The sequence below is a fragment of the Psychrobacter sp. AH5 genome (assembly GCF_040371085.1).
Classification (GTDB): Bacteria; Pseudomonadota; Gammaproteobacteria; order Pseudomonadales; family Moraxellaceae; genus Psychrobacter.
This window is the reverse complement of sequence record NZ_JAMBMT010000001.1, coordinates 749731-865073: the sequence shown is the minus strand read 5'-3', so window position 1 is coordinate 865073 and position 115343 is coordinate 749731. Positions and strand designations below refer to the sequence as shown.

General features: G+C 43.2%; 92 protein-coding genes and 1 pseudogene (2 of these 93 only partly in view). 37 read left to right on the top strand and 56 right to left on the bottom strand.

Translation table 11 applies throughout. The features are described from left to right. Both M0N77_RS03700 and M0N77_RS03695 read left to right on the top strand, forming a co-directional pair. Window positions 1-151, top strand: a pseudogene (locus M0N77_RS03700) (IS3 family transposase); its annotated part reaches 59 nt to the left of the window's first position; the annotation flags it as partial. Window positions 152-250: 99 nt separating this feature from the next. After that, window positions 251-1009: an IS5 family transposase gene (locus tag M0N77_RS03695; protein ID WP_025651202.1), complete on the top strand. Its 759-nt coding sequence runs from the start codon at window positions 251-253 to the stop codon at window positions 1007-1009. Window positions 1010-1121: 112 nt separating this feature from the next. On the opposite strand, the gene M0N77_RS03690 is transcribed toward M0N77_RS03695, so the two are convergent. Continuing rightward, window positions 1122-2273, bottom strand: coding sequence for an acyl-CoA dehydrogenase family protein (locus M0N77_RS03690; RefSeq protein WP_353103642.1), 1152 nt, complete (start codon window positions 2271-2273; stop codon window positions 1122-1124). Window positions 2274-2663: 390 nt separating this feature from the next. Between M0N77_RS03690 and M0N77_RS03685 the strand changes: the two genes are divergently transcribed. Next, window positions 2664-3386, top strand: coding sequence for a TetR/AcrR family transcriptional regulator (locus tag M0N77_RS03685; protein ID WP_353103640.1), 723 nt, complete (start codon window positions 2664-2666; stop codon window positions 3384-3386). Between the two features lie 76 nt (window positions 3387-3462). On the opposite strand, the gene M0N77_RS03680 is transcribed toward M0N77_RS03685, so the two are convergent. The 4 genes from M0N77_RS03680 to M0N77_RS03665 all read right to left on the bottom strand — a co-directional run bounded on the left by M0N77_RS03680 (window position 3463) and on the right by M0N77_RS03665 (window position 10715). Continuing rightward, complete coding sequence (locus tag M0N77_RS03680) at window positions 3463-4548, bottom strand: CaiB/BaiF CoA-transferase family protein (RefSeq protein ID WP_353103638.1); 1086 nt, start codon at window positions 4546-4548, stop codon at window positions 3463-3465. Beyond that, window positions 4541-6721, bottom strand: a complete 2181-nt coding sequence (locus M0N77_RS03675; RefSeq protein WP_353103636.1) for a 3-hydroxyacyl-CoA dehydrogenase NAD-binding domain-containing protein — start codon at window positions 6719-6721, stop codon at window positions 4541-4543. The genes M0N77_RS03680 and M0N77_RS03675 overlap by 8 nt, the downstream gene beginning before the upstream one ends. A gap of 51 nt (window positions 6722-6772) precedes the next feature. Next, entirely contained in the window at window positions 6773-7981 is a 1209-nt protein-coding gene (locus tag M0N77_RS03670; RefSeq protein ID WP_353103634.1) for an acetyl-CoA C-acetyltransferase, read from the bottom strand. 1051 nt (window positions 7982-9032) lie between these two features. Next, window positions 9033-10715: an NAD-dependent malic enzyme gene (locus tag M0N77_RS03665; protein ID WP_371834183.1), complete on the bottom strand. Its 1683-nt coding sequence runs from the start codon at window positions 10713-10715 to the stop codon at window positions 9033-9035. An 885-nt stretch (window positions 10716-11600) separates the two neighbouring features. Here M0N77_RS03665 and bhcA point away from each other — a divergent pair. From bhcA to bhcD, 4 genes are all read left to right on the top strand, one after another. Continuing rightward, complete coding sequence (gene bhcA / locus M0N77_RS03660; protein WP_353103632.1) at window positions 11601-12764, top strand: L-aspartate--glyoxylate aminotransferase BhcA; 1164 nt, start codon at window positions 11601-11603, stop codon at window positions 12762-12764. 65 nt (window positions 12765-12829) lie between these two features. Next, the gene (bhcB, locus tag M0N77_RS03655) at window positions 12830-13810 is read left to right on the top strand and encodes a beta-hydroxyaspartate dehydratase BhcB (protein ID WP_353103630.1); all 981 of its coding nucleotides are present in this window, start codon (window positions 12830-12832) and stop codon (window positions 13808-13810) included. Window positions 13811-13957: 147 nt separating this feature from the next. After that, window positions 13958-15109 (top strand): 3-hydroxy-D-aspartate aldolase BhcC, encoded by a 1152-nt coding sequence (bhcC, locus tag M0N77_RS03650; protein WP_353103628.1) that lies wholly within the window; start codon window positions 13958-13960, stop codon window positions 15107-15109. A 144-nt stretch (window positions 15110-15253) separates the two neighbouring features. Beyond that, window positions 15254-16252 carry an iminosuccinate reductase BhcD gene (bhcD, locus tag M0N77_RS03645; protein ID WP_353103626.1) on the top strand — a complete coding sequence of 333 codons (999 nt, stop codon included), beginning with the start codon at window positions 15254-15256 and terminating at the stop codon, window positions 16250-16252. Between the two features lie 137 nt (window positions 16253-16389). Here bhcD and M0N77_RS03640 read toward each other — a convergent pair whose 3' ends face one another. The 3 genes from M0N77_RS03640 to M0N77_RS03630 all read right to left on the bottom strand — a co-directional run bounded on the left by M0N77_RS03640 (window position 16390) and on the right by M0N77_RS03630 (window position 19105). Next, window positions 16390-17181: an aspartate dehydrogenase gene (locus M0N77_RS03640; RefSeq protein WP_353103624.1), complete on the bottom strand. Its 792-nt coding sequence runs from the start codon at window positions 17179-17181 to the stop codon at window positions 16390-16392. A gap of 232 nt (window positions 17182-17413) precedes the next feature. Further along, the gene (locus tag M0N77_RS03635; protein ID WP_353103622.1) at window positions 17414-17767 is read right to left on the bottom strand and encodes an MliC family protein; all 354 of its coding nucleotides are present in this window, start codon (window positions 17765-17767) and stop codon (window positions 17414-17416) included. A gap of 114 nt (window positions 17768-17881) precedes the next feature. After that, the gene (locus M0N77_RS03630) at window positions 17882-19105 is read right to left on the bottom strand and encodes a low temperature requirement protein A (protein WP_353103620.1); all 1224 of its coding nucleotides are present in this window, start codon (window positions 19103-19105) and stop codon (window positions 17882-17884) included. A gap of 121 nt (window positions 19106-19226) precedes the next feature. Here M0N77_RS03630 and M0N77_RS03625 point away from each other — a divergent pair, with 121 nt between their 5' ends. Next, a complete protein-coding gene (locus M0N77_RS03625) occupies window positions 19227-19928 on the top strand; it encodes an IS1 family transposase (protein ID WP_353103619.1) in 702 nt (233 codons plus the stop codon). A 26-nt stretch (window positions 19929-19954) separates the two neighbouring features. Here M0N77_RS03625 and M0N77_RS03620 read toward each other — a convergent pair whose 3' ends face one another. The 3 genes from M0N77_RS03620 to M0N77_RS03610 all read right to left on the bottom strand — a co-directional run bounded on the left by M0N77_RS03620 (window position 19955) and on the right by M0N77_RS03610 (window position 22945). Next, entirely contained in the window at window positions 19955-20758 is an 804-nt protein-coding gene (locus tag M0N77_RS03620; RefSeq protein ID WP_353103617.1) for an SDR family NAD(P)-dependent oxidoreductase, read from the bottom strand. After that, window positions 20758-21885 (bottom strand): hypothetical protein, encoded by a 1128-nt coding sequence (locus M0N77_RS03615; protein ID WP_353103615.1) that lies wholly within the window; start codon window positions 21883-21885, stop codon window positions 20758-20760. Before M0N77_RS03615 ends, M0N77_RS03620 begins: the two co-directional genes overlap by 1 nt. 154 nt (window positions 21886-22039) lie before the next feature. Further along, window positions 22040-22945, bottom strand: a complete 906-nt coding sequence (locus M0N77_RS03610) for a LysR family transcriptional regulator (RefSeq protein WP_353103613.1) — start codon at window positions 22943-22945, stop codon at window positions 22040-22042. A gap of 177 nt (window positions 22946-23122) precedes the next feature. Between M0N77_RS03610 and M0N77_RS03605 the strand changes: the two genes are divergently transcribed. The 4 genes from M0N77_RS03605 to M0N77_RS03590 all read left to right on the top strand — a co-directional run bounded on the left by M0N77_RS03605 (window position 23123) and on the right by M0N77_RS03590 (window position 25743). Beyond that, a complete protein-coding gene (locus tag M0N77_RS03605; RefSeq protein ID WP_353103611.1) occupies window positions 23123-23524 on the top strand; it encodes a DoxX family protein in 402 nt (133 codons plus the stop codon). Window positions 23525-23577: 53 nt separating this feature from the next. Continuing rightward, window positions 23578-24132 (top strand): NAD(P)H-dependent oxidoreductase, encoded by a 555-nt coding sequence (locus M0N77_RS03600; RefSeq protein ID WP_353103609.1) that lies wholly within the window; start codon window positions 23578-23580, stop codon window positions 24130-24132. Next, on the top strand, window positions 24095-24859 hold the full coding sequence (locus M0N77_RS03595; RefSeq protein WP_353103607.1) for a YoaK family protein: 765 nt from the start codon (window positions 24095-24097) through the stop codon (window positions 24857-24859). The genes M0N77_RS03600 and M0N77_RS03595 overlap by 38 nt, the downstream gene beginning before the upstream one ends. Before the next feature lie 212 nt (window positions 24860-25071). After that, complete coding sequence (locus M0N77_RS03590) at window positions 25072-25743, top strand: isochorismatase family protein (RefSeq protein ID WP_353103605.1); 672 nt, start codon at window positions 25072-25074, stop codon at window positions 25741-25743. 119 nt (window positions 25744-25862) lie between these two features. Here the strand turns inward: M0N77_RS03590 and M0N77_RS03585 are convergent, their stop codons facing one another. Continuing rightward, entirely contained in the window at window positions 25863-26189 is a 327-nt protein-coding gene (locus M0N77_RS03585; protein WP_353103603.1) for a GNAT family N-acetyltransferase, read from the bottom strand. Between the two features lie 236 nt (window positions 26190-26425). On the opposite strand from M0N77_RS03585, the gene M0N77_RS03580 reads away from it, so the two are divergent. The 3 genes from M0N77_RS03580 to M0N77_RS03570 all read left to right on the top strand — a co-directional run bounded on the left by M0N77_RS03580 (window position 26426) and on the right by M0N77_RS03570 (window position 29084). Then, complete coding sequence (locus M0N77_RS03580; RefSeq protein ID WP_353103601.1) at window positions 26426-27136, top strand: pirin family protein; 711 nt, start codon at window positions 26426-26428, stop codon at window positions 27134-27136. Between the two features lie 158 nt (window positions 27137-27294). Beyond that, on the top strand, window positions 27295-28233 hold the full coding sequence (locus M0N77_RS03575) for a pirin family protein (RefSeq protein ID WP_353103599.1): 939 nt from the start codon (window positions 27295-27297) through the stop codon (window positions 28231-28233). Window positions 28234-28472: 239 nt separating this feature from the next. Further along, on the top strand, window positions 28473-29084 hold the full coding sequence (locus M0N77_RS03570) for a nitroreductase family protein (RefSeq protein WP_353103597.1): 612 nt from the start codon (window positions 28473-28475) through the stop codon (window positions 29082-29084). Between the two features lie 139 nt (window positions 29085-29223). On the opposite strand, the gene M0N77_RS03565 is transcribed toward M0N77_RS03570, so the two are convergent. Further along, window positions 29224-30069, bottom strand: coding sequence for a CoA ester lyase (locus M0N77_RS03565; RefSeq protein WP_353103595.1), 846 nt, complete (start codon window positions 30067-30069; stop codon window positions 29224-29226). A 195-nt stretch (window positions 30070-30264) separates the two neighbouring features. On the opposite strand from M0N77_RS03565, the gene M0N77_RS03560 reads away from it, so the two are divergent. Continuing rightward, window positions 30265-31461 (top strand): amino acid aminotransferase, encoded by a 1197-nt coding sequence (locus M0N77_RS03560; protein WP_353103593.1) that lies wholly within the window; start codon window positions 30265-30267, stop codon window positions 31459-31461. A 92-nt stretch (window positions 31462-31553) separates the two neighbouring features. Here M0N77_RS03560 and M0N77_RS03555 read toward each other — a convergent pair whose 3' ends face one another. Further along, the gene (locus M0N77_RS03555; protein WP_353103591.1) at window positions 31554-33428 is read right to left on the bottom strand and encodes a SurA N-terminal domain-containing protein; all 1875 of its coding nucleotides are present in this window, start codon (window positions 33426-33428) and stop codon (window positions 31554-31556) included. Window positions 33429-33760: 332 nt separating this feature from the next. Then, window positions 33761-34033: an HU family DNA-binding protein gene (locus M0N77_RS03550; RefSeq protein ID WP_025647025.1), complete on the bottom strand. Its 273-nt coding sequence runs from the start codon at window positions 34031-34033 to the stop codon at window positions 33761-33763. 658 nt (window positions 34034-34691) lie between these two features. Here M0N77_RS03550 and M0N77_RS03545 point away from each other — a divergent pair. From M0N77_RS03545 to fdx, 8 genes are all read left to right on the top strand, one after another. Beyond that, on the top strand, window positions 34692-35333 hold the full coding sequence (locus M0N77_RS03545) for a hypothetical protein (protein WP_353103589.1): 642 nt from the start codon (window positions 34692-34694) through the stop codon (window positions 35331-35333). A 450-nt stretch (window positions 35334-35783) separates the two neighbouring features. Beyond that, a complete protein-coding gene (locus M0N77_RS03540) occupies window positions 35784-36293 on the top strand; it encodes an Rrf2 family transcriptional regulator (protein WP_353103588.1) in 510 nt (169 codons plus the stop codon). Then, complete coding sequence (locus tag M0N77_RS03535) at window positions 36290-37516, top strand: IscS subfamily cysteine desulfurase (RefSeq protein ID WP_353103586.1); 1227 nt, start codon at window positions 36290-36292, stop codon at window positions 37514-37516. Before M0N77_RS03540 ends, M0N77_RS03535 begins: the two co-directional genes overlap by 4 nt. Window positions 37517-37651: 135 nt before the next feature. Beyond that, window positions 37652-38062 (top strand): Fe-S cluster assembly scaffold IscU, encoded by a 411-nt coding sequence (gene iscU, locus M0N77_RS03530; protein WP_353103584.1) that lies wholly within the window; start codon window positions 37652-37654, stop codon window positions 38060-38062. 214 nt (window positions 38063-38276) lie between these two features. Further along, window positions 38277-38597, top strand: coding sequence for an iron-sulfur cluster assembly protein IscA (gene iscA, locus M0N77_RS03525; protein ID WP_353103583.1), 321 nt, complete (start codon window positions 38277-38279; stop codon window positions 38595-38597). Between the two features lie 87 nt (window positions 38598-38684). Further along, window positions 38685-39293, top strand: a complete 609-nt coding sequence (hscB, locus tag M0N77_RS03520) for a Fe-S protein assembly co-chaperone HscB (RefSeq protein WP_353103582.1) — start codon at window positions 38685-38687, stop codon at window positions 39291-39293. 149 nt (window positions 39294-39442) lie between these two features. Beyond that, the gene (gene hscA / locus M0N77_RS03515; RefSeq protein WP_353103580.1) at window positions 39443-41320 is read left to right on the top strand and encodes a Fe-S protein assembly chaperone HscA; all 1878 of its coding nucleotides are present in this window, start codon (window positions 39443-39445) and stop codon (window positions 41318-41320) included. Between the two features lie 110 nt (window positions 41321-41430). Next, window positions 41431-41769 carry an ISC system 2Fe-2S type ferredoxin gene (gene fdx / locus M0N77_RS03510; protein WP_353103578.1) on the top strand — a complete coding sequence of 113 codons (339 nt, stop codon included), beginning with the start codon at window positions 41431-41433 and terminating at the stop codon, window positions 41767-41769. A 57-nt stretch (window positions 41770-41826) separates the two neighbouring features. Here fdx and M0N77_RS03505 read toward each other — a convergent pair whose 3' ends face one another. From M0N77_RS03505 to M0N77_RS03485, 5 genes are all read right to left on the bottom strand, one after another. Then, window positions 41827-43218, bottom strand: coding sequence for an adenylate/guanylate cyclase domain-containing protein (locus M0N77_RS03505; protein ID WP_353103576.1), 1392 nt, complete (start codon window positions 43216-43218; stop codon window positions 41827-41829). Between the two features lie 304 nt (window positions 43219-43522). Continuing rightward, window positions 43523-43954: an HIT family protein gene (locus M0N77_RS03500; RefSeq protein ID WP_353103574.1), complete on the bottom strand. Its 432-nt coding sequence runs from the start codon at window positions 43952-43954 to the stop codon at window positions 43523-43525. A gap of 115 nt (window positions 43955-44069) precedes the next feature. Beyond that, window positions 44070-47753: a transcription-repair coupling factor gene (gene mfd / locus M0N77_RS03495; protein WP_353103572.1), complete on the bottom strand. Its 3684-nt coding sequence runs from the start codon at window positions 47751-47753 to the stop codon at window positions 44070-44072. Window positions 47754-47952: 199 nt separating this feature from the next. Continuing rightward, window positions 47953-48468, bottom strand: a complete 516-nt coding sequence (rraA, locus tag M0N77_RS03490) for a ribonuclease E activity regulator RraA (protein ID WP_353105556.1) — start codon at window positions 48466-48468, stop codon at window positions 47953-47955. Between the two features lie 129 nt (window positions 48469-48597). Beyond that, window positions 48598-49299: an NAD-dependent epimerase/dehydratase family protein gene (locus M0N77_RS03485; RefSeq protein WP_353103570.1), complete on the bottom strand. Its 702-nt coding sequence runs from the start codon at window positions 49297-49299 to the stop codon at window positions 48598-48600. Between the two features lie 605 nt (window positions 49300-49904). Between M0N77_RS03485 and rpsT the strand changes: the two genes are divergently transcribed. Then, window positions 49905-50171, top strand: a complete 267-nt coding sequence (rpsT, locus tag M0N77_RS03480; RefSeq protein WP_353103568.1) for a 30S ribosomal protein S20 — start codon at window positions 49905-49907, stop codon at window positions 50169-50171. A gap of 147 nt (window positions 50172-50318) precedes the next feature. On the opposite strand, the gene M0N77_RS03475 is transcribed toward rpsT, so the two are convergent. The 19 genes from M0N77_RS03475 to M0N77_RS03385 form a co-directional block, all read right to left on the bottom strand. Next, window positions 50319-51155 (bottom strand): histidine phosphatase family protein, encoded by an 837-nt coding sequence (locus M0N77_RS03475; protein WP_353103566.1) that lies wholly within the window; start codon window positions 51153-51155, stop codon window positions 50319-50321. 113 nt (window positions 51156-51268) lie between these two features. Further along, window positions 51269-52063, bottom strand: a complete 795-nt coding sequence (locus M0N77_RS03470) for a metallophosphoesterase (RefSeq protein ID WP_353103564.1) — start codon at window positions 52061-52063, stop codon at window positions 51269-51271. 175 nt (window positions 52064-52238) lie between these two features. Further along, complete coding sequence (pyrF, locus tag M0N77_RS03465; protein ID WP_353103563.1) at window positions 52239-52955, bottom strand: orotidine-5'-phosphate decarboxylase; 717 nt, start codon at window positions 52953-52955, stop codon at window positions 52239-52241. A 152-nt stretch (window positions 52956-53107) separates the two neighbouring features. Beyond that, window positions 53108-53524, bottom strand: a complete 417-nt coding sequence (locus tag M0N77_RS03460; protein ID WP_353103561.1) for a lipopolysaccharide assembly protein LapA domain-containing protein — start codon at window positions 53522-53524, stop codon at window positions 53108-53110. A 107-nt stretch (window positions 53525-53631) separates the two neighbouring features. After that, the gene (locus M0N77_RS03455; RefSeq protein WP_353105555.1) at window positions 53632-53934 is read right to left on the bottom strand and encodes an integration host factor subunit beta; all 303 of its coding nucleotides are present in this window, start codon (window positions 53932-53934) and stop codon (window positions 53632-53634) included. A gap of 288 nt (window positions 53935-54222) precedes the next feature. Further along, entirely contained in the window at window positions 54223-55911 is a 1689-nt protein-coding gene (gene rpsA / locus M0N77_RS03450) for a 30S ribosomal protein S1 (RefSeq protein WP_353103559.1), read from the bottom strand. A gap of 322 nt (window positions 55912-56233) precedes the next feature. After that, window positions 56234-56989, bottom strand: a complete 756-nt coding sequence (gene cmk / locus M0N77_RS03445) for a (d)CMP kinase (RefSeq protein ID WP_353103557.1) — start codon at window positions 56987-56989, stop codon at window positions 56234-56236. Window positions 56990-57156: 167 nt separating this feature from the next. Further along, window positions 57157-57756, bottom strand: a complete 600-nt coding sequence (gene tadA / locus M0N77_RS03440; protein ID WP_353103555.1) for a tRNA adenosine(34) deaminase TadA — start codon at window positions 57754-57756, stop codon at window positions 57157-57159. Window positions 57757-57808: 52 nt separating this feature from the next. Further along, window positions 57809-58573 carry a uracil-DNA glycosylase gene (locus tag M0N77_RS03435; RefSeq protein ID WP_353103553.1) on the bottom strand — a complete coding sequence of 255 codons (765 nt, stop codon included), beginning with the start codon at window positions 58571-58573 and terminating at the stop codon, window positions 57809-57811. Window positions 58574-58783: 210 nt separating this feature from the next. Continuing rightward, a complete protein-coding gene (gene clpA / locus M0N77_RS03430; RefSeq protein WP_353103551.1) occupies window positions 58784-61354 on the bottom strand; it encodes an ATP-dependent Clp protease ATP-binding subunit ClpA in 2571 nt (856 codons plus the stop codon). 539 nt (window positions 61355-61893) lie between these two features. After that, complete coding sequence (locus tag M0N77_RS03425; RefSeq protein ID WP_353103550.1) at window positions 61894-62313, bottom strand: ATP-dependent Clp protease adaptor ClpS; 420 nt, start codon at window positions 62311-62313, stop codon at window positions 61894-61896. 87 nt (window positions 62314-62400) lie between these two features. Further along, a complete protein-coding gene (locus M0N77_RS03420) occupies window positions 62401-63339 on the bottom strand; it encodes a hypothetical protein (RefSeq protein ID WP_353103548.1) in 939 nt (312 codons plus the stop codon). A 236-nt stretch (window positions 63340-63575) separates the two neighbouring features. Next, complete coding sequence (gene argC, locus M0N77_RS03415; protein ID WP_353103546.1) at window positions 63576-64643, bottom strand: N-acetyl-gamma-glutamyl-phosphate reductase; 1068 nt, start codon at window positions 64641-64643, stop codon at window positions 63576-63578. A 59-nt stretch (window positions 64644-64702) separates the two neighbouring features. After that, entirely contained in the window at window positions 64703-65854 is a 1152-nt protein-coding gene (gene hemE / locus M0N77_RS03410) for a uroporphyrinogen decarboxylase (protein WP_353103544.1), read from the bottom strand. A gap of 138 nt (window positions 65855-65992) precedes the next feature. Then, a complete protein-coding gene (gene proB / locus M0N77_RS03405) occupies window positions 65993-67165 on the bottom strand; it encodes a glutamate 5-kinase (RefSeq protein WP_353103542.1) in 1173 nt (390 codons plus the stop codon). A 104-nt stretch (window positions 67166-67269) separates the two neighbouring features. Further along, window positions 67270-68493, bottom strand: a complete 1224-nt coding sequence (cgtA, locus tag M0N77_RS03400) for an Obg family GTPase CgtA (protein ID WP_353103541.1) — start codon at window positions 68491-68493, stop codon at window positions 67270-67272. Window positions 68494-68716: 223 nt separating this feature from the next. After that, window positions 68717-70156: a glyceraldehyde-3-phosphate dehydrogenase gene (locus M0N77_RS03395; protein ID WP_353103539.1), complete on the bottom strand. Its 1440-nt coding sequence runs from the start codon at window positions 70154-70156 to the stop codon at window positions 68717-68719. 321 nt (window positions 70157-70477) lie between these two features. Next, a complete protein-coding gene (locus M0N77_RS03390; RefSeq protein ID WP_353103538.1) occupies window positions 70478-71674 on the bottom strand; it encodes a lipocalin family protein in 1197 nt (398 codons plus the stop codon). Window positions 71675-71883: 209 nt separating this feature from the next. Next, complete coding sequence (locus M0N77_RS03385; protein ID WP_353103536.1) at window positions 71884-73125, bottom strand: NUDIX domain-containing protein; 1242 nt, start codon at window positions 73123-73125, stop codon at window positions 71884-71886. A 202-nt stretch (window positions 73126-73327) separates the two neighbouring features. Between M0N77_RS03385 and hemP the strand changes: the two genes are divergently transcribed. Then, window positions 73328-73486, top strand: a complete 159-nt coding sequence (gene hemP, locus M0N77_RS03380) for a hemin uptake protein HemP (RefSeq protein WP_371834215.1) — start codon at window positions 73328-73330, stop codon at window positions 73484-73486. Window positions 73487-73554: 68 nt separating this feature from the next. Here the strand turns inward: hemP and M0N77_RS03375 are convergent, their stop codons facing one another. Beyond that, entirely contained in the window at window positions 73555-78543 is a 4989-nt protein-coding gene (locus tag M0N77_RS03375) for a translocation/assembly module TamB domain-containing protein (RefSeq protein WP_353103533.1), read from the bottom strand. A 146-nt stretch (window positions 78544-78689) separates the two neighbouring features. Then, complete coding sequence (locus M0N77_RS03370) at window positions 78690-82370, bottom strand: BamA/TamA family outer membrane protein (RefSeq protein WP_353103531.1); 3681 nt, start codon at window positions 82368-82370, stop codon at window positions 78690-78692. A 427-nt stretch (window positions 82371-82797) separates the two neighbouring features. On the opposite strand from M0N77_RS03370, the gene M0N77_RS03365 reads away from it, so the two are divergent. The 7 genes from M0N77_RS03365 (at window position 82798) to M0N77_RS03335 (ending at window position 91854) form a co-directional block, all read left to right on the top strand. Then, window positions 82798-84135, top strand: a complete 1338-nt coding sequence (locus tag M0N77_RS03365) for an MFS transporter (RefSeq protein ID WP_353103529.1) — start codon at window positions 82798-82800, stop codon at window positions 84133-84135. A gap of 68 nt (window positions 84136-84203) precedes the next feature. After that, window positions 84204-84848 carry a 2-polyprenyl-3-methyl-6-methoxy-1,4-benzoquinone monooxygenase gene (coq7, locus tag M0N77_RS03360; protein WP_353103527.1) on the top strand — a complete coding sequence of 215 codons (645 nt, stop codon included), beginning with the start codon at window positions 84204-84206 and terminating at the stop codon, window positions 84846-84848. Window positions 84849-85166: 318 nt separating this feature from the next. After that, complete coding sequence (locus tag M0N77_RS03355) at window positions 85167-86165, top strand: hypothetical protein (protein ID WP_353103525.1); 999 nt, start codon at window positions 85167-85169, stop codon at window positions 86163-86165. Window positions 86166-86338: 173 nt separating this feature from the next. After that, window positions 86339-88816, top strand: a complete 2478-nt coding sequence (locus M0N77_RS03350) for an alpha/beta hydrolase (RefSeq protein ID WP_353103523.1) — start codon at window positions 86339-86341, stop codon at window positions 88814-88816. Window positions 88817-89201: 385 nt separating this feature from the next. Further along, a complete protein-coding gene (locus tag M0N77_RS03345; protein WP_353103522.1) occupies window positions 89202-90698 on the top strand; it encodes a cytochrome ubiquinol oxidase subunit I in 1497 nt (498 codons plus the stop codon). Next, complete coding sequence (cydB, locus tag M0N77_RS03340; RefSeq protein WP_353103520.1) at window positions 90698-91714, top strand: cytochrome d ubiquinol oxidase subunit II; 1017 nt, start codon at window positions 90698-90700, stop codon at window positions 91712-91714. The genes M0N77_RS03345 and cydB overlap by 1 nt, the downstream gene beginning before the upstream one ends. A 23-nt stretch (window positions 91715-91737) precedes the next feature. Next, a complete protein-coding gene (locus M0N77_RS03335) occupies window positions 91738-91854 on the top strand; it encodes a DUF2474 domain-containing protein (RefSeq protein ID WP_353103518.1) in 117 nt (38 codons plus the stop codon). 149 nt (window positions 91855-92003) lie between these two features. On the opposite strand, the gene murU is transcribed toward M0N77_RS03335, so the two are convergent. The 3 genes from murU to M0N77_RS03320 form a co-directional block, all read right to left on the bottom strand. Then, on the bottom strand, window positions 92004-92732 hold the full coding sequence (gene murU, locus M0N77_RS03330; protein WP_353103516.1) for an N-acetylmuramate alpha-1-phosphate uridylyltransferase MurU: 729 nt from the start codon (window positions 92730-92732) through the stop codon (window positions 92004-92006). Between the two features lie 92 nt (window positions 92733-92824). Beyond that, window positions 92825-93976 carry a phosphotransferase gene (locus M0N77_RS03325; RefSeq protein WP_353103514.1) on the bottom strand — a complete coding sequence of 384 codons (1152 nt, stop codon included), beginning with the start codon at window positions 93974-93976 and terminating at the stop codon, window positions 92825-92827. Between the two features lie 110 nt (window positions 93977-94086). Next, window positions 94087-94263, bottom strand: a complete 177-nt coding sequence (locus M0N77_RS03320; protein ID WP_353103512.1) for a hypothetical protein — start codon at window positions 94261-94263, stop codon at window positions 94087-94089. A 10-nt stretch (window positions 94264-94273) separates the two neighbouring features. Between M0N77_RS03320 and M0N77_RS03315 the strand changes: the two genes are divergently transcribed. Both M0N77_RS03315 and M0N77_RS03310 read left to right on the top strand, forming a co-directional pair. Beyond that, entirely contained in the window at window positions 94274-97141 is a 2868-nt protein-coding gene (locus tag M0N77_RS03315) for an LPS assembly protein LptD (RefSeq protein ID WP_353103510.1), read from the top strand. Between the two features lie 179 nt (window positions 97142-97320). Next, entirely contained in the window at window positions 97321-98718 is a 1398-nt protein-coding gene (locus M0N77_RS03310; RefSeq protein WP_353103508.1) for a peptidylprolyl isomerase, read from the top strand. A gap of 447 nt (window positions 98719-99165) precedes the next feature. Here M0N77_RS03310 and M0N77_RS03305 read toward each other — a convergent pair whose 3' ends face one another. Then, window positions 99166-100320 (bottom strand): endonuclease/exonuclease/phosphatase family protein, encoded by a 1155-nt coding sequence (locus M0N77_RS03305; RefSeq protein WP_353103506.1) that lies wholly within the window; start codon window positions 100318-100320, stop codon window positions 99166-99168. Window positions 100321-100602: 282 nt separating this feature from the next. Here M0N77_RS03305 and asd point away from each other — a divergent pair, with 282 nt between their 5' ends. After that, window positions 100603-101736: an aspartate-semialdehyde dehydrogenase gene (gene asd / locus M0N77_RS03300; RefSeq protein ID WP_353103504.1), complete on the top strand. Its 1134-nt coding sequence runs from the start codon at window positions 100603-100605 to the stop codon at window positions 101734-101736. A 73-nt stretch (window positions 101737-101809) separates the two neighbouring features. Here the strand turns inward: asd and M0N77_RS03295 are convergent, their stop codons facing one another. Then, window positions 101810-102394, bottom strand: coding sequence for a heme-binding protein (locus M0N77_RS03295; protein ID WP_353103502.1), 585 nt, complete (start codon window positions 102392-102394; stop codon window positions 101810-101812). Window positions 102395-102649: 255 nt separating this feature from the next. Between M0N77_RS03295 and tgt the strand changes: the two genes are divergently transcribed. Next, complete coding sequence (gene tgt / locus M0N77_RS03290; protein ID WP_353103501.1) at window positions 102650-103801, top strand: tRNA guanosine(34) transglycosylase Tgt; 1152 nt, start codon at window positions 102650-102652, stop codon at window positions 103799-103801. Between the two features lie 180 nt (window positions 103802-103981). Here tgt and M0N77_RS03285 read toward each other — a convergent pair whose 3' ends face one another. The 10 genes from M0N77_RS03285 to uppS form a co-directional block, all read right to left on the bottom strand. Further along, window positions 103982-104116 (bottom strand): methionine/alanine import family NSS transporter small subunit, encoded by a 135-nt coding sequence (locus M0N77_RS03285; protein WP_353103499.1) that lies wholly within the window; start codon window positions 104114-104116, stop codon window positions 103982-103984. A 55-nt stretch (window positions 104117-104171) separates the two neighbouring features. Further along, window positions 104172-105689: a sodium-dependent transporter gene (locus tag M0N77_RS03280; RefSeq protein WP_353103497.1), complete on the bottom strand. Its 1518-nt coding sequence runs from the start codon at window positions 105687-105689 to the stop codon at window positions 104172-104174. Between the two features lie 267 nt (window positions 105690-105956). Further along, on the bottom strand, window positions 105957-106736 hold the full coding sequence (gene lpxA / locus M0N77_RS03275; protein WP_353103495.1) for an acyl-ACP--UDP-N-acetylglucosamine O-acyltransferase: 780 nt from the start codon (window positions 106734-106736) through the stop codon (window positions 105957-105959). Between the two features lie 104 nt (window positions 106737-106840). Then, a complete protein-coding gene (fabZ, locus tag M0N77_RS03270) occupies window positions 106841-107350 on the bottom strand; it encodes a 3-hydroxyacyl-ACP dehydratase FabZ (protein WP_353103494.1) in 510 nt (169 codons plus the stop codon). 223 nt (window positions 107351-107573) lie between these two features. Next, the gene (gene lpxD / locus M0N77_RS03265; protein WP_353105554.1) at window positions 107574-108590 is read right to left on the bottom strand and encodes a UDP-3-O-(3-hydroxymyristoyl)glucosamine N-acyltransferase; all 1017 of its coding nucleotides are present in this window, start codon (window positions 108588-108590) and stop codon (window positions 107574-107576) included. Window positions 108591-108722: 132 nt separating this feature from the next. Further along, window positions 108723-111149 (bottom strand): outer membrane protein assembly factor BamA, encoded by a 2427-nt coding sequence (gene bamA / locus M0N77_RS03260; RefSeq protein ID WP_353103492.1) that lies wholly within the window; start codon window positions 111147-111149, stop codon window positions 108723-108725. 262 nt (window positions 111150-111411) lie between these two features. Beyond that, window positions 111412-112794 (bottom strand): RIP metalloprotease RseP, encoded by a 1383-nt coding sequence (gene rseP, locus M0N77_RS03255; protein ID WP_353103490.1) that lies wholly within the window; start codon window positions 112792-112794, stop codon window positions 111412-111414. 40 nt (window positions 112795-112834) lie between these two features. After that, entirely contained in the window at window positions 112835-114043 is a 1209-nt protein-coding gene (gene ispC, locus M0N77_RS03250; RefSeq protein WP_353103488.1) for a 1-deoxy-D-xylulose-5-phosphate reductoisomerase, read from the bottom strand. A gap of 50 nt (window positions 114044-114093) precedes the next feature. After that, window positions 114094-114903: a phosphatidate cytidylyltransferase gene (locus tag M0N77_RS03245; protein ID WP_353103486.1), complete on the bottom strand. Its 810-nt coding sequence runs from the start codon at window positions 114901-114903 to the stop codon at window positions 114094-114096. A gap of 132 nt (window positions 114904-115035) precedes the next feature. Then, window positions 115036-115343 carry the 3' portion of a polyprenyl diphosphate synthase gene (gene uppS / locus M0N77_RS03240; RefSeq protein WP_353103484.1) on the bottom strand. The gene runs 448 nt beyond the window's last position, so the window shows 308 of its 756 coding nt (coding positions 449-756); its start codon lies beyond the right edge, outside the window — the gene reads right to left on this strand; its stop codon occupies window positions 115036-115038.

The window sequence follows — 115343 nt, the reverse complement described above, 5'->3', positions numbered from 1 at the left end:
AACGTTATCTAACGGACAGAACAAAGCTAGTCGAAGCAAGTTTATCAGCACAGAGCCATACGCGCCCAATCGTATAACAGCTCTTCAAAAAATAAAGCAGCTCAAGCGACAACTTAAAGTTGCCGAAAAGGAGCACAATATTTTAAAAGAGGCGATGGATTAGGGACTGTATAGAATTGAGAAAGCATTGAAAAAAATAAGCAACGCCTTACTCTAATGTTTACCACAACAAAGAAACAAGGCGTCACTTATGGCTCGCACTAAGCTCAACGATGAACATTGGCACAAGCTATTTATTATATTGCGACAAATTAACGTATATAACAAGCCCAATCTAAGACGTACCGTTGAAGGCATGTTGTACCGCATACGAGTAGGCTGTCCATGGCGAGACTTACCTTCTTATTTTGGTCATTGGTCTAGCATATATCATCAATACCGTTACTGGCGTAAAACCGGTAAATGGCAAAAGCTCATGAAGATAGTCACAGCAAACTATGATAGTGAATGGTTATTTATAGACGGTAGCGTGGTTAAAGCTCATCAGCATAGTACAGGCGCAGCCAGTCATCTTGATGAGGCCATTGGTAAAAGCGTTGCAGGTAATAGCAGCAAACTGCACTTAGTGGTCGATGCTTGTGGCAACCCTATACATGTTGAGCTGTCAGGTGGGCAAGTACATGACTCTAAGATGGCAAAGGCGTTGATATGTAGCACCATTAACAACCAGACTAAAGCGGTGATTGCAGACAGGGGCTACGATAGTAGCGATATTAGAGAGTGTATCTTCAAGCACTGTGCTCAGTCAGTCATACCTGTTAAGTCGAACTCTAAAAGCAGTAACGACACACTAGATTGGTATTTGTATCGTTGCCGTCATTTGGTAGAAAACGCTTTTGCTAGATTGAAACATTTTAGGGGCATTGCCACGCGATATGATAAGCTCAAAGATAGCTTTGCAGCGGCGGTAATGCTCGCTTGTGTCTTTATCTGGTTGCCCTTGATTTGAATTCTATACACACCCTATATTAATAGTCTGATATTTAAGAGTTCAGTTATTCTGGTTTTTATAACCAATGCTTTTATACTAATCACTATATGTAGTAATATTAAAAACCGCTTTACATAAATCGTGACGCCAGCTCTTTCATAATCTCGTTAGTACCGCCATAGATCTTTTGTACTCGGGCATCAGCGTAGAGGCGCGCGATAGGATACTCCATCATATAACCGTAGCCGCCAAATAGTTGCACGCACTCATCCATAACGATACACTGCTTTTCGGTCACCCAATATTTGATTAAAGCAGCATGCTGCACGCTAAGCTCCTTTTTTAGTAGCGACTCGATAGCGGCATCACATAGCGCGCTTGAGGCGATATAGTGACTGTTGCACTCGGCTAATTTGAAGCGCGTATTTTGAAAGCTCCAGACTGGCTTGCCAAAAGCGGTGCGCTCTTTGGTATAATCAATGGTCAAATCTAACGCTAACTTCATAGCGCCAACCCCTGCCAGTGCCACTATCAAGCGCTCCTGCGGCAACTCCTGCATCAGCTGAGCAAAGCCTATACCCTCTACAGTACCCAGCAGATTGGCTTGCGGCACCCGCATATTACTAAAAAACAGCTCCGAGGTATCTTGTGAAGCCATACCGAGTTTTTTGAGTTTTTTGCCCCGCTCAAATCCGGGCGCATTGTCGGTTTCTACCACGATTAAGGAGACGCCTTTCGCTCCTTGCTCTCTATTGGTTTTGCAGGCGACGATTATCAGATTGCCCAACTGCCCATTGGTGATAAAGGTCTTTGAGCCATTGATAATATAATCATCGCCGTCTTTGACCGCAAAGGTTTTGATATTTTGTAAGTCGGAGCCGGTGCCCGGCTCAGTCATCGCGATGGCGCCAATCAGCTCGCCGGTCGCCATCTTCGGTAGCCATTTTTGCTTTTGCTCTTCGGTACCATGATGCAAAATATAAGGGGCAACAATTCCTGAATGTAAAAAGCCACCAAAACCGGCTTGATTGGCTTCTGACTGCGCATAAATCAGCGCCGCTTCATGACGAAAGTCACCGCCTGCACCGCCATACTCTTCCGGCATCGAGGCGCACAAAAAACCCATCTCGCCAGCTTCTAACCATGCGTCGCGATCCAGCATACCGTTATCGCGCCATTTTTGATCATGCTGCTCCCAAGCTCTAAATACTTTTAGCGCACTGGCGTGTAGCATCTCAATCTCTTCGTCCATCCAGCTAGGTTTAAAACAGGCGATAGTCATAAAGTCTTCCTTGATAAGATATTGGCTTACAATAGCTAGCAAACTATTTACCGTTATTAAGTAATGTTAAATCATAAATTAAGGTAATTAATATTACCCTTTTATTTAGCTATAAAATGCTTATTAACACAGGTTTTATAATCGTTATATTATAAAATAAGTATCAGATATGCAATATAGTACTATACAATGGTAATTATAATTATCATAATATTTACTTCGGTCTAAAAGTAGCGATATAGCGCCTCTTGACTAAAAACAGTACAAGTATTGCAGCGTAGGACTCATATAAACCCTCTTCGCGTGCAGTTATAAAGACTACATAAAACTCATTCCAGTAGCCCTATACGTGTTTTATCGTGGATCGACTAGAGCAATGGATTATAAGATATGAAAAAAACCCGAGCAAAATCACTATCCAGCGCCGATGTTGGCAGAACTAACAAGCGCCCTAACATCAAAAGTGAGCTGCCTAAAGCGGCTAAGCAGACTGGACCCTCCGCCTTAGCACCCTTAAGTGAGATGCGTCCTGCCACTTTGGATAAAATAGAAAAAGCGGTGCGCCAGCTGTTTGCAGGTAGCGATGCTAGTGATATTACTATGATTCAAATTGCCAAAGCGGCAAACGTGTCGCTACAAACGCTTTATAAGTATTTTGGCGATAAGCAAACGGTGCTTTATACCATTATGGATTTGGTACTGGGCAAGTTAGCAGTAAGAATGATGGATCACCTGCAAGGTATTGATAGTGTCGAGGATCGTCTGCGTAAAACGCTATGGGTCTGCTTAGATTTTATCGATACTCATCCTGACGCGGTAATGGTGCTCTCCAAAGTATCGATAGCGCGTTTTCACAATATCGCTATTTATAATAATAAAGAGCTTATTAATGCTTTTTTGAGCGTGCTCGAGGATGGTCAAAAGCGCGGCGTGCTAGTCGATACGGTGCCACTGCCTATCTTATTTGACGTGTTTATGGGGTTTATCAGTCGCTTGGGTATTATGCATACTATTCGTCAGACAGACACCCCGCTCAATGCAAATTTTGATGCTTTATTTGGTATATTGTGGCGCTCCATGTCCAAGCCTGAGGCTATACAAAACTTGTCCTAGTAGCGCTTTATTACTAACCCACTGTTGATGGCAGCGGTGCTGGTTGTCGTTTGCTCGACTTGCTGATAATCTGCACTTACCTAACCTGTTGCCATCCAGATGTGGCTTGATGCGCGTCTTGATGGGCAAATAACGGATGCGCTTTGGCCTCCTCTAAGCTCAGTACAGGCGTCACGCAAACGTCGGCGGATGCAAACACTTGCTGCCAAAACTCAAGCGGCTGACTGGCGAACTTATCAGCGACCGCTTTGGCTGCCTCTTGACTGGCAGGCAGGTTGGGCATTACCCCGCGCTGCCAATGCACGTCTTTATACTCCGGCAGCTTGAGCACCTCGCACAATCCTTGCCAAAACTTTAGCTCTAATGAGCCCACCGCCATATAGCGATTATCCGCAGTTTGGTATAAGCGGTAGCAAGGCAATAGTCCGCCCAAAAAATCATGGTGCGGCGCCGGACTCTGACCTGAGAAGCTTTTGACCAGCTCCCCTGTGGCTTTTGGCATAATCATATGATTGTACAAGCTATGGGTCATACTGACTGCAACATGACGCCCTTTGCCGGTTTGCTTGGCGGCAAATACCGCAGCTAGCAGGGCAATCACTGCCGTATCACTACCGCCAGCCAAATCTGCAAACTGAATGTTAGGTATGGCCTGCTCACCAGTTGCAGTACGTAGCTGATCAAGCACGCCGCTCATCGCCATAAAATTGATATCGTGACCGGCTTTATTCGCCCAATCATGAGCGATTTGAGAGTTATCACTATCGTTAGCCAGGCCATAGCCAGTAATTGAGACGATAACCAGTTCTGGGTTAAGAGCGTGCAGGGTCTGTGCATCCAATCCCATACCTTCAAGAACACCCGGACGAAAGCTGTCGAGCATCACATCGCTTTCTGCAATATGAGCCTTGATCGCTTCAATACCTTGAGGATCACGAAAGTCTAGTTTTTGAGTCGTTTTTCCGTGATTTAAGGCCTCGAACAATCCGCCTAACGCGCGCGCAGGATCACCGCCTTTTGGCTCAATCTTGATGATATCCGCGCCCAAATCAGCCAGCAGACGCGTCGCAAATGGCCCGGGCAGATTGCGCGTCAGATCAACAACGCGCAGTCCTTGTAAGCAGTCGCTCATACCCTCTATTGCGTGAGCTAAATTAGCCATCCACAAACTCCTGACCATTTGCAGCCATCTCTACCAAAATCTTAGCCGGCTCAAAACGCTCGCCATATTGCTTGGCGAGCTCGCGGCTACGCGCCACAAACTGCTCGACGCTCATAGCGTTTATAAACTGCAAGGTGCCGCCTTGATGCGGGGCAAATCCCCAACCAAAGATAGAGCCGATATTAGTATCGGCGACTGAGCGCACGACGTTTTCTTCAAAACACTTAGCCGACTCATTGGCCTGAATAAACATCAAGCGATCCACTAGATCTTGCTGGCTTGGCTGCTCGCTACTGGTTGGATAAAGCTCGGTGAGCTTAGGCCATAGATGCTTATCGCCTTTGTCAGGATAGTCATAAAAGCCTTTGCCGTTCTTTTTACCTTCGCGCTCATGCTCTTTGACTAAGGTTTTTAAAATATCGTAGGAGGGGCGCATCGCCATGGTCCTCCCTTCCGCCTCCATATCCTTTTGCTGCTGCTCGCTGACGTGCAGAGCTAGACTCAATGACACCTCATCTTGTAGCGCGAGCGGCGGCATCGGCATACCGGTCTTTAGACCCGCCACTTCAATACTACGCGGATGTACGCCCTCGCCTAACATGGCGACGCCTTCAGAGACATAAGTCCCAAACACGCGTGAGGTATAAAAGCCGCGACTGTCGTTAACGACGATAGGGGTTTTACCGATTTGTAGCACATAATCAAAGGCTTTGGCTAAGGTCTCATCATCGGTTTTCTCGCCCATGATAATCTCAACCAGTGGCATCTTATCGACGGGTGAGAAAAAATGCAGCCCGATAAATTGCTCTGGACGCTTGCTCGCCTCTGCCAGGCCGGTGATAGGTAAGGTTGAGGTGTTAGACGCATAGACAGCCGACTCTGGAATCACCGCTTCGGACTGCTCGGTACATCTGGCTTTGATCTCACGGTTTTCGAACACCGCTTCGATAACCAGATCACAGTCTGCTAGATCATCATAAGAGACGGTCGGCTTGATACGCTTGAGTAGTGCTTGTTTCTTATCCTCAGTTGAGCGCTTACGGCTAATGGCTTTATCCAAAAGCTTGGTAGAGTAAGCTTTACCCTTTTCAGCGCCTGCTATATCTGTATCGAGTAGCACGACATCTATACCGGCTTTGGCCGTGACACAAGCGATGCCAGCGCCCATCATACCTGCGCCCAAGATGCCTACTTTTTTGGTTTTGTAGCGCTCAAAACCCTGCGGACGCGATTGGCCTTTTTTGATGCTATTGAGCTGCGTCCAAAGCGTATTGATCATATTTCTGGACTCGCTTGATAACACACAAGCGGCAAAATAGCGTGATTCAAGCTCAAGGCCAGTATCGATATCGACGATGCAGCCTTCAAATACACAGGACATGATATGAGTAATCGCCGGATAATTGCCGTGCGACTTTTGATTGGCCATAGCCGGCGCGATAGAGAACACTTGCACCACTTTTGGATGCATGCTGTTACCGCCTGGGATCTTAAAGCCCTTAGTGTCCCAAGGTTGCTTAGCCTTTGGATTGGCTTTGATCCACGCTTTGGCTTGCGCTAGCATGTCGTCATTATCAGTCGCTGTGGCATCGATAAGACCGATATCCAAAGCCGCTTTAGGCCGTAGCTCGACCCCTTGGGTCATCAGCTCAAGCGCTTTTTGGATACCGACCAATCTTGGCAAACGCTGAGTACCGCCGCCGCCGGGCAGTAACCCTAGCTTAACCTCTGGTAGACCCAGCTTAGTCTTTGGCGAATCAATAGCAATGCGGTAATGACAGGCTAATGCCAGCTCAAGCCCGCCGCCGAGTGCCGTACCCGTCATAGCAGCGACGACTGGCTTGCCTGACGTTTCAAGTTTACGTAGGCTACCTTTTAGATCTTCGACTAACTCAAAAGCTTGCTCAGCGGTTTCGATATGAGCCAGTTGATCGATATCCGCGCCAACCACAAAGCTGTCTTTGGCCGAGGTTAGGATGAGGCCTTTAGCCGACTCGTCACTAATAAAGCTGTCTGTCATCGCGGCAAAAGCGTCGGTAAAGCCATCGCCGATGACGTTCATTTTGCGCGCGCTTTGATCGATAGTAACGGTGAGGATACCATCATCATCACGCTCAGCTGAAAAATTGGCTAGAGTGTTGATAGCATCAATGCTGTCTGTGTTGGTAGTCATTTTTTGTCCCTTAAATGATCTCTTAGTTATCACTTTGTGTTTAAAAAAGCTTTATACGCGCTCAATGATAGTGGCAATACCCATACCGCCGCCGACACATAGAGTAATCATCGCAGTCTTAAGATCACGGCGCTCAAGCTCATCGAGCACGGTAGTCATCAGCATCGCGCCTGTAGCGCCCAGCGGATGTCCCATCGCGATAGAGCCGCCATTGACGTTGACGATATCCATGGAGATACCTAAGTCATCGGCGGTATTCATCGGCACAGCAGCGAAGGCTTCGTTGATTTCCCACAGATCGATATCAGAGACTTGCATGCCCGCTTTATCTAAAGCTTTTTGGCAGGCAGGGGTTGGGCCTGTGAGCATAATAGACGGCTCTGAACCAATAACCGCCGCCATAGTAATCTTCGCGCGCGGCTTCAGACCGGCTTTTTTGCCAGCGGCCGCACTACCGACTAAGCACAGCGCCGCACCATCGACGATACCCGATGAATTGCCCGCGTGATGGACGTGGTTTACTTTTTCGATAGTGGTATATTTATCCAAAATTACGCTATCAAAACCCATCTGACCGGGCATAGCAAACGAAGGATTGAGACCTGCTAGCGTCTCAGGGGTAGTATTGGGGCGGATAGTCTCATCTTTAGCCAATAGCAGCATGCCGTTCAAGTCTTTGACGGGTATCACTGATTTATCAAAATAGCCCTGCTCCCAAGCATTAGCCGCTCTTTGGTGCGAGCCGGTAGCGAATGCGTCGACGTCGCTGCGACTAAAGCCTTTGAGCGTAGCTATGGTATCCGCGCCCACCCCTTGCGGGACAAAACCCGTACCGTCATTGACGCGGGGGTCCATGTACCAAGCGCCGCCATCTGAGCCCATCGGTACGCGGCTCATAGACTCAACGCCGCCTGCGACGACTAGCTCCTCCATACCCGACATGACTTTGGCAGCAGCAAGGTTGATGGACTCAAGCCCTGAGGCGCAATATCTAGAGAGCGTGACGCCAGCGACGCTTTGATGCCAGCCAGCATCGATTGCCGCAATACGGGCAATATCAGAGCCTTGCTCACCCACAGGGGTGACACAGCCAAGCACAATGTCGTCCACTAAGCTTGTGTCTAGACTATGGCGCTGCTCCATCTCTTTGAGTAAGCCCCGAACCAGCCAAATCGGCGACGCTTGATACAAAGCGCCGTCCTTTTTGCCTTTGCCGCGCGGGGTACGAATACTGTCATAAATGTATGCGGTCTCAGTCATAAAAATCCCTTTTTTTGTCTTTTAAATAATAGTTAACTCTAAAGCTTGACTTACTTATCTTAACTCCAATTCTAGCTTTTATATTAGCAATAACGTTTATCTATAAGCCGTTACATAAAGCGCGCGGCAAGCTCTTTCATGATCTCGTTAGTGCCGCCGTATTCTTCCGGTATCAACGCACATAAAAACCTTATCTTAACCGCCTCTTCAAGCCGCACGATTAATCATACCCTTATCACGCCATGCTTCATCTCTTTCCTTCCAGCTTTGAAACATTTTTAGAGCGCTGTCGTATACTATTTCGTGCTCTTCGATCATCTAATTTGCTGAACATGTTCTGATAATTATAATACTTTCCTTAACGCTTTTTTCTTGCGAAAATGAATGGATATAGAGTTTTATAATAGGTTTAATGATTTATTTCTAATAAATAGTAATTATTATTACCATTGTATAAAGCTTGACAATCTATTTTGATGATTGCATTCCATGAGTTAGAATAAAATAGGAGCTATAGCGTTGCAACTAGTATTTTTATAAAGGTAATTAATATTACTACATGAATTTATACAATGAGGAATTAGGTAAGTTAACGCTTCTAGATGACATTTTTAGAATAAGGCTATGTTAATAAGCAAGCGCTTGACTCATTAATCAGGATAACTAAGCTTAAAAGAAGTAGAACATGAGAGTTTATCAAACCTATATCTTAGAAAGGTAGGGTTGTTCGCAGTATAGCCGATCCACTATAAAAGAAATACAGTGCTACGGGGATGAATTTTGCGCAGCCTCTGGGAACGCAGCACGCAAGGAAAATTTATACCAGTAGCACGTTACAATGCTTGTACTCTTTTTATTCAGGATTCACTATAGTGTGATTTGCCTTTTTTATGAGGTTGTATAATTTTTAGAACATATAAAAGGCTTTAAAGTCTATAAAAAAAGCCCAATACTACTTTAGTCATAGTATTGAGCTTTTTACCTTGCAATTTTTTGTTTAACTCTTAAGAGTTATTTTTTAAAACTACGTTTACTATTTATTTTTTAATCTCTAAAAAGAAGTACGACGATAATTACGATATTCTGGCAACCAAAAATTGGATTTTAGTCGGCGTTGTAGATTCTCGGCGGTGACAGGTAACGCCAGTTTATCTTCAACCGCTTGTCGAGCTACGGCATAAGCTATCTTTTCACTGATCTGTCTGATGACCTTGATCGGCGGCAATATAGCACCGGGCGCTTTATCATATTCCATTGAGATGTCGGCCAGCGCTTGGCTTGCGGCCATAAGCATATTGTCGCTGATACCCCTCGCTCGCGCCGCCAAAACCCCTAGGCCAATACCTGGAAAGATGTAGCTGTTATTACACTGAGACACCTCAAAAGTCTGACCCTCATAAGTGGTATAAGGAAAGGGACTACCGGTAGCGATAATTGCTTTACCATGACTCCAGCTAGTCACCTCTTGCGGAGTAGCTTCAACACGAGAGGTTGGATTTGACAATGGCAGAACGATGGGATGCTCAGTATTAGCACATAAAGATTCGATAAGCTCTTGAGTAAACAGCCCTTTTTGGCCGCTAACGCCAAATAATACCGTGATTTTGCCCTGTTTAACCACTTGCGCTAAACCGAGCGGCTCACTATGATCCCAGTGCTCAAGATTGGCCTGTTTTTGTACCAGCGGCGCTTGGAAGTCTTGCAGCTCTGTCATGCTATCGGTGAAGAGGCCATAGCGATCCACCATAAATACCTGACTGCGCGCTTGCTCCTCGGACAATCCTTCACGCTGCATTTGACGAACAATATGCTCAGCGATACCGCAGCCCGCCGATCCTGCCCCCAAAAAAGCTATATTTTGTTGGCTAAGCTTTTCGCCTTTATTTAAGCAAGCTGCAATCAAAGTACCTACCGAAACTGCGGCAGTACCTTGAATGTCATCGTTGAAACAGCACAGCTCATCACGATATTTATTTAATAACGGGGTGGCGTTTTCTTGAGCAAAATCTTCAAATTGTAACAACACCTCAGGCCAGCGACGTTTAACCGCTTGAATAAATAACTCTACAAATTCATTGTACTCATCGCCTGAGATACGTGGATTTCTCCAGCCCATATACATAGGATCATCAAGCAGTTGTTGATTATTAGTGCCAACATCTAACAATATCGGTAGGCAATAAGCGGGACTAATACCACCACAAGCGGTATATAAAGCTAGTTTACCAATTGGTATCCCCATGCCGCCAATACCTTGATCGCCTAAGCCTAAAATACGTTCACCGTCGGTCACCACAATCACTTTTACTTTTTGTTTGGTGGCGTTTTGTAGCATGTCATCGATTTTATGACGCTCAGGATAAGAGATAAATAAACCACGTTTACGCCGATAAATTTGCGAAAACTTTTCACAAGCTTGTCCCACAGTTGGGGTATAAATAAGCGGCATAACTTCTTCAATATGCTGCTCAATTAAATGATGAAATAGCGTTTCATTAGTATCTTGTATATTACGCAAATAAATATGCTTATCCATATCATTATCAAATGAGCAAAGCTGATGATAAGCGCGCAAGGACTGCTCTTCAATGGTTTCAATATTATGCGGTAATAAACCAGTTAAATTAAAGCTATCACGCTCTTCTGATGAAAACGCGCTACCCTTATTTAATAAGGAAGTTTCTAACAATATAGGCCCAGCAAAAGGGATGTATAACGGACGTTTGTTTGACATAATAAAATCTTCTTGTTAAAGGATGAAGAGAGAAAATAGTTAAAATCGGGAGTTCAAAATTTTTATTAGATGATAAATATGACTTAACTTTATTTTTCATCTGGTTTTTATAAGACCGCTCAAAACAATATAATAATAAGCTAACACTCATAAAAGTATTTTATAAGTAGCCAATATTAGCTATAAATAGCTTGATTGATAACACCTGCTTTTAGCAGAGTAATTTTTTAAAATATTTAAGTATCAAGCACTGCTAAAAAAACAGTAGTAGTAAATAGGATAAATTAATAACACGGTAAAGAATTGAGTATCACTAAAAACGTAGAAGCAACATTTAGAATTCAAAGCAGAAGCGGTTAAAAAACAGCCAGTAATAGCGCTAATTTGAATAAGACTACTTAGCCATCGACAATAGCGATAGCATAAGACAAAATCGACTCTAGACACAAGAGGAAGCAATGATGAATTATTTCTAATAAAATTAAAGATAACCGCTGGACTAATGTCTATTTATGGGCTAGTCTAGCTATTGTGACAGCCGAGAATAGTATAGTACAAAGCTTATTTAAAAAACACCTTGTTACAACTTGTCTTTAGTGCTATATTTTAAAACGTTGATGAGTATCTACACTTTTTCAACGAAACCTCTTAGTTCATTCTTCGCAAAAACCTTTACCGCAAGATCACCATAAAAAAGAACGCAGTAAGTAGTAAAGTGACCAATCACCTGCAACTCCTTTCTTTGGACATGGCTAGTTTTTAAATCCGAAAAACATAAAAACCAAACTGTATGAGTCAGGAAGACTCTTGCATTAAATTCGCATGAAACCCTGCCTATACAACCATTACTGTGTCACCTTATACACATTTACAAGGACGTCAATCATGTCTCTACAAAACCCTATTTTTATTCCTGGTCCCACCAATATCCCAGAAAGACTACGTCACGCGATGAACGTGCCAACTCAAGATCACCGCGCTCCTGATTTTTCTAACACCTTTTTACCCGTACTCAACGACGTCAAAAAAGTGTTTGGTACCATTGAGGGTGAAGTGCTTTTGTTCACCTCTAGTGGCACAGGCGGCTGGGAAGCGGCTATCAGCAACACCTTATCCCCTGGCGATAAAGTGCTCATTGCTCGCTATGGAATGTTCTCGCATCGCTGGATCGATATGTGTCAGCGCCATGGCCTGGATGTACAAGTGATTGAATGTGCTTGGGGTGAAGGCGCGCCTGCTGATAAGTTTCAAGAGATCCTAGCCGCAGATACCAATCACGAAATCAAAGCTTTGATGGTCACGCATAATGAGACTGCAACGGGTGTATTAAGTGACATTGGCGCGGTGCGTAGCGCTATGGATAACGCTAATCATCCCGCTCTCTTATTCGTCGATGGGGTCAGCTCAATCGCTTGTGTCCCCTTTAAAATGGATGAATGGGGTGTAGATATCGCGGTAGCTGGCTCGCAAAAAGGCTTTATGCTAGCCACAGGCATGGCGATATTAGCAGTAAGTCCAAAAGCGCTAGCCGCTATGGAGCAAGCAAAACTACCGCGTACCTATTTTGACTTTCGTGACATGCTCAAAGCCAATGCCAATGGCGGCTTTCCTTATACCCCGCCGCTAAACCTGATTTATGGTATGAAAGCCAGTCTTGATATGCTGTTTGAAGAAGGCTTGGACAATGTCTATGCGCGTCATTACCGTTTAGCCGAAGGCGTGCGTCAAGCGGTGAATGGCTGGGGTTTTAAGCTATGTGCAGTATCACCGGATCTATACTCTCAAACCGTAAGCGCGATATACGTTCCTGAAGGTTTTGATAGTAATGATCTGACCAATCATGCTTTTAACAAATACGGCATCTCTTTCGGTGTGGGTTTGGGTGAGATGAACGGCAAAGCGTTCAGAATTGGGCATTTGGGCTCATTGACTGAGGTGATGGTTCTGGCTGGACTAGCTACCCTTGAGATGGCAATGGTTGATTTGGACTACCCAATCAAACTGGGTCAAGGCGTCACTGCCGCCCAAGAATATTTTCGCAACCATTAGTTTATAGCCTTCTGATAAAAGCTATTAACTGACCTTTCTAAATAAAAAATAAAGGAATATTTTTGATGATAACTAATGAAAATGGGCTAACCATTCCAACGCTTGAGGATATGTTAGCAGCGCATGAGCGCATTAAGCCTTATATCCATCGCACCCCCGTTATGACCTCAAGTTTTTTGAATGAGATGGCAGGCTGCGAGATGTTTTTTAAGTGTGAAAACTTTCAAAAAGCCGGCGCCTTTAAAGTTCGCGGTGCCTCAAACGCGGTCTTTGGTCTCTCTGATGAAGAAGCTAAAAACGGCGTTTGCACTCATAGCTCAGGCAACCATGCGCTGTCTTTATCCTATGCTGCCGGACAGCGCGGCGTCCCTTGCAATGTAGTGATGCCATACAGCGCGCCCGAAGCCAAAAAAGCAGCAGTGCGCGGCTACGGCGGTATCATCACTGAGTGTCAGCCCTCAACCACTTCTCGCGAAGAAGTCTTTGCAAAAGTGCAAGCTGAAACTGGTGGCGACTTTGTTCATCCTTACAATGACCCTCGCGTTATCGCTGGTCAGGCCACTTGTTCACGCGAGTTCTTAGAGCAGATGCAAGAGCGCGGCGTAAAACCTGACATGGTCGTCGCTCCTATTGGCGGCGGCGGTATGATATCGGGCACTTGTTTGACGCTATCAAACCTAGCACCAGACGTCAAAATCTATGCCGCAGAGCCAGTAAACGCAGATGATGCCGCGCGCTCATTACATGCCGGTCACATTATCGCTGATGACGCCCCAGATACGATCGCTGATGGCCTAAAAGTACCGCTCAAAGATTTGACTTGGCACTTTGTCAGTAACTACGTGACCGATATCTTGACCGCAACCGAAGAAGAGATCGTTGAGGCGATGAAGCTAACTTGGACGCATATGAAGATTATCATTGAGCCAAGCTGCGCGGTGCCCCTTGCTGTCATCCTAAAAAACAAAGACGTTTTTGCCGATAAAAAAGTGGGCGTTATTATTACTGGTGGTAACGTCGATCTTGATAAGCTGCCTTGGAATTAACTTTGGTAGCTAGATACTCAGTCCCAAATTAGGTATTAACTAAGCGCAGCTTAGGCGCAAGTTTAAATACCTTTATAACCTTAATTACTATTAATTAAGTCGCATGAATTAAACCATTACAATCAATCAAACAAATGGAGCTTGAATATGATTACTGAAGAATTAGAAGTTGGTTTTAACGTCCCGGCTGAAGTGGGTATGGATGAAGCGGATATCCAAACCCCTTGCCTAATCCTTGATTTAGACGCCCTTGAGCGCAACATCAAAAAAATGGGCGACTACGCAAAAGATCATAATATGCGTCATCGTAGCCACGGTAAAATGCATAAATCTGTGGACGTACAAAAGTTGCAACAAGAGCTTGGCGGTTCAGTAGGCGTCTGCTGTCAAAAAGTCTCTGAAGCTGAAGTGTTTGTACGCGGCGGCATCAAAGACGTCTTGGTCTCAAACCAAGTACGCGAGCCTGCCAAAATTAAGCGTTTGGCTAACTTACCTAAAATGGGTTCAAAAATTACCGTTTGTGTCGATGATGTTGATAACGTCGCTGAGCTATCGGCTGCGGCAACCGAAGCAGGTACTGAGCTTAATTGTTATATCGAGATTGATTGCGGCGCAGGACGCTGCGGAGTTACCACCACTGAGGCGGTAGTTGAGATTGCCAAAGCCATTGATGCAGCCGACAACTTAAACTTCACAGGCATCCAAGCCTATCAAGGCGCGATGCAGCATATGGACAGCTACAGCGACCGTAAAGCCAAAACTCAAGTCGCTATCGATCAGGTGCAAGAAGCGATCGACGCTCTTGAGCAGATTGGTCTAAAACCAGAATTTGTCTCAGGCGGCGGTACTGGTAGTTACTATTTTGAGAGTAATTCAGGGGTTTTTAATGAATTACAGTGCGGCTCTTACGCCTTTATGGACGCCGACTACGGGCGTATTTTGGATGAAGATGGCAACCGTATCGATGCAGGCGAGTGGGAGAATGCACTATTTATTCTAACCTCGGTTATGAGTCATGCAAAACCGGACAAAGCTATCGTTGATGCTGGTCTAAAAGCACAATCCGTGGACAGCGGCCTACCCTTCATCTATGGCCGTGATGATGTTGAATATGTCAAATGCTCCGATGAGCATGGCGTGGTTAGCGATCCTGACGCAGTACTAAAGATTAACGAAAAATTAAAACTTGTACCCGGTCATTGCGACCCTACTTGTAACGTGCATGACTTCTATGTTGGTGTGCGTAACGGTAAAGTTGAGAAAGTATGGCCGGTATCTGCTCGCGGTAAAATGTACTAAGAGAGACAAGCTTACTATTATTCGTTTGATTTAAAAGGGGCTGTTGTAGCTTTAGCCTACAATAGCCTTTTTTTATTTCACTAGTAGTATTTTAGAGATATCCGTTAAGAGAGCTAAATTAAAAAGTATAAAAAGGAATTTATAATGAGTGATGCAAACAATGCTAATAATGAAGGTTTAATTATCGTCTCAGAAGAGGCTTGCAAAGCCGTAATCGATCGTGACTCTGCTTTTAGCGCCGTTGAGAATGTCTTTGCTGCTATGGCAAACGGTGATGCCTATAACTTCCCAGTGATTCGCGAGGCGATTGGTTATGCCGATGCCTTATATGGCTTTAAATCTGGCTTTGATCGTGCCGGCAAATCTCTAGGCCTAAAATCTGGCGGCTATTGGCCTGGCAACGAAGCGAAAGGCCTAACCAACCATCAATCCACCATTTTCTTATTCAATCCTGATAATGGCAAATTACGTGCGCTTGTCGGTGGCAACTATTTAACCGCTGTGCGTACTGCTGCCGCCTCTGCCGTCTCAATCGCCCATCTAGCCCGCGCGGACAGCAAGGTGCTAGGTATGGTTGGCGCCGGTCATCAGTCTACCTTTCAGCTACGCGCCGCACTTGAGCAGCGCAGTTTTGAAAAAGTGGTCGCTTGGAATGGCAATAAAGATCGCCTAAAAAACCTACAAGCCGTCGCTGAAGAATTAGGCGTGCCGTTTGAATCAGTAGATCGCGAAGAGCTTTGCAAGCAGGCCGATGTCATCATCACTATCACCTCAGCGTTTGAGCCATTACTTATGAAAGAGTGGATCAAGCCGGGCACACATATCGCTTGCATGGGCACTGATACCGTCGGTAAGCAAGAAGTCGACGCAGCTTTGATAGCCTCAGCGACGCTCTTTACTGATGAAATCGCACAATCGATCAGCCTTGGTGAAGCCCAGCACGCAATCAAAGCAGGTAGTATTCAAGAGTCCGATATCACACCGATTGGAGCCGTTATTAATGGCGATCATCCGGGCCGTAGCCATAAGGAGGAGATCACTTTATTTGATGGAACTGGGGTTGGCTTACAAGATTTAGCTGTCGCTTCTGCTGCCGCTAGACTTGCCGTTGAAAAAGGCGAAGCTCAGCACGTTTCGCTATAATGACTCAGAGCTATAATGACTCAGAGCTATAATGACTCAGAGCTATAATGACTTAGAGGTATAGTTACTTAGATTAGCCACTGTATTTTAAAACCGCTAAATAACGAGTTTATTTAGCGGTTTTTTATGCTAACAAGTTATAGCTGATAAACCTCAGCAAGCTGACAACATAACCGCAAGGCACTAAAGGCTGCCAGACTAGAAGTTTTAGGGTTTTCGGCCAATGGTAGACCAGTCATACTAATCTCCAGCTTGCCGAACACCCCATTGGCGTTAATATGATGAATATTATGCTCAAGGGTTGGATCAACGATTAATTCCACTTTGGTTTTATCTAATCCTACGCCAGCTAAAGCAATAGTCGCTGCTACGTTGGAGTTATCCGGAAAGAGTGCCGCTGCTTCTCTAGCACTGCCGGTAAAGAAAACCTCAGGCTGCACTAAATTATCATAATCAATCAGCTCATCGGCATAACTGCCTTGCCAACTGGCGGGTTTTTTACGACCTTGATAAGTCACATCTTCTAACCCGGCTAAGCTTGCCGCATTAATACCGTCAATGCCGGCGATAGCCCCTGCTAAAATATGGATTTTTACCTTATTTTTTTTTGCTGTATCATGTAATGACATAGCGAATTTTTCATCGGTAAAAGCTCCTACCGAGACAATACCTAGCGCTATACCTTGTTGTAAAATATCAAGCGCGTGTTGTTTTAGGCCATCTTGCCCTGCCATCTCAACCGCTAGATCGGGCTTAACGGTTAACTCGGCGACTGAGGTCACCACTTCTATAGACTGCCCAAGCTCAGCCCTTATCTTGTCAGCACTTCTAGGACTAGCTACTATGGCCTTGAGTACCACGTTATCGGGTAGCATCTCATGAACTTTTCTAGCCATAGTGCCGTAACCTATAAACATCACGTTTTTCATCTAATATCCCTATATGTTGATTCTTTTATTTATTCTATCCTTGTCACAGTTGAACATTCAATACGCCTTAAAGTAAAGCTTTTCAAATCATAAAACTATATTAAGTCCTTTTTCACAGACAATAATTAATCAAAAAAAAGGCTGCTAACGTCTTATAAAGTAGACATTAGCAGCTTCTAATACAATCAATCTTTTAATTTAAATAAGATAACTTACATAAGACAACCTAGCTTTATAGCTGACAGTTGACACTATATTCTTGGCCATTAGCCATACGCACACTCATCACTCCAAAGTCTGCTTTGGTATGCCAGTCATAGCTCATCTTAGGATCAGTAGTATTGACATAGCGCGCGCCAGAAGCCGATACCGCTTGGTTTAGCGTTAACTTTTTATTATTAAGACCGACTTTAGGCAAGGTTACGTTTAGGTTAGCTACTTGACCATTCGCCGAATAAGCAGCGCTCACTTGACCATTATCATCACAGCTTAAAGTCTGCATCTGATTATTGCCCATCATAGGCGCGTTAGTAGCACAAGCGGTTAAAAGTAGCATAGCAGGGATTGTAGCCAGTAGCTTTTTCATAAGAGTCCTTATTGGTAAAGTATAAAGTAAAAAGCGAATTATCAAAAAAGTTATAGTAACGCAAACTAAAATAGTTATTGTTAAATATTGCTATAAGTTGTTGTGTTTAAGCTATTAGATCGCCTTGCTCTGCCAGCGCTTATTATCTTGTCTAAAGTACGCCGTCATTATCATAGGCGCAAGAATACTGAGCCAAATACCATAAGTGATAGATAAGCCTTGAGCAACGGCGACATAGCTGAGCGCAATAACGACTGTAGCGATAATAATAGCCACAATATTGTAGCTTGATCTTCGGCACATTAACGCTCGAAGCAAGGTCAATGTCAGTAAAAAACCAAACAGCATAATCATTAACAGTCCCATAGCATAAGGCTGGGTGACTGCTCGATTTAGAGTATCTGCCCGCGCATCAGTGACTAAGTTAAGGGCGCTCCCAAGCGCGGCAAGACTGGCAAAAACAAAAAAATGACCGTAGCCAAATAAAAATAGATCATACCGGCGACGCTCATTATCCAAAATAGTGCCAAAAGGAATGGTAAAATACAGCCACCATAACGCAAAAACAAGTGCGACCAAGCTTGACCCTAATAAAATAATAACACTAGCAGCAGAAGCAGAATTGACTAGAAAATACTGAATACTGTTACTGACGCCGAGCACACCCTCCCCTAAAACAATAATAGTCAATAGACCATAACGCTCGCCAATATGCTGCGGATGCCAGTTAAGATTTTGCGCAGCACGTGCCCATAAGGGCATCACAAGCTCTGCTAGTATAAATAAAAATAGCGCTGGCGTTTGTATTGAAGCGGGCAAGAATAGCCAGATAATCCAAAGGCTTTGCAAGGTTAGCAGTCCTACCATACTACGGCCCGCCACCCGCTTGTGGCCTTCCACTTGCTTATAGACTCGCCACCACTGACTACAGCTCGCCAGCCGCATAATGGCATAACCCGTCACCCCTATCCATGTCAGACCTTGCTCAAAGAACTGATTGATATTCGCCGCGATCATCAATGAGCCGAGCATTTGTAGCATCACTGCTAGGCGATAATACCAATCATCGGGGTCATAACCTGAGGCAAACCAAGTAAAGCTTGTCCAAGCGTTCCATAAAATAAAAAAGGCCACAGTAAAGGTCAAAAACCCTGAAAAATCATGCTCCAGCAAACGCTGATACAGTCCACTGGCAGCAGCGGCAACCGCTATGACATAGACTAAGTCAAACAACAACTCAAGGGTGCTCGAGGCGCGATTGGGCTCATTAGGATCGCGAGCACAAATAGTATTGATAGCAGGCACAGTGATAGGCATACGCTTAGAGACAGGGATCATGGCTTATATTTCAATTGAATAAAAGATGTGCCACCCTATTATTTTTTGGTGGTGTATCAAAAAGTATGCTGGGGTAATAAAGGAAGGGTGACAGCCGAAGCAAGATGATATATTTGAGGTTATGAAGACACAAATACAGATCAATTGCCCCGACTGTCACAGTCTTAGTCTAAAGAAAAATGGCATAAAAAGCTATGGCAAGCAGAACTACCAATGTAAGGACTGCAAACGTCAGTTTATTGGCGATCATGCAGTAACCTATAACGGCTGTCACTCTAGAATAGAAGATCTCATACGACTGATGACTGTCCGAGGTTGTGGTGTTAGAGACATAGCCGTTATAGCCAAGGTTAGCATCGGAAAAGTGCTTAGCACCATAGGCTCATCCATTTACAAGATTGTACCTAAGAAGCACTATTATGAACGCTTAGAGGTTGATGAGTTCTGGACTTACGTGTATCGCAAGAAGCGTAAAGTCTGGCTCATCTACGCTTATGACCGTGCTACTAATGAGATTGTCGCTTATGTCTGGGGCAAACGTGACCTAAAAACGGCTAAGAAGTTAAGAACACGTTTAAAGCAGCTTACAGTCAGCTATGGCTCTATCAGTATGGACAACTGGGACAGTTTTATAACCGCCTTTAAAAGTGATAACAAACGAATTGGCAAACAGCATACGATAGGGATTGAAGGCAATAACTGTCGTCTTAGACACCGATTGCGTCGAGCGGTTAGAAAGACTTGTTGCTTCTCAAAAAAGCTTGATAATCACTTTAAAGTATTCGATCTGGTGTTCTTTTATGTCAATTATGGCTACGTCTGATGCCAGCATACTTTTTAGAACACCACCTATTTTTTTAATGAAAAAGCTACTGATTTATGGCCGATCCAATTGACCCAGCTGACGGGAAACAAACGCAACTGCAAGCGAATAATATTGGCCATAATGCCAGGCACCACTAAGAACTCCCTGTTTTCTACGCCCTTGAGCATTGACTTAACCGCATCCTCTATCTTTAGCTCTCCTGCCAGTTTTTTCATGCCGACCCCAGCTTTTGCCATCACTCCTACTTCCGCTTGAGTCAGCGGCGTATCAATGGGCGGCGGTGCAAAGACGGTAATATCGATACCTAAAGGTTGCCACTCGTAGCTGATCGATTGCATCATGCCCCAAATAGCAAACTTGGAGGCGCTATAAGAGCTGTAGCCATAGCTGCCGGTAAATGATGCCAATGATGCGGCAACCATGACCTGCGCGCCGCGAGATAAAAAAGGTCTAATTGCAGCTAGTACATTGCGCGTACCAAATAAATTAATGTTAATCACCCGCTCAAACTGCTCTTGACTCATCTCATCAAAAGTCCAAGGGCCGGTGACACCCACAAAATGCATCAGGATATCAGGAGTCGATAAGTTTGCCGCAGTAGCCATCTGCTCAGTAGTCATCTCCGCATCAGTCACGTCGAGATTGTAATGGCTAATTGAGGCATTATTGACATTAAGGCTTTGCAAGCTAGCCACAGCATCATTGAGAGGTTGCACATCAAACAGTACTAGATTTGCGCTCAATTTAATCAGTTGCCTAGCTGTTTCAAAACCAATACCTGAGGCCGCACCAGTAATATAAATCGTCTTATTCGCAAAATAGCTCATTAGGCAATTTCCTTCTGCTTAGCGGCTTTTGGACTATTGGCAACTCCTTTTTGTAAGGAGCCAAATTTAGCTTCCCCTATCAAATGACTGACTTTGTGACCGGGAATTAACCAAAAAGGCGTGGCTTCACTACTGGACGCACAGTTGGGGAAATCAGGATTTTTTGAAGGGCCAGCAATGGTTTTTTCGATAATCATTGAGATATATTGATCAGTGCTGTCCTCTAAAGTGTTGCCATTTAGAATCACTTCCATATCGGTATCTTTGGCATAACGGCGAATGGCATTAACCTTAGAATTTATAGGCGCATAAGCATCAGCGCCGACGCCATTTTCTGAGGTAACACGAATACCATCAGGGACGCGCGCAACTAAAGAGTGATTGCCTTCGGTATGACCAGGGGTATGAATCAAAGCCAAACCTTGACCTAAATGCAAGCTACTAGTAAAGGTGATGATCTTGCCTGCATCGACCCCTGCTACGCCGTTGGGGCAATACCAATCCGCTTGCACCGGCAATAATCCTTGCACACTTTGCCACTCTTTTTCGTGTACCAACAGCTTAGCATTCGGGAAATAAGCTTCTCTTTTTTGATCAGTAGTATTGCTACCTAACCACCCGCGCACATCCTGCGTATGCAGATGATCATAGCTAATATAGTCAATGTCAGCCGGCTTTAAACCGACCTCTGCCAAGGCTTGCGTGACATCGCGAGTAATAGGCGCAACTAGGTTTTCAAGAGGCGACCAATTGGGCATTTTATCAGTGAGACGTTTAAAAAACGGCGTTTCACGATCGGCATCAATATCGGAAGGTGAGAATAATAAGGTTTTTAATTCGCCTAAAAAGTCATAATACTGAATGATAAAGATGCGGTTTAGGATATGTAGATAAGGAAACTTATAAGTGCTTTGGGTGTAGACACCGCTATAGGCGTACCAAGTCGGATAAGGCACTCTGACCATGTCAGCGCTTTGATAGTAAGCGACGCAAGGCTCATCCATAAAACGCTCTCGAAAAGCTTCGGCTTTTTTGCGGACGGCTTTTAGACGCTCCTCTGGCAATGGACTTTGACGCACCCCATCAAAATCATCAATGGTTTCTATGCCATAAGCTTGTAGGTTCACACTATACCTCCTTGTTATAAAACAATATTCCCATATTGATAAAAGCTATTACTAAAATAATATAGCAACCTGACTATAAAATTAGTAGCGGCTTTTTAGTACCAAGCAGTTTCTAGACTAAGCTACTAACAGAACAAGCTATTAAAACTAGCTATCAAAACTTGTCCCAATAAGGATCATCACCGAAACGCTCAGCAATAAAGTCAATTAGATAGCGACAGCGCTGTGATAAAAATCGATTTTTGGGATAAACCGCGTAGGCACTTAAAGTTGGCAATTGATACTGCTGCAAAATAGGCACAAGCTCGCCACTAGCCAAGGTTTTATAAGTAATAAAAGTGGGTAGAAAAGCAATCCCATGCCCTTTTACTGCCATCTCTCGTAAAAAATCGCCATTATTCGCTTTAATTTTTGCGTTTAAGGTTAATTGATGTTTTTTACCTTGCTCATCTATCACTGTTATCGTGCTGGTTTTATTCATACCGTATTGCAAAAACTCATGATTTTTTAGATCATCAAAAGTCTCGGGTACTCCCATTTCCTCCAAATATTGGGGACTGGCACACAATGCGTAGCGTATCAGCGCTAAACGTTTGGCTTGATAACTCGAGTCTTGCAGCTCTCTAATGCGAATCGCTAACTCAAACCCCTCTTCAATCAAGTCAGTATGTCGATCTGAAAAATCCAGCTCAAATTTTAGATCAGGGTGTCTATCAGCATATTCATCGATAACATCGTTTAGATGCATCAGTCCAAAGGACAACGGCGCTGTCATCTTTAGCGTGCCTTCAACTTGCGTAGGCGCCCCGCTGGTTTGTTCATTGAGCGCATCGACCTCATTTAGGATGCTGCAGGCTTGCTGATAATAATGCTCGCCGGCTTGCGTCAAGTTTGATTGCCGTGTGGTGCGGCTAATCAGCTGCGCTCCTAAGCGCGACTCTAGCTCTTTGAGACGACGACTGACCGCAGACTTGGCAATATTTAGCTGATCCGCGGCTTTGGTAATACTCCCCGCTTCCACGATTCGTACAAACATCGCCATATCTTCTAGCTGTCCCATATCAATTATCCTATTTTAGTCATTCGATTTTTAGTCATTCGATAGTAATGGCGCTATTGTTCTTATATTTAGAACTTATAATTGTAATTATCAGCGTTTATTCAAATAGCGTCAATGATTATAATGATTTTATTAAAAGGTGGTTCACACCTTACAACCAACATTTGGAGAAACATAATGGATAAACTACAACAGTTAAGCGCCCCTATTGGCCGTCTGTTTTTATCGATGATTTTTATCTTTTCAGGGTTTACGAAGATTACCGGTTATGCTGGTACTCAAGGTTATATGGAGTCAATGGGGGTACCGGGCATGTTGTTACCTCTAGTTATCGCGGTTGAGCTTTTTGGTGGTCTTGCTATTCTCTTTGGGTTTAAAGCCCGCTTTGTGGCTATTTTATTGGTCGGTTTTAATATTATATCAGCGCTTATTTTCCATCAGTTCTGGATAGATGAGTCACAGATGAACCCATTTATGAAAAACATCGCTATGGCTGGTGGGTTTTTGATGATATTTGCTCACGGCGCAGGAGCTTATTCGATTGATAATCGCGGTTACCGTAACACTCATAAAGTATAGTAGAATATTCGCTCTATCAAGTATGGTTTTAATAGGCTAATTAAGGAGTTGCTATGAGCGCGCCCACCAATATCGCCCTAATAATCGGTAGTTTACGAACAGAGTCGATCAATCGTAAATTTGCAGAGCTTATGGTAGCGCAAATGCCTGAGAGCGTAGTTATAGAAGAAGTAAATCTTGCCGATTTACCTATTTATAATCAAGATTATGATGATAAGGTGATTGACAGCTACGAGCGTGTCCGCAAACAGCTCAAAGCTGCCGATGCGGTATTGATTGTCACTCCAGAGCATAATCGCACCATGCCAGCTGCTCTAAAAAACGTCATTGATATCGGCTCGCGTCCTTATAAAGAAAACGTTTGGGCGGCCAAAAAAGTAGCAGTAGTCACTGCCTCTCCTAGTACTTATGGCGCAAGAGATAGTGGTTTAGATGTACGTAAAAGTATGCAAATGCTAGCGGCACAAATGATGATCAGCCCTGAGGTCTATTTAGGTAATGCGGCCGACAGCTTGGATGAAGACGGCAACGTCAGCGAGCGCACGCAAAAATACCTGCAAAGATTTGTCGATGCATTTGTACTATTTGCTGGAAACGACAGTGAATAACAAGGTAGCTGATCACAGTACTACCGATCTAAATGCTGAGCCGCCAAGCTTTTGGCAACGCTACCAAGCGCCTATCTTGCTCACAGTAGTGGGCGGCGCTATCGATACTATTGGCTTTATCACCCTTTTTGGCTTTTTTACTGCTCACGTTACGGGCAACTTAGTATTAGCGGGTAGCGGTCTGGTCAAAGGTGAAGACGGCTTATGGATTAAGCTGGCCTCCGTACCCTTGTTTATCTTGACGGTGGTAGTCACTAAGCTATATATCGATAATAGCCGCAAGCCTGCGTTAGTGCTGAGTCATTTATTTTTGGCAGAAGCGCTGTTTTTGAGCGCCTTTATGATTGCAGGATTATCTTTTCAGCCTTTCACCGATGCCGATAGTCTCACCGTCGCGTTAACAGGGGGCTTGGGCTTAACAGCGCTGGCTATTCGTAATACCGCTAGCAAAACCGTTATTAAAGGCATGAGTCCTACCGTGCTCATGACAGGTAATACTACGCAATTAGGGATTGGACTGACCGACTACTTAGGCAATAGAACGGCTGATAATGCTAGAAAACTCGCCAATAGCTCAGCCTTGGTCATCAGCTTTGTGGTTGGGGCGCTATTAGGTGCTCTGCTTTATGTGCAATTGAGCTATTGGGCAGTCGGCTTATTTGTACTACCCGTAATCTATTTATCCTTTTTGGCTCGTGATTCAGAGTTTTTACAACATATCGGTTAAATCTTCAACGCTCACTCCTTTTAAGCTTATACCTTTCAAATAGAAACACCCTATTAATTTCTAATCATAAATTTATTGTCTTCAGTTTGTGTAAAGCCGTATCAAAGCCTTATTGTTCTTAAAGTAAGAATTTACATTTGTTTTTTATCCGGTTTATCTCTTTTTAATCAACATATACACTGACTACTCATTCATAGTAAAGGGAAGTAATTATGTCTAATTTCAATGTTGATCAAGTTAAAGCAGAAGGTAGCGACAAGCTGTTGACACCTGATAATAGCGTTTTTATGTTTATCGACCAACAGCCGCAGATGTATTTTGGTTTGCAAAGTCATGATGCCAATGCTGTTATGAACGCCATCGCAGGTTTAGCCAAAACGGCGAAAGTTTGGGATATACCGTCTATCTTAACGACGTTGACCACTGATGATTTCACCGGTGAGATACCTCAGCAGCAAAAAAGAGTCTTTGAAGAGCATACGCCAATTGATCGAACCGGGCTCAATGCTTTTGAGGATCAGCGCGTGGTTGATGCGGTCAAAAAGACCGGTCGTAAGAAAATTATCATGTCAGGTTTATGGACGGAGATCTGCGTACTACTACCTGCAATATCAGCAGCCGATCAAGGCTATGATGTCTATGTGGTAACCGATGCTTGCGGCGGCGCTAGTAAAGAAGCCCACGATATGGCGGTTATCCGTATGGTAGAAGCTGGGGTAACGCCAGTGACTTGGATTCAAGTGCTGTGCGAGTTACAACGTGACTGGGCGCGTGAAGAGACTTATGATGATGTGATGAATATCGTCAAGGAACATGGCGGTGCTTATGGTGTCGGCGTACAGTATTACTATAATCCACCAAAAAACATCGTTAATAATCTCTAAAACAGTCATCCAAGCATGATTTAATAGATGATTAAGATAAATTTAAAACACAACAATAAAAAACGCCATGCTAAAGAGTATGGCGTTTTTTTATAACTCGATTTTATAGCTTGACAGTATCAGGCTTTAGAGTCATGAAACACCGAATTGGCTTGGTATTCTGGATGCTTATCGATGTATGATTTTACATAAGGACAAGTCGGTTTAACCCGTAAGTTTCTAGCCGCGGCATTATCCAAGATAGTCTTGACTAAGTAGCCGGCGATACCTTGACCACTAAGCGACTCGGGTACTAAGGTATGCTTATATTCAATACCCTTTTCGCCTGTCGACGTGGTAAAAAACTCATAATCTTCAAAAGCAACCTGATCACCAATATGAATCTCAAAGCGGTGCTGTTGTTTATTATCGATCACCTCATACTGCTTGGTATGTAGATTTGACATAGTTTCCCTCTTTTTATAGTTAATAATTAATCCGAAAATAAATGCTAGCAGATCATGCTAATTTTCGCACTAACATTATAGTACGTGATTTTTATCCTATTATTGTTCTAATAATAAGAATAGTTAATTGCTATTTACCTAGTTTATCTAACTTATAGTAACAATTATAATAGACCCATAGCTTAAACAAGCCAAGTTATTATTAATTTGCTTGAAAAAATAACTAAGGATAATTTATGAAAACAATCTATCATGCAGCAAACTCTCGCGGCGATGCCAATCACGGTTGGCTCAAAAGTAAGCATACTTTTAGCTTTGCCAGTTATCATAATCCAGAGCGTATGGGCTTTGGTGCGCTACGCGTCATCAACGATGACTTTGTGATTGGCGGTGAAGGCTTTGCGAAGCACTCACACCGTGATATGGAGATTATCAGTATCCCACTAAGCGGAAAATTGGCTCATGGCGATAATATCGGTAACCAAGGTGTCATTGAGACCGGCGAGATCCAAGTAATGTCAGCAGGTACCGGCATCACTCATAGCGAGATGAATGGCGATGCCAATGAGCCGGTGAAGTTTTTACAGATTTGGGTCATTCCTAATAAAGCAAGTGTCGAGCCACGCTATCAACAGGTGCGTATCGATGAGCAGATGAAAGCTAACGAATTCAATCAAGTGCTCTCGCCAAACCCCGATGATGCTGGCGTGTGGATTCATCAGGACGCTTGGTTTCATATGGGTCATTTTGATAAAGGCGTTACGCAAACGTATCAGCTAAAAGAGGCTAATAATGGCGTTTATGTGTTCGTAATAGAAGGTAAGGTCACTATCAACGGTAACGTTTTGGAAACTCGTGATGGTCTTGGTATTTCAGATACCAAAAACTTCACAATGGATGCAAACGAGAATGCTAGAGTATTGTTAATGGAAGTACCTCTTTACTAAAAAAGTTACTAAATAAATTACCAATAAGTCGTTAAATAATTTATTAAACAAGAGTACTAAACTCTATCAATCCATACAAACCGTAGTGTTAATTTATAACTAACTATTCAATACTCTTTAGTTATACAAAATTAGCTCTCAAAAATAAGAGGTGAATGATGAGTATTCAAACCCTAGAGCCAAGGTTGGCTGATGTCGGCGGTATTCCAATTGCGCGCTTGTTGCCAAATAAAGGCAAGCAGCCTATCGGTGCCTGGTGCTTTTTGGATCATGCCGGACCTGCTGAATTTGGTGCAGATGAAGCAGGAATGCAAGTGGGTCGTCATCCGCATACCAATCTACAAACTTTTAGCTGGATGCTTAATGGCGAGGTACTGCACAAAGACAGCTTAGGTAATGAGCAAGTGATTACCAAAAACCAAGTCAACGTCATGACTGCCGGTACTGGCCTAAATCAAGGTATCAGTCATACGGAACAAAGTGTCTTTCCAGATACTGGCGGTTCAAGCGATGCGGCGCGCGCCCTTAGCATGGTACAGCTCTGGATTGCGCTACCTACCGATCAGCAGATTGAGCGCGGCTTTCATCATTATCCTGAGCTGCCGACTTGGACTGAGGACAGTATGGAGATGATCCTAACTACTGGTAGCTATACTAATACTTCAGGTCAGCATTTCGAAGCACCTACTATTCAGTACTCAAAACTGGTTGGTATCGACGTTTATTTTACTGAAGATGGCGAAGCTACGCTGAATTTAGAGCCAGGTTTTGAGTATGGGATTTTAGTTTCAGAGGGTGAAATAGAGTCTGAGGGTCTTATTTGTAAGCAAGACCAGCTCTTTCGCTTTCACGATAGTGATGTCGCTAATAACGAGAGCATTAAGATAGCGGCAAAAAAAGGCACTCGCATCATGTTTATCGGCGGTGAACCCCTTAATAACCAAGTACTGCTATGGTGGAACTTTGTCGCTGATAATAAAGAAGAGATTGAGCAATCAATCATCGATTGGAATAACGGTCATGAGCGCTTTGGGGAAGTCGATTCTGATATGAAACGCCTGCCTGCACCTGAACTGCCCGAAGGTTTTAAAGGCTAAAATAAGCAACGGCTAAGTAAAATTAAAAGCTATAATTAATTAAATTATCTATCAAATCAGATAGTATTCATTAGTTTAATTACAAAAAACAGATATAGACTGAGTCTAGTTTTATTTACAATAGTTTTTGATTTTGGCCGCTGCTTTTATTTTACTAAACACAATTTAGGTAGCATCTAATCACCTATAAATTAGTTAGGTATAAACTAATAAAACTCACTAACTCTTGGAGAAAAACCATGTCAGACCTAAAAAAATTACAACAACTAGCCGAAAAGCGTCGCTCTATCTATGCGCTTAACGATCAATTACCTGTCTCAAAAGATGAGATCGTAAAGATGGTTGAGCATGCTATCTTGCATACGCCTTCAGCGTTTAACTCTCAATCAACGCGTATCGTAGTATTGTTCGATACGGATCACAACAAGCTTTGGGATCTTACCGAAGAGACTCTACGAGATATCGTTGGTGACGAAGAGAAGTTTGCTCCTACTAAGCAAAAAATTGGTGGTTTTAGAGCTGCTGCCGGTACGATATTGTTCTTTGAAGATCAAACGGTAGTCAAAAACCTACAAGAAGCGGCACCTTTATACGCTGATAAATTTCCTATTTGGGCCGAGCATACTAGCGCCATGCATCAGTATGTGCTTTGGACAGCGTTAGCTAGCATCGACGTTGGTGCAAACTTACAGCATTACAACCCAGTAATCGATAATAAAGTCGCTGAAACTTGGGGTATCGATGATCATTGGGATCTTACTGCGCAATTGGTATTTGGTGGTATCGAGCAGCCAGCAGGCGACAAAGAGTTTCAGCCAATAGTGGAGCGTATGAAAGTATTTGGTGCGTAATGCCTGACTGATATCGTTTTAGGTTCAATTAAAGATGATGACCAGCTTAGTTCTGGTCATCATTTTTTTATTGGTAATATCTATACAGGACATTATCAAATCACCTCATGATATGCTGTTACAAATAAACCCAGCCCATCTACCTACCCAAAATCCGATAGCAGCGCTGAATAACGGGCGCATCTATCATCTGACCTTTTATTTTAAAAACCGCCTTTTCGCTACGCTCATATTCAGCTATCACCTCTTTAGCAAACTCAATTTCACTGTCAGTAGGTTGTAGAGCCGTAGACACCACCGCTACTTGCTTAGGGTGAATACAAAGCATGCCGGACATACCCATCTGCGACCATAGTTTGACTCGCTCAGTAAGTCCTTCACTATCCTTAAAATTTGGATAAATAGTGTCGATAGGCGCGGCTAACTGATGCACTGTTGATGTTAGAATCAACTGATAGCGAATTTGACTCGCGATAATATCTGCCGCGGGCGTACCGACTTGCACCCCTAAATCATTACATAGATCCAAGAACCCATAGCTAAAAGCGGCCAAGCCAGTGGCTTTAGCTATCGCCTCTAACTGATAAAGGCCAAGCGCACTTTCGATTAAGGCAATTATGGGTAAGCCCGTAGCACTATGCGCTTGCTCTATATCTGCATGCTGCTCAGCTTTTGCCAGTATTATGCCCGCTAAATTTGGCAACTGACGACACAGCTCTATATCTCGATCGAACTCTGCACTACCCGCTTTATTAATCCGCAGCCAGACCGAAGCTGAATTTTCATCGCTGAAATACTCAAGCAAATCCTCACGTGCCTGCGCTTTATCCTCCAGCGCCACTGCATCTTCTAAGTCAATGATAACAGCATCAGCACCACTAGCAAATGCTTTAGCTATTAGCGTAAGCTTAGTAGCAGGGACAAATAACCAAGTCTTTATTTGGTCTATAATTTGTTTATTATCATTAGTATTAATAATAGTCATTTATCTAAATGCCTCAATAAGCCATTGAAAAGGTATGGAGTTGAAGTATAGGCTGATAAACTAGCTTGGCTATTAAGTTACTGGTTAATCTAGCTTATGCTCTTTACTTATAACGCGCTATTACCTTCTCAAGAAGTTTAATCTTAAGCGCCATATTATAAAAACCAATCATCATAATTTTTAGGAAATAATAACATGTTTACACATATAGACTATTATGCTGGCGATCCTATCTTAGGCTTGATGGATAAGTTTGTCAGTGATAATAATCCACATAAAGTGAATCTAGGGATTGGCATTTACTATGATGAAGTGGGCGAATTACCGGTTTTGGAATGCGTAAAGACTGCTGAGCGCCTGATCGCTAATCCTATTACTCCGCGGCCTTATCTACCGATGGCAGGTTTGCTCGGACATCGCGTGGCCTGTCAAAACTTACTGTTTGGCGCAGGCTCGCAAGTGCTGCAAGAAGACCGCGTGGCTACTATCGCTACTTTAGGCGGTTCAGGAGCATTAAAGGTTGGGGCAGAATTTATTCATCAGTTTTTTCCGCAGTCTAAGTGCTATGTAAGCGACCCCACTTGGAGTAATCATATCGCCATCTTTGAGGGTTGCGATATCGAAGTGGGCAGCTATCCTTATTATGATAATGCCACTAGCCGCTTAAAGTTCGATGAGATGCTTAGCTTTATCAAGCAGTTAAATAAAAACGACGTGGTGCTTTTGCATCCTTGTTGTCATAATCCAACTGGCGTAGATTTGACGCCTGAACAATGGGATCAAGTGCTGAAAGTTATGAAGCAGCAACAATTGATTGCTTTTATGGATATCGCTTATCAAGGTTTTGGCGAAGATATGGCTCAAGACGCTTATGCTATTCGTCAGGCGGTGGCGATAGGCTTGCCTGTATTTGTGAGTAATTCATTCTCCAAAAATCTCTCGCTATATGGTGAGCGTGTGGGTGGATTGTCGGTAGTTTGTCCAACTAGCGATGAAGCAAAGCGGGTCTTTGGTCAGCTCAATTATACTGTACGTCGTATCTATACTTGCCCGCCATCGCACGGTGGTCATGTGGTCGATATAGTAATGAATGATGAAGAGTTGCATCAGCATTGGGTCAACGAGGTTTATGCTATGCGCGACCGTATTAAGGCGATGCGTTTAAAGCTCAAATCAGTATTACAAACTAAGCTTCCTGAGCGCAATTTTGACTATCTTACTGAGCAAAAAGGTATGTTCAGTTTTACCGGTTTAACTCCTAAGCAGATTGAACGTTTGCAAAGTGAGTATGGAGTGTATTTGGTATCAAATTCGCGGATGTGTATGGCAGGACTTAACGTTAGTAATGTTGATTATGTGGCTGAAGCGATGGCAAGGGTGTTAGAGGATTAAATAAAAATACCGCCATGATAGACTGCTCTTATAATTATAAAAACTCATAAGAGCGGTTCAATCGTTGCGGTATTTTACATCATTACTGTTAATTAACGAACCTGAGCATTAGCCAGATTAGTTTCATTAATCTCAACTTTATAAACCAAACGCAGATAATCTAGATAATCTTGCAATTGATCTTGTCCCAAATTATCACGGATAATCGAGGCCGTTTGCGATTTTTCTGCTGCTGATAATTGTGATTCGCCCTGCGTCTCTATATGATCACCGACCAGTACAGACGCTCCTACCTCTGTAGCACTCGCTATCGCCACTACGCCATTCATAGGCGCTTGCTTACTAAAGGCTAAACCACGCTCTTTTTCAGATAATAAGGGCGTTTGACGATTGATCTCACCCAAAGCCTGAAAGCTTACTGGTTGCTTAGCAATATCGTCAGTAGTCTTGATAGCCGCGGCTAGCTTTTTGGCATCCGCTAGAGCCATAGCGCTGGCTTTTTGTTTGCGTAATGTCTGAGTGATAGTTGGCGTAGCTGCTTTGAGGCTTAGCGTCTGAGTTGGACGGTAGTTACTTGGCTGCGCCCATACCATACCATCACCTACCTCAATACCGGTAGTGACGGCTTGATCTTGAATAGTAAATTCATCAAAAGCCTGCTTAATGACCGCAGGTTGTGCCAGTGCTGAAGTATTATTGTTTTTGCTGTAATCTTTGATACGCTTAAGAGTAACACCTTCTTGCTGAGCAATATCTTCAATACTAAAACCATCTGCCGCTAGATCATTGATAGCAGTGACTTTATCTGCATAAATAGTCTGGCGCTTATACTCTTTAGCTTTTGCCGTCAGCTCCTCACGCATGCTCTCCATACTGGCAATGTCGCTACTATTATCATCCGTAACTTTGAATATCTGATAACCAAAGCTAGTTTTTACTGCCGGGCTAACCTCTCCTACTGCCAGGCCTTCAAGAGCTTTTTCGACGGTAGCGGCGTCATTGCCAAACACCGAAGGGTTAAAGCGGCCAATAGCGCCGCCGTTAGCACCAGTAGGATCATCAGAGTACTGCTTGGCAAGCGTGGCAAAGTCTTCGCCTTTTTTAAGACTAGCAAGCACTTTATCCGCGCGAGCCTTGGCATTATCGCCCGTTAATAGAATCTGACTAATCATTCGCTCATCACTAACGCCAAGCTGTTGCTTGTAGCTTTCATACTGCTGTTGCAGCTCCTCTGGCGTCACTTGATTGACTTTAATGTTAGCAGGTGTCAGCTGGATATAAGCCAAATCGACCATAGCGGCGCTTTTGAGTTTGTCTTTATTGGTATTATAGTAGCTTTCAATCTCAGATTTGCTGATCTTGACTTGCTGCTGGTAATCTTGCCAATTAAAGCGATGCAGCCATACTTTACGCGTCTCTAGTTGCAAATCAATGAGCTGATTGACCGCGCGCATAGGATAAATAGCCGTCCCTACAATACTGGCATTGAGCTGATCGAGACTTAACTGATTGCGAAATTCAGCAAAAAGCTGATTTTTAGTCATCCCGCGCTGTCGCAAAAAGTTTGAAAACTGCTCATTAGAGAAGTTACCATCAGCGTCTTTAAATATCTCTTCTTGCAATAACAAGCGATTGATAGTGTCATCAGAGACCGTCATGCCTAACTTGCCAGCCTGCTGCTCTAATAAGGTGCGATCAATAAGACCTTTTAACACTTGCTCATGTAAGACGTCTTCATTCAACAGACTAGCATCTTCTATCTGCTCTAATAACTCACTGCGGCGGCTATTAACCGCAGATTGATACTCGCTAAGCCCAACACTGGCCTCTCCTACCTGAGCGATTTGGTTAGGATCAGTATTACCACCAAAATAGCTCTCAACACCTAATAGCGCTAGCGGCGCTAGGCATAACATCAATAAAATGCGACCAGGCCAAGTTTTCAAAAAATCGCGCAATTTATCCATAATTATTTCTGCTTTATTAACCCGTGTTGGTAAGACCATTGATAAGAATATCAGTCATTAGAGGACTGGCAATGGTAGGAATTATCAATAATAAAAGGCTGATGTCAAATTTTGCTTGATGCTTCGTTTATCTGTGAAGCTTTGAGACATGCGCGCCTATGATACGTGATTTTTACGATAGACTCAAAAATATTCGCTCAGCGTTTGCTACATTTTTTGGGCACAAAAAAAGCACCTGTATTAAAGGTGCTCTTTATCACTATACGCAGTCCAGTTTTTACTATTATCTTAGGCTGTCAATACAGTAATTAGCAATGAAGCTAAGCGTCAGCTTAGTTCAAACGCTCTTTTAGGTTTTTACCAGCTTTAAAGCTTGGTACTTTGCTAGCTGGAATAGCCAACTCTTCACCAGTCTTAGGGTTACGGCCAGTACGTGCTTTACGGTCTTTTACGCTAAAAGTACCAAAACCAACCAATGAGATACTCTCACCAGCTTCTAATGCTTCACCAACGCTTTCCATAACAGCGTTCAATGCATCACCAGCTTGGGTCTTATTTAGGCCGCTTTTGTCTGCAATGCTATCGATTAATTCTGACTTATTCATAAAATTTCCTTCAAGTTTAAGGGCGGTAAAAAACGTTAACCTTAGGTATTGTAGCGCTCAAATACTGCTTAAGCAATAACAACCACTTCAAGCTTACGTGTTTGTGAGTGACACTTCATTATGGCCTTTATATCAAGGCAGCATAGGGAGCGCAAGCGATTTTACATTTTTTTGCTTACTGCACAACGTATTTGTCACTTAACTTTACGCAAAAAATCGGTAACTTTATTACTGATATTTACTATAGCGCTGTATTTTGTTACTAGTTTGTGACGCTAAGCTGTTCTTTTACTTACTATTTACTATCAATACTACTGATTAGTATTTATAAAAACATGGATAAATCAGCAACAATTCGATTACTGACACTAACAAACAATATTTTTATGATGGAATGGGTAAAACGTCGTCGTTGGCCTTTTATACTGGCTTGTGCCGATTAACCTTCAGTCAGTAACCTAGCTTTTTTGTTATAGACGATACACAAAAAACGGTTGTTAAAGCTATTTGTGTTAATTTATGGCTAGTAAGAAGCAGCAAAGAGTTAGATTAATTTTGACAATAATTATTTTTACGCTACTCTTAGCGACCATTTGCATTATTATTGCTCTATCTTTAACTCCTTTATAACCCTTAATCATAAAAACGGATACTCTACATGAAGCGTTCTACGTTATCTCACTCTCTGCTAAATATCATTCTGGTCTTTATTGAATCAGCAATGACGTTACTATTACGCTTAGATCCTGAGCTACGTAAGGCGGCCTATCCCCTCGCCAAGCAAAACACCGTAGTTTGCTTACGCCTGTATCTTCCGCATGTAGAGGTTTTTGCAACCTTTAGCAATAAAGGGGTTTTACTTGACGCCAGTTTGCCTATCGATCGCAGTGAGCCTGATGTCATCATCAACGCTTATAGTATTCAGGTGCTTAATGCGCTAACTACTCACGATGTAGAAACGACTGAGAAGCTACAGATGCGCGGTGAGGTGGTCCAAGTTCAACTGGTTAAACAATTTATCATGCAGATGGGTGTAGGCGGCATTATTCAAGGACTTATCAAAAAGATAAAAGGTAGCGATAAGACCAAAGCCACTGACGCAGAAAAACAAGAAAAAGCAGATAATTATAAAGCGCGGATTGCTGAGCAGCAGACACAGATAAATACTTTAACAGTAAAAAATCGCGAGCTTGAAACGACTGTCAAAGAGCTGGAGAGTAAACAAAAAATGCTCACTATTACCGCGATAGTAGCCGCTGTCGTTGCTCTAATCGCTATTATTGCTTTATTTATGATGTAATTTTGCAGTTACTTGTGATATCCATAAATTAGATCTACAAGCAATTTTGGTCCTATACCTTTTATTCAATAAGCTAACTGTCAAAGTAGGCTTAAAACTCAATAACTTCTAATAGCCTAGTAAAACTAATAGCATAGTAAAACAATACTAGTTCTAGTCTTGTCTCTCCTTCTATTTAGCGATTAGTAGTCATCCAAAGCATTACTAATCGTTAATCATTTTTATCAATATTAGTCTTTAATTCAATTAACCATTCCACCACATTTTAATCTTGACTAAATTACTCAGGATTAAGTATAATGGCTCTATCGCAGCATGAACCGGGTTAACCTTCTGTTGTGTAATAGCCATAACGTATGGCGTTGACTTATATTATATCCAATATATTGAACTATAAAAGACCATACGTTATTTATTTAAGCTAATTACTAATCAGTTTGGAGATATTTTATGCGTTTAACTACCCGAGGCAGATACGCTGTTACTGCATTATTAGATCTAGCATTACAAAGCAGTCAGCAAGATGGCGCCGTTTCTCTCTCTGATATTGCTAAGCGTCAATCTATATCTATCTCTTATTTAGAACAGTTGTTTTCCAAATTGCGTAAGCGTGGATTGGTGACTAGTATTCGCGGCGCTTCAGGAGGCTATTATCTCTCAAAACCTCTTGATGAGATAGACGTAATGAGCATTATTTTGGCCGTCGATGAATCTGTCAATGCTATGCAATGTGAAGGACGCGGTGATTGTCAGGGCGGTACTATGTGTTTGACTCATGATTTATGGTGTGCACTGTCCAATCACATCGAGCAGTACTTGAAAAATATAACTTTAGCACAACTATTAGATATGAAAAACGTGCAATCCATCTCAGATCGTCAGCACAATATTTTTGAAGAGATCTCTAGCAAAGATATCAATACTATTACTTTATCGACTAGCGAGGCAAACCCAGCATGAGCCAACATAATAATTTAATATACTTAGACTACGCCGCCACTACTCCTGTCGCTAGACCGGTCGCTGCCAAAATGAGCGAATATTTAACCGTAGATGGAGTCTTTGGTAACCCAGCTTCGCGCTCTCATGGCTATGGTTGGCAAGCTGAGGAAGCAGTAGAGACCGCTCGTGGACAGGTGGCTGAAGTTATTAATGCTGATCCACGTGAGATTGTCTTTACCTCAGGGGCTACTGAGTCTGATAACTTAGCTATCAAGGGCGTCGCTCATTTTTATCAATCTCGTGGTAAGCATATTATCACTAGCAAAATTGAGCACAAAGCCGTATTAGATACTTGCCGTGAGCTTGAGCAAGAAGGCTTTGAGATTACCTATATTGAGCCGCAAAAAGGGACTGGCCTGATATTGCCAGAGCAAGTTCAAGAAGCTTTACGTGATGACACTATCTTAGTCTCTTTAATGGTAGTAAATAATGAATTAGGCACTGTTACTGATATCAAAGCTATTGGCGAGATTACTCGAGCTGCTGGCGTTATTTTCCATGTAGATGCTGCGCAAGCGGTTGGCAAGATAAAGATTGATGCTGAGACTACTAAGTTTGACTTAATGAGTTTCTCAGGTCATAAAGCTTATGGTCCTAAAGGCATCGGCGCTTTATTTGTGCGTCGCAAGCCTCGTATTCGCCTAAAAGCTGAGCAACATGGCGGTGGACATGAGCGCGGTATGCGTTCAGGCACCCTTCCTACCCATCAGATTGTTGGTCTAGGAGCTGCCTTTAGCTTAGCGGAAGAAAAACGCGAAGAGGATCATGCTCATGCCGCTAAGCTACGCCAAAAGCTTTGGGATGGTTTGCAAGATATTGAAGAGATTTACTTAAACGGCGATCTTGAGCATAGCGTCCCAAATATTATCAATATTAGCTTTAACTTTGTTGAGGGCGAATCATTAATGATGTCGCTAAAAGACTTAGCGGTCTCATCAGGCTCTGCTTGTACTTCAGCGACGCTTGAGCCCTCTTATGTATTACGTGCTATTGGTCGCCCAGATGAGTTAGCGCATAGCTCTATTCGTTTTAGCTTTGGACGTTATACCACAGAAGAAGACATCGATAGAGTGATCAAGCAGATGCATGAAGCTGTCGATAAATTACGTGCCCTATCCCCTCTTTGGGATATGTTCCAAGACGGGGTTGATCTTGACTCAGTAGAATGGGCAGAGCACTAATATTGAGCTAGTATTTAGCTAAACTTATAAAATAATGCTTTATAAACTATTAAAAGTTTGACCCCAATTATAGATGAGTGGATAAATTAGTCTAACCAGACCTCTCTACTCATCGCCTAACTAGGAGAAAACCCCATGGCCTATAGTGACCAAGTTATTGATCATTACGAAAATCCACGCAATGTCGGCAATCTTGATAAAAATGCCAAAAACGTTGGTACCGGTATGGTCGGCGCGCCAGCTTGTGGTGACGTTATGCGTCTACAAATTCAAGTGGGTGACGACGGTATCATTGAAGATGCTCGTTTTAAAACTTATGGCTGCGGCTCTGCTATTGCTTCAAGCTCATTGGTTACTGAGTGGCTAAAAGGCAAAAGCTTGGATCAAGCTGGCGAGATCAAAAACAACGATATCGCTCAAGAGCTAGCATTACCACCGGTAAAAGTGCATTGCTCGGTATTAGCAGAAGATGCCATCAAAGCCGCTATTAGCGACTACAAAGGCAAACACGGTGTAAGCGATGTGCAAGAAGAAGCCGCTCACTAAGCTTGATAAGTTAAGATGTCATCTACTTTAGAAGACGAGTAGTTGCAAGCTGCTTTTTAGGACTACGGAGGTGACAATAAAGCTTATGCCATTGTCGCCTTTGTTTTATATAGCGTTATGATATAAAGAGGTTTTGATTTAGACGCTTGCTAAATCAATAACCGTTTTACTTAGCAAATTTAATATAATTTATAGACACTCAATAGGAGTTGGCATGATTGAAATGACAGAACGCGCCGCTCAGCATGTTCGAGATTTTTTGGAGAGTCGGGGCAAAGGTGAAGGTATTCGCGTAGGTATTCGTACCGCCGGTTGTTCAGGTTTAGCTTATGTTTTGGAGTTTGTAGATACTCCTGACGAAAACGACACCCGTTATGATAGCCGCGGTGTGAGTATTTTTATTGATCCTAAAAGCTTAGTATATCTTGATGGCTTGTTGATGGATTATGAAAAAGAGGGCCTAAACGAAGGCTTTAAGTTCACTAACCCTAATCAAAAAGGCGAATGTGGCTGCGGCGAATCTTTTACTGTTTAAGTGAGTTTATCATTAGATAAGCTAAAATTTATCGAAAATCATCAATTATAAAAATAAACTAGTGCTACCCAAAGTAAGGTATAGGATATGACTTTAGTCAATAATGCGCAGTCAGAGGCTCAGTTTGATAATTTTTTTGTATTATTTGAGCAGCCTGTTCAGTTTGAACTATCGCAAGAGTCTCTAGATCATCGTCTTCGTACCCTACAAAAGCGTTATCATCCTGATAATTTAGCAAAGATTAATGCTAATAATATTAATGCAAGTACTGATAATCAGACTTTACAACAACACTCTGAGCAAGCTTCCGCTATCATCAATCAAGCTTACCAGACGCTGAGTAACGCTGACAGCCGAGCTACTTATATGCTCGATATGGCTGGACAAGCTGAGAGCCTAGATCAATCGATTGCTGATTTGGAGTTTTTAGATGATGCTATGCAATTGCGTATCGAGCTAGAAGAGGCTATTGAAGATAAAGATCGTCTAGCATTACAGCAGTTGCATCCGCAGATTACCCAGCGCCTAGATAAGCAATCTTTACGTTTTAAGCAAGCTTACCAGCAGCAAGACTGGCAAACAGCTATCGACGCTACACAAAAACTAAAGTTCTTAGTTAAGTTAAATGCAGATATCACTACCGCGTTAGATGAATTAGTGAATACTATTCAAGATGATGATGATCTATACGTTTAATAACGGTAGCTTAATAAATTCATGCCTAATATTTAGCGCTTGTCTATGAGCCCATGGTTATTAAAAAACCTCAGAGTTAAAATAGTCTCATTAATGCCGTATAATCGGTTATCGCCAAAATCGTCTTTCCTTTTATTTTGAGTTGTCTTATGTCTTTATTGCAAATTGCTGAACCTAACCAAAGCGCCAAACCTCATCAACACCGTTTCGGCCTTGGAATTGATTTGGGTACCACGCGCTCATTGGCTGCGGTAGTACGTTCAGGTAAAGCGCAAGTGCTACCAGCAAAAGACCAGACTGATACTTTACTTCCCTCTGTGGTTTATTATCCTACTACTGGTAGCCCTTTAGTGGGTTATGAAGCGTTGGCTCATCTACCTGATGATCCAAAAAATACTATTATTTCAGCCAAGCGCTTTATGGGCCGAAGTCAGGCTGATATTAAGTTCTCGCATCCCTATGAGCTAAGCGGTCATAAAGAAGATATGCCCACGTTTGTAACCGCGCAAGGTGAAGTGTCTCCGGTTGAGGTCTCTGCTCGTATCTTGGCTGCCCTGAATCAGCGTGCTCAGAGTGCTTTACCTGCTGATAGTATCGAAGGCGCAGTAATAACCGTTCCAGCTTATTTTGATGAGGCTCAGCGCCAAGCGACCAAAGATGCAGCGCAAGCGGCTGGTATCAACGTGTTAAGACTGCTCAATGAGCCGACAGCAGCGGCCGTAGCTTATGGTCTAGACAAACCTAACAAAGATAATGCCGAAAGCTATTATCTAATTTATGATTTGGGTGGGGGTACTTTTGATGTCTCTATTCTCAAATTAACCGATGGGGTGTTTGAGGTGCTAGCGACTGGCGGTAATAGCGCGCTGGGGGGTGATGATATTGATCGCTTATTGACCCATTGGCTAATCAAGCAGCTTGGTATTGATCCTGCTGATGTTAGTGCTCATGATAAATCCATCTTAGCTCAGCAGGCCAAAGCTTATAAGCAGGCGCTGACCGATAAGACACAAGTGGCTATCGATTTAGTTATCAATCAGCAGACTTTTCAAGGTATCTTGCGCCGTGAGGATTTGCTAACGATTGCCCAGCCTGTCAGTCGCCGTACGCTGAGCGTCTGTGAACAAGTACTGCGCGACGCCAAATTAGCTATCGAAGATTTGGATGAAGTTATCTTGGTCGGCGGCTCTACTCGTATGCCGGTTATCCAAGAAACTGTAGCTGAATTTTTTGGTAAAGAGCCGCTTTGCCGTCTTAATCCTGACGAGGTAGTCGCGTTAGGAGCTGCACAAACTGCAAACCAATTGGTTAATGGCAGTAGTGATAATAGCCTACTACTCTTAGACGTTACGCCTTTATCGCTCGGCCTTGAGACTATGGGCGGTCTAGTTGAGGTGCTCATTCCGCGCAACACCCCTATTCCTGTTAAGAAACGTCAAGTTTTTACTACTTATCAAGACGGACAAACGGGACTTGTCATTCATGTGGTACAAGGTGAGCGCGAGACGGTAGATAATTGTCGCTCATTGGGCCGCTTCGAGCTTTATGGCATCCCATCAATGAAAGCAGGTTTTGCCCGTATTGAGGTGACTTTTAGTATAGATGCTAATGGTCAGTTAACTGTGAGCGCGCAAGAGACTAGTACCGGTACGGAGAGTCAAATTGAGATCACTCCAGCTTATGGATTAGCTGATGAGCAAAAAGAGCAATTGCTAATGGCAGGCTTCAAACATGCCGAAGAAGACAAGAATGCTCGCTCCTTAATTGAGACCAAAGTAGAAGCTGAGCGCGAGTTATTAGCTCTACAATCCGCCATTATCGATTTTGAGAACTTGTTAACTGATGATGGCAAACAAGCTTTAGCTACGCAAATGCAGGCTTTGCAAGTCGCTTTGAGCAGTGACAATCTAGCTGAAATTGAAGCTCAGCAAGCCAAACTTAAGCCATTGAGCGATGCTTTCGCTGCTAGCATTATGAATCAGAGTGTAAAAACTAGCATGGCGGGTACTAGTGCCAAAGACTGGTAGCCTATAGAGCTATTAGCCTACTAAATGAATCACTTGCAAAGTTGAGCTTGAGAGTTTTAATTCTTATTATTCTAAACTATTCTAATTAATAAATAGCGGACCGATTATTTATGCCAAAGATTACTGTATTACCCCATTTTGAGATATGCCCCGAAGGCACCGAAGTTGAGCTTGAAACTGGCAGCAACTTATGTAAAGCCTTGCTCGAAAAAGGTATTAAGATCGAGCACGCTTGCGAGATGTCAAAAGCCTGTACCACTTGTCATGTGGTAGTACGCAAAGGCTTTAATAGTCTGGATGAGATGGACGATATCGAAGCTGACTTATTAGATCGAGCTTGGGGACTTGAGCCTGATTCACGGCTATCTTGTCAGGTGATGATCGAGGAAGATGATTTGACTATTGAGATTCCAAAATACACTCTCAACCATGCCAAAGAAAACCATTAATCTTAAGATAAAACAGCTAATCTGAAAAGGTTAGCTTTTTTTTTATGCCAAGCTTATTTACTTTTTAATATTAGATATCGAAGCGCTCTCTTCTTTTTCAAGACGCTCTAAAGCAAAGTTTAAACGGTTTCTAATCTCTTGATAATCGTAGTTTTTCATGTCTTTAAAGTTAAGATGCAGATTGAAGCCCGGTAAAGTGTGATCGACCCATTTGGACGATTCGTGCTTATTGACATCAGGATCAATGACTTTCCAAGCTAAAACTTCGTGATCAAAACCTTTTAGTTTATAACCTCCAGCATGTTTGCAGTCATAATCGTGACAGATATAATCATAGGTCGCTTGGCTTATCAAAATCTCATCTTTACCCGCGGCTTGTTCAAGACGGGCGGCAAGATTGGCCTCCTTACCGATAATTGTGTAGCTGAGGCGATTGTTGCTACCAAAGTTACCTACGTGGCAGTAGCCGGTGGTAATACCGATACGTACATAGAGACCTTTAAAGCCCATTAATCGCCACTTCATGCGTAAGGCGCGCATTTCACGGCGCATATCTACTGCCATAGCGACACAGTTTAGCGCATCTTGCCGTACGCCATTACTTTTAGGCTCACCAAAGAAACAGACCATACCATCACCGATAAACTTATCTAATACCGCGCCATGTTTATTAGCGATGTTGGTCATGACCTCCATATAAGTATTGAGAATATCGGCCAAATTATCGGCACTTAAACTATCAGATAACTCAGTAAAACCGACAATATCTGAAAACATAATGGACAATTTAGCGCGTTTATTAGCCACTTGTACTTTACTATCTGATTTTACGATAGGCTGCCATATTTGCGGCGGTACAAAACGGGTCAGCTTACTGATTACTGATACCATAGTGCTAAGTCTCTCTTTGGACTGCCCCACCACTACGCTATAGCTAGTATACTTCTGATAGATAACCCAAAACTGGCCTAGTACTACTAACAGACTAGCAAAAAGTATTGTAGGCGGTAAAAACCCTTGCGCGCAGTCTAATCTAGAGCCGCGTAGCGTAATACTAACGTAGCAAAAAACAATCATAGTAATAATCGAAGACGCCAAAAGCTTAGCTCTATTCTCAGGGACGCTCATCATAACGCGCACAGCAATCAACAGAGCCAAGCTCAATGCTATCACGGCACAAAACTGCATGACACCAATAACGGTGGATAATAAAATAACTACAGCGTTTGACGTCCAAAAGTTGACTGGACGCCGATAATTGTAGATAAGGATCATCAAACTTGGCAGAGAGATTATGACAAACAGCGCCATCGAAGTAGCACTGAATTCAAAATATAAAGCGATAAGCGCGACGCTGAGTATCAATACATAAACTTCAGGATAATTAAAATTAAAACCTTCACTGTTTTTTAATGAAAATTTCGGTTTTAACGTCTCTAAAAGTGACATATTTATATTCGCTTGATTAAGTAATAAGAAAGTATAATGACAAGTGAGGACTGAATTAGTACTAGCAGTGAATAATAATAAGCTATTGAAGCCTATTAGCTAAAACTTAACTTTATACATTATAGTATAATGAAGTTATTGAGCCTACGGCAATGGTAACCAAAAAGCTACCACTTGTCATTTATAGCCTATAAAAACTTACTATTATGCTTTTCTTTCTTGCTAAACAACAAAACCAGATGCTTTGCGATCTGGTTTTGTTGTTTAGCAAGACTTTATGAGCTGAGGATAACTATGATATAAATCACATTTGCCAATCAAAAGGCATTTGATGGTGACCGCGCAGCGCCATCATCAAGGGTTGCTGCATTTGTGACAATACTTCTTGAGTATAAGGGATAGCCGGCGTGCCCCATACTGGATTTGGCCATTGAACATCGTTTTGATAGCGAACGATATGATGAAAATGTAACTGTGGCACTTGATTTCCTAATGCGGCCACATTCATTTTCTCTGCCTGGAAAGTCTTGGCTAATTGGCTAGATAACCAGCTCGATTCACGTAAAAACTGCGTTTGATCAGCCTCTGATAGCTCATATAACTCTTTGATACCGCTGACCCGTGGCACTAATATTAGCCAAGGAAATTGGCAATCATTAATCAAGCGACACGTGGATAAAGGGAAATCCCCTACCAAAAAACTGTCAGCGGCAAGCTTAGGATGTAATTGAAACATAATTATTTTTCTCTAATTTTAAAATACAATAAAAGGGCTGAAAGATAATGGCTCTATTTTATCAGTTATCCATGCTGCCGTGTGATCAATTGCTTTTAATCCGCTACTGACCTTATCAAGCAGGCTCTGCTACCCTATGTTTATCAAAGTACTGTAATAATTCTTGAATAGCGCCCACTCGCTGCTGCGCGCTCTCAAGCTTGTCAGGATCATGATAGCGAATGCCTGAAGCGCCATTCATGCGATAACGCTTACTATCCGATTGAATCAGCTTAATAATAGCCAAAGCATCGACCGGCGTATCAGGCGCAAACTCTAGAGTGACACTACTACTATTGGCATCTATTTTATTAATCATCAGCGGCTCGGCTTGCAAGCGCAGACTATGTACCGCAAATAGCTGCTTGGTTTGATCAGGCAAAGTGCCGAAACGATCAATCATCTCGGTACGAATGTCAGTCAAACCCTCTTTGTCCTCAGCATTACTAATACGCTTATAAAATAGCAGACGCTGATGGACATCATGCACATACTCCTCAGGTATCAGCGCTGAGCTATGCAAATTAATCTCACTAGTGAGCGATAAGGGCGTATTGAGATCGGGCTCACGGCCCGCTTTGATAGCCTTGGTTGCGCGCTCTAGCATATCCATATAAAGACTAAAGCCAATCGCCTGCATATTACCACTTTGCTGCTTACCTAATATCTCGCCTGCCCCGCGAATCTCCAAATCTTCGCTCGCTAGCATAAAGCCTGCGCCTAGCGTGTTGGCACGCTCGATGGCATGTAGCCGGCGTTTAGCATCGCCTTTTAGACCTTTTAACGAGGGCACTAGTAGATAGCAATAGGCCTGATGATGACTACGACCCACGCGGCCACGTAATTGATGCAGCTGCGCTAGGCCAAACTTATCGGCACGCTCAATAATAATAGTATTGGCATTAGGCACATCGATACCAGTCTCAATAATGGTTGAGCAAACCAATACGTTGAACTTTTTGTGATAAAACTGCTGCATGATTTGCTCAAGTTGCCGCTCTTGCATCTGTCCATGCGCTACCCCTACGCGAGCCTCAGGTACCAGCTCGCGGATGGTTTCTGCCATACGCTCGATACTAGCGACATCATTGTGCAGCAGATACACTTGTCCGCCGCGTAACAGCTCACGTAAAATCGCCTCTTTCATTAGCGAATCAGTTTTTTGCATGACAAAGGTTTTAATGGCTAGGCGACGCGCTGGCGGGGTGGCGATAATCGACATATCACGCATACCCGATAACGCCATATTGAGAGTCCGCGGAATAGGCGTAGCGGTCATTGATAAGCTATCAACATCGGTCTGAATGGCTTTGATACGCTCTTTATGGCGTACGCCAAAACGGTGCTCTTCATCAACGATCATTAGGCCAAGATTAGAGAATTTTACATCTTTTTGCAGTAATTTATGAGTACCGATGACAATATCTACTTTACCTGCCGCCAAGTCAGCTAGCACCGTGTCTTGATGCTTTTTGCCGCCAAAGCGCGATAGCGTTTCAATACGCACCGGCCAATCAGCGAAGCGGTCACGGAAATTGTCCTCATGCTGGCCGGCGAGCAAAGTCGTTGGCACGAGTACCGCCACTTGGTAGCCGGCGCTAACGGCGATAAAGGCGGCACGCATTGCCACTTCGGTTTTACCAAAACCGACATCACCGCAAATGAGACGATCCATTGGCTGATTTTGGCGCATATCCTCCATCACCGCATGAATAGCATTGGCCTGATCGGGCGTCTCCTCAAAAGCAAACTGGCTGGCAAACAGCTCATACTGTGAGTGTTCAATCTTGAAATGTATCCCGACTTTGGCTTCGCGGCGCGCTTGCATGTTGAGTAGCTCAGCGGCCACATCATGAATTTGCTGCAAGGCCTTTTGTTTCGCTTTATCCCATCTGCCGCTACCGATCTTATGCAGTGGCGCTAGGGCTGGATCGCCGCCACTATAGCGGCTGATCATCTGCAGGTTAGCCACAGGGACATAAATACTAGCATCGTCAGCGTATTTTAGATGAATAAACTCTTGCTCGCCGTCACCGACATCCAAGATAATCAGGCCATTATAGCGGCCGATACCATGCTCAATATGCACCACTGGACTGCCTTGAGTCAGCTCAGTAACACTCTTAACCAAAAACTCCTCTGATACTCCGCTTTGACGGCGACGACGCGTTTGCAGTACTTGCCGGCCAAATAACTGGGGCTCGCTAATGACTACTAAGCGCTCAGGCACATAGACGCCGCGCTCAATAGGCGCTACGGTTAAGCCAACATGCGGCAAATTATTATGATTATTATTTTTATGATCGATGGCTAAGAAATCTTTAAAATTATCATAAGCCTTGATATCTATTTTGCCTTTGAATAACTCAATGAGAATCTCGCGGCGACCAGCGGTTTCTGCCACTATTAATACCGGCGTTTTTGTTTGACTCTGTAATTCTAAAAATGCTAACAGCTCAGCTAAGGGCTCTGCTTTTTGATGATTAACCGACAGCTGCGGTGGCTGTTGGGCGCTAAGGGTCACTAGCCCTTGCATTTTATTATCTGAGCTACTTTTGTCAGCTGTAGCGCCAGTTTTACTAATCACAAGCTCATCACGGGCACTAATAATGACTCGCGGATACTGATTAAGCTGCTCATTAAAGCTATTAGCTGGTAAATATAATAAATCAGGTGCTAGTACTGGCTTATCGATATCATGGCGGCGCTCTTCATAGCGGCGCTGGATTTGTGACCAGTAATCGACTTGACGCTCGCCGATAAGCTCATCAGTAATAAACAGCGCATCACTGGGCAGATAATTAAATAAACTACTCTCTTGCTGCCAATCGTCTAGCTCAAAGAACAGCGGCTGATAATACTCTAGGCCGCTACTAGCAATCCCCGCCATCACGTCTTTATGCAGCTCAAACTTACGGCTACTAGCATTAGGAAACATAGTGGCAAAATTAGTGCGAAAAGTCTCACGGCTTTCATCTAAAGGAAACTCTTTGGCAGGGAGTATTTGAAACTCTTTAATAGGCTTTGAGATATCAGGCAATTTATGTAATAGCGATAGCGACTCAGCCCCTATGCTACTATCATTACCCGACATCATCGCTCGCAAATCATCTTCAGTCAGAGTACGCTGAGTTTGCGGATGAAAAAAACGAATCGTTTCGATCTCATCATCGAATAGATCTAGACGCAGCGGAAAAGGCTGACCCATCGCAAAGATATCAATAATACTACCGCGAACGGCAAACTCCCCAGGCTCAAAGACGTTTTCGACTGCTCGGTAGCCTGCTTTTGTCAATAGCTCACGCTGCGTATTAATATCAAAGATGTCACCAACGCTCAAATCAAAATGCTGGCCTATCAGCCAGCTTGGCGGTGCTACACGCTGCATAAGAGTCTGTACAGAGATTAGCAGCACACCCGTACTTGGCATATCGGTCAATAGGTTAATACGTTCACTAACGATATCTTGATGCGGCGACAGCTCATCATAAGTCAAGGTTTCCCAATCCGGAAACACATAAGCATCCACTCCGCAAAACGCTAATTCAGTCTCGATCTGATTGAGCTGATTTTGATCGCGCGCCACCATAATCTTGAGCCGGTCCGCCATATTCGATAGGTCAGTATTAACCAAGCTGGCAAGCCATAAGCTACTAACCGCGCCATGCACGGGAGCTAGCCAACGTTTTTGGCTCGCTTTTATAGGAAATAGGCGCTCATTGATAGGATAAAAGGCATCAGTCAAAGCAGTGATAGGCATATAGAATAGTATCGAGGTTGAAAGGTGAAGAGTTATTATACGAATATTTTGGCCATTGACCAAAAGTTATGCCGTAACGGTTTGTCAGCTTGTTTTTTGGAATACTTTTGAAAATGACAGCTAAGCGCTAACGGATAAAGAGTGAGTTAACGCTTAGCTACTGACTTATATTGCCTAGCGGATACTGAGAGGCAAGTCATTACAGTAGAGGTTTTTCGCTAGCGATCATACCGTTGTTGTCAGCATACAGATACATCCCTGAGTTTAGCGTCATATCGCCAAAGCTGATCTCAATATCCGTTTGTCCTTCATCACGGCGCGTTGATTTGCGTGGTATACAGCCTAATGCCATTACGCCAATATCCATCTGCGCCATGTCATCGACATCGCGAACACAGCCATAGACCACCACTCCTGCCCAGCCATTATCAATAGCAGACTGTGCAATCATATCTCCAAGTAGCGCGCAGCGCATAGAGCCGCCGCCATCGACCACCAAGACTTTACCATTGCCATTCTTATCTTTACCCTCGTTATTTAGCAGCTCTTTTACTCGGCTATTATCTTCAAAACATTTGACCGTCACAATCTCGCCGCAGAATTTATCTCGGCCGCCAAAGCTATAAAACGACTTGCCTTCGATATTTGGCAGACAGACTTGCGATTCAGGATTGGCATCCAATAAATCACAGGTTACAAAATCCTCTTTAGTCATGGTATTGATATCCGGCATAGTCGTGCTCCTTGTTTGTTTATTCGTTTGTGGTACAAGTTATTTTATTTATATTTTTTACTTAGGCTATTTGTGATTTTTTAGCTACCTTTACTAGCCTAATCGTTAATACTAGTGCTTTACTCGTGTCATCGCAAGCATCTGTTTATTTTCAATAATACTAACCGCGTTAGGCACATTATCTGCTTGATATTTACGGCGCTCATACAGGTCATTAGCGCTCATAGTCATGGCACTAGCCACACGTTTAGCACTAATAGGATGAATAGATAAAGACTCTGGCACCAAAGGCGATAGTACTTTAAAGATATTTTGGCTCATGTTTTCTAGCGTCCGGCCTTTATGTTTACCTAATAATAATGAAGGACGAAAAATATAAAGCTGCTTAAAGCCCAAATCAATAATAGATTGTTCAGTCTCCGCTTTGACGCGATTATATAAAAAGCGGCTATTGATATCGTTATTCATAGCAGATAATAAAAAGAAATTCTCTACACCTTTATTTCGGCATAAAGTGGCAAAATTCACATTATAATCATGGTCGACTTTACGAAAAGTCTCATCGCTACCTGCCAGCTTCCTAGTGGTACCCAAACAGCTAAAGGCATCGGTATTATGATCAGCGCCAACGCTAGTACAGATCTCTGATAAGTTCTCAAAATCGTTAACTTGGTAGAAATGAATACTGGCATTAATATAGCGCAGCGGACGTCTAGCAATAACGATTAACGTATCATATATCTCACTTAGTTGTTTGACGAGATGCTGTCCCACCAAGCCTGTGGCACCAATTACAATTGCTTTACGCTGCATAGCCTATCCATTCTTTTAATGAGGTATGTTAATCAATCGTTTCGTTATCCAGCTTATAAATCATTAAATCTCAATAACTACTAGCTGTAGCCCCTAGCCATAACCATTAGTCATATCTCTTAATCACAGCTATCATGCTAGCTAAGAGTTTCTGCCAGAGCCATTCTAGACTTTATAACCGGTAACCTCTATAAGTTAACCGATTACTGCTGTTATTACTTATCATTAATTGTAAGAGATTTTATCAAAGAACTAACGGTTAAATACGCAAAACGACCTATCAGTGTCATTTAAAAAATCAATAGACGTCGATAAAACCAGCTATTTGATGGCCCAACTAGCTAAGTACACACTTCTTTAGACATCTTCGGTCAAACATATTGTTCTTAGGCTAATAATTTGCTAAAATGTCCGGCTTTACACGTTGAAGCTATTTAATTATTCCAAACGGCTTTAACGCATTTGATGACTGACTTTAATTTTTATATTTTAACTCAAGCATCAACATCATGTTTGGCGAGACGGCTGCTCGTCACCGATGATGGTTAAAACTATTACTGTAATCCACATTCATATTTTTATCTGTCTTTATCAAGGAGATACGCGTGGCTAATACTGCACAAGCTCGTAAACGCGCCCGTCAAAACACCAAACGTCGCCAACACTCTGCTTCACAGCGTTCTATGGTTCGTACTTACCTAAAGCGTGTTGACGCAGCTATCGAGTCAAAAGACTATGATGCGGCAACTGAAGCTTACAAAAAAGCGGTACCGGTTCTTGACCGTATGGCTGACAAAGGCATTATTCACAAGAATAAAGCTGCTCGTCGTAAGAGCCGTTTAAACAAAGCAATCAAAGGTTTACAAGCTTAATCTAATAGGTTTTTGCTATTAGTATTGCTAAGTTCATAACGTTATAAAAACCTTGTTACCAGTTTCGCGCTGGAGCAAGGTTTTTTTATGGACGATTGCTAGATAAAGCTACTTTATAATAATCAAGCTTACAAAAAACGTTAAACCCTAATCCCATTTGACTTCAGGTGGCAGTAGCAGTTTATCTGTAGTAAATCCAGAGGCATGATAATTATCTAATAAATGACTTACTGGACGCGTATAAAGTTGACCGCGCCAAATAAAATTGGCATTAGCCTTAGCAAAAGGCTCATCATCAAACCACAAAAACACCCCTTCCATCATCTTTGGCCAATCATTCCAGTCGATCTCAATAACATCTAGCATTACTGCCAAAAATGCCGATAACAAAGTATCATGACTTACCGCTAGCATCATGTGCCCCACTTGCGGCTGATGCTGATAGAATAATGACAGAATATCTAAGCCGCCTTGATAAGGGTTTTTGGTACCATCAAGATTGTTTTGTAAAAAGCGATTAATAAAGTTTAGCACGCCAATCTCTTTAAACACAGGATTAGCGATTTCAGGCTCAGTGACTAAACTACCTGGCTCCACTAACAACGATTGATGCAAAATACTGCGGCTCAAGCCTGCGCCCTGTTGCATCAGCATAGCGGTGTCTATACAGCGACCTATTGGACTTGAGATACTATCAACATCAAGCGAATACGGCAAATGACCCGATAGCCAACGCCCCCACGACTTAGCCAATACGCGGCCCTTAGGCGTTAAAGGCAGCTGATAACTGGCAAAACCATTGCCATCAGAGCGCTCACGCAGTGAATGCCTGGTAAATAGAATAAGACGCTTATTTTCAGGTAAAACACTTACCGAGGACATCATACTATCTGGCAGGTGCGCAGGAGCCTGTGCACTAGGACTATGCCTGGCTGACACGTCAGGATTGAGTTTAACTTTGGTAGTGTCAGGGAGCTTATTCATAAAAGTGGGTAGTAAATCCTTTAGTGATCTATCCTAAAAATGAGTAGCGGTAAGTTCAATAAAAGTAGCCTAGTAACTGTTAAATCATAATAGCTATTAAATTTTAGTAGCTGTTAAATCTCAACAACTCTATCCCAAGCAAACGCCAGCTCCGTGCTACTAACTTCATTGGGATAAGCGCGTGGATTGATGATAACCCGAGTATTATTAAGCCGATAATCAAAAGCTTCATGAGTGTGACCATGTACCCAAAGCGTTGGTGCCCAGTCCTCATACATCCATGCTGATAAATCGGTCACAAAAGCGGCGTTACTTGGCAGTGTAGCGTATTTCTCTGATACCGATAACGGGCTAATGCTGTGGTGACTCATTACTACAGTCTTTTTGCCAAGCTGTTTTGACTCTATCAACGCTTGCTTGAGCCATTGGCGCTGCTGCTGATGAATGCGCATTGACAGCTCTGGCGAGAACATCTGTGTACCTGCATAGATCTGCTTATAATCCCGCATAAAACGCTTAGCAATATCCATAGTCTCATCATTGGCCTGATATTGATAATCCGTCCATAAAGTACAACCCAAAATACGCACCTCACCAATATCGACATGCTGACACTGCAAGACATGCACTCCTTGGTTACGCTCGGGATTATAGTTATCCCACATAGCCAGCTTTTTATCAAAATGCAGTATGTCTTCATTAAAATATTCATGATTACCAGCAATGGTCAATACTGGCACTTGCAAACGCAAAGCTTGCTGTTGCAGCCAAGGCATACCGCTATCACTATTAGCCGTATCCCCTGCGACTAATACAATATCAGCGTCAGTCTTAGGAATATGCCCCATAGGATGCGATTGTCTAACATAACTATCAATATGCAAGTCACTTAATATCTGGAATTTCATACCACTCAATAAAAAAGGTTAAATGTATTAGTTTTTGGAAGTTATTATTTATCTGTTTATAACGAAAGCTAGTGTAGCACTTATTGATATGGCGTTAGAGAGTAAAAAAGACAACCATTTAGGTTGTCTTTTTATGATGATATATAATTTAAAGTCTTTAATAGCCAACTAAGCTTTATAGCTCTAACAGTATCTTATTTAACTTAGCAATAGGATCGTCAGCCTTGGTGATTGAGCGGCCAATTACTAAATAATCAGACCCATCTGCTAACGCCTGCTTAGGCGTACAAACACGCTGCTGATCATCACTACTGTCCTCTAACAGACGAATACCGGGGGTAATGAGTTTGAAGTCATTACCACATAGCGCTTTGAGCCTCTTCGCTTCTTGCGCTGAGCAAACCACTCCGTCAAGACCCGCCTCTTGAGTCAGCTTTGCTAACCGACTAACCTGCGACTCCAACTTATCCTCAACGCCAATTTGCGCTAGCGATTGCTGATTCATAGAGGTCAACACCGTCACTGCGATTAGTAACGTGTCATAATTATTCTCTAACAAACGCTGCTTGGCCAATGCCATAGCCTCATAACCACAACTAGCATGAACATTGACCATCCACACTCCTAAGTCTGCAGCAGCCAATACCGCTTGCGCCGTAGTATTAGGAATATCATGGAATTTTAGATCTAAAAACACCTCAAACTGGCGCTGATGCAAAGCTTGTACTATGGCCGGACCTGAACGAGTGAACAGCTCTTTACCTACTTTTAGACGGCAAAGCGTTGGGTCTAGGTTATCTGCTAGCGCTAAGGCTGCGTCCATAGAAATATTATCTAAAGCGACAATAATAGGTGAAATCTTTGCCTTAGGGTTAGCTAGGTTATCGCTCATTATTTTACCGTTTTATATTAAAGATGAAAATTAAAGTGAAATGGGAGTAGTTTTTATAAGCTTTGATAATAGTGAGACTACTATTTTTGGCCACTCTCTTAATCCCGTCATAATCAATAGCTACCGTTAACTATAATTGCCAAAAGCAATTATCAAAAACGCTTAGTTTTTTTGATTACGCTAGCGTCTGCAGCAATAGTATTATCAATATCATCAGCTACCACTCCTGGCGCGGCTGGAGTACCATAAATCGCTTGCTCTGCTGTTGGCGCATTGGCCTGACGGTCGATAGCAATATTGGCTTGATTGAGCTGCTCTTGCAAATGAGCATTGTTCTTTTGCAAACGCGATATCTCCCATTTATTTTGAAACACTCGGAACAATAATAATGAGAGGAGTAAGCCAATAATGATACCCAAAGTCAGGCATAAGATAAGTAGCAGGCCCAAATTCATAGCGGGCGCTTGTGAGAATAGTAAATTAACACCGATATCAGTATTATTTACTAATACCAAACCTAAAGCATAAGCGAAGCTCAAAAACAAGAGCACAAAAAGTATAAAGCGCATGATGCCATTACCTCCTAGTTAGTAGTAGTAGTGATTTATGGTTAAAGCGCCCTGTTGATCAAAGTCGCAATGTTAATTTATTATTAATTATAATTGTGCGATAGTTTTTATAAAGCTACTTTATCATTGACCGCTTCGCGTAGCGCTTTGCCGGGCTTGAAATGCGGAATAGCTTTGGCAGGTACAGGAACACTTTCGCCAGTTTTAGGATTACGGCCTACACGTGCACGGCGATGGTGCAAACAAAAGCTACCAAATCCGCGCACTTCAACGCGGCCATCATTAGCTAAAGTATCTACCATTAAGTTGATTATCTCGCGCACTGCATCATCAACGACGGTCTCAGCCATCGTGTCACAGTTGACACTCAAGTTATTAATAAAATCAGATTTATTTATCGCTTGTTGCATTGTCACACTTGCCCCATATTTTTAGTTTGTCATATCGATAAGAGATTTTCAGCTATAAATTTTGCCGCAGCTTTTATAAAAGATTACAACGATTCAAGTACTTAGTGTTAGTTTACGTCTCAAAAGCTGAGGTGGCAAATAATAACGGAAAATAATGCAAATAGGAATGAAAGTTTGCTTTTTTCAGGCAAATTATACTAAATATTTTCTTTGGTTAAAATTTGGACAAAAAAAAGCGACCGAAGCCGCTTTTTTTATTACTTATTAATGAGTCAATAGTACTAAAACTTACTGCATTTGCTCTTTGATCAAATCGCCAATAGTTTTTGGTTGTGCATCAGTTCCTGCTGCTGCAGTAGTACCTGCACCGCCCAAATCTTTAATCGCTTGACGCTCTTCTGCTTCGTCTTTTGCTTTGATTGACAAGCTGATGTTACGTGTTTTACGATCCACACTGATGATTTTTGCTTCAACATCATCACCAACAGATAGATGCTTAGTGGCATCTTCAACGCGGTCACGTTGAATCTCAGAGGCACGTAAGTAACCTTCAACTTCGTCAGCAAGCTCGATAGTAGCTCCTTTAGCGTCTACTTCTTTTACTTTACCATTAACGATAGCGCCGCGGTCGTTACCGACTAGGTATTCGTTGAATGGATCAGAGCTCAACTGTTTGACGCCTAGGCTGATACGATTGGCTTCTGCATCTACAGACAAGACCATAGCTTCTACAGTGTCACCTTTGTTGTAGTTACGGATAGCTTCTTCGCCAGTTTCATTCCAAGAGATATCAGATAAGTGAACTAAACCATCGATACCGCCGTCTAGACCAATAAAGATACCAAAATCAGTGATTGATTTGATAGTACCCGTGATCTTATCACCGCGCTCATGCTTCTTATCGAACTCATCCCATGGATTAGCAAGCGTTTGTTTGATACCTAAGCTGATACGGCGACGCTCTTCGTCGATATCAAGAATCATTACTTCAACTTCATCGCCTACTTGCACGACTTTTGAAGGATGGATGTTTTTGTTAGTGTGATCCATCTCTGATACGTGGACTAAGCCTTCGATACCTTCAGAGATCTCAGCAAAACAGCCATAATCCGTTAGGTTAGTGACGCGAGCTTTTACTACGCTACCTACTGGGTAGGTACCGCCAACATTATCCCAAGGATCCGTACCAAGCTGCTTAAGACCTAGGCTTACGCGGTTGCGCTCACGGTCAAACTTCAATACTTTAACTTTTAGGTCTTGACCTACTTCAACGACTTCTGATGGGTGCTTAATACGGCGCCATGCCATATCAGTGATGTGAAGTAGACCATCAATACCACCCAAATCAACGAACGCACCGTAATCGGTTAGGTTCTTAACGATACCTTCGATCTCGATACCTTCTTCAAGCTTGTTCAATAGCTCTTCGCGCTCAGCTGAGTTTTCAGCTTCCATAACGGCACGGCGGCTAACGACGACGTTGTTACGTTTTTGGTCAAGTTTGATAACTTTGAATTCTAGCTCTTTGCCTTCAAGATGCGTAGTATCACGGATAGGACGAACATCTACCAAAGAACCTGGTAAGAACGCACGTACTGAGCCGATATCAACAGTAAAGCCACCTTTAACTTTGCTTGAAATAATACCTTTAACGATCTCATCATTGTTAGAGATTTTCTCTAAGATATTCCACGTTTCAACGCGCTTAGCTTTTTCGCGTGATAGTAAGGTTTGACCCATACCGTTATCGACGGCTTCAACGACTACATCAACACTATCGCCAACTTCAACTTCAATCTCGCCCTCTTCGCTTAAAAACTCTTCACGAGCGACGATACCTTCAGATTTAAGACCAGTATCTACCGTGATCCAGTCGTTATCGATGGCCACAACAGTACCAGTAATAACCGAGCCACGCTCGATATCTAGACCTGTTTCTTCGATGCTCGCTTCAAATAGTTCAGCAAATGATTCCATTATATCTACCTTTGTATAGCCGTAGCCTGTCCAGCACAGTACGGATCAAATTTATGACTCTATAAAACGAGATACTGGTTTTATATCTTATAAAGCCATATAAAAAAACGGTTGTTGCTAATAAGCAAAGTATCAGGCTCATTAGCAACAACTGTCTTTGCCTTACTCATAACTTAATCGATAACTTGCTTTTTTGTGCAGTCTTTTAGTTACCCCTATGATTTTACATTAAAAACAATCTTTTTACGACTAATTAATCGTTATATTTCTGTTTGAAACTTAGCTTTTATTACGCATCTACTCTTTGACTAGGCAAAGTCAATTAAAAACAAATACCTTGCTGCTGACAGTAACTTTTTATTTGCTCATAAACCACATCCGCTCCTAAAGCTGAGCTATCTAACACTAGCGCGTCACTTGCAGGTTTTGAAGGCGCTGTACTACGGTTTTCGTCACGCTCATCACGTGCTTTGATAGTTTGTAGGATAGCTTGATAATCAGCGGCTTGACCAGACTTTTCGAGTTGGTTGACTCGGCGCTCAGCACGCGCCTCAGCGCTCGCGGTCAAAAATACTTTTACCTCAGCATCTGGAAACACTACCGTGCCCATATCACGACCATCAGCCACTAAACCGCAGTATTTTGCCATATTCTGCTGTAACTCCAGCAAAGATTGACGCACCTCAGCAAATACCGCTACTCGCGAAGCATAACCGCCCACTGTCTCATTACGCACCTGCTCGCCCACGCGCTCACCATTGACGATGATATCGACGCGCCCTGAGTCATCATTAAGCTCAAAAGAGATATTTAGACTCTGCGTCAACTTCAATAGTGCCGCCTCGTCAATAACCTCTTCACTATTGGCAGTAAGCAAACCCGCCTCAAACGCTTTTAGACCTACAATTCGATACAACGCGCCAGAATCTAATAACTGATAGCCTAAACTTTGAGCCAATCGCCATGCTACTGTGCCTTTGCCAGCGCCACTTGGTCCATCGATACAAATAACAGGATAGCGTGCTGTTGTTAAGCTCTCATTATCGGTAGAGGAGGATAGTAATTCAGATTTGGTCATAATGGCTCAATAATTATGAAAAATTTTATAAAGATAACACTAACCGTAAACACCAATAATATCAGCAAAATTGAACAGGGCAATATTATAGCAAGATAGTAACAATGCCACTAGTTTTAGGGCATATATCTTGTTAACAGAGGCTGCGTTTCGCTATAAGTCGCTGATCAACTTATGCTTATGTTGTTATTTTTGGCTTGTCTTCGCTGACGAAAAAAGTCTTTTAGTAACTGACTACTGTGCTCAAGACATAAGCCTTTTTGCACCTTTATATTGTGATTATAAAAAGGCTGCTCAGGTAGATTCATCTGACTGCCAACCATTCCCGCTCGCGGCTCATTAGCGGCGTAAACTAGTCTAGTCAAACGCGCGTGAATAAGAGCGCCAACACACATGGTACAAGGCTCTAAAGTCACATATAAAGTAGTATTAGCAGGCAATCGATAATTATTAAGACTTTGGCAAGCTTCCCTTATAGCAGTAATCTCAGCGTGAGCAGTGGCGTCATGCTTACCGATTGGCTGATTAAACCCTTGACCGATAATTGCATTATTATGGATAAGTACCGCCCCTACTGGCACCTCGCCATATTTAGCTCCTTGACGAGCAAGGTTAATGGCATAATGCATCCACTGATAGTCTGCAAGCGACCAAAAGCGACAATTAGCTAATTGGTTGCCTACTACCCCCAAGATTGTTTGCTGGTAAGGCTGTAGAGTGTACAAACCTGATAGAGAATATAATCGCTGAATATCGGTATTTATCATAGCTTACTTAAATTATTTAGATCACTAGGGGATTACTTACATGACTAGCGGCTTACTGGGGCAGCTGCCAATCAATAGGCGTTTGACCATGCTGCTTTAGATAATCATTGGTCTTAGAAAAAGGCTTAGTACCAAAAAACCCACCACGATTTGCCGCGAGTGGTGACGGATGCACCGCAGTCAAAATCAAATGCTTATCGGTATCGATATACTTGCCTTTTTTCTGTGCTTTACTACCCCATAAGATAAAAACCGTGTGCTCGGTTTGTTCATTAACCACATCGATAACTTTATCAGTGAACTGCTCCCAACCGGCGTTTTGATGGCTATTGGGCTCGCCCTCGCGGACCGTTAACGAGCTGTTTAATAGCAGCACTCCTTGCTGCGCCCAATATGTCAAATCGCCATGTTTAGAGGGTGTTGTTCCTATGTCACTGGCCATCTCTTTTAGCACATTATTTAGGGAGGGCGGCTTTGGAATAGTTTTGGGTACTGAAAAAGATAACCCCATCGCCTGTCCTGAGCCATGATAGGGATCTTGACCTAAAATGACGACTTTTACATTTGACAGTGGTGTCAAATTTAGCGCATTGAACATTAGCGGAGCTGGCGGATAAATACTATCCCCTGATTGATAGGCTTGTTTGAGAAACTCGCGCAGCTCATCCATATTGGTTGAGGTCAGCTCATCTTCTAATGCCTTTTTCCAATCTTCTGGCAGCTTTACTTTATCCAAAATAGCTTTTTTTTCGGCCGCGGTTTTGGTGGTAGGCTGACTACCTACGTCATCGTCTGATAAATCATCAAATAAATTCATGGTTATTTTACCTTTTTAATTATTAGTAAATTTTGTTTATTAAGGTCTGTTGAACATTTACAAATGAGCACTGCTGATAAAGTAAGAGTAACAAAAATATCTGTTGTTTTTCATTATAGATTTAAAAGAGCAGTTGTTGAATAAATGCCATAAAAAACGGCTACCCCTATAGTTAGGAATAACCGTTTATTACTAAAGATGGAGCTTGAACTAGCTAGCGACAGATTCAGAATCTGAGCGCGGCTCATGAGTTTCAACCACAGTCAGAATAATGCGGCTATCCGAGGAGCCTTTTTCAGAAGACTTCTCGTTACTCTTACCAAGCTTAACCGTATCAGCGTCCTGCGCCTCTTCTTTAGGCTCTAAGGTTAGATGCACCACTCCGCCATTGACGAGATCACCAAACAAGATCATGCTTGCTAATGGCTTTTTGATCTCATCTTGTATCAAGCGCTGCATAGGACGCGCGCCCATCAAACGATCATAACCTTTATCCGCTAGATAATCGCGTACCTCGTCATCAATCTCAAGCGTCACTTGCTTATCATCAAGCTGTACTTGTAGCTCAACCAGGAACTTATCAACCACAGAGGTCACTACCGAAGGATCTAGCGCATTGAACTGAATAATCGCATCTAGACGGTTACGGAATTCAGGAGTAAACACACGCTTGAGTGCCTCAGTGTTATCGCGGCTGTGGTCTTGCTCGGTAAAGCCCATCGATGAGCGACTGATACTATCAGCACCAACGTTAGTAGTCATAATAATAATGACTTGTTTAAAGATAGCTACGCGGCCGTTATTATCAGTCAAGGTACCATGATCCATAACCTGTAATAACAAGTTAAAGACATCAGGATGCGCTTTTTCGATCTCATCTAATAACAAAACACAATGAGGGTGCTGATTAATCTTTTCAGTGAGTAATCCACCTTGATCGTAACCGACATACCCTGGAGGCGCACCAATCAAACGCGAGGCAGTATGTGCTTCCATATACTCACTCATATCAAAACGCACCAGCTCTACGCCTAATAAGTTAGCCAACTGGCGCGAGACTTCCGTTTTACCGACACCGGTAGGACCAGCAAACATAAAGGAACCAATAGGCTTGTCAGGCGCTTTAAGACCAGCACGTGATAACTTAATAGCATCGGCTAGATTCTCAATCGCCTCATTTTGACCAAAGACTAAGTGCTTAAGATCACGATCTAAGTGCTCAAGAATACTCTTATCATCGGTAGAGACTGACTTGGGCGGAATGCGAGCTAGTTTTGCTACGATAGCTTCAATATCAGCGACATCGATTTTGATTGGCGCTTTTTTGGCATTATCTGAACCGGCATAATCAAAATCTGTCGCTTGCTTGGCAGTCTTAGACTTATCATTGGATTTAGCTAAAGCGGCTTGCTCACTCATCTCATTATCGATATCAGCTTCATCACCAATAGCCATCTCAGCGTCATAATCGCTATCGTCCATATCTTGTTCAAGATCAGCGATAAAGCTCTCTTCCGCTTGAATGTCCTCGGCATCAGGGATCACGCCTAAACGCTTATAGGCCCCTGCTTCATCGATGACATCAATCGCTTTGTCTGGTAAGAAGCGCTCATGGATATGCTTGGATGACAGCTCTACCGCACTAACTAAAGCCTCATCAGTGTATTCAACATTATGAAACTCTTCGTAACGCGGCTTTAAACCACGCAAGATATCAATACTGTCAGCGACGCTTGGTTCTTTAACATCAATCTTTTGGAAGCGGCGTGATAAAGCGTGATCTTTTTCGAACACTTGGCGATACTCGGTAAAGGTTGTCGACCCAATACAGCGCAGCTCACCATTAGCAAGCGCAGGCTTGATTAGGTTAGAGACATCCATATTGCTGCTCATAGAGGAGCCTGCACCAATAATCATGTGGATCTCATCAATGAACAAGATAGCATTTGGCTTTTTCTTCAACGCATCAAGTAGCGACTTCATACGTTTTTCAAAATCACCGCGATACTTAGTGCCCGCAATTAACGAGCCAATATCTAAACTGTAGATGACACAGCCATTAAGCGGTTTTGGCGCTTTATCATTGATAATTAACCACGCAAGACCCTCAGCGATAGAGGTCTTACCTACACCTGGCTCGCCCACCAACAATGGGTTGTTTTTGCGGCGACGGCATAATACTTGTGCAGTACGCTCAATCTCAGGAGCACGGCCAATGAGCGGATCTGTTTTGCCCTCGGCAGCACGCTGGTTTAGATTAGTAGCAAATTCTACTAACGGATCTTTGCTCGTTTTCTCAGAAGCACTACGACGATCGCCGGTCATGGTACGCGACTCAGCTGGCTCGTCTTTATCTTGACCATGCGAGAGATATTGGGTCAACTCTAAACGACTGATGCCCTGCTTTTTGAGCAAATAAACCGCATAAGTATCATGCTCAGAGAACATAGACACTAAAATATCTGAGCCTTCCACCAAGCGGCCACCGCCGATAGATTGTACATGGAAGATGGCTCGCTGCAAGATACGATCAAAGCTTTGGGTTGGCTGCGGGGACTGCTCTAAGTTTACATCTACCGTTGGCGTATGCTTATTAATATAAGCCTCAAGCTCAGTACGTAAACTTGAGACATTAGCGTTACAAGCAGTCAGCGTATTAGCTGCGTGAGTGTTCTCAAGCAGCGCTAGTAGTAAGTGCTCAACAGTGAGATACTCATGCGATTTTTGGCGCGCAAGCGTCATTGCTAAACGTAAAGAGACTTCAAGATGACGACTTAACATAACGAATTCCTACGGTTGTATAACTCTTTATAATTTAATAGCTTAACTGATAAATTAGGGCGATATCAAGATTGTTCAAGCGCAAATGATAGGGTTGTTGATAGATAATGGCTATTATTTGGACTAGTTAGAATATTATTCGCTTTTATTCATATCAACATGATAGTAGTAGATAGTCAATCTTTTAACCGCTACTAAAATGTATCAAAGCATATTAGCCGTGAGACAAGCAAGCTACCATCAGCCATCTAAACGCTGATTGATAACAAAATAGAAGTTGATAATAAAGGTAGATAGATAATAGATACAAATAGAAGCTTTGCTAGCTATGAGCTGAATAAAATTGCGGTAATAAGTATGATTTTATGAATAATATGGACTCTACAAGCCCAGCCCTTATAAACTATATAGGGCTTAGACTAGTAAAAATCAAGGGATAAAACAGCGAGATAAAACGACATAGACTCTAGAATGAGTCTACAAAAATGGACGATGTGAGCGGTTGCTAATAAAGTGATGAAAAGCTAATTTAAGCTTAATTATTCGCCTTGGTGCGGCTCAATCTGAGTTAGTAGTGGATAGCCTTCACGGTGCGCTAAGCTATTGACTTTTTTGGCCTTAGTTTCAGCAATATCTTTAGGATAAATACCAGCAATACCTTTACTAGTATTATGAATGGTTAGCATGATTTGTACCGCAGAATCGACGTTATGTTTGAACTCTGATTGTAAGATATAAACCACAAACTCCATGGGAGTATAGTTATCATTGTACATGACAACCGCGTACATAGGCGGCTTAGCAATCTCAGGCTCCGCGACCAAGACGTCTGCTTGCGGCGCAGTTTCGCTATCTGGATCGTCTTCTTGCGCGCGAATACCAGCTGGCATACTAGGCAGATGCCAGTCCAAAACTGTGGGTTCAATGCTGTTAAGAGTTGATAAATAGTGCTTTGTCATAGTAGTAGTAATTCAAATAAAAAATGAGGATAAGCTGCCCGTAAAGCTTGATAGATAGCTATGATTTAGGATAAAACCACAGAGGGCTCAAGGCTCTATAGGGGAGTGATCGACTTCTGGCAAATCTATTAAGGAGATGGGCATATTATCTACCTTAGCTCCAAGCTCCCAATCATATAACTGCTCAACGGTTTGACCGTCCGCCTCTAAGGTTAATTTCACTTGCATAGGTTTGAAAGTGTTGGGCATTACGAAACGGCCGCGAATACGAGCAATACCTTCGATCAAATAACGCTTAGGGTCTAATGGTATCTCGACAAAATCGTCATCGTTAAGCAAGCTCAAACTGACGTTTAAATACTTAGCTTGACTGTCTTTACTAAGCATGGCCACATCAAAACCATACTCAAAAGCATTCTCTGGCAATGGTTCAATCTTAGCTGCCATCACTTGCAAAGGTAGACCACCAGTTTTACTAAGGGCTTGGGCATATAGCTCGTTTAGCTGACTGATTTGTCTGTTTTCAATACTAAGCTCTTTTTGGTTTTGACGCAGCTCATCTAAATTATTAAGACTTATGGTCAACTCTTGCTTGGCTATCGCTACTTGATTGCTCAGCACTTTATGACTAGTGCGCAGCTCTTCAAGCTCTTGTACTGTCATCTGACCGCTATCTACCGCTTTTTTGGTTTCTGCCTGCGCCGCGTGGTAACCGCGCTGATAACCAAAATTATGACCAAAGATAAGTCCGACTATCGCTGTCAGTAGTATCACCGCCGCAAACAGCGCTAATATCCATGATGCCGCGCCCGTCTGACTGCTTTGTAAGCTAGTCTTATAAACTTTAAAAGTACCGCTTTTAGCTTGATTTTGGTTAGGCGCAAACTTCTTAGAATCGCTAACCTGCCTACTATCACTACTAGCTGTTACAGCCTTATTTAGTGACGATTTATAAGAGAATAGAGTCGCTTGACACGGTAAATGTGCTGGCTGCAAGCGCAAGCGGAGGGCAGTCTTAACACGCATCTGGACAGTATCTCTTTAGAAGAAAGGCGATGTATTATAACGGAATTTATTGGCAATACCTAGCATCGCACCGTAAGCGCAGTGAATCAGCAGTCAATAGTGGCTGTCAGACAAACCTCACTATGGCTACAGATTACGGGTTAATCAAGCTATAAACGAATAGTTTAAGCTAAAAAACAATGCTCTAAAAAATAGCTAAACACTCATTAAAGCAAAGTAAACTAAGGCATAGTAAATTAAGGCACAATAGGCGCTGCGTTTAACCCTAGCTTTTCATCAAAGCCAAACATCACATTTAGGTTTTGTACGGCCTGTCCTGCTGCGCCTTTAACTAAGTTATCTTGTACGACTAACACGGTTAGCTCACGACGCTCATTGTTTTGATAGATGCCAATACGCAAACGATTGCTAGCGCGGACACTGCGAGTATCAGGGTAGCTACCCGCTGGCAACACATCAATAAAAGCCTCGCTAGCATAGTTTGTCTCAAACTCATGCTGCCAGTCGATAGCAGTACCCGCCTCTGTCAGCTCCAAATGAATGGAGCTTAACATACCACGTATCATCGGTACTAAATGCGGCAAAAACCGAATACGCTGACTAAATTGACTGGCCAGTAGTTGCTCAACCCCTTGCTCAATCTCAGGCAAATGCCGATGACCGGTAACGCCATAAGCTTTGAAATTGTCGGTAGTCTCTGCATAATTGAGCGCTAGGCTAGCTTGACGCCCCGCCCCAGAAACTCCAGATTTTGCATCGATAATGATACGTGACTCTATCAAGCGCTCGCTTTTATTATTTTGCAAACTGATAATAGGTTTTAGGCCTAAGATAGCGGTCGTTGGATAACAGCCTGGATTGCCTACTACCATAGCATTCGCTAATTTATCGCGGTTGATCTCTGGCAAACCATAAACTGCGCTTTTTAATAATTCGGGACACGCATGGGTTTGGTTATACCATTTTTCAAACTCTACCAAAGATTGCAGACGAAAATCAGCGGCTAAGTCAATAACTTTGACGCCCGCCTCAGTTAAAGCCTCAGCTTGCTGCATAGCGACACCATGCGGAGTGGCAAAAAACACTACATCACATTTTTGTAGCGCTGCTAGTGTATCTTGCCCTAAATCGCTAAAGACGATGTCGGAGATACCGCGCAGACTTGGAAAGATCTCATCAGCGCGAATACCTGCTTCGCTACGAGAGGTTAATAAATCAATAGACACTTCAGGATGGGCTGACAATAGCCGAATAAGCTCAATACCTGTATAACCAGTACCACCGACAATCGCTGCTGAAATCATAACCCATCCTTTTTAATTACTTTTATAAAGCTAATATTTATACCACAACTCTTTGTGCGCTAAATCTTGTAGTCATGTACCGCATCGATAAAGACTTTAGCATTGTCCGGATTGACCCATTGAGTAATACCGTGGCCCAAATTGGCAATATAGCCTGTCTTATCGCCGCCAGCATAAGCGCCGTCTAGCATAAGCTTGACCTCGCTACGAATCGTCTCAGGAGAGCCATACAGAGTCGCCGGATCCATATTACCTTGGATAGCTTTGCTACCTTGCAAAGTTTTATGACGTTTGGTCAAATCACGCTGACTTTGATTCAAGACTTGACGGGCACGCTCAAGTGGCATCGTCCAATCTAGACCTAAGGCATCCGCTTCGCTATCGGCTTGTACATCAAGCCACAAACCGCCACCTTTAGTAAATAATACTACCGGCACCTGAGGATGACGCTTCTTTAACTCAGCGACAATACGCTTATTATAATTGTGTGAGAAATCGATAAATTGGCGATGACCTAATGCGCCGCCCCAACTATCAAATATTTGCAGGATCTGCGCGCCAGCAACTACTTGCGCGTCCAAATAATCAATGACGGCATTAGCAATCTTATCTAGCAGCTGATGCAAAAACTGAGGATTGCTATATAAAAAGCCTTTGGTATAGCGATAATCTTTTGAGCTGCCGCCCTCAATCATATAAGTCGCTAGTGTCCATGGACTACCAGAAAAACCAAATAGTGGCACTTGGCCGTTCAGCGCTTTACGAATACTCGTGACTGCTCGCATCACATAATCAAGTGAATCGTTAACCTCCAAAACAGGCAGACGATCAAGGTCTGCTTGAGTACGGATAGGATACTTAAATTTTGGACCTTCACCAGTCTCAAAATACAAACCTAAACCCATCGCATCAGGAATAGTCAAAATATCACTGAACAAAATGGCAGCATCCAGATCCATACGACGCAGCGGCTGTAGTGTCACCTCAGTAGCCCGATCGGTGTCTTTACACAGACTCATAAAATCGCCTGCTTCAGCACGAGTCGCCTTATATTCTGGTAGATAACGCCCTGCTTGACGCATCATCCAGACTGGAGTCATATCTATAGGCTCAAAGCGCATCGCTCGCAATAATCTATCGTTTTTTAGTGGCGCAAAATTATGCTCATTTGCAGCGTTAGCGTTTGATAAAGTGCTACTTGAAACACTCATGGATGATCTCCAAAATCAGAAATTTATTGTCATTATCAATAATTAAATAAAGATTATTAATTAAATGTAAACATAGTTTTCATAAGTCTTAAATAAAACAAGCTATGTTAAATAAAGCTTTGCCATTAAAAATTAAAACTAAGAAGTTAAAGCTAGATTATCGCGGTGTACCATAACCACACGCTCTTCATGGCTACCAAGGATTTTATCAAACTGCTCTGTACGCTCGCGGGCGACGCGGCGTGCTTCATGCGAAGAGAAGTTCACTTGACCGACCGCTAAGCGCTCGCCAGTATCTTGATGAATAATCTCAACCACATCGCCTTCATCAAAACCGCCCCGAACCTCCACTACCCCAACCGGTAATAGACTACGGTTATTCTCAGTCAAAGCTTTTGCCGCCCCAGCGTCTACTATTAAGCTACCTGACATACGCAAATGCGCCGCGAGCCACTGCTTACGAGCGATGATTTTGTCCGCTTCATTGGTAGTGAGTAGAGTCCCAATCGCCTCGCCTGAAACCACGCGAGTAATCACATCGGCGATTGCGCCGCTGACGATAACGGTCGGGCAACCACCCATTGCCGCTAAGCGGCCAGCCCGGATTTTGGTCAACATACCGCCGCGGCCCAATTTGCCACCATCGCCAGCGATATCAAACAAATAATCCGCCATAGCGCGCTCTTGACGAATCATTCTAGCATTAGGATTATCGCGCGGGTTATCGGTAAACACTCCTTCTTGATCGGTCAAGATGATATATAAGTCGGCGTTTACCATAGCGGCTGACATCGCCCCTAAAGTATCGTTATCACCAAATTTGATCTCATCAATCGTGATGGTATCGTTCTCATTGATAACCGGTAATACTCGCCACTCTAATAACTGACTCAGTGCGCCGCCAGTATTGAGATAACGGCTACGATTGGATAAGTCGTCATGCGTTAACAATAACTGAGCGCTTTGCACGCCGTGTTGAATAAGCGCTGACCACCAGGTCTCAATCAAACCCATTTGACCAATAGAAGCACAAGCTTGAAGAGCCGTAAGCTTTTTAGGACGCTCCTCCAAGTTCATGCGCACCACGCCCTCAGCAACCGCACCTGACGATACTAACAAAACCTCCATACCTTGATTATGTAGTTTGGCAATTTGTTTGGCCCAACCATAAATAGCAGTTCGATCAAGCCCGCGACCATTATTGGTCAATAACGATGAGCCAATCTTGACAATAACGCGTCGAATATCAAAGTTACGAGGCTGCTCAATAAACCTTGCTTCTTCTGTCGTTTGTTCCATGTCAACTGCCATAAAAAACTCCTGTTGTTTATCTTAAGTATGAATTACTGATTAGTGCTAATAACTGCTAATGCTAGTGCTGTTGAGGTTAATAAATGCCAGTGTTTACTATAACCTTAAGGCACATAAACGACTTCTACGCCATCATCATCGTCATCATCAAAGTCAGTGAGATTATCCACACTGATGTCTCTACCTTCACGCTGGGCTTTACGCGCTGCCCGATAAGCTTCGCGCTGAGCTTCAGTGTTACGGCGTACTTCAGCCTCTAAACGCTCAAAACGCTCTTTTTGTGCTTCGGCAAAAATAGGATCCTCTAATTCGCGCTCGCGCTCGCGCTCAATCTCGTTCATTAAGTGGTACTTAACTGCGTCCACTCCTTCACCAGTAAGGGTTGAGGTGCGAAAAACGATACCTGTCCAGCCAAGCTCTGCCACAATATGAGTACATAACTGATTAAGCTCAGTTTCATCAACGATCTGGTCAATTTTATTTAATACCAAGATTTGCGGCAAATTAGCTAACTCTGGCGAAAAACGCTCAAGCTCGTTTAAGATAATATTAGCATTTTCAACCGGGTCACTACCATCTATAGGCTGTACATCTACTATATGCAGTAATCGGCGAGTACGAGCAACATGCTTCAAAAAGCGAATGCCAAGACCCGCACCTTCTGAGGCGCCTTCAATCAGCCCTGGTATATCAGCCATTACAAAAGAGCGATGTTTACCGATATCCACTACGCCCAAATTGGGTACTAAAGTGGTAAAAGGATAATCAGCGACTTTAGGAGTAGCGGCAGACACTTGACGGATAAAGGTCGACTTGCCAGCATTAGGCAGACCGACTAAGCCCACATCCGCGACGACTTTTAGCTCAAACTTCAATACTTTCAGCTCGCCCTCAAAACCGGAGGTGGCTTTACGCGGTGCTTGGTTGGTTGAGCTCTTAAAATGAGTATTTCCTAAACCGCCATCACCGCCTTTAGCGATAAGTAAAGTCTGCCCAATCTCCGTCAGATCACCGATAACCTCATCGGTTTCAGTATCGATAACCGTAGTACCTATAGGGACTGGCAAGTAAATATCGTCAGAGCCTTTGCCTGAGCAGTTTTTACTATGACCATTCTCGCCGCGGCGCGCATCATAACGGCGAGTATAACGATAATCTACCAAAGTATTGGTATTATCATCAGCGATGACATAAACATCACCGCCACTTCCGCCATCACCGCCATCAGGACCACCTCGAGGGACGTATTTTTCTCGGCGAAAACTGACGATACCGTTACCACCGTCACCTGCTTTTACCGTTACGACGGCTTCATCAATAAATCGCATGCTACGTTCCTTTCATTACTATTTGAGTACTACTAAATTATTCATTTTTTAAAATATTAAGTCTATAAAATATATTTGAGTCTATAGTCATTAATATCAACAACACCCGATAACCAATGCGACTATCGGGTGCTCTATAAGCGGCTCAACATAGCTGACCTATAAAGGCTTATCGCTACTTTATGCCGACTTGCTCTTCTATGCGCCCAACCGTAGGCTAACGTTATGCTGGGATTTGCGTATAGCTAATACCAGCCATTTGACCAGCGATACGCAGTACCTGAGTACTATAACCAACTTCATTATCGTACCAAATATAGACTGTAGCATGATTATCTGTGACGATAGTCGCTTGCGCATCAACGATACCGACATGCTTAGTACCGACAAAATCAGTAGAGACCGCTTCAGTAGAATCAGTGTAAGCAATTTGTGATTGCCAAGTACTACTATTAGCCATCTTACGCATAAAGTTATTTAGCGCATCAACACTCTCTGGAGCGGTTTTTAGATTTAGGTTCAAGATAGCTAGGCTGACGTTTGGCGTTGGCACTCGAATCGCATTACCCGTTAGTTTACCACTTAATTCTGGTAAAGCTTTACCGACCGCTTTTGCCGCGCCAGTACTGGTAATGACCATATTTAATACCGCGCTACGACCACGGCGATCAGCTTTATGGTAATTATCAATCAAGTTTTGATCATTGGTAAAAGAGTGAATGGTCTCAACATGACCATTTTCAATCCCATATTCATCATTTAACACTTTTAGCGTTGGGGTAATGGCGTTAGTAGTACAGCTAGCAGCACTGACGATTTTGTCATCGCCGATAGTATCGCTATTTACTGCATAAACGACGTTTTTGATGTTACCGCCGGCAGGTGCCGTTAATAATACTTTTTGGACGCCTTTAGCCTGCAAATGCTTACCAAGGCCGTCTTCATCTTTCCAGATGCCAGTGTTATCAATAACTAACGCATTATCGATACCATAAGCAGTATAATCAATCTCGCTTGGATCTTTGGCATAAATCACTTGCACAAAACGGCCATTAATAATAATACCGTTATTGTCTTCATCAACGCTAACGCTACCTGTGAAACTGCCATGAATAGAGTCGCGCTCAAGTAGTGAGGCACGCTTTGCCAAATCACCAGCAGGAGCTGGACGTACTACGATAGCCTTTAGCTGTAGACCTTTAGCGCTTGAAGCTTGAGCGAGTAACAACCGAGTCAAGACTCGACCAATACGACCAAAGCCATAAAGCACCACATCAGTAGCTTCATTAGTCGCCTTACTCTTATCAACCGCTTGTAGAGCTTGCTTTACATCGCTATCAATAACGATCAACTGGCCAGCATCAACACTAGCAGCAGTGACATCACTGTCCATTAGTGTTTTTACGATAGCTAAGGTATCTTCAATAGCAATAGGCTGATCGCCATGATTGCGAGTCGCTGACTTTTGATGTAGAGCTAACAGTTGTCCTACTGAGCTGGCGTCAAGCGTTTCACCAAATAAAGTCACTTGCACGTCTTTTTCATTGTAGAGGGTGTTAAGTAGGCTCATCAATTCAATAGCTTGTTGCTCTTGATTATTGTATTGGCTCAAACGGTTTTGATGAAGTTGGCGTAAAGTATCAGCGTTGCTCACTGGAAGCATCCTTATGGTCAGTAAATGAATAAAAGATAAAAGCAGACAAAAATAACTTTGCTATATAAATAGTTGATTATAAGCGCTTAATAAAACCCATAGCTACTTTATAACTAAAGGCTAATCAAAGGCGCTAAATGGCGTAGATTTTAGCTTAAAAAGCTTTATTTTGCCAGTAATAACCGATTTGGTTGCATCAATTGAGCTATAAATAAAAAGACAACCGCTATGGCTGTCTCCTATAATACAGACTATTACTGAGGTCGCTACTTGCTATCTTCAACCCCTAACCGCTTGTCAGCTAAATCAATCCTACGACAATACTAAAACTCAAGGTATTAATTTAACCGTTTGATTGGCATGCGGAGTTAAGGTGAATTCTTTTAGATCATAACCTTGAGTCTGTGCAATCTGACGATACTTAGCGTAAGTTTGCTGTGAGACATTAGGCGAGCGGGCCAGTAGCCATAAATACTTCTTATCGGGCGTGCCGACCAAAGCCGTTTGATAATCTCCATCACGAGCAAGCACCCAATAATCAGCACGACCTACCGGTAACCAGCGAATCCATGAAGGCAAGAAAGTCACCTTTAATTTGCTTCCCGTAGTATCAGCCGGTTTTGCCAAACCCTCCGCTACAATCTGTGAGCCTTGTTGATCTAAGCATTTATTAGTAACAATAATACCTGAGCCATCTGTTTTTTCAGTATAGTTAGCGGTGACATCGCTTGCACAGTTACGCTGAAAGTACATCGGCAAGCGCCCTATCTCATGCCAAGTTCCGGCGTATTTATCCAAATCTACTTTGTCTACGGTCGTTGGCTCATTAGCGGACTTATAAATAATAGCATCCGGCTTGATATCAATCGTTGCTGTAGAATTAGTGCTAGTAGCATTTGTATTTGCCAGCGGCGGAGTGGGAGTAGCCGCATAAGCTGAAAAGGCCGCTAACGGTATAATAATAGCTAGGGCAATACCAGTATGCTTAAGAAGACTGGTCATAAATATTCTCTCCGAAACGGGATTAGTAGTAGTCATATTATTTTGCTTATAGTTGTTTTTATTATTGAGTTCAGCATTATTAAGCTTAGCCTTTTCAGCTGCTATTTTCTCAGAGTCTCTGTTGTGTATAAAGCCCCTATTTTCTAATGGGGGTTTTTCTGCTACTGGTTTTTTGCCAGGCAGTGTTTCAGACAGTTTCGATTTTTGCGTGCTGTTAGTAGCCGCTTTTTTGTAGCCACCGCTTATATCACTAGTGGCACTGCTAGTGTCAGAGCTATGAGAGCTATGAGAATTATAAGAGCTATGAGCTGATGCATAGGTCAAGTAATTCGCATCGTTACTAGCTGCGTTAATAGAGCGGGTATTAGTAAGTTTGTTATCCTGCTCGCTAGCAAAACAGCACTCGTCGTTAGCTGAGAAGCTGAGTGTTTGAGGGATGTTGGTCTGTTTAGCCTGAGACCCGGCTGACTGGCTATGATAGCAACTATCATACGAGTCTGACTTAGGTAACTGGTTGGCTTTCATAGGAATACCATTAATATATATGTCTTTAATTTAGATCATTAATTTATGTATTCCATAATAGGGATGGAGAATAACATTAAGTAGTGGAGCTATGTATGTAAAAGCTACGGTTTGTAAAATTATTCAAAATTATTAGCTTTATCAACTACATAGTAACTAAATAGTTGCCTTTTATTGAATATGAGTAATATTTTAGCTTTAGTGTTAAATTAGCCCTTTAAAAAACTACCAATGCCCGCAACACTACTCGCTCCATACTCGACAGCTGTAGCCAGCATCGTTGGCGTTAATCCGCCTAATGCAATCACTGGCATATCCGCTAACTGTGCCAAAGCGGACCACTGCTGCCAACCCAGCGCTGGGCTATCAGGATGGCTGTTAGTAGCCAAAACTGGTGATAAAAATATCGCGATAACTGGCGCTAATCCCTGCAGTAAACGCAGCTGAGCCAACTGATTGGCTGCCTTGATACTAGCGCTATCATGACAACTAACGATCAGCCCAGTAGTCGCCGTACAGTTATCAAGCTTAAGTAAGTTTAACTCCGTATCGCTAATTTTATTAGCTAGCAAATGCTGCTTTTGCCGCTGATAGCTAGTAAACCAAGTCATAAGCTCATTATGGGTCAAATGATAAGCGCTAATAGGTAAGCTATCACCCTTAGCATTTGGCTTGCTGCTCACTGTCTCGCCTTGTACATGTTTAGTCAAATAATTAGCTAGGTAAATAGTTTTACCCACTTTGTAGGGAATGATGACGCTAATATCAGCTCTAAGTTCTAATAATTGTCTGATGATATCGACCTCTATATCGTCACTGTTTTGCGCCTGTAATGTTGCTGTTTTAAGACGCAGGTAACACCAGCCTTTACTGGGAAGCTTAGGCTGATGGTACGCTAGCCACTTTTGCGCGGCCTCATTGACTAAGTCCTGCTCGCTCCCCTGCGACCGCTTAAAGGGCGCTAAAGGCTGCGTGATAGTGATCTGCTCTGGCAGCTTTAACCAAGTCAAAATAGTTTGGTTGGCAGCAGGTAGCGGATAATGATTATTCACAAGCGATGGCTTATCTACCCAAGTCAACGCCTGTCCTTCAAGACCAAAATCGCAGTGCTTATACTGCTGATATTGCTCAGCCGTTAACGCTACTTTATAGACCTGCAAACAAACCTGTTTATCCCCATAATCATGATGCAGCCGTCCGAGCTTTACCGCTGTATTGGCGCTAATATCGATACCGGTTTCCTCCGCAGTTTCGCGTATCAAAGCGGCGACAGCTGTCTCCTCGCTATCAATCTTACCGCCGACAAACTCATAGCGATCGCCTTGATGCTGCTCACTATTACGATAGCCCAATAGATACTGATCTTGATAATAAATAACAGCGACAGCGACATTGACGACTCGCGGATGCTTTTGTATAACTGGCTCAAGAGAGGTTGAAGTAGGGGACATAAAAAGCTCCTAAATTTAAAAGTAAAATGTTTGAATATTTAAGTTCAAAAAGTATCTCATAAGCTTAAATCAATCATAACAACGCTATTCATTTAATTTATAAAAACACTTGCAAAAGACTTTAATGTAAATGATAATTATTATCGTTAAGATAATTTATTTATTGGTGTATCATTTTTATTAAAAGGAATTCATTATGAGTATGGTCATCTCTCGCTACCTACATAGCCGCGACAACCGCCTACCTACCCTACAATCTCAGCATTTATTCGCCCTGACAAAAGAGGTGCGAATTGAGCATGAAGGCGAGGAATATCGTCTGCGTTTGACTCGCAATAATCGTTTGATTTTGACTAAATAATCGCTGATAGCTTTGTTAATCCATAAAAAACGCCTTTTTATAAAGGCGTTTTTTATATCTAAAACTATCTAAAACTGCCAACTATAAACCACATCGACTGCGTTTTCGGCAGCAGAGGTCGCCTCAACGTAGATACGGCGAGTCAGCTGATAACGCACTGACAAGCTGTTTTCGGCATTGAATACGCCTACTCCATAACGGATGTATAAATCTGGTGATATGTAACCGGTAACGTTAACGTTGGTATCTTCGCTATTGCCTGAAGCATCCACCGTCAAGCTTTGAAAGCCGAATGCTTGTCCAATCTGATTGGTAAAACCGCGCGTACCACTCAAGCCAAAGTTAAGACCGGCCGCCGCTAAGTTATTGGTCACTTGCGATTTAAAGCCCTGCTCACTGATTTGGCTTGGGCTACCATCATTGATACGGCCAGTAACCAAAGCGTTCATCGCTTGTTGCTGCGTGAGTCCGGCATTATTAAAGACAATAATATTTGGATTTTGAGCAGTGCCCTTGACGCGTACGCCAACGGTATTATCATCGATAATCTTCACCGCCTCAATACTTAGGTTTGGCTTCATCACATCGCCATTAAAGCGTATTTGACCGTAATTAAGCTCTAAGTTTTGACCAAAAATGTCGACACTGGTTCTTTTTGAGACTTGCACTACCCCTTTAGCGCGCATAACGCCCATGCCGCTTTGAGTGATATTAACCGCTCCTGCTAACGGAATCACAGCGCCAAAACCGCGGAAATTGATATCATCGCCCAAATCAATACCGATATCAGCATTGATTGACCAAGGTTTTGAAACTTTTAACACCTCATCGATATTACCGATCAGACGTCTATCAAGCACTACGGCATCTTCGGTCTGGGTAATAATATCTTCGCTAGCCTCAGGGGGACGGATAGTCGCGGTTGGCACACTTACCGCACCTTTGATATTGACGTATTTATCGCTTGGACGCACGATAATATCGATGTCAGGGTTGACCTCTGCTGTTAATAACGGCGGCTGAGTCAATACTAACCGCTCGCCTATAATACTAAGCTTGGCTTGCAATTGTTGTTGCCAGTTTACCGTACCGGTAAGTTTACCAGTGCCAGTGCCACTGTTAAAACTGCCATCAATAATGGCTTCGGTACCGCGTATCTTAGCAGTCGTATTGACCCTAGTTAGATTGATCGGTAGCCCAAGCATAGCAATACGGCCATTGGCCAATTTGACATCGCCATAGAACTGCGGCTTATCTAGCGTACCGCCTAAGCCGCCTGCCATAGTGATATTACCTTCAAGCACCCGCATTCCTGGGAAGAAAGGTTTGAATACTGCCAAATTAAGCTCATTTAATACCAAAGCGCCGGAGATAGGTTTAGGGGTTTTATAAGGATCAACCACCACCTCAGCATAACCACGCGCGCCGCGACCAGTATTGATATCTGAGCGCAGTTTAATCCCTTCAGGAACGGATAGCGCAATCAGCGACACCCGTTTGTAGGGCAAGCTTACGGGCACTGAATCGCCATCTTGTATCAGGCCAATTTTGCCGTTATCTGAATATAAAGTGGTATTAATAGTAGGAGCGCGGCCTTTTTGCCAGCCCACGATAGCTTTGCCATTGATCTTCGCTTGCCAGTCTATATCGTTGGGTAAAAAGACAGAAAACAAAGACGTATCTAGATTTTGAATGGCTAGATTTACCTGCCCGCCAGTTGCTGAGGCGATGAGATTCTCACGCAGACACAGCTTGCCACTTTGGTCAGCAGCCTGCCAACAATGCGCGGCCAGTTGGACTTTTAATGGTTTATTATCCCCTTGCGGTAGATTCAAAATAAGCTGCGCTGGTTGCAACTGATTAAGCGTGGCGTATTTGGATTTGACACTACCGTTGCCGATAGCGCCGCGCCAAATGAGCTGATCGCGATTAAAACCCCCTTTTAGACGTGCCAAAACACTCAGCTGCTCATTCGCCACATTAAGATTGAGCACGTGCGCTTGTTCAGTGCCCTTAAAAGTCGCGTTAACTTTTTGGAAGGTTTGTCCTGCAACATCTAGACCCTCAGCGCTGACGATCAACTGGCTTGGGCTATTGGCTAGATTGACCAGCTTACCGCGCACTCGACCTTGACGTAAAATAAAACCGGGTAAGGCGATACGCTCACCTACCAAATCAATATAAATCGTTGGCAAAGCTTGTCCAGCCGGCTGTGATAGAGTCGCACCGCCACTGACTTTTCCAGCTAGCTTATCGGACAATTGATCTAAGCTGGTGATATTGATTTTGGCTTGTAGCTGTTTGGCATTGCCGTTAGCGGTTAAGTAGTTATCGCCCCAACGTAGCACTAAGTTATCAGCATTGAGACTGTCTACTAAAGCATTCACTTGCTTATACTTTGTCTCATTATCTTGAGCTTGCAAGCGCTTAAAGTAACTGGCTAAATCCTCTGGTAAGTTTAATTTAGCCGATAGACTGCCTCTAGCACTTAGCAGCTGGCCTTTTAGCATACCGCGTAAATTAATCTGCTGTAAGTTGACGATCTGCTGGTTTTTACCCCAGCGTCCATCGGTTTTTATGCTACCGGTGATAGTACTTGGCGTATCTTTGAGGAAATAGCCTAGATTGAAGCGATCCATAGTCGCTTTGATATCCCAAGCGATACCTTGACGCACATCTACCGTGCCAGCAGCATCGATACTGCCCGCTGCGCCAACGTGACGGAAACGTTTGATGCGAATCAGTTGACTATCACCACTAGCATCAATAGTTAATTTGCCTGCTGGTAGCTGCTCAGCATCTAAAACGCCATCAAAATTTATGGCAAAGCGCTGCAGCTTACCTTGTGCATTGCTGCCACTCTTGGCTTTGGGCTGTTGCCACTCGCCGCTAGTCACCAAATCACCAGTCAAAATAGCCGGATTGTTAGGCAAGAAATAACCCAAATCAAAATTATCAAAGCGGCCGGTGACGCTCCAACCGATGTTGCGGCGCAAGTCAATAGCACCTTTGGCTTTTAAGGCTCCAGCCTCACCGCTATAGTTTAATTTGCGAATGCTAATGAGCCTAGGAGTACCAGCAGCATCGATAGAAAGACGGCCATTAGGAACGTCTTTGGTCGCAACCCGTCCATCAAAACGGGCGTCAAATACTGAAAGCTCACCACCGATCAGATCAATCTTGGCATCGCCGCTACCAGTAATGCCAATAACTCGATCCTCTTGGCTAGCGTCCAACTGGGCTTGTAGATCAGTATTGTTAAAGCTAACAATATGACGCTGACCTTTGACTTTATTTTTGCTGATATTTATCAATCGGCCACGCGCATTTATCTTACCAGTTAGACGCTCAAGCGGTAAATCACTACGATATTGTTTTGGCAATAAACCTTTAGTACGCGCATCGAGCTGCCAAGTAAGCGGCCGCTGCTTGGTTGCTAGCTGAATTTGACCAGTGCCCGATAAGTCGCCTACTATGCCCTTATAATTAAGACGATTGATATCGATGATATTAGCGTTTTTGCGCACGCGCAGATCATAGTTGCCTTTTGGCGCGGCATTTAACTCATTAATAAAGGCACTGGCATCGACAGATAAGCTTGCGCCGCGCACGATGACATTGGCGCGGCCTTTTGGACTATCGATATTACCAATACTAGGCACATCACGACGAATCAAGTTCTGCCATCTTGCATCGATATAAATAGGAGCGGGTTGGGTCGATTTGGCGGATACTTTGCCGCGGACGATGTTGGCATTGATATGCTCGCCATCACGCTGACGCAAATCAGCAGCGACTTGTAGATTATTATTAAGGTTTTTTTGTTGATAATGGACAGACAATCTACCATTTAAGGTTTGCGGTGCATAAGCCTTGTAATCACTGTACTGCTCTGGAATCGCTTGGCGAACATTAAAGTTGCTGCCGACAGCCCTTACCTTGGCATCGAAGCTTTCGCTCCAATCTAGTATGCCCTGCAAAGTTAAACGACCGGCTGGCACATTGGCATCTAAGCGATCGATACGCAGTTGACTATTGGCGATGACAGCGCGGCCCTTATAATGCCCTGAGGGAATATCTTCGGCAGTAAGCTCAGTATTGATGCGCAATTGAATATCTGAGATGACCCCAGAAGCGGTTGCCATGCCATTCGTTAAGTGAATATTCTGCGCCTCAGCATAAGGAATTAACACATCATCCCATTGTAGTTTGGCATCAAAAGGTGAGCCTTTATCCAAACCTTGCGCGACAAACTCACCGCGGACATCACTATCATTATAGCGGCTACGCACTTTACCGATAGTGCGTTTGAGCGTGCCTGTGGCCTCAACATTAAGCGGATCAATATATGCTTTTTCAAGCGCACTCACTTCAACGATAGCGCTAAGATCTAGCGGATAATCACCTTGCAAATCGATCTCACCTTGCAAAGCGCTGACTTTGACGATATCACTATAAAACAGATTACCATTACCCACAGCGACTTGACTGCCCACCCAAGTCAAATCACGAGCCGCTATATCATGGACGATGACGGGCTCTTTAGTCACCTGCTTATAGACGATGGTTTTTATTTTGGCCTGATCAAAACGCAAGTTCACCGGCAGCCTAAGGGTTTTATAATCGTATGGATCGCCAGTAGGCGGCTTGGTATTGATAATCTCGATACGCTGAATATCAGCATCACGCAGATGTACCTCTTTGGCAAACACTGCGCGCCAGCCTATTTTGACATAAGCTTTGTCAACTTTGATTTCGATATCTTCAGTAGCATTGATATCTATATCGGTGACCATGATACCATCACGCAAATTACCGCTACCGTATTTAAGCTTGATGCCCGTCTCGCTACTGATTTTCTCCAGTAAAAACTTAGTTCCTGTATCAGTACCAGCAGCATAAAAAAATGCGGCAAACATCACTACCAGTACTATAGCTATTATCACCAAAAGCTTGAGCAAGAATGATAACGGATACCACCGACGTACCGCGCGGGCATCTCTTTGCGCTGGGTCTTCAGCTGAGGGATCGTTAGGTGGGGTATTATTATTCAACATGACACTCGATTAGGTAAGCAGTTAGATAAAATCATTAGTAGTCGGTAGCTAGCAACAAGACTTTATAAAGATTAAAATTTAGCTAAAGGTGGAGAGACTTAAGCTCTCACACCCTTATACATTAGTAGCTTATAAATAGCAGTAGCTTATAAAGGCGAGCCAATAAAGAAATGCAAACGAACAGGGATACTATCTTCTGTCACCCCTGCTGCCACATCGACACGCACTACTCCGACAGGAGACGCCCAGCGGATACCAACGCCAACACCGACCTTAGTATCAGTGTTAAAGTCTTTGTCGTAAGCGTTGCCCACATCGGTAAATACAGCGCCGCGAAACCCTGGTCTAAACTCATAGTTGTACTCAGCACTACCGACTGCTAACACTTGTCCGCCCGTTAGATAACCATTTTCTAATGGCGAAAGGCTCTCGTAGTCATAACCGCGAATGCTTTGATCGCCGCCTGCGAAGAAACGCAGCTTATAAGGCACCTCATAAAAGTCGTCCGCCCAGATATAACCGCCATTGAAACTTCCTAATACTTGATGCTTGTTATCTACACCAAAGCTATAGATACCACTGACACCAGCCCGAATAATGGCCAAATCAGTATCACTAAGTAAGCTCTCAGAGCCCGCCTCAATACCATAGTATTGACGATATCCGCTGGTAGGATTGATACTATTATTGACGCTAGTTTTGTTAATGCCATAACCGAATAATAGTGCTTGCTGAGTAGGTTTTGAGGAGGTAAAACGTACTGGTAAATCCTCTAACTTTGTCTCATCCACTCCAGTCTCTAGCTCATCCAAACGATAACGCAGCGAATAGCTCTTATTCCAACCACTCTCTTTACGAATATTGCGAGCTAACGCAGCTTTTAAGGTATTGGTGGATAAATCAAAATTACCCTCACCTTGATCGATAACCTCCTCTTCATAAGTCAGACGCGCCTCAAGCTTGTCATTAAGAGGATGTTTCCAAGGACGGCTGCCATATACAGTGACGTTTTTGCTGATGCGCGAAGCTTCTACTTCAGCGCCAGCTTGATAGCCTTTGCGGTTTACTAGGTTGTAGTCTATCTTGGCAGTAGCGCGCACGCCAGTGTCGGTGCCATAACCTAGGCCGACTTGGGCATCACGCGGCTTATCGGCAGAGACAAAGACATATAGAGGTACCTTTTTATCTACTAATACTTGTTCTGGGGTAATACGATTGGCTAAAGTAGGCGGTACAAAATTCTCATCGATAACCCGCTCTTCTTCTGGGAAGATTTTTTGGGCAATATTACTAATAGAGTCACTGATTTTGCCTAAGAAGTTCTCAGATTTCTTTTTCTTCTCATCCAGCACTCGATCATTAGGCAGACGGCTCAAACGATTGGCTTTATCTTTGACTGCTTGTAGTTTGCCTTGCGTCTCTTCATCCACCTGAAACTCAATAGGAGCAATATCAGCAGCGTCCACCTTGGCACCACTATTAGCGTTAATGCCCTCTGCGCTAACACCATTCGCAGCAGTCCCATCGCCACTGCTATCTCTGCTTTCAGGGTTTAAATTATTATTAATATTGTTAGTGTTGCTATTACGATTGGCACCGCTCATGGTAGAGCCATTGCCATTAACGCTGCCATTAGTAACATCATTATCGAGTTCATTATCTGCTACGTTTTCACCAGCATTTGGGGCATTATCAAAAGCTAAAGTACTACTAGCGCTACGCTCATCAGGCGGCAAAATGCTCTCAACGTTTACGGTATTAAAATAGCGTGTCGCAGATAAATCGTTACTTAACTTCGTAACATCAGGACGATAAAAAGGATCGCCTGCTTCAAAATTAAGCAGCTGACGTAACAAGGATAGCTCTACTGGCAGTTTATCAGGATCGCGCGTGAGCGTATTTGAAGCCTCATCATAAGTAAAAAACACTACCTCATCAAAATCGTAGCGCTCACCGGTATCATAAACTAAAGAGATATCAGCGGTGTTATCTGGCAAGATAATATCAACAGATTTATTCAGCCATTTTTCATCAAAATAGCCATAAGTACTACTTAGCGCTTCAAAAGCTGCCTTGCTGTTTTTGTAAACTCGGTGGTTAAACACATCCCCTTCTGCTGGCAAAGCGCTCTTCTCTAAAGCCTTAAACTCTTCTTGTTCGCTACCCTCACCGCGCACATCAACAATCCGGCTCTCCACTTTTACTGGCTCGCCAAGCTTTTCGATAATCACATCGATACTATTGGCATCAGGCTGACGTAGCTTTAGGGTAATATCATAGTAGCCTACCGCTTTTGCAGCATTAAGGGCAGTTTCACGCAAACGCGGCAAAGCGGCGGTAAAGTCAGCGACTGACTGTACCGTAGTATCATCAAGAGCGGCTTTAATATTATCAATGGGCTGAATATCTTCGTCGGCCTTTATTAGCTTTGGCATACGATTGGCGCTATTAGTAGTCGCTGCTTGTTGAAGATAAACAGTGGTTTCTACTTTAGGTAGAGCAGCTACGCCGCCATTGAAAAAACGATTATAAAGTCTTTTGACAATGCCGCCCTCATTACGAGCTAATGCTTTGGGCTTACTAGCTTGAGTCACACCTTCGGCAACGGCTTCGGTGTCACTTGTAGCTTGATAATCAGGCAGATAATCCTCTGGGTTAAGCTCGCCGTTTTGCTCTTCTAACCGCTCATCACTACTGGCTTGCTGCTTTGCTTCAGCAATAGTACTGATTGTATTATTCGTACCAGCTCCAGTGACCGAGCTATTCGACTTGGCGGCCAGTATTTTTTCAGGATTATCGTTTTGGAGAATATTGGCGCTATCATCGACTCGACCGCTGCTAACCGCGTCACTGACTTCAATAGGACGCGACATAATCTCTGCAGTTTCAGCCCGCTGCTGCGCTGTCTGTTCACTATTTAGTGTCTCAAGATTGTTGGGCGCAGGCAAGATAGCGGCATCTAGCTTAGGGTCTAAGCCTATCGGTAATTGCTGGCTATCAAGGCGAGCTATAGGTGCGTTAAAGCCATCGCCACTGGCTAAACTATCGACACTGTCATTAAAGCTGGCATCAAAGTTATCGTTAAAATTATCATTGAAACTAGTATCAAAATTATCATTTTGGCTACTATCAAAAGCGCTATCCATAAAAGCATTATTATCAGCATCTAAGGCGGCAAGTTCACGCTCGATTTGTTCAGGGGTCATCATCTGATAGCCTTGCTGCTGAATGGCAGTCGCTTGCTGCTGCAAAGCTAAATCACTCTCAAAACGCTCGGTATGGTTGATGTCACGATCATCATCCCAATTATCGTCTTTTGGATCAGCTAAGCCATTGCTGCTTTTTTCCGCTTTATTACCCTTATTATTGCTAGCATTATTGTTTTTATCTTTACTTTGTTGGCTATAGTCATCTAGTACCGACTTATCAATCTCACCTTGTTCAAAAGCTTTTCTTAAACGCAGCGCCTCTAAAGCCTCATCTAATTTCGCATCGGAGTCAAAATCAATAACAGTGTCATCAGTAGACTCTGTAGCTGCCGTGCTAGCCGCGGTTGTATTGCTGGTAGTAACTGGCTTTGTCTCAGTAAATCTAGTTTCAGCGGCATTAGCAGACGCTATAGTAAAACCGACTAACACACTAGTCACCGCATTAAATAACGCAGAGCGGGCAAAGGCATGACCACTGTTAACCCTAGCAGACGGTGCTCTACTTATTGCCGCTAATTGATAAGGCATAAGAGATGATGACGCGGCTAATGAGCGACTTGACGACGTTGATATCGTAGTCTTCACGGATGAATTAGGTAATAAGGGCTTACTTCTCATGAATAATAATATCCTATCATTTCATCTAGCGACCTGAGCACGGCATAACTGTCGATTAATGGCGCAAAAACTACTAGCTAATTACCACCTATAATCATCGGTGATTATGTTCTAATCGTAAAAATACTATCTAAAATCAACGCCTTAAAAGCAAGCCATTATAAAAACGTTACTTATAAATATTAGAGCCTAAAAAATTTACAAATCATAACTGAGTTAACTGGCAAATCATAGCATTTAACACATGTATTTGCCTCAAAGCCTTGCTATTATACGACCTTGTAGTCATAAAACCTACCTTATATTTTGATAAGTTATTGATACTATTAATCATTGTCTGATTACACCTCACTTTTAAATTGCATTTATCTAGCATCTCTCTATGCTTGCTTAAAGTATTAGATAATATTCGCTCATAGGAAGCCTAATGGCAAATCAGTTTCAGTTATTCAAACGTCGTCGTTTTAGCGCTATGTTTTTTACTCAGTTTTTGGGTGCATTTAATGACAATATTTTTAAACAGGCACTGATATTAGTATTGACTTATACCGCTGCTAGCAAGCTTGGCGCTGAGGTTAGCATTCTTAATAACTTAGCTGCTATGCTATTTATTTTGCCGTACTTTTTATTCTCAGCGTTAGCAGGACAAATCGCTGATAAGTACGAGAAGTCTAAATTGACGCGCTTAGTCAAAGTCCTTGAGATCGTCATTATGACGGTTGCCGCTATTGGCTTTGTGTTTGAGTGGTATGTGCTGCTGTTTGTGGCGCTATTTTTGATGGGTACGCACTCTACTTTTTTTGGTCCTATTAAATACGCTTATTTGCCGCAGGCCATGCAAGAAGATGAGCTGGTCGGTGCTAATGGCCTATTTCAAATGGGCACATCCTTAGCTATTTTATTAGGTATGATCATCGCTGGGGTATTGACGCAGTTGCCGCAGTCGCTGTATTGGATCGCAGTAACGGTGGTATTGGTATCGGTATTGGGTTATGTGGCGGCGCGCGGTATTCCAAACATGCCAGCGATGCAGCCTACTCTTAAGGTTAATTGGAATATTTTTACCACCAGTTTAGCGACAGTGCGCTATTTATACTCGCTACCGTTTTTATTCTTTGTCATCTTAGGCAATAGCTGGTTTTGGTTTTATGGCGCTACCTTTTTGACGCAGACCCCTGAATTTAGCAAAGTAATATTGCAAGGCGATGAGTCAGTAGTGATATTTCTGCTAACCTTATTTTCAGTTGGAGTCTCTATTGGCTCTTTGTTGTGTAAGAGTTTGACCAAAAATCAGGTAAGTTTACGCCTATTACCCTTTGGTATTGCTGGATTAAGCCTATTTGCTATAGATCTTTATTTATCGTTATCAGGGCTTAATATAGAGCTTGCTGGCGATAATTTATTAGGCATTAGCGAGTTATTTGGCATTGCTGGAACTTGGCGCGTTTTTGTAGATTTATTTTTTTTAGGGTTTAGTGGCGGCTTATATATCGTGCCTTTATATGCCTCAATGCAGGCTTATGCCCCTAAGAGCCACCGGGCGCGCATCGTTGGGGCTAATAATATTTTTAATGCTGTTTTTATGGTAGGTTCTGCCATTTTTGCTATTGTGTTATTAAATAGCTTAAAGCTAACACTGCCGCAGTTGTTTTTGGTGACTGGAATACTTAATATTGTTTTTGGAGTATTTTTATATCTAAAACTAAAAAAACATCAGCAGCAAGCGCTTATTCAAACCAACGATGCTGCCAAAAATAATCAATAGTGAGTGAAAAAAACACTAAACTAAGCATAATTTTAAATTAAAAAACCGTGTTTTATCAGGAGTACAATATGACAGCGCGACCTTTATCTAAGATTGATCATTTATTATTAAGTGTTGATAAAGCTTTGCGAGCTATAGTGCCGCATTCAAACCCTAGCGCACGTCCGCTACCTGTTAGCAGTGATGAGATCCCTGAGCTGAGCATCACTGAATCTAGGCATGTGGCTGGGCTTATGCGTATCAATCATACCGGAGAGGTTTGCGCGCAGGGGTTATATCATGGTCAGGCGTTTGCGGCAAAAGATGATAAGGTCAAGCAAGCGATGCATCAGTCGGCGATTGAAGAAGTCGATCATCTAGTCTGGTGCGAGACCCGCTTAGACGAGCTTGGGAGTCACCCTAGTATTTTTACTCCGCTATGGTATGGGATGTCCTTTGGCTTAGGAGCCGTGGCAGGCGCTATCTCTAATGAGTTCAGCTTAGGGTTTGTAGCTGAGACAGAAGCACAAGTCAGCGAGCATCTACAAGATCATATCGCCCAGCTGCCCGCTCAAGACAACCGTACGCGCGAGATACTAGCGCAAATGGATATTGAGGAGCTACATCATCGACAGCTTGCTTTAGACAGTGGCGGCGCCGCTTTATCACCACCGGTGCGCCGTAGTATGCGTTTTATGGCCAACTGTATGAAAGGCGCCGCTTATCACGTATAACTAAAGTAACTAGTCAAAAATGTTTTTGGCTACTAACTGTTGCGTATTGTTTTTAACAATCCTACCATTGTGAGCATCACAGCTACTTGCTAGGGTATAAAAATTGAAATAATTTATAAGCTTGGTACTTTAAACTTTAAAGCTTAGTACCTTAGAACTTAACTTAGCACCTTAATACCTTAAAATTTAGTACTTTAGAATAAAAGTGTTTAATAGCTAAACTTATTATCTTTTATACCTCAAAATTAAATGACATTCGCTCAATACTAAGATAGCAAAAACCTTTACCATTGAGATTATTATAAGGCAGCCTTTTTTATGAAACATCACTCTACCAACAAATTTGCTACTTTAACGGCTTTAGCAGCAGCCTGTACTATGATGCTTGCCACTCCTGCTATCGCAGCAACCGATGCGGTAACAGCTAGCGTACCAAGCGCTAAGGATTCAAGTCAGCGTATTATTCGCCGTGCTCAGCCCGCGGCTGCTAGTACAACTCAAGCCAATACCTTGCAAACAAACGCAGTAGCAGCGGTGGCTGAAAGCGTACAAACACAAGCGCCTAATACTCGCGTTTATCAGCGCGGTCCTATCACCAGCTCCGGCATAGATATCAGTAAAGGCCAGCTACGCAATATCCCAGCGCCGCAAGCTCGTATCGATAATATTAGTTTTATCTCAACCGTACTTATTCCGACCACGCAAGGTGTGGGCAGCGATAAGCTAGATGTCAGCTTGCTTGATGATTTTATCGAAGACGTCTCACCTAATGCCCGTCACTATCCGCCAAACTTTCCTAATCGCTCACAGCGCTACTATGCTCGCGAAAAAATCAAAGTATTAACGGATTGGATTGATCCTTTTGCCAGTGCGCCTAATGCTTCTTATGAGGTGCTCATTCGTGCAGCCAAACTCAATGGCATGGGCCGTAACTTAGATTTAGGTTCTGATTATGCAATCCGCGGCGGCAAATATGTAGACCGTGCTATCAAAGCTAAGTCCGATAGCGGTGAAGCGAACTTCTTATATGGCATGATGCTCTCAGAGGGCGGCGGCTTTAAGGAAGGTCAAAAATATTTAGATAGAGCGGTCAGCTTAGGTTATACCGAAGCTGAGCAAAGTTTGGCTCAATCTGATCTATTGAGTGATCGCCGCAGTGAAGCGCTGTCGCGTTTACGTCGCCTGGAGCAACGAGCGCCTGATAATCAAATTATTCGCCAACAAATTAAGCTGATTGAAGATGGTAAATTCTATATCTGGGATATTCCTGCGCCCAATATCGATATCAATCCAAAGACGCTAAACCAAACCAGTTAGTAAAAAAGAATTAGAGTAAGCTTGATAGCGAATCAAACGTTTTATCTGTAGGCGCGTCTGTTTTATAGTGATGTAGAATTAGCTATAAAGCAGGCGCGCTTTTCTAATTTTGGCCTTGTCTATTTTAGGTTATCCTTTATAAAGTTTGTAATTGATACTCACTGAGAGCTGCTATGACCGTCACAAAAAATGCTTTTATAAGCACTATAAATATTCACAAAAAAGCGGCGTTAACTATGGTGCTGATTATTGCTCCGCTGTTTATTAGTGCTTGTAATACGGTCTCAGTAAGCCAGCAAAGCAAAGCTAAAGTCATTAGCAGTCAACGGGGTAATATCGTCTCAGATGACAAGCTTAGTAGTAATACTGCCGCCACTTTACTCTCAGCAGGTCTAAATCAGCAAGCTTGTTTTCAATATTTTGATCTTTGTTTAGATCAGCTCTCAGATAGTTTGCTCGATGACAAATATCGACCAGAGCTGGCTATTTTTGCTGAGTTGCATTACGCCAAAGCGCGGCAATTAGCCAATTCAGAGGACTGTAGAGCTGCGCTTGCCCGTCCGCCCATTGACCCTTATTATGCTAACGCTCCGCTTGATGACAAGCAAATTAAGACAAACCAGCAAAACACTGAGACTTGTCTTATCAGCTATCAGCAGCGACTGTTTGACGCCATCAAAACCAGTTATGCTTATCTGTTTTATGACAGTTTAGAGCATGATTTTGAGGGCGGCGATGGTAAGCAGAAAGTAGCACTGATAAAGAACCGTATTCCTAATGATGTAGATATTCAAACCCAAGATATCTACAACGCAGCGAGTAATGACGTCATCACCCAGCTGTATCAATCGGCAGACAATCCAAACAAATTAATGGGCGATACTAAAGTGGAGTATCTGCCAGCGACTGTTGCGGTTAGCGACTCTACCCAAGCGGCTATTACTAATAATGTCGCACTCCAAGGAGAGGCTACGGATCAGATAAAAGTGATGAAAATGCAGGTTGATGATTATAATCTTGAGGTGTATTTGCCTAATGAGAACAATTATCTAAAAAACGCTCGTGAGCGAACCTTAGCTTTAGCAGATCTAACCTCAACTTATGAGCTACGGTTAACCGGTCTTAACTCAATAAGCAAACGCCCCGGACTAGGCGTCAGCTTTGTGGCCTCGTTAAATGATCGCTATACCACTACCATTCGCCAGCTATTGGTGGCCTCATTATCAGGCAGGCTTGCTCAAGATATGGCGGACGATAATAAACCGTTCAATGATGACGATGCCAGCTCACGCGTCTACCCTACCGGTCACCTACTAATGACGGGGCTAATAAAGCCAAAAGGCAAAAGCATATTGGAGGTGTTAGCCAGCCGTCAGCTCGATATTCATCTATATAATCCTTATCGAAGTGAGAGTACTAAAATATTAGGCGAAGAGTATCCACTTGCTGCCAACTTTTCAGCCGGATACGGCATGTGGTTGGCTGAAAATCAGCTTGATGGCGTAGGCTATCTAAACTTAATCTCGCGCCAGCCACAAGCCAGTTTACCTAAGCTATTTATGCTTGAGCCTTATGATCCGAATAAGCGCGTGCTCATTATGCTGCATGGTCTAGCCTCTAGCCCCGCCGCTTGGGTCAATTTGACTAACGATATCCTAAACGATGATAAGCTGCGTGATAATTATCAAGTTTGGCAGATTTTTTATCCGACTAACCTACCTATTTTAGAGAACCGTTACCAAATTCAGCAACTGATTGAAGCGACTTATAAACAAACAGATCCTAGTGGCCAAAACCGTGCGAGCCAAAACAGTGTCATTATCAGTCATAGTATGGGCGGCATCATCGCACGAATGATGTTATCTGATGATAATTTGGTCGATGATTTGGATCGTCTTGATGAAGAAGACCTGCTGAGCGCCAGTGAAAAAAGGCAAATACGGGACGCTTTAAAACAGTCTTTTGGTGAGGAAAAATTAGAAAAGCGCTTCAAGCTACAATCCTTATCACAAGTAGATACTGCCGTATTCTTATCTACGCCATTTCGAGGCACTGACTATGCCGATCGTTGGTTCACGCGAGCGCTGCGCCGTATTGTTTACCTGCCAGTAGGACTAGTAAAAACCATCACCGATAATTTAGCGACTCTAGCTATCCAAGGCGATATAGCCAACAATCCTTTAGGCGCGCTTTATCTACAAAATGGCGCTAGCCAGTTAAGTAATAAATCCTCCTTTATTCAATTAACTAAAGATATCACTATCAATGATCGAGTGACCTATCATTCTATCATCGCCAATAATGATGCCGATATTACTAAAGGCCTAGCGCAGATGCAGCCGGACGGCGCCAAGATAGATTTATCACAAGCACAAGATGAGGATAGCGATGCTTTAGCAGCTAATACTGATGACGTTGATAATGACGATAGCAGTATAGACCGTACGCCTTTAGTAGCGGCTGTCACGGTCGAAGGCGATATCAGTCAGGCTATTACTGAGCGCTTGTCCGATGGCATTGTTCCTTATACCAGTGCACATTTAGACGGCGCGGCGACTGAAACGGTCATCAATGGTGGTCATAGTATTCAACAAAACCCGCAAACGATTCTGACCTTGCGCCGCATACTATATGAGCAGCTTAAGGAATAGTGGTTCTTAGGTGCGCGCTTCAATACAAGATATTGTTTATAAATTGTTCTATACATTGTTATAATATATAATAAAATATATTATAACTTTTATTGAGTACTTACTTATATACCAATTATGACTACTAGGTAAGCGCTGATAACAGAGCTATACTTGCACTCGCTCTAATGGAGGCGCATAATTGTCAACAGTTATTTTTTAGTCATCCGCTATCCACTTAACGGATTGATTTTATAGTATAAATTTAGATTTATAAGGATATAAATTCCACTTCAGCTAAGTCACTCTTAGCTATTGCCCGCGATAGGATTTATAAATTGCGGACAGTTACTTGAGCGTATCACGGAAGCTTGCGCTAATTTGCTCACTGATATAGGTAACGCTTATGTTCGCCTCTCTTATGATAAATCAGATGGATGCGCTAATGCTTGCGCGTATCCAATTCGCTTTTGTAATCTCATGGCATATTGTCTTTCCCGCCTTTACTATTGGTCTAGCTAGTTGGCTGATGGTACTTGAGTTTCGTTGGCTCAAAACCGGTAAGCCTATCTATGCCGAGGTCTATAAACATTGGGTCAAAATATTCGCCGTCGTCTTTGGGATGGGCGTAGTATCAGGCGTGGTGATGTCCTACCAGTTTGGTACTAACTGGGCGGTATTCTCTGATAAAGCCGGTAACGTTATGGGCCCTTTACTCGCCTATGAAGTGTTAACCGCGTTTTTCTTAGAAGCTTCGTTCTTGGGTATCATGCTGTTTGGTTGGGGCCGCGTCAGCAAACGCATGCATTTTGCCTCAACAGCCATTGTCGCTATCGGCACCCTGATATCTGCTTTTTGGATCTTAGCGGCTAACAGCTTTATGCAAACGCCGCAGGGCTTTATGATAGGCGCCGATGGACTGCTCTATCCTACTAACTGGCTAGAGGTTATTTTTAACCCCTCTTTCCCCTATCGCTTTGCTCATATGGTGACCGCTGCCTTCTTGACGACCGCTTTTGTCATTGGTGGTATCGGCGCTTATTACATTCAATCCAAAAAACATAGCGAACATCGCAAGCATGGTCAAGTCATGCTAGGTATGGCGATGATTATGGCGATCTTCGTCGCGCCAGCTCAGGTCTTGATTGGCGATGAGCATGGTCTTAACACTTTGGAGCATCAGCCGGCTAAAGTAGCGGCGATGGAAGGGATTTGGGAGGATGAGCGCGGTGCAGCCTTACGCCTGTTTGCTATTCCAGATCAAGACAATCAAACCAATAAGTTTGAGCTGAGTATTCCTTATGTTTCAGGGCTCATCTTAACTCACTCGTTAGATGGTGAAGTCAAAGGCCTCAAAAACTGGGAGCCTGAAGATCAGCCACCAGTAGCAATCGTGTTTTGGGCGTTTCGTATCATGGTCGCCATCGGTATGCTAATGGTACTAGTGGGCTTATTTAGTCTTTATAAGTACTTCAAAAAGCAGCAGTATAATCCGGATAGTAAATGGTTTCATCGAGCGTGGATGATGATGACGCCGATGGGATTTGTTGCGCTCTTAGCTGGCTGGTTTGTCACTGAAGTGGGACGCCAACCTTGGACAGTTTATGAAGTTATTCGCACTAGCGAGAGTATGTCGCCAGTAGCCGCCCAGCAAGTCGCCACTACTTTAATTGGCTTTATTGTGCTCTACGCCTTTGTCTTTGGTGCAGGTAGTTTTTATATCTTACGTCTGATTGCTAAAGGACCACAACCCTATGAAGATCCTACCGAAGATACCTATTATGACCATTCGGTAACCGAAGGTCAGGGTCGTACTTTAAGTGGTGATAATAATCCTGATGAGAAGGTCAAACAAGAGATTGATACTCCAGCAGACGATATTGACGATGGAGGGCTACGCTAATGTTTAATTTTGGTGAGGTATTAGATTTACCACTTATTTGGGGTGGCTTGATTGCGCTAGCCGTCTTTGTGTATGTGTTATTAGATGGCTTTGATTTGGGCTGTGGTATTTTGTTTCCTTTTGCCGGCTCTGATAAAAACCGTAGCCGGATGATGAACTCTATCGCGCCCTTTTGGGACGGTAATGAGACTTGGCTAGTACTTGGCGGCGGCGGCTTATTTGCCGCTTTCCCAGTAGCTTATGGCATTATTATGACCGGGCTTTACTTGCCGGTGACCTTTATGCTGTTTGGGCTAATCATGCGCGGCGTGGCCTTTGAGTTTCGCTTTAAAGCCACCAAGCATCGTTACGTCTGGGATTTGTTTTTCTTTATAGGCTCTATCGCGGCCGCTTTTTTTCAAGGCGTTATGCTAGGAGCATTGGTACACGGACTTGAGGCTAGCAATCGTTTATATACAGGCGGGCCTTTTGATTGGTTAACGACTTTTTCAGTGCTATGCGGTATCGCCGTTATCATTGGCTACGCTCTACTGGGCTCTACTTGGTTAATTATCAAAACCGAACATAAGCTACAAGTATGGGCGCGTAAAGTATCCGGTTGGCTTCTATCAGCCTTGGTAGTGGCTATGATAGTCGTTACCGTATTTATGTACTTCTCCGATATCAATGCACTTGAGGGCTGGTTTAGCTTCCCAGGACTGCTGTACTTAGCACCGATGCCTATTATCGTAGTATTGCTATTTTTCTTGATGCGTAAGGATCTGACCGGTGAGCGCGAATATCGCCCTTTTTTATTGACAGTGGCCTTGTTTTTGATGGGTTATATTGGCGTTTGCTTTGCTATCTTCCCCTACATTGTGCCTTATCAGATGACTATCTATGAAGCGGCGGCAGCAGATACTTCGCTATCATTTATGCTTATCGGTGCAGCCATCATGCTACCGATTATTCTTAGTTACACCGCTTTTGCTTATTATACTTTTAAGGGAAAAACGGATCACGAGCATATGTATTAATCAAAAAAGGCAAGGAGAGAGAGATGAAAAAACTCAGTAAAAAACAATCTCAATGGGCCTGGTTTATAGGATTATACTTGGCTGGGTTTTTGACTATTTTTATTATTGCTCAGCTGATTAAGCTGGCGATGGGTGTTTAGCTGTGTTAGTAATAACTTAGTCCTAATGAGCATTTATCGATAATAATAGTCTAATAGTTATCAATAAAAAGGTGGCACTGATTTAATCGGCGCCACCTTTTTTATGGATTACATTTTTATATTATCACTATTATTAACCTCAAACCTCTTTAAGCACCCTGATGGTTATTGACGCCTTTATGGTTGAGAAAGTCATTAACCTGCGCCAAACGTTCAGGAGTACCGACATCTATCCAATCATCAGTGATGACCTCGGCGGTGACCTGAAACTTTAGCATAGCTTGCTTTAGTAACGGCGCTAATGGCGCTGGTTGACCTGTAACAAGACCGTCAAGCAAGCGCGGCGATATTACACTTATACCAGCAAAAGTATATTTGTCCTTATCGCCTATCGGCTGTTCGCTCGCCAAACCACTATTAATAGCAAAATCGCCACTATTATTATGGTCAGGATTATCAATCAATAATAAGTGCGCTTTTTGATCAGCACCAAGCTGATAGTCTGTTAAGGGCGCAAAATCATAAGTGCTCCAAACATCAGAATTCACCAAAATAAAAGGCTCATCTTTTAATTGACCAGTTGCAAGCGCTTGATATATCCCGCCTGCGGTTTCAAGCGGCTCATCGTCCTCAACTGACCAATGCAAGGTAACGCCATATTGTGAGCCATCGCCCAAAGTCGCCATGAGCTTCTCAGCAAGCCAAGAAGCATTGATAGTAATATCAGTGATACCTACCGCTTGCAGGGCTTTGATATGCCATACAATTAGCGGCTGCGCTCCTACCTCAACTAACGGCTTAGGCGTACTCAGCGTCAAAGGGCGTAAGCGCGTACCTTTACCTGCTGCTAGTATCATTGCTTGCTTTATTGCCGCCATGCCGACTCCTTAATAAAACGACTGTTTTTAAAATGCTTATGTTTTAAGATTTTATATATGGTTAAAGTTTTGATTACTAGTTTTAGTTACTATTAGATGTACTGCTGCACAAAATTAGCTTGATAAGCAGGCAGTACGGTCTCTATCATCCATTCATTAAAAGGTTTGACAGCAAATTGCATCTGCTCACTGCCGTGCGCTGCCAACCAGTCAAGCTCAAACAACAAATCATTCATTACTTTTGGGATATTAAACAGATAACGGTTTTTACCATCGCGCTCAAACAGACGAATAAAGATGCCAAGTACCTTGAGATGACGCTGCACTCCCATCACATTGACATCATTTTCAAACTGCTTTGCACTATCAGCAGTAGTCAATCCGGCTTGCTGCTGCAGATGCCAAAAGTCATTAATCCAGCTAGACACTTGCAGCTCAGACCAATCAACATAAGCATCTCTAACTAACGATACCAAGTCATAGCTATAAGCTCCGATAACCGCATCTTGAAAGTCAATGACACCTAATTGCGAGTGGTCTGCTCGATCTTGCATCAGATTGCGACTGTGATAATCGCGATGAACGATAACTTGCGGCTGCCTTAAAATCTCAGTATTTAGCGCCGCTTTAAGATTATTCCAAAGGCTCTTATCTAATGGCACGCCAATATGAGGAATAAACCAATCACTAAATAACTCCATCTCTCGGCTGAGAAGCTCAGCATCATAATCGGCTAATTGATGCTCAGCTCTAGCGGTTTTGACAGGGACTTGCTGCAGCGCAATTAGGGTATTCATCGCCAATTGGTAATACTCATCAACTTGCGCTGCTGTCGCCTCCACTAGCAAATGAGCGAACTCTACTGACCCAAAATCTTGCAGCACCAAAAACCCTTGTTCAAGCTCTTGAGCTATAATCGTTGGTACATTGATAGCTGGTGCCATCAAAGCCGTTACATTGATAAACTGCTGCATAGCCTGCTGCTCATCAGCTGAATCCATCACCATATAGAACTCAGTTTTGTGTTTATCAGCTTGACTCGCTAATTGGAGACGGTGATATCGGCGGCTACTGGCATCGCCTGCTAAGCTATCAAGCTTGAGGTTATCCGTCTCAAATACCTGCTGTAGCCAGCTGATTAATTGCTGATGGCGCTTATCGTCCGGCGCGCTATTGTTAGCCGTTACGGCTGAGGCTTGAGAATTGGTATAAGGTTTAGAGGTCATAGTTTGGTTATCTGTCATAGCGTTAGTGGTCACAAAAATGGTCGGTTAAATATAGTGATAAGTCAGGCAAATACTTGCTAAAATGACGAATCCTTTATAGGGACAAATTAATAGGTAAGATTGAGACGCTAGACATTTTGATTAATCCTTATTAACAGGATACCGATAGCAAATATGCCTTGCTCGCTTATAAAATTTGTTGAATAGTGTAGCTGATTTGGTTTTTTTTGACTATCATAAGTCCAATTAAATGCGACTCTAGTTAGTAATCGTTTCAATCCTAACCCAATAGGCTCTGCAATCATAGGTGTGCCCTTGTTATATTCTCCGCTCTACCAAAGCATTCGCCTGATTTTGTTCGGCGCGTTAAGTTTATCAAGCTTGACCGTTGGCGCTGCTATCAACGATCAGCAGATGAATCCGCTGGACTCTGATAGATCAAGCCGCCCTGCAGCTGACTTACAGACGCAAGACTCTAGCGCGCAGAGTAATGAGCTAAATGATGCTTTGGACATTACCCAGATTAATGACAGCGCGGCTATAGATTCAGCGGTGATAATAGAGAATACTAAGGCTACTAATAATAATGCTAACCGTGCTAATAATGAAAAACTTGACCTTGAAGACGACAGTATTCAAGCAAGCTTGATGCGTTTAGCGCAGTTTTATCAATTAAAGCCTGATAATGAGCGCGATAGTACTATTGATCCAGCTCTAAATAATCAATCAAGCCTTACTAACGCCAACTCAGCAGTAGCTAAAACCTTACCAAAGCTTGGCACTGATTTGGATATTGTGCCAGTTACTATAAATAATGCGCCGCGCTGCGAAGGTCAATGGGTCTACCCCTCAAGCAATCCAAACTATCAACGCGCTATCAATGAAGCTAATGCTGACGCAAATAGCAACATGAATAATCAAGGCTCGTTATTTGCTGAGTCTGACTATGGCTACTATGATAATGTCGACTATGCTGAGCTATCAGGCAATGTAATTATCGATCAAGGCGCTCAGCATATCGAAGCTGAAAAGGTTGTGCTAGATTTGACCAATAACATTGCAGCAGCGCAAGGTCAGGTCATGTTCACCAACCAAGCCATTGATAGCACGCAAGCAGCTAGGCTCAGTAATGATCATAATCAGCGTTTAGCGGTTAGGCTCAATGAACAAGGGGCGCAAGGCGGCCTGATTGGGGTAGCTGATAACTTGGCTTATAATACTGAGAGCGGACAGTCAACGGCTAGTGACGTGGCTTTTGCTAGTGTGCCGTTACAAGCGCATGGCTATGCAAAAAAGCTCAATCGTCCTAACGACAGTCAATACGAGCTGGATAATGTGATGTTTACCACTTGCCCGCCTACCGATCGCAAATGGCAGCTTGAGGCCAAAAGTATCGACTTAGATACGGACACTGGCCGCGGTGAGGCGTACAATACCACTTTCAAAATCGCTGATGTGCCCGTATTTTACCTGCCTTACTTTAACTTCCCTATCGACTCACGCCGTAGTAGTGGGTTTTTATTACCAAATGCTAGCATCGATAGTAATAGCGGGGTTGAGATTGATATTCCCTATTATTTCAATATAGCGCCCAATTATGACGCTACTCTTAATACTCAGATTTATAGTAATCGTAACCCTATGCTCTCAGGTGAGTTTCGTTATCTAACCGATAGTTATGGTGAAGGGATAATCAATGGCTCCTACCTTCCTAACGATAAAAAATATAATGATGAGGATCGTAGCAGTCTTTTTTATGATCATTATTGGTCTTCCACTAGCATTGCGCGCTTGAGTGGTGATGCCAAATATAGCTACGTCTCAGACGCTGATTATCTCAATGATTTTGATACCCTAGGTTTATCAAATAACACCCTCAATCTACCGCGCCGCGCTCGGCTCAATTATTATAATGATTATGTTAATGGTGAATTAAAAGTCGAGACTTTTCAGACTCTGGATGCTATTACCAATGATGGAGAGCGCTTAGAGGATAAAGATAAGCCTTATTCGCGTTTACCGCAGCTATCTTTGAACTATCGTTTGCCTTGGTTAGAGGGCATAGATATTACTGGTATTCATGACTCAGCTTATTTTAAAAAGTCTATTGACGATGGTTCTGAGGCCGAAAAAAGTGGCGTTAGACTGTATAATAAACTAAGCGCCGCCTATCCTATCAATTCATCTTGGGGTTATATTCATCCTAAGTTAAGCTTGCAGCATCTCTACACCTCTTATGATCAAGATAGTTTAGAGGCTAACAATTTGAATGAAAAAGATGGCAGTCAATCGGTATTTGTACCCCAAGCTAGTATCGATGCAGGTTTAAACTTTTATCAAGCAGGCTCACCTTTTGGTGCTTTTGATAATACCATGGGCGGCTATCAGCTGTTGAGTCCGCGGCTAAAATACACCTATTCGCCTTTTAAAGATCAAAATGATATTCCTAACTTCAATAGCCGCATAGCCTCTATTAATTATGAGCAGCTGTTCTCAGATAGCTGGTTCTTGGGTTATGATCGTTTGCAAGATTTGCACGCTATCACGCCTGGCATTAATTATCGTTACATCGATGCAACGGGTGTGACACGTTTTGATGGTAGCATTGCAGAGCAGTTTTATTATGATGATGGCCGAGTCACTTTAGAGGGGCAAACGCCGGTATTAAATAAGTCCTCCTCAGGTATGGTCTGGGATGCTAGTGCTCAGCCTTATAACAACGTCTGGGTTGATGTCAGCGGCGCACTAGATAATCATTATGATCTAAACTATGTCATCACTGAGCTGCGTTATCAGCCTACTGAGAATAGCTTATTTAACGTAGGCTTTGTAAAACGTCAAGAAGATCAAAATACCAATCAGTTGCCTATCTCAGCAGTGACTGCATCGGCTGTTTTTCCGGTAAACAACAATTGGCGAGTATTAGCCCAAGGTCAGTATGATTATCGCCGTAACCAAACTCTTGATGCTCTAGTGGGTATCGATTACGAGGATTGTTGTTTTGGTTTTGCCGTCTACGGTCGTCGTTATTATAATGACTTGAACGTCAATGATAAGCCAAATCAAGCTATTATGGCTGAGATTAGATTAAATGGCCTTGGTAGTAGCAGTGGCCGTTTGACGCGCTTATTAGCGGACAAAGTCTTAGGTTTTGAGCCGGTACAGAATGCTTGGAAAGACTAATGGGACTGATACTGTAATAAAAGCAAAATTGACCATATAAGCTTTAGCCGCTATGACCGTAATATAACCACTCAACAACGTATTATTTAACTCTACAAGTGTACCCAGTTTGATCTAATCTAAAAGCGTATGCCGCTGATCAATCCGTACTCGATATGATGACATCAATAAGGATTATCATGAGACTTTTTTCTTTACGCCAGACCAGCCGCGCCGTTTTACTAACTATGAGCACAGGTATGGGTCTCGTACTTGCCCTCAATGCTCAAGCAGCTACGATAAAACCTGCAGCTACTCAAGCAACTAATGTTAGTACTCAAAACGCCAGTCGCTTAACGCCTGCTACCAGTACTGACGGCATCATTGCGCTAGTAAACGACAATGCTATCCTAAAAAGTGATCTTATAACTGCTATTGCTCAGACTCAAGCACGGGCACAGGCCGCAGGGCAACCGCTAGCGAACTCGCCGCAGCTTCAATCTGAGGTGTTAAACGGACTTATCCAACGTGAGTTACAGCTCTCTTTAGTCAATCGCCTTGGCCTACAGCCCGATGACGCTGCCATAAACCAGCGCTTAGCCCAGATAGCTCAAGGCGAAGGGGTCAGTAGTTTGGCCGCTTTACAACAAAAGCTTGATGCGGCTCAGTCTGGTAGCTATTCTGCTCTACGGGCAAAGCTGATTGAAGATGCCTCTATTCAAGCGCTGCAGCAGCGCCAAGTCAGTAGCCGAGTGCGTATCAGTGAGCAAGATGTCGATGCATTTTTGGCCTCGCCTGAAGCCAAACGCTTAAGCCAAAACGAGTATCAAACCATTCATGTGCGCGTGCCTTATATGGATGACTATAGCCGTCTCTCAGAAGCGCAGCGTCAGCAAGCCCTTACAGTAGCAAAAAAGCTACGCAGCCGTCTTCTTCAGCCTAATGTCGATGTCGAGGCTGCCATAAGCGCTACTCAAGGTGATTATCCTATTGCTTTACAAGGCGGTGATATGGGCTTTCATAAAGCTTCATCGCTACCTACCGAATTATCGAGTCAGATTACTAAACTAGCTGTTGGCGAGGTCAGCGAGCCTTTAATCACCCCAGAGGGTATCGATATCGTCAAACTGGCTAATAAAAATAGCAGTGATAAAAAGATAGTGCCGCAGTGGAATGCTCGGCACATCTTGATCAAAGTGGATGAGCTACAAAGTGATAGTCTGGCTGAACAAAAAATTAATGACTTATATGAGCAGCTACGCCAAGGGGCAGATTTTGCTAGTTTAGCATCGACGTATTCTGATGATCCAGGCTCTGCTGGACGCGGTGGCGATCTAGGCTGGGTTAGTGAAGGCGAGATGGTGGGACCCTTTGAAGCGGTTATGAAAAGCACCTCTGTCAATGATTACTCCGCTCCTTTTAAGAGTCAGTTTGGTTGGCATATCCTAAAAGTCGATGACCAGCGTCAACAAGATGTCAGTGATGAGTATCGCCGTGATATGGCACGTCAAGCGCTTTTTCAACGCTCAGCTCCTCAAGCTACAGAAGATTGGCTACAAGAGCTGCGAGCGGGTGCCTATATTCAAGTGATTGAATAATTTGAATAAAAAGTCTGTTAGATAAAGAGCTCGCTAGATAAACAATCTAATACCACTGAATCTAGCTTTACGAATAGGGGTCTATGCCGATGCATGAGCCCTTATTTTTATCAGGGCGTTGTTTTTTATCAGAATATTGTCAACAAACTTCAACCACTAACAATGAACAAGAAAAAACCCGAACCTTGGGCAATAGGTTCGGGTTTATTATTTCATATTATTATTATATCCCTGCTGACTGATTTCACGTCGCTAATATTGGCTCAAAGATTACGGTTTTATCCTTCATCACAAGCCTCAACACTACATCCTTGTCTATCCTTGTGTTGATGACTATAGTGTATGATAACTTAAGAGAGCTAACTAGACGCCAAAAGCACTATTTATTGTACGCTTATGCTTACACCAGCTCAGTTTTTTTCCAGTATTTGATAGCGTCTAATCAGACTAAACGGATTTTGCTTGATGTTTTACTGCTTTTTCGCTGTTTTCTTCCTCATGCTCTTTTGAGACTTTTTGCCCTTCATCGATACCCGCCTCTATCTTACTATTAGTCTCTTTTATATCATCAGCGTCGGTAGTTGGAGCGTTTTGCTGTTGGTTATCAGTCTCTTGTGGCTCATATTGCAAAGTCGTCATCACCGGGAAGTGATCAGAACCAATAGAAGGCAGACGTCTGATATCTACCAAAGTAAAGCAGGCACTGTGAAAAATATGATCGAGCGCCCAGCGCAAAAAGGGATATTTGACATGAAAGGTATTGATAAAATGACGACCAATACGCGGATCAAGCAGACCTGAGATTCGCTGAAAACGGCGAGTGGTTTTTGACCAAGCGACATCGTTAAGATCTCCGGCCAATATAGCCGTTTGCTCCTGCTCTTTGATATGCTTACCAACCATCAGTAGCTCAGCATCACGCGTGGTCGATTTGTCGGCCTCAGTAGGGCTCGGCGGCATAGGGTGTAGACAATATAGCCAAATGACGCGTCCGCTTTGTAGCCGGAGCTGACTATGAATGGAGGGAATATCATCAATAATAAGGTACTTAACTTTAGGATCTATCAGCTCAAGCTTTGAGTATAAATGCATACCATACAAGTTATCTAGCGGCACCTTGACGTTGTAAGGATAATCAGGTTCTATCTGCTCAAGAGCTTGCTCCCACTTTTTATCAGACTCTAATGTAATCAAGATGTCAGGGTTTTTTTTATTAACCAAATCCACTAAGTCTTGAGTCTGATCGTTAGGAGTCAACACATTTGATACCATAATCTTGATTTGATGCTCGGCAAGTTTTGCATCTTTGGTAGCAGTTTTTACCTCCTTCTTCCATAGCCTAGTGTAGGGCAGCACCATGCGTAGCTGATAAGCTAGAGTAATACTCAAGGCTATAAATAATAACCACTGCCCTAACTGCCATTCAGAGCTGAACAAAACCATAGCTATCCAAGCAATAATACCTAGCACCATTATCTGAATACGCGGAAACTCAACCCCTCTCACCCACCAGTTATCAAGAGGCAGCCACCCCCAAATTGTCACAAAGGCAATAAACCCTGCCAGCCCCTGCACACCGTAATATAGTAACGAGAGATCCATAATATGTTTAACCATTGATTAAAGTGAGCACTAAGCTAGCAACTGTTAAGTCGATAACTAGCAAGTCAATAACTAGTAGCCAGTGATAAAATCTGATTTAAGATGCCTTACTTTATCATTCCATTAAGCTAAGAGATATTAAAATACGTTACTGACTAATATATGGTTAGGAGAGCATAAAAATCAGTGATTTTATTGAAAAAATCTTGCTTTTTTGCTTTATTCACGGCATTGTTATTGGTTGGCATCGTAACAAACCATTGTAACAGAGGAAGGCGTTTCATGAGTCATTTAACAGTAGGTCTAGTAGGTTGGCGCGGTATGGTCGGTTCAGTGCTCATAGAGCGCATGAGGGCTGAAAAAGACTTTGCAGGTATAACCCCTGTATTTTTTTCGACCAGTAATAGCGGTGGCGAGGCCCCAAGCTTTGATGGTATTGGCCCAAGCAAACTCAAAGATGCTCATGATATTCAAGCCTTAGCCGATTGCGATGTTATTATTACCTGCCAAGGTGGCGACTATACCCAAAAGGTGCATCAGCCACTACGAGACAGTGGTTGGCAAGGCTATTGGATCGATGCGGCGAGCACGCTGCGTATGAAAGATGACAGTGTTATCATCTTAGATCCGGTAAATCGTAAGGTTATCGATGAGGCTTTGGCTAATGGTATCAAGGATTTTATTGGTGGTAATTGTACTGTCTCACTAATGCTAATGGCCATCGGCGAGCTGTTCAATAGAGGCTGGGTGGAATGGGTCAGTGCTATGACCTATCAAGCCGCTAGTGGCTCTGGCGCTAACAATATGCGTGAGCTCATCGAAGGCATGGGTGTACTACGTGATGCGGTAAAAGATGAGTTGGCAGATCCTGCTAGCGCTATTTTAGATATCGATAAAAAGATCGCTGATACGCAGCGCTCAAAGGACTTTCCTCAGCAGTACTTCGGTGTGCCCCTAGCTGGTAGCTTGATTCCTTATATCGACGTACAGCTCGATAATAAGCAATCTAAAGAGGAGTGGAAAGGCGGCGTTGAAACCAATAAAATCCTTGGCCATTCTGAAGCTGACAAGATTGCTATCGATGGTATGTGTGTGCGTATCGGTGCCATGCGTTGTCACGCGCAAGGTCTGACTATCAAGCTCAAAAAAGATATTCCACTTGAGGAGATAGAAGCGGCGCTAAAAAACAGCGGCAATCAGTGGTTAGATGTGGTCGAAGATGACAAGGAAGCCACTATGAATCGTCTCACGCCAGTAGCGGTCACGGGTACTTTGACTGTCGCTGTCGGGCGTCTGCGTAAGCTTAATATGGGGCCTGAATATTTAGGAGCCTTTACCGTTGGTGATCAGCTATTATGGGGCGCCGCTGAGCCACTACGCCGGATGCTAGGTATCATACGCGCGCAAAAAGCTTAAGCCCAATCAAAAACATTCATCATAAAAAAGGACAGCGCTTGCTGTCCTTTTTATTGCTCGCTACAACTAGCTTTTACTGATAACGAATCATAATCTCATTACGGCGCATAAAAGGAAGCGTCCAAGGTGGATTATAACGAGCCAGCTCAGGCTGCCCTACTTGCTTTAAATTCTGGCTTTGCATCCACTTTTTTAAGGCGGCCGTCTTGGACGCGACTTTTTCAGCGCCAGTCAAGCCGGAGAACTGAATCACTCCATAAGTCTGCGCCGGAACCTCACTGATTTTAACCTCGGGGTTATTAGGCTTAGGTAAAGTTTGCATAGTGTACTGACTTGGCATTACAAAACGAACGCGCCATCTACCATCCTGCTCTTGCAGGTTTACAGGAGCAGTCATAGCAATCTTTTGTGATGGTTTATTATCCCCCTTTTGCGGCTGCATTTTTACAGGAGAGGTCATGTTAATCTTACTACTCTTGCCACTAGGCGCGGTGTTATTACCAAAGATATAATCGGCTAATATCCTAAAGCCTTTATTACTAGCTTGTTTTTGATCACCGGCTACATAAGTCTCAGCGACAATTTGCGGATCGTAGCGACGTAACTCAAAATCATCCGATTGGTTCAAAATAGTATAGTTTGGTTCTTCGGTAGCCATAGCTGCTCCTGGTAAAATTAACAGACCGCTTATCAGTAAATAACCACTAGCTTTCATCGTCTGTCTCCTTCATTGATTTATACTCCTTACTCTAGCAATTCTAAAAGCTTATTGTCTGTGCCATTTAGGTAGAGCGCTGTGGATATAAAAGGCTGTGTCAGCTTGTCTGTTGCTTATAGCTATAACCCTCTCACAAAAAACCGCCAGTAATGCTATAATTAGCGCCATTTTCATAGCTTAGATAGCGATTAACATATGCAATTTACATTACACAAGACCGCTAGTGGTATGACGCGTGCACGCCGCGGCACCGTCCATCTTAACCATGGCGAGGTGCAAACGCCTGCTTTTATGCCAGTAGGTACTTATGGTACGGTCAAAGGTATGCTACCACGCGATATCGAAGCCATTGGTGCTGATATTATTTTGGGTAATACCTTTCATCTTTGGCTACGCCCTGGCACTGATATCATCGATAAGTTTGGTGGGCTACATAAGTTTATGCATTGGGATAAGCCAATATTGACGGATTCAGGCGGTTTTCAAGTGTTCAGCCTCGGCGCTATGCGCAAAATTACCGAAGAGGGCGTACACTTTAAATCGCCTATCGACGGAGCTAAGGTATTTTTGTCGCCTGAAAAATCAATGCAAATTCAGTACAGTCTCAACTCTGACATCGTCATGCAGTTCGATGAATGTACGCCCTATCCTGCTACCCATGACGAGGCCAAAAAATCTTTAGAGCTCTCTCTACGTTGGGGCCAGCGCTGCCTTGATGAGCATCAATCTCTAAAGAGTACTAATGCGTTATTTGGCATTGTACAAGGTAGTATGTATCCTGATTTGCGTCAGCAGTCGCTTGAGGGTTTGTTAGAGATTGGCTTTGATGGGTATGCTATCGGCGGTCTATCGGTTGGCGAGCCTAAAGAGGAGATGATAGCAGTACTAGATTATTTGCCTGATGATATGCCAGCAGACAAGCCGCGCTACTTAATGGGTGTGGGCAAGCCTGAGGATTTGGTCGAAGGCGTTCGCCGCGGTGTCGATATGTTTGATTGCGTGATGCCGACTCGTAATGCGCGTAACGGTCATTACTTTGTTACAGGTGATGCTGATAATGCTGGCGTGGTGCGTATTCGTAATAGTCAATATCGTGAGGATACCGGTAGCCTAGATCCAGAATGTGATTGCTACACTTGTCAGAACTTTAGCCGTGCTTATCTTTATCATCTTAATAAGTGCAAAGAGATGTTAGGCGCGCAGTTAGCGACTATTCATAATCTTCGTTATTATCAGCGTCTAATGGCGGGTATCAGACAAGCGATTGAAGAGGATAATTTTGATGAGTTTGTTAGTGAGTTTTATAGTAAACGCGGACAGGATGTGCCTGAGTTAAATTTGCGTTAGTCTAAGAAGCTTGTCAGCTAATCTACTAAGGTACTGCCGCTTACTGTCTTTACTACTTTTACTAATATTCAATAAAAATGCCAGTCACTATTATATGACTGGCATTTTTTATGGAGCCAATAGCTAAGCTCGTTTTAGCTTAACTTAGCAAGTTTGCTCTGTTTAGCTAAAAGCCTACAGTTAGTAGATTTGGTCATCCGGTATCTGGCTCATTGGAATGTCTGGATGCTTTCTCAAATGCAAGATGGCAGCTAGTAAACCGCCCCATATCAGCAGCATTGAGATAATCATAAAAATAATGGCTGAAGTTGTCATAATACGTCCCTATTAGAATATCTAATTATTTATCCGTGGTTTATCTATCTATTAGTTAGGGAGCATCATCAAGAACACGAGATTTGTCGTCTTCTGCATCATGTACCCCTTTCATACGACTGAGTATAAAGGCTCCTAAACCAAAGAACACTACGACGCCCCAACCGAATAATAATAAAATAGTAGTCGAATATCCCTCATATGGCTCTTGTACCAAATCAACAAGCTTTAAGCCCAAAGCGATAGTAAGCACTGTTGGGGTAATAACCGTCAACATAAATATCCAAGCGCCGCCTAGTTTGACACTAGAGATACGGTTGATGTGCTCAAGTAAACCAGGGATCTTATGGCGGTTAAACCAAGTTATCCAAACGATGGACATAAGGCCACCGGCTACGATACCGATGTTATTGGCGAAATGATCGATAACATCGACCAACACTAGCGAGCTACCTGTAGAGAACGCGCCGATAGAGATAATCGCACAAATACCGCCGATAATGGCAACCGCTTTTTTGCGTGACCAATCAAACTTATCTTGAAAGGCTGAGATAGGTACCTCTAAGATACTAATTAAAGAGCTAATACCAGCAACGACCAACGAGCCAAAGAATAAGAAACCAACAAAATCACCACTAGCGCCCATAGTCGAGATGATCTTAGGGAAGACAAAGAATGCTAGCCCTACACCGCCACTCGCTACTTCAGCAACATCTTGACCGGTTGACATCGCCATAAAACCAATAGCGGCAAAGATACCAATACCTGCGATAAGCTCAAATGAGGAGTTAGCAAAACCAACCACTAAACCTGCGCCTGTCAAGTTAGTGTTTCTCTTAAGGTATGAGGCATAAGTCACCATAATACCAAAACCTACCGATAGTGAGAAAAACACATGACCATAAGCGGCTAACCAAACGTTAGGATCTTGCATTCTGGTCCAGTTTGGCTCAAAAAAAGCATTTAGGCCGATAGCAGCACCTGGCAGATTAACCGCTTTGAATACCATAATACCAAATAATATTATCAGCAGCGGAATACAGATTTTATTAGCCAGCTCAACACCTTTACGGATACCGCCAAACATAATCAGCATAGCTAATGCCCAGACGATAATAAGACCGGTAAACATTTGCGGTACAAATACTGAGGTAAGATCGCCGGTATGCTGGACAAAGTCGCTGACAAAGAAAGTAGTGGTATCTTCACCCCATTTTTGCCCAAAAGAGAAAAACATATAACTACCCGCCCAAACGATAACGGCAGCGTAGTAAATAGCGATTACAAAAGAGACAAGCGTTTGCCACCAACCCACAAACTGCGCAGATGGCACCATTTTTTTGTAGGCGCGCGGTGCAGCAGCGCGATATTTATGACCGATAATATAATCTAAAAACAATAAAGGAATACCGGCGGTTATTAATGCGATAAGGTAAGGCACCATAAAGGCCCCACCACCATTATCATAAGCAACATAAGGAAAACGCCATATATTTCCTAATCCTACTGCTGAACCGACAGCTGCGATTATGAATCCAGTACGACTGGACCAATTTTCCCTTTGCTCTGCCATATAATACTCCTAAAATTTCACTGGTACTCTCTTTAAGCGCCCAACATCCTCAACTATCAGGAGTAAGATAATCAAAGAGACTACCAGTCAGCTATTGGTTAAAATAAGTTACTACAACATTACTACATATGATTTGAAAGTTTCTGCTAATCGACAGTAAAAGTCAAGCAATGATAAATACAAAAAGCCATAACATATAGTTATGGCTTTTTGTATTTATCATATATCAGTCAACTTAAGTACATAAAGACCTAAGGGCTTAATGACTTAGCGAACAACTCCGCGTTTACTTTGCTGCAAAGAATCGATGAGCAACTGTATTTTAGGCTCTCGAGGTAACAGCTCTTGTTGCAAGATATCAAGAGCTTGCGCTGTGGTTAGACCTGATCTAAAAACAATGCGATAAGCTTGACGAAGGACATCAATAGTCTGTTTCGACCAGTCTTTTCGGCGCATCCCTTCTATATTCAAGCCATGAGCGCCCGCAGGATTACCTGACACCATAGTAAACGCCGCTACGTCTTTTAGAATAAGACTAGCGCCGCCTATAAGGCTGTAATCATCGACTCGGCAGAACTGATGAATACCTGAGTTACCACCAATGATAGTATGATCACCGATACTCACATGCCCGGCGATACCGACATTATTAGCCAGGACATTATGGTCGCCAATAGTGCAGTCGTGCGCAATATGCGTATTAACCATCAACAAATTATTATTACCAATTTTGGTGACTGTAGCGTCTTGTGCTGTGCCGCGATGCAAACTACAGGCCTCACGGATAGTATTATGATCGCCAATCTCAAGCCAAGTGCGCTCGCCGGCGTACTTTAGATCTTGAGGATCCTCACCAATACTCGCAAACTGATAAAACTGATTATGCTGACCTATACGAGTAAGCCTAGCTACCACGACATGACGATGAAGCACCGTATGAGCGCCGATAGACACCTCATCACCAACAATGCAATACGGCCCTATGACCGCTGTAGGATCAATAGTGGCAGTAGGTGAGATGAGTGCTGTAGGGTGAATCTGACTCATAGTACAGGCCTTAGTATCATCTAATTCAATGAATTAGTAAAAATGACTATTATTAAATTACTTAGTAATAAATTACTTAATATTAACTCATAAGCAGATAGAGATTATTGTTCTTGGCGAGCAATCATAATCTGGGCGCTAACCGCTAGCTGCTGCTCAACATGAACGGTACAGTCAAACTTATAAATACCTTGTTTTTGCATGATAAGCTTGGAGCGAATAATTAGCTGATCCCCTGGGATAACTTGGCGCTTAAAGCGTACTTTATCCACTCCTGCAAACAAATACAGATAGCCATCTTCGGAGGTCAAGCCAGCACTGATAAACCCTAGTACCCCTGAGACTTGCGCCATACACTCGACCATTAATACGCCTGGCATAATAGGCTCATCAGGGAAATGTCCATTAAAAAACTCTTCATTAATAGTGACATTTTTGATACCAGTGATCCATTCGCCAGCCTTACAAGCGGTAATCTTATCCACTAACATAAAAGGATAACGGTGCGGCAAATAGTGCTTTAGAGTATGATAAGTAAGCGGTAAAGTTAGGCCGCCCTGTGTTAAAGTGTTGATATCATCATCGGTTAATTTATCAAAATCGGTGGCACTCATAATAGGCTTCCTTGCAGTGATAGCAAATTAAAAACATAAATAAAAAAATATACTCAAGCTATAACTGTAAAAGCAGCTATAAGGTAAGCATTTATAACAACAACTATAAAATTAGCATAGTAGATCTATGCCACACTCTTTTTAGCACCAGATTTTCTCTGATAGCAAAAGATTTTTCAACAAACCCTCTTTTATCACACTAGGCTCTTGACTATAAGCAGCTTTAATCGTTACCCATTTGCCGAAAACGTACCGCCGCCCGTCGCCATTTGGCCGTAGGCATAGCTGCGGTTCCAGAAGAGTAGGATCCTGGTATCTTAATTGACTTAGTCACCATACTCATGCCTGATAAGGTAACATCGTCGGTGATATCAATATGACCGGTGATACCGACAGCGCCGCCCACAATACAGCGCTTACCAAGAGTGGTACTACCAGCAATACCCGTTTGCGAGGCAATCGCTGAACCATCGCCGATATGCACATTATGCGCGATCTGCACTAAATTATCGATAATCACATGATCACCTATAATAGTATCATCGATAGCGCCGCGATCAATACAAGTCTGACTGCCTATGCGTACCTGATTACCAATAATCACTCGACCCAGCTGAGCAATACGCTCCCAGCCCGTCTGACTAGGATCTTTGGTAGGAGCAAAGCCAAAGCCCTCGCTACCTATACTAGCGCCAGCATGAATTCTTACCTGATCGCCAATGACACAGTCGTGACCAATGACCACTTGTGATTTGATAACACAGCTGTTGCCAATACTAGCATTCGCTTCAATCACCACATTCGCCTCTAAACAACTATCCGCCCCTATTCGTACTTGCTCTGCAATCACGCAAAAAGGACCAATACTTACTCCATCTTCAATAATAGCGCTATCGGCTATCACTGCTGTGGGATGAATGATGCCTTTAGCTGGCTTAGGAGCAAATAGCTGAGTGCTACTAGCATAAGCTAGATAAGGCGTAGCGACGACTAAAGCGATCATCGGCGTCTTTATAGCCTCAGCGTAATGCTCGCTAACCAATACTACCCCTGCCTGACTATCAGCAAGAGCAGAGATGTATTGGGGATCCGCCAAAAAGCTAAGCTGCGTATTAGTCGCGGTACTGAGACTACCGATACCGCTCACACCAAAACTGAGCTGCTCAGGACTTAGCTCAGCCTTATTCAATACCGGTTGACGCTGCTCAATCTTGGTAATCAGTTGCTCAATAGTGGTCATAGTCAGTAACACTACTACAAATATAATAAAAGTAGACATCAAGCCAAAAGCTTAGCCTGATAACCCGTTGCGCACTCACGCTATACAGCGACTGGTTCACTACTGCATAGTGGCTTTTGTATAAATAAAATCTTAGAAGGTACTACCGATTTGGAATTGAACTTTTTCGGTCTCATCGCCTTCTTTATCATTGAAAGGAACGGCGTAGCTAATAGAAATAGGTCCAATCGGCGTATACCAAGTCACGCCAGCACCAGCACTAAAGCGCAGATCATTATCTTGCTTCAAAAGTGGCACATTCGTATCTGCGCCGGTACTAGGGTTGATAAATGTACGGTCTTCTCTATCGGTAGTATCAAATACTTGCCCGCCTTCGGCAAATAATACCGGACGTACTTGATCGGCCCAATCACCTTTAAACGGTACTGGCAAAATCAGCTCAGCACCAAAGCTTGCCAAGGCGTTACCGCCAACCTCTTCATCCCTGATACGATCAAGACCGAGGAGAGCATCAGAATAAGCTTTGGATCTAGGGCCTAGGCTTGAGGACTCATAACCGCGTACTGAGCCATAACCGCCAGCGTAGAAGTTCTCATAAAAAGGTAAATCATTACCATAGCCAAGCTTGGTATAACCGCGGGCTATCACATCTTTGTAGACAGGATAGTAGACATTACCGCGATAGATAGCTTTTTGATAATTACTATCACCAAAGCCGAAGGTTGCATCTATACTATGGCTCATACCTTTAGTCGGGAATACTGGACGATCCAGCGTACTATAATCCCAGCCCACTAATAAATTATAACTGGTATAGTCATTTTTAAAAGTAGAAACGCCATCAATAGGTTGACCATCACTTCCTATAATAGGATTGAATGAACCACCGTCTTTTAGGATCTGATCGACGTTTGATACCCCAAGGAAGCGGCCGCCACGTACGGTAGTATTATCGATATTTAAGCCTGCACTAACGCGTTTGGTCTCATCAACAGGATAGCTATAATTAAGCGTAGCACCATAAGAGTCAGTCACGTAATTACTGACGTTACGATCATCGTATTTGGTTTCGCGGTAGTAAGCGCTAATGCCCTGCGAAACTCCGTTTTCAGTAAAGTAAGGGTCGGTATATCCTAAGCTATAAGAATCACGGGTCTCTGAGCGTGCCAGTGCCGCCTTGACTCGGTTACCTGTACCCATAAAGTTATTTTGAGTAAGATCTAACTGAAAAGTTACCCCGCCACTTTGTGAGTAACCAGCAGCGATAGTTGAGCTGCCAGAGGGCTGCTCTTCAACGGTATAATTGACATCTATCTGATCAGGCTGATTAGGTACAGGTCTGACATCGACATTGACCGCTTTAAAAAACCCAGTACGGAGCAGACGCGTACGCGATAGCTGGATTTTTTCATTAGAGGCTAATGAGCCTTCTAACTGGCGCATCTCACGGCGCAGTACTTCATCTTGGGTTTTGATGTTGCCATTGAAGTTGATACGGCGCACATAAATGGGTCTTGCCGGATCGATATAATAATCAATAGCAACCACTCGAGTTTCATCATCGATACGCGGTACCGGACGAATTTGAGCCAAATAGTAGCCCTCATTACCATAACGGTTTTTTAGCGCAGCAGTGGTGGCATCAAGCTCAGCTTGCGAATACTGCTGATTGGGCGCAAAAGTTACTAGCTTATTAAGCTCATTGACATCGAACTTAGGCTCACCCAAAAAGCTGATATCACCGAATTTATACTGCTCACCTTCGGTTAAGCTTACTTCAATAAAAATGCTTTTTTTATCTTCGCTGATATTAAGTACCGCATTATCGACGCTGAAGCGTACATAACCATCGTTTTGGTATAAGGCTTTGAGGTTCTCTAAACTAGCGGCTAGTTTTTCTTTAGCATAACGATCAGACTTAGAGATGAGGTTAGTCCAAGAGGTCTGTTTTACCGCAAAGACCTCTCTGATCTCTTTATCACTAAAATGGGTATTACCGATGATATTGATATCGACAACTTTGGCCGCCTTACCTTCAATAAAACGTATATCAAGCTTGACGCGATTGCCATCGAGTAAAGTTTGGTCTACTTCGATACTACTATTATAGTAGCCTTGAGAGATATATTGCTGCTGCAGCTCATTGGCTACGCCTTGCAATGTCGCTTGTTTGAGCACATCACCCACGGATAAGCCCGCGTTATCTAAGCCCTGCTCAAGCCCTTCTTTTGGAATAAGCTGATTGCCCTCAAAATTAACTTCAGCAATAATAGGACGCTCAACCACATCAAAGCTAAGCTTACTGCCCTCAACGCGGCTTTGAATATTGGCAAAGTTATCGGTTGCGTATAAGGCTTTAATACTAGCCGCTAAGCTTGCATCGTTGACCGTGTCGCCGACGCTAATAGGTAATACCGGATAGAGACTATCAGCGGTCAAACGTTGCAATCCTGTAAACTCAATGTCAGTTGCCACAAAGTCTGCTGCTTGTGCAGACACACTCATCATTGCTACCACTAACGGCAACCCAGCCGCGCTCATAAATAAAGGCGTACGCATAAATACTATCCGTCAATAAAAAACTTGCATAAGTTAAGTGAAAAAGCGTGTTTTGTCCAGCTCAATTAAGGCGCTATTGGCGACTGATTAAGATAGAGTTAGAACACTTTATATAAAACGCACCACAAAATAAACTAAAAATTATCTTTAGTAAATGGTAGTAGCTATCCGCCTTGCTCGTTGCTGCTTACAAAACGTACGTCTCAATCCTGTGCAGGCGTTAGTGTAGCGCATCTAGCCTGATAAGTCGCGTGAGCATAAGCTAAAAAAGCCGGCTAATATCATTACCAATCGCTAACACCATGAAACCTGCTAGCAAGAGTAGACCTATATTTAAGCCTGCTACTTGTACGCCTTCTGGCAAAGGCTTGCCTCGAATCAGCTCAATGACATAATAGACAATATGACCGCCATCTAGTACAGGAATTGGTAATAAATTTAGCACCGCTAAGCTTAAGCTAATTAAGGCGGCAGTAGATAACACCATCTCCCAACTGATATCAAAGCTTTGCTTAGCGACTTTGGCAATAGTAATCGGCCCTGATAAATTCTCAAGCCCTATCATGCCTGAGAGCATCTTACCCATAGAGCTAACCGTCATCACTGCTAACTGCTCTGTCTTCTCAAATGACTTAATTAAAGACTCGCCTGGGCCATAAACCACGGTATTTTTGTAGGCATCAGGAATAACGATATCGCTTTGAGCAACCATAGCACCAATCTGACCAAACTGATTGCCTAGATTATCTTTTTTGCCTTGCGGCATGATTTGTAGCTGCAGCGATTTGCCATCACGCAGCACGGTAAAATTAAGCAGCACCTCTGGGCTATCACGAATGATACGGGTGGCACTAATCCAATCATTGATAGGCGTCCCATTGATGGCAGTAATCTGATCGCCGACTTGTAACCCTTGCAGACTAGCAGCGCCATCAGCGCTTAACCCGCCAATAATGGGCTCAATAGTCGGCTGCCAAGGAAGCACCCCAAAGCTACTAAGCGCATCTTTGCCCTGAGCAGCGCCTTGCATAAAGTTGGCCACTGGTGCTTGATAGGTAGTGCGCGCACCCTCATTTGACTCTGCAGCTAGCGATTGCAAGGTGATACTAATATTGGTGCTCTCACCCATGCGTCCGGCTAGTCGATAGTTGATACCTTCCCAGGTCTGCACCTCATGACCGTCAATAGCGACAATTTTATCGCCAGTAGGTAGCTTTGCCATTGCCGCTGGCGTATCGGGTAACACCTGTCCTATGTTCGTCGCTAGCTGCTCTGAGGGCGTCATAAACAGTACCCAAAATAGAGCAATAGCGATGATAAAGTTCATGATAGGACCGGCGGCTACCACGGCGATTTTTTTTAGCGGATGCTGGCGATTAAAGGCTAAATGCTGCTCGTGTTCGGCTACCTCACCTTCACGCTCATCGAGCATCTTGACATAACCGCCAAGTGGTAAAGCAGATATTCGATAATCAATACCGCTACGTTTACTGGTCCAGCCAGCGATTTTGGGACCAAAGCCGATAGAATAAGTTAAGACTTTGACGCCGCATAAGCGCGCAACGATATAATGACCCCACTCGTGTAAAGCAATAAGAGGCCCAAGAACGAATATAGCCGCAAGCAAGGTAAGTATAAAAGTCATAAGCGTCTCTCAATTTAAGGCATGATGATTTGATATCGGATCAAGCCAGCTGAGCTACCACTGTCTCAGCATAACGACGAGCAGCTTGATCAATAGCTAAGATATCCTCAATGCTAGCATCACTTGCCAAAGCTGGAACGACAACTTGATTAAGGGTTTGCTCATTGATAGCTGCGATGTCGGTTAAACGAATACGCTGCTGCAAAAATGCGGCGACTGCTATCTCATTAGCGGCGTTTAACACATTGGTAGCTTGAGTTCCTGCTTGCATCGCTTGCCGAGCTAAACGCAAACAGGCGAACTTTTGCAGATCTGGGGCGATAAACTCAAGCGCGCTTAATGCAAATAGATCTAGCGGCTGCGCGCCACTATCGATACGCTTTGGATAGCTTAGCGCATGAGCAATCGGCGTCTTCATATCAGGGCTACCTAGCTGCGCCAAAAAGCTGCCATCACTATATTCTACCATCGAGTGAATGATACTTTGTGGATGAATGACCACATTTATCTTATCCTCACTCAAATCAAATAAATGACAAGCTTCAATCAGCTCAAGCCCTTTATTCATCATCGTTGCTGAATCGACAGATATCTTCTGCCCCATCGACCAATTAGGATGTTTGATAGCCTCAGCCACTCCTGCTTGCTGCATATGCTCAAAAGAGTGATGCAAAAAAGGCCCGCCAGAAGCGGTTAGCCAAAGCTTACGTACGCCGTGATAAGGCTGATGAATTTGACTATTATCTTGTTGAATGGATGGCGGCAAGCATTGAAAGATCGCATTATGCTCAGAATCAATTGGCAATAAGGTCGCGCCATGAGTCTTGACTAGTGAGATTAGCACTTGCCCTGCCATCACTAACGCCTCTTTATTGGCGAGTAGAATTCGCTTGCCAGCACGGGCAGCGGCGAGTGTCGAGGGCAAACCGGCGGCGCCAACAATAGCGGCCACTACGGTATCTACCGCGCTGTCCGAGGCCATATCATCAAGCCCTGCTATACCGCCGATAACCTCAGTAGCCAGTCCCGCCTGCATAAGCTTAGCGGCAAACTCATCTACCTTATCTAAAGGCACACAAACGCGGCTAGGCTTAAACTTTTGACAAAGCTGTAATAATTTATCTAAACGCTGATAGCCGGATAACGCATAAACCTCAAAATCATCACGGTGCGCTGCCAAAATAGCCAAGGTGCTATCGCCAATAGAGCCGGTCGCGCCAAGTACAGCAATGCGTTGTCTGTCAGTCATAACTTATCTTGCCTATAATATTACAATAATCTCAATACAAAAACAGCTTATCAAACGATCAATAAGCCCAGTTGCTGCAAGCCTACAAACCCTAACGCAAATATCGGCGTAGCAGACAGCAAGGAATCAATACGATCCAATATGCCGCCGTGTCCTGGCAAAATAGTACCCGAGTCTTTGACTTTGGCACGGCGTTTGAGCATAGACTCAAACAAATCGCCTAATACCGATATCAAAATAGTGACTACTGATAAGGCTACAAAGGCTAGCAACGCGACTCCGTTTAACTTGAGCATAAAGACGCTAATACCGATGACTACCAGTAAGCCAGTCACTACTCCGCCTACTAAGCCTTCCATGCTTTTATTCGGCGAGACATTCGGTGCCATTTTTCGTCGTCCCAATTTGCGACCAACAAAATAAGCCCCGCTGTCTGCGCACCAAACTAATAAGAACACATACAGTAGCCACCAAGGCGACTGTTGCCACAGATAAAACATCGCAGTGATTGAAGCTACTAATATGACTATACCCATCACCGCTAGCCTGCGGCCGTACCAATTAGTATGGGTCGGAAACTTACTGACCCACGATAATGCCATTAACCATATTATTAACGAAGCTATCCACCATAACACCCAAGTCGCTGAGAACAGCATAGAGACCAGAGTCAGCGCTAAGACTATCAGTACAAACACAGTAGGCTGACGCCACTTAGGTATAAGTTTCGTCCACTCATGCGCCGCAATCGTCACGCCAATGGCTAACAGGGGCGCAAAAAAGATAGGCGTTTGGCTTGCAAATAAAGCAATGCCTACAATGATAATTAAGACGATTGCTGTTCTTATCCGTTGCCACATACCAATCAAGCCTTATACTAATAATGAATAGAACTTTAGGGAGTATAGGATGTCTGAGAGTCGACAGACACTCATAACGTACCGCCTAACTTAACTTATTAAGCCACTCTTTTGCTAGTGATCCGCTAAACACTAATTAGTCATTTGACTAGCCACTTGCTCACTAGTCTTACCAAATCTGCGTTGACGCTGAGCGAACTCTTGGATCATCGATGCCAGCTCTGCTGCAGTAAAATTGGGCCATAGCGTTTGCGTAAAAAATAGCTCTGCATAAGCGGACTGCCATAACAGAAAGTTCGATAATCGGTACTCTCCGCCTGTACGAATCAGCATATCCACAGCAGGCGCGTCCGCTAGCTGTACATACTCGCCCAGTTTTTCTTTGCTGATCTGTTCAAGAGCTAATTGTCCGGCTTGTACTTGCTCGGCCAACTGCTTTG

Bases quoted from the DNA above. Each gene is read 5' to 3' on its own strand.
- M0N77_RS03545 (WP_353103589.1), top strand. From the start codon at position 34,692: ATGAAGCGTTCTACGTTATCTCACTCTCTGCTAAATATCATTCTGGTC.
- M0N77_RS03320 (WP_353103512.1), bottom strand. From the start codon at position 94,263: ATGATTGCAGAGCCTATTGGGTTAGGATTGAAACGATTACTAACTAGA.
- iscA (WP_353103583.1), top strand. From the start codon at position 38,277: ATGATTGAAATGACAGAACGCGCCGCTCAGCATGTTCGAGATTTTTTG.
- M0N77_RS03280 (WP_353103497.1), bottom strand. From the start codon at position 105,689: ATGGCAGAGCAAAGGGAAAATTGGTCCAGTCGTACTGGATTCATAATC.
- clpA (WP_353103551.1), bottom strand. From the start codon at position 61,354: ATGTTAAGTCGTCATCTTGAAGTCTCTTTACGTTTAGCAATGACGCTT.
- M0N77_RS03435 (WP_353103553.1), bottom strand. From the start codon at position 58,573: ATGAATTTATTTGATGATTTATCAGACGATGACGTAGGTAGTCAGCCT.
- cgtA (WP_353103541.1), bottom strand. From the start codon at position 68,493: ATGCGATTTATTGATGAAGCCGTCGTAACGGTAAAAGCAGGTGACGGT.
- M0N77_RS03600 (WP_353103609.1), top strand. From the start codon at position 23,578: ATGAGCGCGCCCACCAATATCGCCCTAATAATCGGTAGTTTACGAACA.
- fabZ (WP_353103494.1), bottom strand. From the start codon at position 107,350: ATGAGTGCCACCGATTTTGATAAATTAACCGATGATGATATCAACACT.
- M0N77_RS03475 (WP_353103566.1), bottom strand. From the start codon at position 51,155: ATGAATAAGCTCCCTGACACTACCAAAGTTAAACTCAATCCTGACGTG.
- M0N77_RS03550 (WP_025647025.1), bottom strand. From the start codon at position 34,033: ATGAATAAGTCAGAATTAATCGATAGCATTGCAGACAAAAGCGGCCTA.
- M0N77_RS03325 (WP_353103514.1), bottom strand. From the start codon at position 93,976: ATGACAGATAACCAAACTATGACCTCTAAACCTTATACCAATTCTCAA.
- lpxA (WP_353103495.1), bottom strand. From the start codon at position 106,736: ATGAGTCAGATTCACCCTACAGCACTCATCTCACCTACTGCCACTATT.
- M0N77_RS03570 (WP_353103597.1), top strand. From the start codon at position 28,473: ATGTCAGACCTAAAAAAATTACAACAACTAGCCGAAAAGCGTCGCTCT.
- M0N77_RS03485 (WP_353103570.1), bottom strand. From the start codon at position 49,299: ATGCAGCGTAAAGCAATTGTAATTGGTGCCACAGGCTTGGTGGGACAG.
- M0N77_RS03310 (WP_353103508.1), top strand. From the start codon at position 97,321: ATGAGACTTTTTTCTTTACGCCAGACCAGCCGCGCCGTTTTACTAACT.
- proB (WP_353103542.1), bottom strand. From the start codon at position 67,165: ATGGCAGTTGACATGGAACAAACGACAGAAGAAGCAAGGTTTATTGAG.
- M0N77_RS03685 (WP_353103640.1), top strand. From the start codon at position 2,664: ATGAAAAAAACCCGAGCAAAATCACTATCCAGCGCCGATGTTGGCAGA.
- bamA (WP_353103492.1), bottom strand. From the start codon at position 111,149: ATGCGTACGCCTTTATTTATGAGCGCGGCTGGGTTGCCGTTAGTGGTA.
- fdx (WP_353103578.1), top strand. From the start codon at position 41,431: ATGCCAAAGATTACTGTATTACCCCATTTTGAGATATGCCCCGAAGGC.
- pyrF (WP_353103563.1), bottom strand. From the start codon at position 52,955: ATGAGCGATAACCTAGCTAACCCTAAGGCAAAGATTTCACCTATTATT.
- M0N77_RS03590 (WP_353103605.1), top strand. From the start codon at position 25,072: ATGTCTAATTTCAATGTTGATCAAGTTAAAGCAGAAGGTAGCGACAAG.
- M0N77_RS03365 (WP_353103529.1), top strand. From the start codon at position 82,798: ATGGCAAATCAGTTTCAGTTATTCAAACGTCGTCGTTTTAGCGCTATG.
- asd (WP_353103504.1), top strand. From the start codon at position 100,603: ATGAGTCATTTAACAGTAGGTCTAGTAGGTTGGCGCGGTATGGTCGGT.
- M0N77_RS03370 (WP_353103531.1), bottom strand. From the start codon at position 82,370: ATGAGAAGTAAGCCCTTATTACCTAATTCATCCGTGAAGACTACGATA.
- M0N77_RS03505 (WP_353103576.1), bottom strand. From the start codon at position 43,218: ATGTCACTTTTAGAGACGTTAAAACCGAAATTTTCATTAAAAAACAGT.
- M0N77_RS03245 (WP_353103486.1), bottom strand. From the start codon at position 114,903: ATGTGGCAACGGATAAGAACAGCAATCGTCTTAATTATCATTGTAGGC.
- M0N77_RS03390 (WP_353103538.1), bottom strand. From the start codon at position 71,674: ATGAAAGCCAACCAGTTACCTAAGTCAGACTCGTATGATAGTTGCTAT.
- M0N77_RS03575 (WP_353103599.1), top strand. From the start codon at position 27,295: ATGAGTATTCAAACCCTAGAGCCAAGGTTGGCTGATGTCGGCGGTATT.
- M0N77_RS03640 (WP_353103624.1), bottom strand. From the start codon at position 17,181: ATGAAAAACGTGATGTTTATAGGTTACGGCACTATGGCTAGAAAAGTT.
- lpxD (WP_353105554.1), bottom strand. From the start codon at position 108,590: ATGACCACTATTGAGCAACTGATTACCAAGATTGAGCAGCGTCAACCG.
- bhcB (WP_353103630.1), top strand. From the start codon at position 12,830: ATGATAACTAATGAAAATGGGCTAACCATTCCAACGCTTGAGGATATG.
- M0N77_RS03610 (WP_353103613.1), bottom strand. From the start codon at position 22,945: ATGGGACAGCTAGAAGATATGGCGATGTTTGTACGAATCGTGGAAGCG.
- M0N77_RS03630 (WP_353103620.1), bottom strand. From the start codon at position 19,105: ATGATCCCTGTCTCTAAGCGTATGCCTATCACTGTGCCTGCTATCAAT.
- bhcC (WP_353103628.1), top strand. From the start codon at position 13,958: ATGATTACTGAAGAATTAGAAGTTGGTTTTAACGTCCCGGCTGAAGTG.
- M0N77_RS03555 (WP_353103591.1), bottom strand. From the start codon at position 33,428: ATGGATAAATTGCGCGATTTTTTGAAAACTTGGCCTGGTCGCATTTTA.
- rseP (WP_353103490.1), bottom strand. From the start codon at position 112,794: ATGACTTTTATACTTACCTTGCTTGCGGCTATATTCGTTCTTGGGCCT.
- M0N77_RS03305 (WP_353103506.1), bottom strand. From the start codon at position 100,320: ATGGATCTCTCGTTACTATATTACGGTGTGCAGGGGCTGGCAGGGTTT.
- hscA (WP_353103580.1), top strand. From the start codon at position 39,443: ATGTCTTTATTGCAAATTGCTGAACCTAACCAAAGCGCCAAACCTCAT.
- M0N77_RS03345 (WP_353103522.1), top strand. From the start codon at position 89,202: ATGTTCGCCTCTCTTATGATAAATCAGATGGATGCGCTAATGCTTGCG.
- tgt (WP_353103501.1), top strand. From the start codon at position 102,650: ATGCAATTTACATTACACAAGACCGCTAGTGGTATGACGCGTGCACGC.
- M0N77_RS03620 (WP_353103617.1), bottom strand. From the start codon at position 20,758: ATGAGCTATTTTGCGAATAAGACGATTTATATTACTGGTGCGGCCTCA.
- M0N77_RS03540 (WP_353103588.1), top strand. From the start codon at position 35,784: ATGCGTTTAACTACCCGAGGCAGATACGCTGTTACTGCATTATTAGAT.
- cydB (WP_353103520.1), top strand. From the start codon at position 90,698: ATGTTTAATTTTGGTGAGGTATTAGATTTACCACTTATTTGGGGTGGC.
- M0N77_RS03425 (WP_353103550.1), bottom strand. From the start codon at position 62,313: ATGACAAAGCACTATTTATCAACTCTTAACAGCATTGAACCCACAGTT.
- M0N77_RS03595 (WP_353103607.1), top strand. From the start codon at position 24,095: ATGCATTTGTACTATTTGCTGGAAACGACAGTGAATAACAAGGTAGCT.
- M0N77_RS03625 (WP_353103619.1), top strand. From the start codon at position 19,227: ATGAAGACACAAATACAGATCAATTGCCCCGACTGTCACAGTCTTAGT.
- M0N77_RS03580 (WP_353103601.1), top strand. From the start codon at position 26,426: ATGAAAACAATCTATCATGCAGCAAACTCTCGCGGCGATGCCAATCAC.
- M0N77_RS03675 (WP_353103636.1), bottom strand. From the start codon at position 6,721: ATGACTACCAACACAGACAGCATTGATGCTATCAACACTCTAGCCAAT.
- M0N77_RS03335 (WP_353103518.1), top strand. From the start codon at position 91,738: ATGAAAAAACTCAGTAAAAAACAATCTCAATGGGCCTGGTTTATAGGA.
- M0N77_RS03375 (WP_353103533.1), bottom strand. From the start codon at position 78,543: ATGTTGAATAATAATACCCCACCTAACGATCCCTCAGCTGAAGACCCA.
- M0N77_RS03535 (WP_353103586.1), top strand. From the start codon at position 36,290: ATGAGCCAACATAATAATTTAATATACTTAGACTACGCCGCCACTACT.
- tadA (WP_353103555.1), bottom strand. From the start codon at position 57,756: ATGATAAATACCGATATTCAGCGATTATATTCTCTATCAGGTTTGTAC.
- bhcA (WP_353103632.1), top strand. From the start codon at position 11,601: ATGTCTCTACAAAACCCTATTTTTATTCCTGGTCCCACCAATATCCCA.
- hemE (WP_353103544.1), bottom strand. From the start codon at position 65,854: ATGAGTGTTTCAAGTAGCACTTTATCAAACGCTAACGCTGCAAATGAG.
- M0N77_RS03455 (WP_353105555.1), bottom strand. From the start codon at position 53,934: ATGCAACAAGCGATAAATAAATCTGATTTTATTAATAACTTGAGTGTC.
- M0N77_RS03385 (WP_353103536.1), bottom strand. From the start codon at position 73,125: ATGTCCCCTACTTCAACCTCTCTTGAGCCAGTTATACAAAAGCATCCG.
- M0N77_RS03605 (WP_353103611.1), top strand. From the start codon at position 23,123: ATGGATAAACTACAACAGTTAAGCGCCCCTATTGGCCGTCTGTTTTTA.
- M0N77_RS03350 (WP_353103523.1), top strand. From the start codon at position 86,339: ATGACCGTCACAAAAAATGCTTTTATAAGCACTATAAATATTCACAAA.
- argC (WP_353103546.1), bottom strand. From the start codon at position 64,643: ATGATTTCAGCAGCGATTGTCGGTGGTACTGGTTATACAGGTATTGAG.
- M0N77_RS03635 (WP_353103622.1), bottom strand. From the start codon at position 17,767: ATGAAAAAGCTACTGGCTACAATCCCTGCTATGCTACTTTTAACCGCT.
- M0N77_RS03470 (WP_353103564.1), bottom strand. From the start codon at position 52,063: ATGAAATTCCAGATATTAAGTGACTTGCATATTGATAGTTATGTTAGA.
- iscU (WP_353103584.1), top strand. From the start codon at position 37,652: ATGGCCTATAGTGACCAAGTTATTGATCATTACGAAAATCCACGCAAT.
- M0N77_RS03585 (WP_353103603.1), bottom strand. From the start codon at position 26,189: ATGTCAAATCTACATACCAAGCAGTATGAGGTGATCGATAATAAACAA.
- M0N77_RS03560 (WP_353103593.1), top strand. From the start codon at position 30,265: ATGTTTACACATATAGACTATTATGCTGGCGATCCTATCTTAGGCTTG.
- M0N77_RS03695 (WP_025651202.1), top strand. From the start codon at position 251: ATGGCTCGCACTAAGCTCAACGATGAACATTGGCACAAGCTATTTATT.
- murU (WP_353103516.1), bottom strand. From the start codon at position 92,732: ATGGCGGCAATAAAGCAAGCAATGATACTAGCAGCAGGTAAAGGTACG.
- M0N77_RS03565 (WP_353103595.1), bottom strand. From the start codon at position 30,069: ATGACTATTATTAATACTAATGATAATAAACAAATTATAGACCAAATA.
- M0N77_RS03665 (WP_371834183.1), bottom strand. From the start codon at position 10,715: ATGTCAAACAAACGTCCGTTATACATCCCTTTTGCTGGGCCTATATTG.
- cmk (WP_353103557.1), bottom strand. From the start codon at position 56,989: ATGACCAAATCTGAATTACTATCCTCCTCTACCGATAATGAGAGCTTA.
- M0N77_RS03500 (WP_353103574.1), bottom strand. From the start codon at position 43,954: ATGTTTCAATTACATCCTAAGCTTGCCGCTGACAGTTTTTTGGTAGGG.
- M0N77_RS03680 (WP_353103638.1), bottom strand. From the start codon at position 4,548: ATGGCTAATTTAGCTCACGCAATAGAGGGTATGAGCGACTGCTTACAA.
- rraA (WP_353105556.1), bottom strand. From the start codon at position 48,468: ATGACTAAAGAGGATTTTGTAACCTGTGATTTATTGGATGCCAATCCT.
- M0N77_RS03285 (WP_353103499.1), bottom strand. From the start codon at position 104,116: ATGACAACTTCAGCCATTATTTTTATGATTATCTCAATGCTGCTGATA.
- hemP (WP_371834215.1), top strand. From the start codon at position 73,328: ATGGTCATCTCTCGCTACCTACATAGCCGCGACAACCGCCTACCTACC.
- M0N77_RS03420 (WP_353103548.1), bottom strand. From the start codon at position 63,339: ATGCGTGTTAAGACTGCCCTCCGCTTGCGCTTGCAGCCAGCACATTTA.
- mfd (WP_353103572.1), bottom strand. From the start codon at position 47,753: ATGCCTATCACTGCTTTGACTGATGCCTTTTATCCTATCAATGAGCGC.
- ispC (WP_353103488.1), bottom strand. From the start codon at position 114,043: ATGACTGACAGACAACGCATTGCTGTACTTGGCGCGACCGGCTCTATT.
- hscB (WP_353103582.1), top strand. From the start codon at position 38,685: ATGACTTTAGTCAATAATGCGCAGTCAGAGGCTCAGTTTGATAATTTT.
- M0N77_RS03355 (WP_353103525.1), top strand. From the start codon at position 85,167: ATGAAACATCACTCTACCAACAAATTTGCTACTTTAACGGCTTTAGCA.
- rpsA (WP_353103559.1), bottom strand. From the start codon at position 55,911: ATGGAATCATTTGCTGAACTATTTGAAGCGAGCATCGAAGAAACAGGT.
- M0N77_RS03295 (WP_353103502.1), bottom strand. From the start codon at position 102,394: ATGGCTACCGAAGAACCAAACTATACTATTTTGAACCAATCGGATGAT.
- M0N77_RS03395 (WP_353103539.1), bottom strand. From the start codon at position 70,156: ATGCTTCCAGTGAGCAACGCTGATACTTTACGCCAACTTCATCAAAAC.
- coq7 (WP_353103527.1), top strand. From the start codon at position 84,204: ATGACAGCGCGACCTTTATCTAAGATTGATCATTTATTATTAAGTGTT.
- M0N77_RS03670 (WP_353103634.1), bottom strand. From the start codon at position 7,981: ATGACTGAGACCGCATACATTTATGACAGTATTCGTACCCCGCGCGGC.
- M0N77_RS03460 (WP_353103561.1), bottom strand. From the start codon at position 53,524: ATGCGCTTTATACTTTTTGTGCTCTTGTTTTTGAGCTTCGCTTATGCT.
- M0N77_RS03690 (WP_353103642.1), bottom strand. From the start codon at position 2,273: ATGACTATCGCCTGTTTTAAACCTAGCTGGATGGACGAAGAGATTGAG.
- bhcD (WP_353103626.1), top strand. From the start codon at position 15,254: ATGAGTGATGCAAACAATGCTAATAATGAAGGTTTAATTATCGTCTCA.